Origin of the sequence: Micromonospora rhizosphaerae (assembly GCF_900091465.1) — a bacterium.
GTDB lineage: Bacteria > Actinomycetota > Actinomycetes > Mycobacteriales > Micromonosporaceae > Micromonospora > Micromonospora rhizosphaerae.
This window is the reverse complement of sequence record NZ_FMHV01000002.1, coordinates 6,556,003-6,668,046: the sequence shown is the minus strand read 5'-3', so window position 1 is coordinate 6,668,046 and position 112,044 is coordinate 6,556,003. Positions and strand designations below refer to the sequence as shown.

The window sequence follows — 112,044 nt, the reverse complement described above, 5'->3', positions numbered from 1 at the left end:
GGCGAAGTTCTACCCGACCAGCGTGCTGGTCACCGGCTACGACATCCTCTTCTTCTGGGTCGCCCGGATGATGATGTTCGGCCTGTACGCGATGGACGGCCGGCAGCCGTTCGACGTGGTGGCCCTGCACGGCATGGTCCGGGACGAGCACGGCAAGAAGATGTCCAAGTCGTTCGGCAACGTCGTCGACCCGCTGGACTGGATCGACCGGTTCGGCGCCGACGCCACCCGGTTCACCCTCGCCCGGGGCGCCAACCCCGGGCAGGACGTGCCGGTCAGCGAGGAGTGGTGCCAGGGCTCCCGCAACTTCTGCAACAAGCTCTGGAACGCCACCCGCTTCGCGCTGTTGAACGGCGCGCACACCGACGGCCCGCTGCCGGAGGCCGGGACGCTCTCGACCGTCGACCGGTGGATCCTCTCCCGCCTGGCGCACGTCGCCGCCGAGGTGGACGAGCAGTTCGAGGCGTACGAGTTCGCGAAGGTGTGCGACCTGCTGTACCACTTCGCCTGGGACGACGTCTGCGACTGGTACGTGGAGCTGAGCAAGCCGGTGCTCGCCGCGGGTGGGCCGGCGGCCGAGGCCACCCGTCGGGTGCTCGGGCACGTGCTGGACCAGCTGCTCCGGCTGCTCCACCCGGTGATCCCGTTCGTCACCGACGAGCTGTGGACCGCGCTCACCGGCGGCGAGACGGTGATGACGGCCGCGTGGCCGGTCGCCGACCGGACCCGGGTCGACGACGCCGCCGAGAGCGAGATCGGCACCCTGCAGCGGGTGGTGACCGAGATCCGCCGGTTCCGCTCCGACCAGGGCCTGCGCCCGACCCAGCGGGTCGCCGCCCGGCTGGAGGGGCTCACCGTGGCCGGCATCGCCGCGCACGAGCCGCTGATCCGGTCGCTGGTCCGGCTCGACGCCCCCGGCGACGACTTCCAGGCCAGCGCCACTTTGGCCATGCCGGGCGAGGTCAGCGTCGCGCTGGACACCCGCGGCTCGATCGACGTGGCCGCCGAGCGGGCCCGGCTGACCAAGGACCGCGCGGCCGCCGAGAAGGAGGCCGCCCAGGCCCGGGCGAAGCTCGACAATCCGGCGTTCGTCGGCAAGGCTCCCGAGCCGGTGGTCGCCAAGATCCGCGAGCGGCTGGCCGTGGCCGAGGCGGACCTGGTTCGGATCGACGCGGCTCTGGAGGCGCTGCCCTCGTGACCGACCGCAGTGAATTCGCCGCCGTCGACGCCGAGCTGGCCGGGCGGGGCTTCACCCGCATGCACTTCGAGCTGGACCGGATCGAGTCCCTGCTCGATCTGCTCGGCAGCCCGCAGCGGGCGTACCCGTCGATCCACCTGACCGGGACCAACGGCAAGACCTCGACCGCCCGGATGATCGACTCGCTGCTGCGGGCGTTCGGGCTGCACACGGGGCGTTACACCAGCCCGCACCTGGAGACCGTCCGGGAGCGGATCAGCCTGGACGGGGAGCCGGTCAGCGAGGAGCGCTTCGTCGCCACGTACCGCGAAGTGGCGCCGCTGGCCGAGCTGGTCGACCGGCAGTCGGCCGAGCCGCTGACCTACTTCGACATGACCACCGCGCTGGCCTTCGCCACCTTCGCCGACGCGCCGGTCGACGTCGCGGTGGTCGAGGTCGGCCTCGGCGGCGCCGAGGACTCGACCAACGTGATCCAGGCCGGGGTGGCGGTGCTCACCCCGATCGGGCTGGACCACACCGAATGGCTGGGCGACACGCTCGAGGACATCGCGCTGCACAAGGCGGGCATCATCCACAAGGGCGCCACGGTGATCGCGGCCGCGCAGGAGGAGGAGGCCGCCCGGCCGATCCTGGAGCGCTGCGCCGAGGTCGGCGCCACCATCGCTCGGGAGGGCTCGGAGTTCGGCGTGCTCCGCCGGGCGGTCGCGGTCGGCGGCCAGGTGCTGACCATCCAGGGCCTCGGCGGCGTGTACGACGACGTGTTCATCCCCCTGCACGGCGCACACCAGGCACAGAACGCCGCCGTGGCGCTCGCCGCCGTCGAGGCGTTCCTCGGTGCCGGCGCGAAGCGGCAGCTCGACATCGAGGCGGTCCGGGAGGGGTTCGCCGCGGCCACCTCGCCCGGCCGGCTGGAGAAGGTACGCACCGCCCCGACGATCCTGCTCGACGGCGCGCACAACCCGCACGGGATGGCCGCCACGGTCAACGCGCTGCAGGAGGAGTTCGCGTTCAGCAAGCTGGTCGGGGTGCTCGCCGTGCTCGGCGACAAGGACGCGGCCAGCCTGCTGGAGCTGCTGGAGCCGGTGCTCGACTCGCTGGTGGTCACCGCCAACAGCTCGCCCCGGGCGATGCCGGCCGACGAGCTGGCCGCGCTGGCCCGGGAGGTGTTCGGGCCGGAGCGGGTGCAGGTCGCCGAGGAGATGCCGGACGCGATCGAGGCGGCCGTTGCCGAGGCCGAGTCCGACGTGCCCGGCGAGTTGGCCGGTGTCGGTGTCCTGATCACCGGCTCGGTCGTCACCGTGGCCGACGCTCGCCGGCTGCTGAAGCGATGACCGGCCCGGTGGAGGAGCGCCCGGGCGGCGCGGGTCAGGAGGGCCGGCCCGCCGAGGGACGGGAGTCGGCAGCGGTGCCCGGCGGTGAGCCGGCGCCGGCGGAGCGGCGGTCGGGGTTGCGCAACCCGGAGAAGGCGGTCCGGGGCCTCGGCGCGGGGACGCTGGCCCTGGAGGCGCTGGTGCTGCTGCTCGCCATCCAGCCGATCCGGGTGATCGGCGGGGACCTCAGCGGCGCCGCCATCGGGGCGATCGTGGCGCTGGCCGTGGCCTGCGTGGTGCTGGCCGGCCGGATGGGGCGGCCGTGGGCCTGGCACGCGGGCACCGTCCTGCAGGGGCTGCTGATGCTTTCCGGGCTGCTGCACTGGTCGCTGCTGGTGTTGGGCGTCATGTTCGCCCTGGTCTGGGCGTACGCCCTGCACGTCCGCCGGGTCATCCTCGGCTGAGCCCGCTGCGGCGGTCAGGAAGGGTCCCCTGCTAACGCCAGGCGTTGTGAAGGGGCCCCGTCAGGCGTCGGCGAGGGTGCGCCACTGGGTGAGGGCGATGCCGTGGCCGTCCGGGTCCCGGAACGCCGCCGCCCACACCTCCAGCTTGGCGCCCCGGTTGACCACGCGCGGGGCGTACGTGAAGCGGACGCCCGAGCCGCGCAGCCGCTCGTACGCGGCCTGGATGTCGTCGACCTCGAGGTTGACGTGCACCAGCCGGCGGCTCATCGGGGCCGCCTCGGTGACCTCGCGCAGGACCAGCCGGGTGGACCCCGAGGCGAGGACGGCGTTGCCGCGGCCGCGGTCGACCTCGTCGAAGCCCAGGGTCCGGTAGAACTCCAGCGACCTGGCCAGGTCCGTGACGAGCAGGGTGATGCCGACGCCGCTGATCGGGGTGGGCGCCGCGGTGGCGTCGCCGCCCGCGTACCCGAAGATAGCCTCGTCCAGCTCCTCCGCGGTCGGGGGCGTCGCCGGCGCGCGGTCGTCCAGCGGCACGTCGATCGGGTCGACCGGCACCGTCGGGTCGAACCGCTCCTCCGCCGGTGGGCGCGGGGATGGGGTGGCCCGGCGGGGCAACGGGGGGGCCTCTGACTGCTCGACGAAGGTGCCCTCGAGCACCTTCGGGCCGCCGGGTTGCTGGCGCACCACCACCGGCTCGCGCTCCTCGGTCAGCCCGGTCACGTCGTCGAAGGGCGGCTCCGGCGCGGGCGGGAAGTCGTCCTCCGGGGCGCGATCCGCCCACGGCGGCGGCTCCTGCGTGATCAGCACCTCGTCCACCGGGTCGGGGCCCGCGTACTCGGGTGGCAGGTCGGCGGTCGCGGCGTCGGTCTCGGCGTGGGTGGGCACCTCCTCCCACAGGACACGGACGTGGCGCTGGTCGTCCAGGGCGACCCGGATCGGCAGCCGCTGACCCAGCGACGGCCACTTGGCGACCGGCACCCGGGGCTCGATGATCTTCTTGGACCGGGGCGGCAGCCCGGGCGCGTCGATCACCAGCTGCAGCTCGCAGCGGCCGAAGGCGTACTGCGTGGGCGGCTCGGAGGCGCTGTGCACGTGCCCCACGCCGAACACCCAGGTGCGCCCGCCGGCGCGCACAGTGGCCAGCGCGATCGCCAGCACCAGCAGCGCGACGCCGAGCGCCACGATCGCCCAGCTCGTCATCCCCAGCCCGAACAGGACCACAAAGGTGGCCACGGTGCCCAGCACGGCGGCGATCAGTTTGCGTACCGGCGCGATGGGTCGGCTCCCGCCATTCGGCACAGTGGACCTCCCGGGGTTGAGAACCAGGCTAGGCGGGATCGGCGACCGGGGGAAAGAGCAGCCGCCGAGCCGGTGCCGAGACCGGGTCGGTACGCTGACCGTACCCAGCCCGACCGGCTTCCGCGCACAGGAGGAACCCAGCGTGTCCAGCAGCAGCCCGGATGAGCGCACGCTCGTACTGATCAAGCCCGACGCGGTCCGCCGCGGCCTGGTGGGCGAGATCATCTCCCGCTTCGAGCGGAAGGGTCTGCTGATCGACGCGATGGAGACCCGGACGATGGACGGCGACTTCGCCGACCAGCACTACGCCGAGCACGTCGACAAGCCGTTCTACCCGCCGCTGAAGGCGTTCATGACCGGCGGCCCGCTGGTCGCCCTGGTGCTCTCCGGCGACCAGGTGATCGAGGTGGTCCGCGGCATGCTCGGCAGCACCGACGGTCGCAAGGCCGCGGCGGGCACCATCCGGGGCGATCTCTCCCTGTCCAACCGGGAGAACCTGGTGCACGCCTCCGACTCCGTCGACAGCGCCAAGCGCGAGCTCGCCCTCTGGTTCCCCCACCTGGGCTGAAGACGCTTCGCGACGGCCCCGTCCCCGGCCCGGGGGGCGGGGCCGTTCCGTGCCGTCAGCCGCTCAGCGCCGACAGCTTCGCCGGGTTGCCGACCAGGTAGAGGTTGGTGATCCGGCCGTGCGCGGCGGCGACCGTCAGCGTGTAGCGGACCCCGCTCGGCCAGCGGAGCAGCAGCGCCGGCCCGCCGTTGAGTTCGAGGGAGGCCCACTCGACGGTGGGCCGCCGGCCGTAGATCCCGGCGAAGAAGCGGGCGATCCGGTCCGCGCCGTGGACCGGGTTAAGCGCCGCGCTGACCGCTCCGCCGCCGTCGGTCCAGGCGGTCGCGTCCGCCGCCACCAGCTTCGTCAGCCCGTCCAGGTCGCCGTCGCGGGCGGCGGCGAGGAAGGCGTCCAGCAGCCGCCGCTGCTCGGCTGGGCCCGCGGTGAAGCGGCGGCGGTCGTCGATGATCCGGGCCGCCGCGCGGTGGTGCAGCTGCCGGCAGTCCGCCACCGAGCGGTCCAGGATTTCGGCAATCTCCGCGTACGGCAGGGCGAAGGCGGTGTGCAGGACGTAGACCGCGCGCTCCGGCGGGGTGAGCCGTTCCAGCAGGTGCAGCAGCGCCGCGGAGAGGGAGTCCCGCAGCTCGACGCTGTCCAGCGGGCCGAACGGCGACGGCGCTGTCGGCACCGGTTCGGGCAGCCACGGCCCGACGTACGTCTCCCGGGCGGCCTGACGGGCCCGCAGCCGGTCCAGTGCCAGCCGGGTCACCACCCGGGACAGGTACCGGCGGGGCTCGGCCACGGACTCCCGGTCGGCACCGAGCCAGCGCAGGTACGCCTCCTGGAGCACGTCCTCGGCGTCGTGCAGGCTGCCCAGCAGCCGGTACGCCAGCCCGAGCAGCATCGGCCGGTGCGCCTGGAGCGCACCGGCCGCCTGCGCCGCCGCGCTGGTGGTCACTCCTCGGTCGGCGGCTGGGTCCGGCTGGTCACCGCGATCCGGTTCCACACGTTGATTGTGGCGATCGCGACCACCAGGTCCGCCAACTCCTTCTCCGACCACACCTTGGCGGCGGCGTCCCAGACCTCGTCCGGCACGCCGTGCTCGCCGAGCCGGGTGACCGCGTCGGTCAGCGCCAGCGCGGTCCGCTCCCGCTCGTCGAAGAAGGGCGCCTCCCGCCACGCGGCCACCGCGAAGAGCCGCCGGCTGGACTCACCCGCGGCGAGCGCGTCCCGGCTGTGCATGTCCACGCAGAACGCGCACCCGTTGAGCATCGACGCCCGCAGCTTCACCAGCTCCAGCACCGTGTGGTCCAGGTTCGCCCGGATGTACTTCTCCAGCCCGAGCACCGCCTGGTACGCCTCCGGCACCACTGTCGCCATGTCGATCCGACTCATTCCGGCCTCCCTCGGTCGCGGTTCCTACGCGAGCACGACGGGTTCACCCCCCGCCGACGTGACAGCGCCCGGCTGTGACGGTCGTCATGCGGCCGGCGCGGGCCCCGCCCCACCCCACCCCGCGCACCCAGTTGATCATGAAGTTATTGCGACGACACGCCGGTAAGGGCGGTAACAACTTCATGATCATCAAGGGTGGGGCGGGGCGAGTGGGGCGGGGCGAGTGGGGCGGGGCGGGTGGGCGGGGGTCAGAGGGTGTCGAGGGAGGCGCGGCGGCGGGACTCGGCCTCGAAGACCTTGAGCAGCACCGCCGCCAGCACGGCGTACCCGAGTCCGACGGCGACCTCGGCGGCGAGCGCCGGTGCGGCGGCCGTGAAGCCCTCGCCGGCCACCAGGCTGCGGGCGGCCCGGGCGGCGTGGGTGATCGGCAGCGCCTCGCCGGCCGTCCGCATCCAGCCGGGCAGTCCGGCGGCGGGGACGTTGACCCCGGTGAGCAGGAGCAGCAGCGCCACCGAGACGTTGGAGACCACCCAGACGTCCCGGAAGCGCAGCCCCAGCGCGCCTAGGGTCAGGCCGAAGAACCCGCAGGCGAGCGAGCCCACCGCCAGGGTCAGCAGCAGGCCGGGCAGGGCGCCGGGCGGTATCCGCAGGCCGAGCAGGAGCGAGCCGACGGTCAGCGTGCTCACCGCGATCAGCAGGCCGTTGCCGGCGTACGGGAGGACCCGGCCGAGGAAGACCGCGGTGCGGCTGCGCGGGGAGAGCAGCACGTGCCCGAGGGTGCCGAAGCGCCGCTCGTTGGCGACCGCCATGGTGCCGCCGAAGACGCAGGAGAGCGAGGCGGCGAGCACCGCGTTGCCGACGATGTAGAACCGGTCGTCGGCGACCCCGAGCTGCCGCCCCAGGTAGGCGAAGAAGAGCAGTTGGAAGATCGGGCCGACCAGCAGCGAGCCGATGAACATCGCCGGGGTGGTCCAGTTGAACAGGGCCCGGTAGGCGATCACGCCGCCGGTGCCGATCAGGCGCAACATTGCCATCGTCGTCCCCTCAGGCCAGCGCGAGGGTCGCCGCGGCGCGGGCCCGTCGCTCGACGTACGTCATCATCAGGGCGCCGGCGACCAGGCAGCCGAGGCTGATCGCCAGGCAGATGCCCAGCGACGGCCAGACCGGGCCGCCGCTGGCCGCCTCGTGCACCGCCCGGGCGCCCCAGGTGGTGGGCAGCACGGCGGCGATCGGGCCGGTCCAGCCAGGCAGCACGGCGAGCGGCACCAGCATCCCGGAGACCAGCCAGATCGGGTACTCCAGCGTGTTGGCCAGCGCGTTGGCGTTGCGCATCAGCACGAATGTGGCGGCGAGCAGCAGGCCGAACATGCCCAGGCCGAGGATGCAGCCGGGGACCGCGACCAGGAAGAGCAGCGGGTGCGCGAAGGTCAACGGGATGCCGTAGAGCAGCCAGCCCCAGAGCAGGGTGGCGAGCATGGCGTAGGTGCCGGTGACCGCGGTGGCCAGGGTGATCGGGAAGATCACCAGCGCGGGCGGGCGCGGCGCCAGCATGATCATCTCCAGGGTGCCCTGCCAGCGTTGGTTCTGGACGGCGCCGCCGGAGCCGAAGAGCACCGACGACCAGACGCCCATCAGTCCGGCGCCGACCGCGGCCTCCAGCAACCGGCCCGGCTCGCCGCCGGCCCGGAACAGGTAGACCGCCAGGGTGGCCTGCACCACCGGCACGATCAGCGCGGTGGCGATCTCGAACGGGGAGCGGGTGAGCTGCTTGGTGTGCAGCAGCGCCCCCACCCCGATCATGCGGAGCAGATTCACGCGGCCACCGCCTCGGCCGGGCGGGGCGGGGCGCCGACCCGGTTGACGATCGCCACGTACGCGTCCTCCAGGGTGGGTTGGCGGGCGCTGACCCGGCCCAGCCGGACGCCGTCCAGCTCGCGCAGCACGTCGGCCTGCACGTCCACGCCCGCGTCGGAGTGCACGGTCAGCACCTGCGCCGCGCCGGTGACCGACACGCTCGCCTCGCGTACCCCGGGCAGGACGTGGATCGCGGCGAGCTGGGCGTCGCTCACCCCGTACGCCTCCACCTCGAGGACCTGCCGGCCGTCGGCGTGGTGCCGCAGCTCCGCCGGGGTGCCGAGGGCCTGGATCTCACCGTTCGCGATGACCGCGATCCGGCCGCAGAGCTCGTCCGCCTCGGCCATGTAGTGCGTGGTCAGCAGCACGGTGGTGCCGGTGGCGGCCAGATCCGCGACCGTCTGCCGCAGCTCGCGGGCGGCCACCGGGTCCACCCCGATGGAAGGCTCGTCGAGGAAGAGCACCCGCGGCCGGTGCAGCAGGCCCCGGGCGATGTGCAGCCGCTGCCGCATGCCCCGGGAGTAAGCCTCCACCCGCTCGTGCTCCCGGCCGTCGAGCCGGACCAGCTCCAGCAGTTCGGCGATGCGCCGCTTCTGCTCCCGCCCCGGCACCCCGTACAGCTCGGCGAAGTAGCGCAGGTTGTCCAGGGCGGAGAGCCGGTCGTACAGGCCCCGGTCACCGCCGAAGACGTACCCGATCCGCCGGCGTACCTCCCGGGTCTCGGCGACCACGTCGTGGCCGCACACCCGGGCGGTGCCGGCGGTCGGGATGAGCAGCGTGTTCAGCAGCTTGATGGTGGTGGTCTTGCCGGCGCCGTTCGGTCCGAGCAGGCCGAACAGCTCCCCGTTGCCGACCGTCAGGTCGACGCCGCGGACCGCCTCCACCTCCCGGCGCTGGGGTCGTAACCATCCCGTTCGGCTGCGGTAGGTGCGGCGCAGCCCCGCCGCCTCGATCGCGTACTCGCTCATGGCCGCGAATCTAGGGACGCCGGGCCGGGCGGGGAAACGAATTCGGCGCTCGCCGAATCCTCAGGCGGAGGCGGCCGCCGGGTCGGCGCCGATCAGGGTGACCAGGGCCAGGCCGGCCGGTTCCAGGCCGTACAGCACCCGCCGACCGACCCGGCGGCGGTGCACCACGCCGGCGGCGAGCAGCGCGGCCAAGTGCTCCGAGACCGTGCTCGGGGCGAGGCCGAGGATGGCGGCGAGCCCGGCGGTGGTGGCCGGTCGGGCCAGTGCGCGCAGCACCTGGGCCCGGCCGCGCCCGACGAGGACCGCCAGCCGGTCCGTCCCCGTCCTCTCGGTCGCGGCGTCGGCGGCCGGCCGGTCGGCCAGCAGGACGGCGCCCCGGGCCTGGTAGGAGACCGCAATCACCTCGGGATGGTCGGTGGAGTGGGTCAGCGCGCCCCGCGAGAAGATCAGCGGGATCAGCAGCAACCGCTGGTCGACCGCGGCGAAGCGCCACTCGCTGGGCTTGACCAGGGTCAGCACCGGCTTGTCCCAGCGCACCCGCTCGTGCAGGTCGGCCAGGAGCGCGTCCGGCCCGTGCGCGGCGAGTGCCCGGGCGCGGTGCAGCACCTCCTCGTCCAGCGCCGCCCGCATCGCCGGCCACCAGGGCGCGATCGCCGCGTCCCAGTACGCCTGGATGCCGTCGGCCAGCCGATCCAGCGCGGCCTGCCGGTCGGTGACGAACGGGCGCAGCCAGTCCGGCAGGTCGTCGGGGCGGTGGTAGCGGGGGATCTGCTCGGCGATCACCTCGGCCGGCGTCGCCCGTAGCGCCGCCAGCTCCTCCTCGATCGTGGGGCTCGCGGTCGGCGGCACCGGGCCGAGGAAGTCCGGATACCAGGGGCCCGTCTGCGCGTAGAGCTTCGCCGGGGCCGCCTCGGGCAGCTCGGTGAGCACCCTACGGGCGTGCCGGGCCCACCCGGTGTACGGCCAGGGCGCCTCGTCCGGGTACCGGTCGAGCAGGTAGAGGCTGCACTTGGCCTCCCAGAGCGGGCTGGTGGCGATCCGGGTACGGGCCAGCGTCGGCTCGTCCAACTCGATCCGGATCACGGACCGAGATTACTCGGCGGCGATCTCCGTACCCGATCGAGTACGCTTGTCGCACAGGCGACGACCCGGCCATCACCGGCGAGCCTCCGGAAGAACAGCCGGGTGACCGGCCCAGTAGAACCGGACGGGACGGCCCGTCACAGCCGGCCAACGAGCGGGCGGTCGCACCATGACCGCCAAGCGGGGTGGTACCGCGGGCCTGCCCCGGGACGCCGGACGGCGTACCGGAGAGGGCTCGTCCTCGCAGACCACAGATGAGTGAGCTGCGCGAGGAGAGCGACCCCCGATGGCCTATCCGTTGCACGACCCGACCGCCGCCGGCGTCCCGGCGAGCCCGGACCTGCCCGCGGTGGAGCGCCGGGTCCTGGAGCACTGGGCGGCCGACAAGACCTTCGAGGCGTCGGTCGAGGCCCGACCCGCCGGGGAGAACGGCAAGAACGAGTTCGTCTTCTACGACGGGCCGCCGTTCGCCAACGGCCTGCCGCACTACGGCCACCTCTTCACCGGGTACGTCAAGGACGCGGTGCCGCGCTACCAGACCATGCGCGGTCGCCGGGTGGAGCGGCGCTTCGGCTGGGACTGCCACGGCCTGCCCGCCGAGGTGGTGGCCGAGAAGCAGCTCGGCATCACCAGCAAGGCGGAGATCCTCGACCTCGGCGTGGCCCGGTTCAACGAGGCCTGCCGCACCTCGGTGCTGGAGTTCACCCAGGACTGGGAGCGGTACGTCACCCGGCAGGCCCGCTGGGTCGACTTCGCCAACGACTACAAGACCCTCGACCTGGACTACATGGAAAGCGTCATGTGGGCCTTCAAGACCCTGCACGACAAGGGTCTGGTCTACGAGGGCTTCCGGGTGCTCGCGTACTGCTGGCGCTGCGAGACGCCACTGTCGAACACCGAGACCCGGATGGACGACGTCTACAAGGACCGGCACGACCCGACCCTGTCGCTGTGGTTCGAGCTGACCCCGGACGAGGCCGCCCCGGAGCTGCTGCGCGGGCCGGTCCGGCTCGGCGTCTGGACCACCACGCCGTGGACCCTGCCGTCGAACCTGGCGCTCGCCGTCGGCCCGGACATCGAGTACGCGGTCCTGGAGCGCGACGGCCAGCGCTACCTGGTCGGCGTGGCGCGGCTGGCCGCGTACGCCAAGGAGCTGGAGGGGTACCAGCAGGTCGGCACGGTGTACGGCCGCGACCTGGTCGGGCGCCGGTACACGCCGCTCTTCGACTTCCTGGTCGAGCAGGCCGGCCCGAACGCCTACCAGGTGCTCGGCGCGGACTTCGTCACCACCGAGGACGGCACCGGGATCGTGCACCTGGCCCCGGCCTTCGGTGAGGACGACCAGAACGCCTGCAACGCGGCGGGCATCCCGACCATCGTCACGGTGGACGACCACACCCGGTTCACCGCGCTGGTCCCGCCGTACCAGGGCGAGCAGGTCTTCGACGTCAACAAGCTGGTGATCCGGGAGCTCAAGGAGCGGGGGGTGGTGCTGCGGCAGGACACCTACACCCACTCGTACCCGCACTGCTGGCGCTGCGACACCCCGCTGGTGTACAAGGCGGTCTCCTCCTGGTTCGTGGCGGTGACCCGGTTCAAGGACCGGATGCTCGAGCTGAACCAGCAGATCAACTGGACCCCGGGGCACATCAAGGACGGCTCGTTCGGCAAGTGGCTGGCCAACGCCCGCGACTGGTCGATCAGCCGGAACCGGTTCTGGGGCTCGCCGATCCCGGTGTGGAAGTCCGACGACCCGAACTACCCCCGGGTCGACGTGTACGGCTCGCTGGAGGAGCTGGAGCGGGACTTCGGCGTACGGGTGAGCGACCTGCACCGGCCGGTGGTGGACGAGCTGGTCCGCCCCAACCCGGACGACCCGACCGGGAAGTCGATGATGCGCCGGGTGCCGGAGGTGCTGGACTGCTGGTTCGAGTCCGGCTCGATGCCGTTCGCCCAGGTGCACTACCCGTTCGAGAACCGTGACTGGTTCGAGCACCACTACCCGGGCGACTTCATCGTCGAGTACATCGGACAGACCCGCGGCTGGTTCTACACCATGCACGTGCTGGCCACCGCGCTGTTCGACCGGCCGGCGTTCCGCAACTGCCTGAGCCACGGCATCCTGCTCGGCTCGGACGGGCGGAAGATGTCCAAGAGCCTGCGCAACTACCCGGACGTGTATCACGTCTTCGACTCGTACGGGTCGGACGCGATGCGTTGGATGCTGATGTCGTCGCCGGTGCTGCGCGGCGGGGACATGTCGGTCACCGAGGCGGGCATCCGGGACGCGGTCCGGCAGGTGCTGCTGCCGCTCTGGAACGTCTGGTACTTCTTCTCGCTCTACGCCAACGCCGACGGATACACCGCCCGCCGCCGCACGGACTCGACGCACCTGCTCGACCGGTACGTGCTGGCGAAGACGAACGAGCTGGTCACCACGGTGCAGGGCCAGATGGAGACGTACGACATCTCCGGCGCCTGCGCCACCGTCCGGTCCTACCTGGACGCGCTGACCAACTGGTACGTCCGCCGCTCGCGGGACCGGTTCTGGTCGGGTGACGCCGAGGCGTTCGACACGCTGTGGACGGTGCTGGAGACGCTCTGCCGGGTGGTGGCGCCGCTGGCGCCGCTGACCGCGGAGGAGATCTGGCGCGGCCTCACCGGCGAGCGGTCGGTGCACCTGACCGACTGGCCGACGGCCGAGGAGTTCCCGGCCGACCACGAGCTGGTGGCCGCGATGGACGCCACCCGGGCGGTCGCCTCGGCGGCGCTGTCGCTGCGCAAGGCGAAGGCCCTGCGGGTCCGGCTGCCGCTGTCGAAGCTGACCGTGGCCTCGCCGATGGCGGCGCAGCTGCGGCCCTTCGCCGACCTGGTCGCGGACGAGGTCAACGTGAAGGCGGTGGAGTTCACCGACGAGGTGTCGGCGTACTGCCAGCAGGTGCTCACCGTGGTGCCCCGGGCGCTCGGGCCCCGGGTCGGCAAGCAGGTCCAGCAGGTGATCAAGGCGGTCAAGGCGGGGGAGTGGGAGCTGGTCGACGGCGCCCCGGTCGCCGCCGGGGTCACCCTCGCCGAGGGCGAGTACGAGCTGCGCCTGGTCGCCGCCGACCCCGAGCAGTCCGCGCCGCTGCCCGGCGGCGAGGGCGTGGTGGTGCTGGACACCCAGGTCACCCCGCAGTTGGCCGCCGAGGGGCTGGCCCGGGACGTGGTCCGGGTGGTGCAGCAGGCCCGCCGGGACGCCGGCCTGGACGTCTCGGACCGGATCGTGGTGCAGCTCTCGGCCTCGGAGGAGGTTCGCGCCGCGGTGTCGCCGTACACCGACTTCCTGGCCCGGGAGGTGCTCGCCGACAGCATCGACTTCGTCGACGGGGTCGAGGGCTTCGCCGGGGAGGTCGGCGAGGGCGGGCGGGTGACGGTGGCCGTCCGCCGGGTATGAGGTATTGACCGCGGTGGTCCGGCGCCGTGCGCGTCGCCGGACCACCACCCGGGCCGCCCACCACCGGAGTCGGAGAGGTGTGGGGCCGTCCGCTACCGTGACAGCGCCTGCTGAACGCACGACCGCCGGAGGACCAGTGCCCCTGCTCTACACCATCGGCAAGCTCATCGTGGGGCCTACGCTCCGGTTGGCTTTTCGTCCGCACGTGGAGGGGTTGGAGCACATTCCGGAGACCGGCGGTGCGATCTTCGCCGGCAACCACCTCTCCGTGGCCGATGAGCTCTTCCTCGGCACGGTGGTGCCCCGGCACCTGGCGTTCTGGGCCAAGTCGGAGTACTTCACGGGCGCCGGGCTCAAGGGCAGGTTCTCCAAGTTCGTGCTGACCGGGCTGGGCGCCATCCCGGTCGAGCGGGCCGGCGGCCGGGCCGCGCTGTCGGCGTTCGACGCGGCCATCCCCGCGCTCAAGGCCGGCGACCTCGTGGCGGTCTACCCGGAGGGCACCCGCTCGCCGGACGGCCGGCTCTACCGGGGGCGGACCGGCGCCGCGCGGCTCGCGGTGGCGGCGGGCGTGCCGATCATCCCGGTCGGCATGATCGGCACCGACAAGGCCCAGCCGATCGGGGTCCGGGTGCCCCGGCCAGGCAAGGCGGAGATCGCCGTGCGGTTCGGCAAGCCGCTGGACTTCACCGGCCGGTCGGACGACCGGACCTCGCTGCGGGAGATGACCGACGAGCTGATGAGCGAGATCCAGAAGCTCACCGGCCAGGAGTACGTCACGCGCTACGCCCCGCGCCGCGACCAGACCCCGGGCGAGGCCGCCGCCTGAGCCGGTCACGGGGCGTATCCCGTGGGCGGCATGGCGCGGCCGGCTGTAGTCACCCGGCTCGGACATGCCCGCGAGCGATATGACTGTCAGGCATATTCATGCCTCACAGTCATATCGCTGATCAGGCATGCGTCCATCCAGGGCGACACGCCCGGCTGAGCCATCGGAAGCGGCAGCAGGTGGGCGGCGTCCGGCAGGCGACGTCAGGACTGGTCGGGAGTGATGATCTGTCGACGCAGCGTGTCGAGGAGTCTGGCGCTGTCCTTCACGGACAGTCGGGTGAAGACGCCGGTGGCGAGGCTGCCGTGGTCGACCGAGGTGCAGACGACCACCGCGTCGCCGTCCGCCCGGCCGACCGCGCAGCGCTCGTACCGGCCCCGGACCCCGGTATCCACCGGCATTGCGGGTTTGAGCTGGTACGCCTCCGTCAGCCGGGCGATCTCGGCGTCCGCGTCCGCTTCGGGCGTCAGCCGAAAGCCGGTGCCGCCGAACACGATCACCCGCTTGCCCTCCGAGGTGGTGTAGACGCCGGCGAAGGTCTCTTCGGCCAGCAGGTGGGCCTGGCGTACCTGGGTCTCCAGCTCTCGTGCGGTCGCCTGGCTCCGCTCGTCCTCGCGCAGTCGCAGGCCGGCCACCCGGTCCGGCAGCGCCACGCTGGCCGGGTACTGCTCGGAGAGCGACTGGGCCCACCAGAGCGGGACGCCGCAGCAGCAGGCGACGGTGAACAGCAGCACCCAGGGCCAGCGGCGCCGACGCCGGACCGGGACCGGGACGTACCCCTTGGGTGGCCGCCAGCCGGGCGGCGGAGCGACCGGCGGCGGGGTCGCGCGCCGGCGCTGCTTGGGCCGCCGGACCGGCGCGGGCGGTGGTGGCGCCGGCCGGGGTGGCGAGACCGGCGCCGGCGGCGGGGGCATCGGGCGGGCGCTGACCGGCGGCTGGGCGACCGGCGGGGCCGGCGGTGGGGCGACGTGTGGTGCCGGGTAGGGCAGCGTGTGCGGCGGCGCGGGATAGGACAGCGTCGGCGGCAGGGCGGGGAAGTCGGCCGAGTGCAGATCCCAGCCGCTCGTGTCGGCGCCCGCCCACGGGTCCACCGGAACCTGGTGCTCCGGCGAGTCCAGCGGTGGCGGGACCGGGGTCGGCTCGGCGGACTCGCCCCAGGCGCGCCGGCGCGGCGGCGGGGGCGGGACGGGCGCGGAGCCGCTCCACCGAGGCGCCGGCGACTCCGGCAGGTGCTCCACCCTGGTCGGGTCGGGCTGCGCCTGCACGCGCGTCGGATCGGGCCGCGTCTGCGCCCGCGTCGGGTCCGGTTGGTCGCCGGTGGTCGTGGCGCGGTCGTTGGTTTCGGTGGGTTCGTCGGGCTGCGCCTCCGCCCGCGTCGGATCTGGCCGCTCGTCGGGCGCGGCCCGGTCGCCGGTGGCGGAGGTTTCATCGGTCGCGGTGCGGTCGCCGCTCGTAGCGGGCTCGTCGCTCGCGGTGGATTCGGCGGGCGCGGTCGGCGCGGGATCGTCGGCGGGCGGCACGGGGGTGCCGTCCGGGTCGGCGGGGGCGACCGGCGGTACGGGGGAGGGGGTCGGCCCGTCGGTGAGCGCCGGATCCCGTTCCCGGCCCGTGACCGGGGTGCTCCCGTCGGCCGGCCGGTCCGTGCCCGGCTGCGGCTCCGGCATCGCGGCAATCTCCTCTCGCGCCGGTTGCGAGGTTAGTACCGACATGCCACCGCCGACGAATCCGCGGGGCGCGACCCCTGCGGGACCGGGCGGGTGGACGCGTACCCTTGGGCATCATGAGTGTCCCGCCCACGACGCCGCGCCCTGCCGCGGCCAACTCCGTCTGGCCCCAGCTGGAGCCGCTGCTGCCCCAGGTGACCAAGCCCATCCAGTACGTCGGTGGCGAGCTGGGTGCGGTGGTCAAGGACTGGGACGCGGCGACCGTGCGCTGGGCGCTGATGTACCCGGACGCGTACGAGGTCGGCCTGCCGAACCAGGGCGTGCAGATCCTCTACGAGGTGCTCAACGAGCTGCCCGACGTGCTCGCCGAGCGGACGTACGCGGTCTGGCCGGACCTGGAGAAGCTGATGCGCGCCCACGGCGTGCCGCAGTTCACGGTCGACGCGCACCGCTCGGTGCGCGACTTCGACGTGTTCGGCGTCTCCTTCGCCACCGAGCTGGGCTACACCAACCTGCTCACCGCCATCGACCTGGCCGGCATCCCGCTGCTCGCCGCCGACCGCACCGACGCCGACCCGGTGATCGTGGCCGGCGGTCACGCCGCCTTCAACCCGGAGCCGATCGCCGACTTCATCGACGCCGCCGTGCTCGGCGACGGCGAGGAGGCGGTCCTGGAGATCACCGCGATCGTCCGGGCGTGGAAGGCCGAGGGCTCGCCCGGCGGCCGGGACGAGCTGCTGCTGCGGCTGGCCCGCACCGAGAGCATCTACGTGCCGCGCTTCTACGACGTGGACTATCTGCCCGACGGCCGGATCCAGCGGGTCGTGCCGAATCGGGCGGACGTGCCGTTCCGGGTGCACAAGCGCACGACCATGGACCTGGACGCCTGGCCGTACCCGAAGAAGCCCCTCGTGCCGCTCGCCGAGACCGTGCACGAGCGGTACGCGGTGGAGATCTTCCGGGGCTGCACCCGGGGCTGCCGGTTCTGCCAGGCCGGCATGATCACCCGCCCGGTGCGGGAGCGCTCGATCACCACCGTGGGGCAGATGGTGCAGCAGGGGCTGGAGTTCTCCGGCTTCCACGAGGTGGGTCTGCTCTCCCTGTCGTCGGCCGACCACTCCGAGATCGGCGACATGTGCTCCGGCCTCGCCCAGCAGTACGAGGGCACCAACGTGTCGCTCTCGCTGCCGTCGACCCGGGTGGACGCGTTCAACATCGACCTGGCCCAGGAGTTGTCCCGCAACGGCCGGCGGACCGGTCTGACCTTCGCTCCCGAGGGCGGGTCGGAGCGGATCCGCAAGGTGATCAACAAGATGGTGTCGGAGGAGGACCTCATCCGCACCGTGGTCACCGCCTACACCAACGGCTGGCGGCAGGTGAAGCTCTACTTCATGTGCGGCCTGCCCACCGAGACCGACGAGGACGTGCTCCAGATCGCCCGGATGGCGCACGAGGTCATCAAGGCCGGCCGCGCCGCCACCGGCTCGAAGGACATCCGCTGCACGGTCTCGATCGGCGGGTTCGTGCCGAAGCCGCACACCCCGTTCCAGTGGGCGGCGATGGAGCGGCCGGAGGTCATCGACAACCGGCTGAAGCTGCTCAAGCAGGCGATCAACGCGGACCGCTCGCTGGGCCGGGCGATCGGCTTTCGGTACCACGACGGCGAGCCGTCGCTGATCGAGGGCCTGCTCAGCCGCGGCGACCGCCGGGTCGGCGCGGTGATCCGCAAGGTCTGGGAGAACGGTGGCCGGTTCGACGGCTGGAGCGAGCACTTCTCGTACCAGCGCTGGGTGGACGCCGCCGCCGAGGTGCTGCCGGCCTTCGGCGTGGACCTGGACTGGTACACCACCCGGGAGCGCGACGAGTTGGAGGTCCTGCCCTGGGATCACCTGGACTCGGGCCTGGACAAGGACTGGCTCTGGCAGGACTGGCAGGACGCCCTGTCCGAGTACGAGCAGGACGACTGCCGGTGGACCCCGTGCTTCGACTGCGGCGTCTGCCCCGCCATGGACACCGAGATCCAGATCGGCCCCACCGGCAAGAAGCTCCTCCCTCTCACCCCGCTCAACGGCCTCAAGCTCCCCACCGCCGCCCAGCAGTGACAAGGTGGGCGCGCGCCGCCCGCCGTCCGGTGTTGATCATGAAGTTGTTGTCACCGCTACGGCGTGTCGCCGACAATAACTTCATGATCAACCGGTTTTGACCGAACGAGGAGCACGACGATCAGTAAGAAACCACAGCCCGAGGGCGGGCAGGCGCCGGTCGTCCAGCGCGTCCGGATCCGGTACGCCAAGCGTGGGCCGCTGCGGTTCACCTCGCACCGGGACTTCGCCCGGGCCTTCGAGCGCGCGCTGCGCCGGGCCGGCGTACCGATCGCCTTCTCCCAGGGCTTCACCCCGCACCCCAAGATCTCGTACGCCAGCGCCGCGCCTACCGGCGTGGCCAGCGAGGCGGAGTACCTGGAGATCGGGCTCCGTGAGCCGGTCGACCCGGACGAGCTGCGGGCCGCGCTGGACGCCGCCCTCTCGCCCGGGCTCGACGTCCTCGACGCGGTGGTCGCCGACGGCGGCAGCCTGGCGGATCGGATCGAGGCGTCGCACTGGCGGATCGAGCTGCCCGGCGTCGAGCTGGCCGCGCTCCGGGAGGCGGTGGCCGCCTTCGCCGCCGCCGAGGAGGTGCAGGTCGAACGGCTGACGAAGCAGGGACGACGGAATTTCGACGCCCGAGCTGCCGTTATTCAGATCGATGTGGTGGCCCTGCCGGAGACGCCTTCCGGGGCCGCGGCCGTACCGTGTGCGATACTCGAACTGGTCGTGCGGCAGGTCACCCCGTCCGTACGACCCGATGACGTCCTTTCCGGCCTCCGCGTGGTGGCCGACCTGGAGCCGCCGGTCTCGCCGAGGGTGATCCGGCTGGCGCAGGGCACGCTGACCGCGCAGGGCGCGATCGTGGATCCGTTGGATGCGGATCGCGACGGGGCAGGCATCGTTGAGCGCTGACCGAAAGGTCGGTGCTCTGGCAGGCAGACTTCGGCGGTCGCGCACCTCGCGCGCCCGGCGGAAACACCTTTTTGCGGCGACCCTGCGTGGCAGCGCTCAACCGCGCCCGGGGCAGCCAGAACTGGAGAACGTCCATGCTCGAGAACGAGCCCAAGGGCGGCGAACGGACCGGTTCACAGCCGGCCGGCGAGACCGCCGACAACAACACCAACAACACCACCGAGGCCAAGGCGCCGGCCCGCAAGCGGACCAGCCGCCGCCGGGCCGCCCCGCTCAACCAGCCGGAGCAGACCGAAGCGCCGGTCGAGGCGTCCACCGACGCCGGGTCGACCACCGGGGAGGCGCCCCAGGGGGAGGTAGTCGTCCCCGTCGCCGGTGAGCAGGAGGAAACCCCGAAGACGCCCCGGCGTCGCCGCAAGGCGACCACCGCGAAGGCGGCGGAGGAGCCCGTGATCGCCACCGATGCGGAGGAGGCCTCCGAGGAGGTCGTCCCGCCGGTCAAGGTGACCCGTACCCGCCGTAAGAAGGCCGTCCCGCCGGCCGCCGAGGCTGCCGCGGCCGAGACCCCGGCCGCTGAGCCCGCCGCCGGGCCGGAGGCGGGGCCGGAGTCGGTCGAGGAGACCGAGGTCGAGCCCGTCCCGGCGGAGGAGATCGCCGCCGAGCCCACGCCCACCGAGACCGGCGCCGCCGAGGTGCCGCCGGCCGCCGAGACCCGGCAGGCCGGCGAGGTCGCGCCCGGCGCCGCCGTCCGCGGCGGGCCCGAGGAGGCGGGCGAGGAGCCTGAGCCGCGTACCCGCCGGCGGCGGGCCGCGCTCACCGCCCCGACCGTGCTCTTCATGGCGCCGCAGCCGGAGGAGATCCCGGCCGCTCGGGTGACCCCGCCGGCCGCCGAGCAGCCGCCCGCCGAGGAGCCGGCCGAGACCGGCCGCCGCCGGCGCCGGGGCCGCCGCGAGGCGGAGCCGGTCGAGGTCGAGGCCGAGGAGGAGCCGGTCGAGGTCGAGGCCGAGGAGGCCGCCGAGGCGGAGGAGGACGAGGAGACGGACACGGGCCGTCGCCGTCGCCGCCGGGGCCGCCGAGGTCGGGGCCGGGGCAAGGGCGGCGTGGAGGACCTCGAGGAGGAAGAGGCCGAGGAGGCGACCGAGGCCGAGAGTGCCGAGGCCGAGGCCGAGGAGGCCGAGGAGGAGGCCGAGGGCGAAGGGATGACCCGCCGCCGTCGCCGTCGCCGTCGTCGCGGCGCCGCCGACGTCGAGGCCACCACGGAGGACGGCGTGCCCACCGTGGTCAAGATTCGCGAGCCGCGCCGGGCCGTCGACGAGGTGCAGGGCGTCTCCGGCTCGACCCGGCTGGAGGCCAAGCGGCAGCGTCGCCGGGACGGCCGCGAGCAGCGGCGTACCCGGCCGCCGATCCTGAGCGAGTCGGAGTTCCTGGCCCGCCGGGAGGCGGTCGACCGGGTGATGGCCGTCCGCCAGCGCGGCGACCGGACCCAGATCGGGGTCCTCGAGGACGGCGTGCTGGTCGAGCACTACGTCACCCGCAACTCCACCGCCACCATGGCTGGCAACGTCTACCTGGGCAAGGTCCAGAACGTCCTGCCCAGCATGGAGGCGGCCTTCGTCGACATCGGGCGCGGCCGCAACGCGGTGCTCTACGCCGGCGAGGTCAACTGGGACGCCACGGGCCTGGAGGGGCGGGCCCGCTCCATCGAGCAGGCCCTCAAGTCGGGCGACTCGGTGCTGGTGCAGGTCACCAAGGATCCGATCGGGCACAAGGGCGCCCGGCTGACCAGCCACATCGCGCTCTCCGGCCGGCACCTGGTCTACGTGCCGCACGGCAACGCCTCCGGCATCAGCCGGAAGCTGCCGGACACCGAGCGCAAGCGGCTGCGCGACATCCTCAAGAAGCTGGTTCCGGACGGCGCGGGCGTGATCGTGCGGACCGCCGCGGAGGGGGCGAGCGAGGACGAGCTGGCCCGCGACGTCAAGCGGCTCCAGGCGCAGTGGGAGGAGATCCAGGCCAAGGCGGCCGAGGGTGGCGCCCCGGTGCTGCTCTACGAGGAGCCTGACCTGGTCATCCGGGTGGTGCGGGACCTGTTCAACGAGGACTTCCGCGACCTGGTGATCGAGGGCGACCAGGCGTACGACATGGTCGAGTCGTACCTGTCGCAGGTCTCGCCGGACCTGGTCTCCCGGCTGCGCCGGCACGTCGGCACCACCGACGTCTTCGCCGAGTACCGGATCGACGAGCAGATCCTCAAGGGGCTCGATCGCAAGGTCTTCCTCCCCTCCGGCGGGTCGCTGGTGATCGACCGGACCGAGGCGATGACCGTCATCGACGTCAACACCGGCAAGTACACCGGCTCCGGGGGCAACCTGGAGGAGACCGTCACCCGGAACAACCTCGAGGCGGCGGAGGAGATCGTCCGCCAGCTCCGGCTGCGCGACCTCGGCGGCATCGTGGTGATCGACTTCATCGACATGGTGCTGGAGTCGAACCGGGAGCTGGTGCTGCGCCGGCTCACCGAGTGCCTCGGCCGGGACCGCACCAAGCACCAGGTCACCGAGATCACCTCGCTGGGCCTGGTGCAGATGACCCGGAAGCGGATCGGCGCGGGCCTGCTGGAGGCGTTCAGCGAGACCTGCGAGTGCTGCAAGGGCCGCGGCCTGATCATCCACACCGAGCCGGTGCCGGAGAAGCCGCGTGGCGGCGGCGCGGGGGAGAAGGTCAAGGCGGTCGCCTCGGCCGTCACCACCCCGCCGGCCGAGCAGGCCGCGGGCGGCACGGCCCGGCGCCGGGCCCGCAAGTCCGCCGCGCAGGAGAAGACCGTCGCCGAGGTCACCGAGGACCGGGCGGACGCCGACTACCACGACACGATGGGCTACGACCTGTCCCGGTACGAGACCGAGACGCCGGCCGCCCCGGCGGTCGCCGACAGCCAGGAGGGCGAGTCGGCCCGGCTGGCCGCGCCGGACGACCCGGACGCGCTGGGCGAGGGCGAGACCGAGACCGAGGGCACCGAGGGGGGCACCAGCCGGCGGCGCTCGCGTCGCGGCGGCGCCCGTCGGCGTACCCGGCCGTGATCGGCTGACGACGGCGGAGTTTGACAGGGCCCCTTCCCCGGCGACAATGACCGGTGGGAGGGGCCCTGTCGTCTCGTCGGCCCCGGTCGGCACACCCGCCACGTCCAGCCCGTCGGGTGCTCCGGCCTCCCCGCTGGCAGGCCCGGTTTGGGTGGCGGCCCCTTCATGGCGTACCCTGGCCTGCGGCGCACTTTGGTGTGCCGAGTTCCCGCGTGCCCGCGCCGCCGGTGTCACTGCTACCCGGCGAGCCGCCGTGGGAACGACCGCCAGCAGCCTCAACGACAGGGAGTCCGCCTCCGATGTACGCGATCGTCAAGACCGGCGGCAAGCAGTACAAGGTCGCCGAGGGCGACGTGATCGAGGTCGAGAAGCTCGTCGGTGCCCCCGGCGACGCGGTGAAGCTCACCGCGGTGCTCCTCGTCGACGGTGACGACCTGGTGACCGACGCGACGCAGCTTGCCAAGGTCTCGGTGTCCGGCGAGATCGCCGCGCACACCAAGGGCCCGAAGATCCGGATCCACAAGTTCAAGAACAAGACCGGCTACCACAAGCGCCAGGGTCACCGCCAGCCGCTGACCCAGGTCAAGGTGACCGGCATCTCCAGCGGGAAGTAGGTCGTCCTCCAATGGCTCACAAAAAGGGTGCGTCCAGCTCGCGTAACGGCCGTGACTCCGCGGCCCAGCGGCTCGGCGTGAAGCGCTTCGGTGGTCAGGTCGTCAGCGCGGGTGAGATCCTCATCCGTCAGCGTGGCACCAAGTTCCACCCCGGTGACCTGGTCGGCCGCGGTGGCGATGACACGCTCTTCGCGCTGGCCGCCGGCTCGGTCCAGTTCGGCACCAAGCGCGGTCGCAAGACCGTCAGCATCGTGCCGCAGCAGTAGTTCGAAGGCGAAGCGGGCCGCGGACCTCGGGTCCCGGCCCGCTTCGTTTTTTCAGGTGCGGGACGGATCCCGCTGGAAGGATTGGCGTCGTGACGACGTTCGTTGACCGGGTCGTCCTGCATCTGCAGGCCGGCGACGGCGGGCACGGCTGTACCTCGATCCACCGGGAGAAGTTCAAGCCCTTCGGCGGGCCGGACGGTGGCAACGGCGGGCACGGCGGCACCGTCTCGCTGGTCGTCGACCCGCAGGTGCACACCCTGCTCGACTTCCACTTCCGCCCGCACGTCAAGGCCGAGAACGGCAAGGGCGGCTCCGGCTCGAACCGGGACGGCGCCAACGGCGCCGACCTGGTGCTCAAGGTCCCGAACGGCACGGTGGTGCAGACCCACGACGGTGAGGTGCTGGCCGACCTGGTCGGCGCGGGCACCACTTTCGAGGCGGCCCGCGGCGGTCGCGGCGGTCGCGGCAACGCCTCGCTGGCCAACTCCCGGCGCAAGGTGCCCGGCTTCGCCGAGCTGGGTGAGCCCGGCGACCGGCTGGACGTGGTGCTGGAGCTGAAGAGCGTCGCCGACGTCGGCCTGGTGGGTTTCCCCTCGGCCGGCAAGTCGTCGCTGATCTCGGTCATATCCGCCGCCAAGCCGAAGATCGCCGACTACCCGTTCACCACCCTGGTGCCGAACCTGGGCGTGGTCCGGGTGGACAATCACACCTTCACCGTCGCCGACGTGCCGGGTCTGATCCCGGGAGCGGCGATGGGCAAGGGCCTCGGGCTGGAGTTCCTCCGGCACGTGGAGCGGTGCTCCGTGCTGGTGCACGTGGTGGACACCGCGACGCTGGAGCCGGGCCGGGACCCGCTCGCCGACATCGAGACCATCGAGGCCGAGCTGGCCCAGTACGGCGGCCTCGCGGACCGGCCCCGGCTGGTGGCGCTGAACAAGATCGACGTACCGGATGGGCGGGACCTCGCCGAGATCGTCCGGCCGGACCTGGAGGCACGCGGCTTCCGGGTCTTCGAGATCTCCACGGCCACCCGCGAGGGGCTCAAGGAGCTGACGTACGCGATGGCCGAGCTGGTCGAGCAGGCCCGCGCGGCGGCGCCGCCGGCGGAGCCGACCCGGATCGTCATCCGCCCGAAGGCGGTCGACGACGCGGGCTTCACCATCGAGGCGGAGCCGGACGGCTCGTTCACCGTCCGGGGCGCCCGGCCCGAGCGCTGGGTCCTGCAGACGAACTTCGACAACGACGAGGCCGTCGGCTACCTGGCCGACCGGTTGGCCCGCCTCGGCGTCGAGGAGAAGCTGGCCAAGGCCGGCGCCAACCCCGGCGACCTGGTGCGGATCGGCGACCGGGAGTTCGACTGGCAGCCCACCGTCCTCGCCGAATTCGTCCCGAGCGTCCGGGGCGCCGACGTACGGCTGGAGGAGAGGCCGACGCGCCTCTCCGCCGCCGAGCGGCTGGCCGCGCGCAAGGCGCGCCGGCAGCGCCCGGCCGACGAGGTCGAGGCGGCGACGCAGGAAGCGGACGACGACGAGGACTGGGAATAGCTCCATACCCGCCGCAACCGGGTCGATCGCCGGAAACCTGTGCGAAATCTGTTCGGCCTAGCGTGACGGCATGCTGATCGAACCCCGCCCCGCCATCGATCCCGAGATCGCCGCCCTGGTCGCGGCCCAGCAGCGCGAGCTGCGCGAGGCCGATGGCGGGCTGGACGGGCAGGCCACGCTGACCCACGACGACATCCGCTACCTGGTCGTGGTGGTTGACGGCCGGGCGGTGGCCTGCGGCGGGATCCAGGCGCTGGACGGCGACACCGGGGAGCTGAAGCGGATGTACGTCCGCCCGGCGTACCGGGGGCGGGGCATCGCCCGGCAGTTGCTGGCGGCGCTGGAGGAGCTGGCCTTCCAGCAGGACCACTCGGTGGTCTGCCTGGAGACCGGGACGTACCTGCCGGCCGCGATCGGGCTCTACACCTCCTGCGGCTACGAGCCGGTCCCGGTCTACGGCGAGTACGTCGACAACCCGTACAGCGTCTGCTTCGCCAAGCGGCTGCCGGTCGCCGCCTGACGGCGGCCCGGCCCGACCAGCGGGCGCGCCCGGTCGCTCAGGCGCCGGTCTCGGCGTGGGCGGCGGTGACCGGCTTCGACTCCGGGCTCGCGTGCTGGCGAAGGAAGATGCTCAGCAGGATCAGCACGCCGACGGCGAGGAACTCGCTCTGCCAGTTCTGCATCGACTGGAACCAGAAGTCGCTGGTGCCGAGGAACTGCCACGCGCTGATCGGGTCTGCTCCGCTCTGCAGCGCCTGCTCCTCGTTGTACTGCACCACCCCGCCGAACAGGTGGCCGAGGAACGAGCCCGCGAAGATCAGCAGCAGCGCCAGCGAGAGGCTGTTGCGGTAGATGACCTGGGGGAGCCCGCCCACCCGTACCGGCCAGGGAGAGTCGGGCCCGGCCCGGCGCGGGTCGTCCTCGGGCCGGTCGCCCTGGTCCTCGGGCTTCGACTCGGCCGATCCCTTCTGCACCAGGTACGCGGTGAGCAGCACGTAGCCGCCCATCTGGAGGAACTCCGACTCCCAGTTCTCGAAGACCGCCTCGGCGAAGTGCCCGGTGCCGAGGTAGGCCCACCAGCTCAGCGGCGCCGCGCCGTACTCGGCCAGCTCCTCGTTGTGGGTCTGCCAACCGAACACGCTCTGTAACAGCAAAAAGACCACGAACGCGCCGAGCATGGCGGCGCTGAGCGCGTTCCCCCGCAACCACCGTGGCATCGCAGGACCTCCTCGTCCGTCGGAGCCGGCTCCCCGTCGCCGGGTGACTCTCCGTTGCCCAGGGCGAAGATCCGGCAAACGCCGCCTCCGGCGTGCCGGGGGCGGTGCCCACCCGAGCAGGTGACGGCGCAGGTCAGGGACGGTCGATCGGGGTGTCCAGCCGGCCGCCGGTGCCGACGTCGTTGGAGAGCAGCAGCCCCAGGACGAGCATGCCGAAGCCGAGGAAGAGGTGCAGCCAGTTGTCCGGCTCGTTGACCGGGATGAAGTTGAGGGGGCCGTGCCGGTCGATGGCGAAGCCGTAGAGCCAGAGGCCGAGGTAGGCGGCACCGCCGCCGGCCAGGAAGACCCGGGCCCCGGCCAGCCGGCGGGCCAGCACCAGCCCGAGCAGGCCGGAGAGCAGGTGCAGCGCGTTGAGCAGGATCGACACCTGGAACGTCCAGAGCAGCTTCGCCCCCGAGTGGCGGCCGGCGAAGGTCAGCTCGTCGTAGTGCGTGGTGATGCCGGGGACGAACCCGAGCACACCGATCAGGACGAAGACGGCGGCCACCGCTGCGGCGACCGCCTTGATCCGGGGCCGCGGGCGGGCCGGGGCGCGTTCGCGCACGTCACGTGCCATCGCTGTCACCTCCATGGCTCAGCCGCCGCCCGAGGTCGGACGACCTCCATTGTCTGATCGCGACGGGGCGCCCGCGCAGAGAAATGGCGAATCAGGCATGGACCCGACGACCGTGGGTAGGTCAATGGTGACGCCGACGACACGTCGGCCGCGATCCCCCCAACACCACCGCTACGACATCTAGCGGAAGGGACATCATGACCTACGATCTCTCACCCACGTCGTCCACCTACGGATCGGAGTCGACCAACGGTGGCGGCGTCCGCGACCAGGCCCGCCAGGTCGGCTCGGAGGCCGCGAACGCCGGCGGCGCCGTCGCGGAGACCGCCAAGGAGCAGGGCAGGGAGGTGGTGGGCGAGGCCCGCCGCCAGGCCCGCAACCTCTACGGCGAGGCGCGCGACACGCTCGCCACCCAGACCGGCGAGCAGCAGCGACGCGCCGCCGGCGGGCTCCGCTCGCTGGCCGATGAGGTGCGCTCGATGGCGCAGAACGGGGGCGGCTCCGGCCCGGTCACCGAGCTGGCCCACCAGGCCGCCGAGCGCGTGCACGGCGTGGCCAGCTGGCTGGAGGAGCGGGAGCCGGGCGACATCCTCAACGAGGTGAAGAGCTACGCCCGCCGCAACCCGGGCACGTTCCTGGTCGGTGCCGCCCTGCTCGGCGTGGTCGCCGGCCGGCTCACCAGGAACATCGCCGCGGTCGGTGACGACAACGACGCCCACCGGCCGTACGGCTCGGGGTACGACCCGGACCGCACCGCGGTCATCCCGACCCCGCCGGCCCCGCGCGGCGTGCCGGACCAGGTGCCCCCGGGCGGCTACCTCGACCCCACCCCGGGCAGCTACGCCGACGCGCAGACCGGTTACGCCGAGCCGGGCGGCTACACCGACCCGACCCGTGGCGGCTACGCCGAACCGCAGACCGGCACCGGCTCGCCGCTGCCGCCGGTGAGCCAGACCGACCCGCTGCCGGGCGTGCCGTCGAGCGGCTCCACCCGTCCGTGAGCGTCCGATCCGTCAGAAGGGAGGCGACGGCATGAGCATGCCGACGCAGGGGTCCGGCCTGGACTCCGGGTACCACCCCGACTCGGGCGCCCGGCACACCGCGGACGAGGTCCGCGGCAGCTCCCTCGGCGAGCTGATGCGCCAGGTGACCAGCGACCTCTCCACGCTGATGCGGCAGGAGGTCGAACTTGCCAAGGCGGAGATCCGCCAGGAGGGCAGGAAGGCGGGCAAGGCCGCCGGGCTCTTCGGCGGCGCCGGCTTCGGCGGCTACATGGTGGCGCTCTTCCTCTCGATCGCGCTCGCGGCCGGGCTGTCCAACGTGATGGACCCGGGCTGGGCGGCGCTGATCGTGGCCGTCATCTGGGCCGCGATCGCGGCGGTCCTCTACTCCATGGCCAGGAAGAACGCCGAGCGGATTCGCGGCCTCAAGCAGACCAACGACAGCGTGCAGCGCATCCCCGACGCGCTCAAGCCGCACCCCGAGGGAGTCACCCGATGAGCACCGATCCCGATCAGATCCGCCGGGAGATCGAAGCCACCCGCAACAGCCTGAGCTCGGACGTGGACGCGCTGGCGTACAAGGTCAGCCCGAGCCGCATCGTCGACGACCGCAAGCAGCGCGTGCGCCACGCGCTCCAGAACGTGAGGGACAAGGTGATGGGAACCGCTTCGGACCTGGGCCACAGCACCGGCCACACCGCCCTGGGCGACCACGCCTCCACGGCGGCCGCCACGGTCGGCGACAAGGCACACTCGGCCGCCTCGGCCGTCGGTGACGCCGCCCACCGGGCCCCGCACGTGCTACGGGAGAAGTCCGAGGGCAACCCGATGGCCGCCGGCCTGATCGCGTTCGGCGTGGGCATGCTGGTCTCCTCGCTGATCCCGGCCACCCGTCGCGAACAGCAGGTGGCGACGCAGGTCCGGGAGAAGGCCGGCGAGCACGGCGGCGTGGTGAAGGAGAAGCTGGGCGAGGTCGCCGGCGAGATCAAGGAAGAGCTGCGCGAGCCGGCGCAGCAGGCCACCGAGTCGGTGAAGGCCACCGCGCAGGACGCCGTGCAGACGGTCAGGGACGACACCAGGTCGGCCGCGCAGGACGTGAAGGACCAGGCGCAGCAGTCCCGCGAACAGGTCCGCTACTGACGCAGCCCCTACGCCGCAGCTCGCGGCCACTTCCCCCCGGAAGTGGCCGCGGGCTGTCGCGTGCGTGCCGCCGCGCTGTCGTTTCGACGGCTCCTCGACGGGTAGCGGCAGCGGGGGCGCGGGGGGTCCGCTCCCGGACGCCGGGGTGGAGGAGACGTGATGGCCAGCAAGGGAACAAAGTGGGCCGTGGCCGGCGGCGCCACGGTGGCCGCGGTCGGTGTCGGTCGGCTGGTGGCCCGGCGCCGGCAGCAGCTTGAGCGGAAGGACGGCTGGTACGTCGTCCATCGGGGGATCACCGTGGACCGCCCGGTGGACGAGGTGATCGGCTTCTGGACCGACCGGGAACGGCTCGACCGGGCGCTGGCCGAGTGGGCGACCCTCAAACAGCTCGATGACAACCGGTTCCGCTGCGTGGCCCGCGACCGGGCCCGCGGCGGCACCGAGTGGCGTGCCGAGATCACCGTTGACGGTCCGGGCCGGCTGAGTTGGCGGGTGATCGAGGGGCCAATCCCCCAGCAGGGGCGGATCGAGCTGGTGAGGGCCCAGCAGGACGGGGGCACTGACATCCGGGCCGAGATGCGTTGGCGCTCCGACCCGGCGCGTCGGGCGCTGGAGCTGACCAATGGCAGGGATCCGGCCCGCGCGTTGCAGGATGCGCTGCGCCGGATCAAGTCGCTGATCGAGTCCGGCTAGATGATCACAGACGAGCAGGTGGTGTCAGCGGGCGACCCGGAAAGTGCGTCGATTCGACCTCCGGCAACCGGGGTACAGCCTCCCGCATGCCTGCCGAGATCGATCAGACGCCGTCCCGGCCCGCCGCGCGGGCGTTCGGCGGCAGTGCGGTCGCCGTGGTGGTGGCCGGCACCGTCGCCCTGCTGACCCGGCAACCCTGGCTCTTCCCGAGCCTCGGGCCGGCGATCATGCTGCACGTCGAACAGCCCGGCAAGCCGGAGTCGTCACCCCGAAACACCGTCATCGGGCACCTGGTGGCGCTGCTCGCCGCGTACGCCCTCCTGGTCGTCACCGGGCTCGCGGACCACCCGTCCGCGCTCCAGGAAGGGGTCTCCGGGCTGCGGATCGTCGCCGCGGCCGGCTCGCTCGCCGTCACCGCCGCGGTGCTGGTGCTGCTCAACGCCGCCCACCCGCCGGCCGGCGCGACCACACTGATCGTGAGCCTCGGGCTGCTGCACACCCCCACCCAACTGGTGACCGCGTTCGCGGCCGTGCTCCTGGTGACGCTGGTCGACCTGCTCTTCAACCGGGCCACCGGCCGGCAGATGCCGCTCTGGCGGGCACCCCGTGAGCGCGAGGAGCGCAGCGGAGCGGAGCCCCGCAGTCGCGAGCAAAAAGGCATCCGTGAGCGCGAGGAGCGCAGCGGAGCGGAGCCCCGCAGTCGCGAGCAAATGACCACCCCGGCCAAGGAGGGATGAGATGGTGGACCGGATCGCGGACCCGTGGGGGCCGCGCACCCCGTACGGGCCGGGTGAGCGGTGGCCGGTGCGGGTGGACAGCTTCCTCGCCGACGGGCACACCGAGGCGGACGTGCAGCGCTGGGTGCCGAGCGCGTCCATCCTGCACTCCAACGGCGACGCGATGGACATCGCGGTGATCGACGACCGGATCGTCGGCGTACGGGGGCGGCCCGGCGACCGGGTCAACCATGGCCGGGTCGACCCGAAGGACCTGTACGGCTGGCAGGCCAACCACAGCCCGGACCGGCTGCGCCGGCCGCTGGTCCGGGAGGGTGACCGGCTGGTGGAGACCGACTGGGACACCGCGATGGGCCGGATCGTGGCGCGGTCGAAGGAGCTGCTCAACGGCCCGGGCGGCTGGGGGCACTTCGGCTTCTACACCACCGGTCAGCTCTTCCTGGAGGAGTACTACACGCTCGCGGTGGTCGGGAAGGCCGGGCTCGGCACCCCGCACATGGACGGCAACACCCGGCTCTGCACGGCCACCGCCGCCTCGGCGCTCAAGGCGTCCTTCGGCACTGACGGGCAGCCCGGGTCGTACACCGACGTGGACCACTGCGACGCGATCGCGCTCTGGGGGCACAACGTCGCCGAGACCCAGACCGTGCTCTGGATGCGGATGCTGGACCGGCGGCGTGGGCCGAACCCGCCCGCGATGCTCGCGGTCGACCCGCGCGCCACGCCGGTGGCGCGCGAGGCCGACGTGCACCTGGCGCTGCGCAACGGCACCAACGTCGCCCTGCTCAACGGCCTGCTCCGCGAGCTGATCCACCGCGGCTGGTACGACGGGGAGTACGTCCGGACGCACACCGTCGGCTTCGACGAGCTGTGCCGGGTGGTGGACGACTACCCGGTGGCGAAGGTGGCCGAGATCTGCGACCTGCCGGCCCGGCAGATCGAGCAGGCCGCCGAGCTGCTCGGGCATTCGGAGCGGCTGCTCTCCACCGTGCTGCAGGGCTTCTACCAGTCCAACCAGGCCACCGCGGCCTCCTGCCAGGTCAACAACCTGCACCTGATCCGCGGCATGATCGGCCGGCCCGGCGCGGGGCTCTACCAGATGAACGGCCAGCCGACCGCGCAGAACAACCGCGAGTGCGGCGCCGACGGCGATCTGCCCGGCCTGCGCAACTGGGAGAACGAGGAGCACGTCGCCGACCTGGCCCGGCTGTGGAACGTGCCGGTCGACACCATCCCGCACTGGTCGCCGCCGACCCACGCCATGCAGATCTTCCGGTACGCGGAGCAGGGCTCGATCAAGCTGCTCTGGATCTCGGCGACCAACCCAGCGGTGTCCTTGCCCGACCTGGCCCGGGTCCGCCGGATCCTGTCGAAGCCGGAGCTGTTCGTGATCGTGCAGGACCTCTTCCGCACCGAGACCGCCGAACTGGCCGACGTGGTGCTGCCGGCGGCCACCTGGGGCGAGAAGACCGGCACCTTCACCAACGTCGACCGGACCGTCCACATCTCCGACAAGGCCGTCGACCCGCCCGGGGAGGCCCGTCCCGACCTGGACATCTTCCTCGACTACGCGCGCCGGATGGACTTCCGCGACAAGGACGGGAATCCGCTGATCACCTGGACCGACCCGGCGTCGGCGTTCGAGGCGTGGAAGGAGTGTTCGCGCGGCCGGCCGTGCGACTACACCGGCATCACCTATGCGCGGCTGCGTGCCGGCGGCATCCAGTGGCCGTGCAACGAGGAGCACCCGGACGGTACCGAACGGCTCTACACCGACGGCGTCTTCAACACCGACCCGGACTACTGCGAGACGTACGGCCAGGACATGTTGACCGGGGCGGAGCTGCTGCCCGACGAGTACCGGGCCAAGGAGCCGCGCGGGCGGGCGTTCCTGCACGCGGTGCCGTACCAGCCGTCGCCCGAGGTGCCGAGCGACGAGTTCCCGCTGCTGCTCACCACGGGCCGCACGGTCTACCAGTTCCACACCCGGACCAAGACCGGGCGGGCCCCGCAGCTCATGCACGCCGCGCCGGAGGCCTGGGTGGAGCTCAACCCCACCGACGCCGACAAGCTCGGCGTGGGGGAGGGGGACGTGGTCCGGGTCGAGTCGCCGCGCGGGGTGGTCCGGGCCCGGGCCCGCGTCTGCGGCGTACGCCCCGGCGTCGTCTTTCTCCCCTTCCACTACGGCTACTGGGACGCGCCCGCGGACGGCGACGGTCACATCCGGGCGGCGAACGAGTTGACCATCACCGCCTGGGACCCGGTCTCCAAGCAGCCGATCTTCAAGGTGGCGGCGGTCCGGGTGGTCAAGGAGGCGGACTCCGACGGTCACCCCTCGCCCGCGCCCACGGTCGGCGGGCCCGCCCCGCTGGACGGGTCGGGCATCCCGGCCACGGTCGGCGGGCCGGCCGCCGAGGCACCCGCGAGGGGGGAGTGAGATGCACCTGGCGCACTATCTCGGGCTGCTGCACAAGGCCCAGGCCCGCCTCGGCGACGCGTTCACCGAGGTCGGCGACGCGCACCGGGAGGAGCCGGACGTCTTCCACACCTGCGCGAAGCTGGCCGCCCAGTGCCGCCAGCACGCGGAAAAGCTGGAGCCGTTCGCCCGCCGGTACGCCGAGGAAGCCCCGGACGAACCGGACCGGCTGCACTCGCAGCTCTTCGCCGGCACCCGTACCGGCGGGATCGGGCTGCTGCGGGATCTGCAGGACCTCTACCTGATGGCGGCGGAGTGCGACATCTGCTGGACCGTGGTCGGTCAGGCGGCGTACGGGGCGCGGGACGAGGAACTCCTCGCGGTGGTGAAGTCGTGCGAGCAGGAGACCGCGGTCCAGCTGAAGTGGCTGCGTACCCGGATGAAGCAGGCGGCTCCGCAGGCCCTCGTGGTGGCCGACTGAGACCTGCTCACTCGGTGCGCCGGACGCCGTCGATGACGAAGCCACTGGGTGGCAGGGTGGGCATCCGGCGCAGGTTGAGCGCCAGGTCCTGGGGCGGCACCCGGTAGCTCATCGCGGTGGTCAGGTTGGTCACGGCGCGCTTCATCAGCTCGATGGTGATCCACTCGCCGGCGCAGCGGTGATCGGTCAGGTGGTCCCCGCCGCCCTGCGGGATGAAGCTGAACGGGTCGCCGCGCCAGCCGGTGAACCGGTCCGGCCGGAACTGCTCCGGCCCCGGCCACAGCTCCGGGTGGTGGTTGGTGCCGTAGAGGTCGAGCACCACCCGGCGACCGCGCGGAAAGTGGTGGCCCTGCCAGTCGAAGGAGCGCCGGACCCGGGCCACCGCGATCGGGAAGAACGGGTAGTAGCGGCGTACCTCCTGGACGAAGCACTCGGTGGCCGGCTCGTCCCTGCGGGCGCGCTCCCGCCAGTGCGGATGGTCGTGCAGAGCCAACGCGGCGAACACCACGAAGCGGTCCACGGCGACGGTCGGGCGGAGGACGTTCAGCAGGTCCACCGCGGCGATCCGGCGGGGCAGGAGCCGACCGCGGCCGTCCTGGTGCTCGGCGATCACCCGCAGCGCGCTGCCCTCCGCCGTGGGCGGGCTGCCCACCCGGGCCCGTTCGACGACTTTGGAGATCCAGCGCTCGGCCCGGCGGCGGCCGAGCAGGCCCCGCCAGTGCCGGGGACCGACCGCGGCCGGGGCTTCGATCATCGCGTGCAGCTCGACGGTCCGCCGCGGCACGTCCGAGCCGGTCAGCGGCACTCCGGCCCAGGCGCAGACCACCCGGGTCAGCATCCGGCTGACCTCGTCGTAGAGCACCACTGGTCCGGACTGCTCCCAGACCGGGATACGGGCCCGCCACTCGTCGTCGAAGAGCTGCCCGAGCTGGCGGATCGCAGTAGGCGTCATGATCGACATCAGCATCGCCTTCCGCTCCCGGTGCGCCGCGTCGTCCAGCCCCTGCACCCCGCCGACCCCGGTGAGCGTCCGCTGCCCGCGCATCGGCATGGCGCCCTGCCGGACGAAGCGCTCGTCGTCGTAGAAGAGCACCGCGGCGGGGCGGCCGCGCAGGCAGATGGTCGGTTCCAGCAGGAGCCGGGTCTGGAAGATGTCGCTGCCGTAGCGGTCGCAGCGGTCGCCGATGAACCGGTACCCATCCCGCAGGAACGCCAGGGTGCTCTCCGGGCTGCGGTCGACGGGGATGGGGCTCATCAGCTGCTCCTGACGCGGGTTGGCGGCGCTCCACGACCGGGCCGGGTCCCCGGTCGGCTGCGTCTACCCAGGTCCGGGCGGGTGAATCCCACCGGTCCGCTCGGCCGGCAGGGGTGGCGGGCGCGGGGGAGGGCCAGCGCGAAAACCTTCCGCTGGCCCCTCCCACGGCGACACAAAGCTGGTTGGCTCGGTCCCGGGCCGGCCAGCGGATCGGCCGTGGCCCACCGGATCGGGCCGGTGGCCGCCGACGAAGGAGAGTGGATGCGGGACGACAAGTTGCCGTACTGGCGGCAGCGAGGGGCGGTCATCGGGCTGGCTGTCGCTCCGGGCACGAGCCGGGAGGCGCTGATCTCACCGCCCCGGCGGGCCGTGCGGCGGCCACCCCGGTTCTTCACCGTGCATCTGGGCTTCGAGGCGGCCGGCCCGTCCGACGCCCGCGAGCTGGCGGTCGGCTAGGCCGAGGCGCTGAGCCTGCTCCGGCCCGAGCTGGCGCTGGGCGCGGCGGCGCTGTCCCCGGCCGACGCGTGGCACCGCGCCGAACGGCTGTTCTGCGGGGCGCCCGGGCCGGACGGCGAGCGCTGCGTCGATGTGGCCGATCACCCGGGCTTCCACCACGGGTCCGGCCCGGGCGGCCTCGGCTGGGGCGACGGTGACTGACCCTCGGGGACCATCGCGGCACCCGGGCTCAGTCCAGGTCGAACTCGCCGTCCTGAGCGCCCGCCACGAAGGCGTCCCACTCGGCCTGGGTGAAGACCAGCACTGGCCCGTCCGGCTCGGCCGAGTTGCGCATCCCGATCAGGTCGTCGACGAAGGCCACCTCGACCGCGCTCTCGGAGGTGTCGCCCTCGGCCCGCTGCCAGACCGCGCGGGAGAGGTCGAAGTCGCCCTTGGGGTGCTGAGCCATCGTCGTTCCTCCATCGCCACACCGCACCGGGAAGCCCCTCCGGTTCCCTATCGGGCAGGATAAGCGGATGCCGAGCCTGACCCGTGTAGAGGCAACCGCGCGTGGCGCGTTGATCACCGTCGAGTCCTACCAGGTGGACCTCGACCTGACCGGTGGCGGTGAGCGGTTCCGCTCCGCCGTCACGATCCGGTTCCGGGCCACCCCCGGCGCCGAGACCTTCGTCGAGGTCAAACCCGCCAGACTGCTCGGGGTACGCCTCAACGACCGGGAGCTCGACCCGGCCACGCTGGACGACAACCGCCTTCCGCTGAACGGGCTGGCCGAGGAGAACGCGCTCACGGTCACCGCCGAAATGGCGTACTCGAACACCGGCGAGGGGATCCACCGGTTCGTCGACCCGGCCGACGGCGAGACCTACCTCTACGCGATGTCCTTCCTCGACGACGTGCAGCGCATCTTCGCCGCCTTCGACCAGCCGGACCTCAAGGCGCCGGTCACCCTCTCGGTCAGCGCGCCGCCGGAGTGGACCGTCGCCGCCAACGGTCAGCTCGCCGCGCAGCCCAGGCCGGGGCGCTGGGAGTTCGGCGCCACCGCGCCCCTGGCGACGTACTTCTTCTCGCTGATCGCCGGCCCCTGGCACGTCCGCCGCGACGAGCACGACGGCATCCCGCTCGGCGTGTGGTGCCGCCGGTCGTTGGCCGCGCACCTCGACGCCGACATCGACGAGATCTTCACGGTCACCAAGCAGTGCTTCGACCGGTTCCACCAGCTCTTCACCGAGCGCTACCCGTTCGGCAAGTACGACCAGGCGTTCGTGCCCGAGTTCAACGCCGGCGCCATGGAGAACCCGGGCCTGGTGACCCTGCGGGACGACTACGTCTTCCGCTCGGCGGTCACCGACAGCCAGCGGGAGTTGCGGGCCACCACCATCGCTCACGAGATGGCGCACATGTGGTTCGGCGACCTGGTCACCATGCGCTGGTGGGACGACCTCTGGCTGAACGAGTCCTTCGCGGAGTACCTCGGCACCCGGGTGACCGCCGAGGCGACCCGGTTCGACCAGGCGTGGACCACGTTCGCCATGCGCCGCAAGGCCTGGGGGTACGCGGCCGACCAGCGTCCCTCCACCCACCCGGTCGCCCCGGAGGAGGTCACCGACGCCGCCCAGGGCCTGCTCAACTTCGACGGCATCTCGTACGCGAAGGGGGCCAGCGTGCTGCGGCAACTGGTCGCCTGGCTCGGCGACGAGGCCTTCCTCGCCGGCCTGAACGCGCACTTCGCGAAGCACCGGTTCGGCAACGCCACCCTGGCCGACCTGCTCGACAGCCTGAGCACCGCGAGCGGTCGGGACCTCGCCGACTGGGCCGAGCGCTGGCTGCGCCGGCCGCAGGTGAACACGCTGCGGATGGAGACGGCCGTGGACGCCGACGGCCGGTGGACCGAGGCGACGGTGGTGCAGACCGCGCCGGAGGCGTACCCGGTGCTGCGCCCGCACCGGATCGGCGTCGGCCGGTACGCCGCCGACGGCACGGTGACCCGGTTCGTCGAGGTGGACCTCGACCCGGACACCGACCAGGGCCGCACCGAGCTGACTGAGCTGGTCGGCGAGGCGGCCACCGGCCTGCTGCTGCCCAACGCCGGGGACCTGACCTTCGCCAAGATCCGCCTCGACCCCGCCTCCGCCGACGCGGTGCCGATGCTGCTGCCGGGGCTGGACGACCCGCTGGCCCGGGCGCTGCTGTGGGGGGAGGCGCTGGACGCCGCCACCGACGGGGAACGGCCGGTCACCTCGGTGGTGGCGCTGATCGCGGCGGCGCTGCCCGCCGAGACCGAGGTGATCATCGCCGAGGACGTGCTCACGCTGAGCCGCAGCCTGGTCGACCGCTACCTCGAGCCGCTGGCCCGGGACGCCGCCCTGCTCCGGGTCGCCGAGGCCTGCGCCGCGCTGCTCGCCGGCGCCCCGGCCGGCGGATCGTTGCAGCTCGCGGCGGCCCGGGGCCTGATCAGCGCGACCACCGACGCCGTGCTGCTCAGCGGCTGGCTGGCCGGCGACGGCGTGCCGGAGGGGCTGGCCGTGGACGCCGATCTGCGCTGGGCGTTGCTGCAGCGCCTGGTGGTGCTCGGCGCGGTCGGCGAGCCGGAGATCGCCGCCGAGGCGGCCGCCGACCGCAGCGCCACCGGGGCCGAGCGGGCCGCGAGCTGCCGGGCGGCCCTGCCGGACATCGCAGCCAAGCGGGCCGCCTGGGAGATCGTCACGGTCAACACCGAGCTCTCCAACCGCCTGGTCGAGGCGACCGCGGAGGGCTTCTGGCAGCCGGAGCAGGCCGAGCTGACCGCGCCGTACGTCGAGCGGTACTTCGCGGACATGCCGGCCGCCGCGCGGCTGCGTACCCCCTGGACGGCCGACCGGGTCGCCACCCTGGCCTTCCCGCGCTACGCGGTGGCGCAGCGCACCCGGGAGCTGGCCGCGGCGCTGCTGGCCCGCGACGACCTCACGCCGGGGCTGCGTCGACGGGTCACCGACATGGACGACGACCTGCGCCGGGCGCTGGTCGCCCGGACGGCGGTGGCCGCCGCGACGGCCTGACCCGCCACGCGGCCGGCTCCGCGCCGCCGGCGCTGGCGAAGGACGGCCGGCTCCGCGCCGCCGGGCCGCCGCCGCAGGACGGCCGGCGCCGTCGCACGAACTGCCGCGCGACGGCCGCGCCGCCGGGCCGCCGGCCTGCCGCACGACGGCGGGCGCCCGGCGAGCGCGGCATTGGGGTGGCACAAGGGCCGAGTGCCACCCCACGACGGGTTCAGCCTGCCACCAGCTCCGACGTCACCGGGGCGTCCCAGTCGATGGCGTAGCGCTGCTCGGCGCCGACCGTCTTCTCCGGATCCATCGCGGTCTTCATCAGCAGCGGCATCAGCAGCGGCATGAGCGCCCGGGCCACTGCTCCCGGGGCCTTGACCTGGTTGATCCGCGCCGCCCGGGCGGCCACCTTCTCCACCCGGGCCCGCCGTAGCTGCTCGAAGGCGGCGTACGCCGACCGGACATCGGGCAGGTCGCGCAGGCAGCGGGCCAGCTGCACCGCGCTCTCGATCGCCAGCGAGGCGCCCTGGCCGGAACTGTTCGAGGGGGCGTGCGCCGCGTCGCCGACCAGCACCATGCGACCGCGATGCCAGTGCGGCACCGGCGGCATGATGTGCAACGAGCCCACCACCTGCAGCTCCTCGGCGCTGCTGGTCAGCATGAGGTCGCGGCCCGGGTCGTCGTCGGCGTGGGCGGCCCGCAGCGCGCGCATCCACTCGGCCGAGGGCACCTCGCGGGCCTCGGTGAGGCTCATCGGTCGCTCCTGCGGGAGGTTGACGCCCCACCGGGTGCCGCCGCCCGGCTCCGGCCAGTAGAGGTAGTAGGCGCGCCGGCCGAAGGCGAAGGTCATGGTGCCCGGTTCGGCGTCCACCTCGTGCCGGGCCACCGCCTCGAAGCCGAGCAGCCCGGTGTACCGGGGGCCGGGCGCATCCGGGTCGATGAGCGTGCGCACGGTCGACCGGATGCCGTCGGCCCCGATGAGCACGTCGGCGGTGGCGGTGCTGCCGTCGGCGAACCTGGCGGTGATGCCGCTGTCCGTCTCCCGCACGTGTAACAGGCGCTTGCCGTGCTCGATGACCACCCCTTCGGCCACGGCCCGGTCATGCAGCGCGCGGTGCAGCGCGCCGCGGTGCACCAGCTGCAGTGGGGGCACGCCGACCAGGCCCGGCAGGTCGATGCGCTTGCGGCCGACGGCCATCGCCGTACGGGGAATCGGGGTGGCGATCGCGGTCACGGCCTTGTCCGCGTCGACGGCGCGGAGGGCCGCGACGCCGTTGGGTGCGAGCGCGAGCGAGCCGCCGATGCCGTCGGCGGTGCTCGGGTACGCCTCGTAGACGGTCGCGGCGATGCCCGCGCGGCGCAGCGCCAACGCGGTCACCGGGCCGGCGATGCCGCCGCCGATGACGATGGCTGTCCTTACCTTGGTCATGGTTCCCTCCAGGGGTCGTCGGTACTCGTGCGTCCGAACCGACCAGGGAGGAGCCCGGCTATCCTCGTGGTTGCCGCTTCGGGCCGGGCACCTTCCCAGGTGTGGTTCGAGGTATGGGCCTCGGTGCGGTGTTGGCGCACCGCACCGAGGCCGTCCATCACTGCGTGGAGCCGCTCCTCCCGTCGTTCAGGTCGGGCGGGAACTCGCCGGTCTCGTGGAAGGCCCGCCACTGGTCGATTCCCGGGTAGGTGTCCGCGGTGAGTTCGGCCAGCAGGCCGCGGACCCAGGCCGCCTCCGCCTCCCGCATGGCCAGGTCGTACTCGGACTCCACCAGGAACAGCCGCGGTATCTGCCGCAGGTGCTCCGTGAGGGCGTCACGTTCGGCCCGGATCGCCCCCTCCAGCCGTTCGAGGCGCTGCCGCAGGAGCGCCGCCGCCTCGTCGGGGTGCAGGACGGCGAGCACGGAGAGCCCGGCGCGAAAGCGGGGCTGCTCCGGCTCCGGGGTCGAGACCAGCTCGCGGGCCCAGTCGACCAGCTCCGCCCGGCCCGCATCGGTGATCCGGTAGACGGTGCGCTCGGGGCGCCGCCCCGCGCGAACGCTCTCCACCGCCTCGATCAGCGCGTGCCGGTCCATGTTGCGGATGACCGTGTAGAACGACCCCCACTTGATCTCCATGTCCTGGTCCTTGCCCCAGGCCCGGAGGGTGGTGGCGATCTCGTACGGGTGCATGGGCCGCTGGGCGAGGGCGGAGAGCACCGCCAGCGCCAGCAGATTGCCGACCTTTCGCTGCTTGGGCACGCCGCCCTCCCTCCTCGTAGACGATTACTTGTCGACGAGTATAGGGCCGGAGGCGCGCTCGGGGGACCCCCTTTTTTTTTGAGAACCTCCGGTGCCGTCCCGCGCCGCGGACCGCGAGATGGGCCGGACGTGCCCGCGAGAGCGGTCGGCCTACGATCGCGGGGTGGAGGAAGACATCCGGCGGATCGGAATCATGGGCGGCACCTTCGACCCGATCCACCACGGGCACCTCGTCGCGGCCAGCGAGGTGGCCGACCGGTTCGGGCTGGACGAGGTGGTCTTCGTCCCCACCGGCCAGCCGTGGCAGAAGGCGGACGAGCCGGTGAGCTCGGCCGAGGACCGCTACCTCATGACGGTCATCGCGACCGCGTCCAACCCGCGGTTCCAGGTCAGCCGGGTGGACATCGACCGGGGCGGCCCGACGTACACCGTCGACACCCTGCGCGACCTGCACGCCGAGTACGGCCCGAAGGTGCAGCTCTTCTTCATCACGGGCGCGGACGCCCTGGAACGGATCCTGTCCTGGAAGGATCTGGACCAGATGTTCGAGCTGGCCCACTTCATCGGGGTGACCCGCCCCGGCTTCGAACTCTCGGACAAGCACGTGCCCGCCGACACCGTCACCCTGGTGCAGGTGCCGGCCATGGCCATCTCCTCGACCGACTGCCGGGCGCGGGTGCGCCGGGGCGAGCCGATCTGGTACCTCATGCCGGACGGCGTCGTCCAGTACATCGCGAAGCGGCGCCTCTACCAGCAGTGATTTCGCCGCAAATGCGGTCTTTTGTCCGGGCAATCGGCCAGAACTGACAAGTCGCCGCCCGGCCGGGTGTGAGAGGCTTGGAGGGTCGCACGGTTGATCGAAGGAGAACGGTGACAGTTTCCGAACGCGCTCACGAGCTGGCGATGGCCGCCGCCCAGGCCGCGGCCGACAAGAAGGCACAGGACATCGTCATCATCGACGTGGGCGACCAGCTCGCCATCACCGACGCGTTCGTGCTCGCCGCCGCGCCCAACGAGCGCCTGGTGCTGGCCATCGTCGACGCGATCGAGGAGCGCCTGCTCCAGCTGCCGGAGAAGGCCAAGCCGGTCCGGCGCGAGGGCGAGCGGGGCGGTCGCTGGGTGCTGCTCGACTACGTCGACATCGTGGTGCACGTCCAGCACACCGAGGAGCGCGAGTTCTACGCCCTCGACCGGCTCTGGAAGGACTGCCCGCAGATCCCGTTCGTGGATCGGGACCTGGCCCAGTCCGCCGCCGGCCCGGCCGCCGGACCCGCCGCCGCGGAATGACCCGGCTGATCGTCTGGCGGCACGGCAACACCGAGTGGAACGCCGACGGCCGGGTCCAGGGCCAGACCGACGTACCGCTCAACGACCTCGGCCGGGAGCAGGCCCGCGCCGCCGCGGCGGTGCTGGCCGAGCTGCGGCCGGACGCCATCGTCTCCAGCGACCTGCGCCGCGCCGCCGACACCGCTGCCGCCCTGGCGGCGCTGACCGGGCTGCCGGTACGCCCCGACGCCCGGCTGCGCGAGCGGTACTTCGGCCACTGGCAGGGGCTGGCGCTCAGCGAGGTCGCCGAGCGCTTTCCCGAGGAGTACGCGCGCTGGCGGGCCGGTGACCCGGACCCGGGCGCGGAGATCGAGACCCTCGACGACCTCGGCAAGCGGATCGGCGCGGCCTTCCAGGACGCGGCGGACCTCGCGGTCGGTGGGACCATCGTGCTGACCACCCACGGCGGCGCCGCCCGGCAGGGCGTCGGCCACCTGCTCGGCTGGGACTACTCGGTGCTGCGCACCATCGGCTCCCTCGCCAACTGCCACTGGACGGAGCTGCGCCACGACGACGTCCGGGGCTGGCACCTGCGTGCCCACAACGTCGGCCTGATCACGCAGTCGGCGCTGACCGAGGCGGTCTGACCGCGCGGCCCCGGGCCAACATCGGCTAGCGTGCCGGGCATGCCCGTCGCGGTCGTCACCGACTCCACCGCCTACCTCCCGCCCGAGCTGGTGCAGGCGCACCGGCTCACCGTCGTCCCGCTGACCGTCGTGCTCAACGGCGTGGAAGGGCTGGAGGGGGTGGAAACCTTCCCGGCCGACGCCAGTCGGGCGCTGAGCGAGCGGCGAGTGTCGGTGAGCACGTCCCGGCCGTCCCCGGAGCAGTTCGCGCGGACGTACCGGGAGCTGCTGGCGGCCGGCGTGGACGGCGTGGTGTCGGTGCACCTCTCCGCGGAGCTCTCCGGCACCGTGGAGGCGGCCCGGTTGGCCGCTGCCGAGGTCGGCGACCGGGTCGAGGTGGTCGACAGCCGGTCCACCGGCATGGGCCTCGGCTTCCCGGCGCTCGCCGCCGCCCTGGCCGCCGAGCGCGGCGCCGACCTGTCGGCGGTACGCGTCGCGGCGCTGGACGCGGTCGCCCGGACGACCATCTTCTTCTACGTCGACACGCTGGAGTTCCTGCGCCGGGGCGGCCGGATCAGCGCGGCCCAGGCGCTGCTCGGCACCGCCCTCTCGGTCAAGCCGATCATGCACATGCCCGACGGCGCGATCGTGATCAAGGACAAGGTGCGCACCGCCAGCCGGGCCGTGGCCCGCCTGGTCGACCTGGCGGCCGAGGCGGTCGGCGACGCCGAGGTGGACCTCGCCGTGCACCACCTGGCCGCGCCCGAGCGCGCCGAGCAGCTCGTGGCGGCGTTCACCGACCGGCTCGGCGACCGCGTGCACGACACCTACGTCTCGGAGGCGGGCGCGGTGGTCGCCGCGCACGCCGGACCGGGGCTGGCCTGCGTGGTGGTCCACCGTCGACCAGATTCCGAGCCCGGCGGCTGACAAGGTGGCGGCATGTCGTACGTGGTGACCGGGGGTGGCCGGGGCGTCGGCCGCGCGGTGGTGGAACGGCTGGCGGACGGCGGCCCGGTGGTCGTCGTCGAGCGCGACCCGGACGCCCTGACGTGGCTGCCGGCCCACCCCGCGGCGGACCGGCTGGTCCCGGTCGTCGGCGACGCGGCCGACGAGCGGGTCGCCGGGCACGCCGCCGACCTGGCCGAGCGCGCCGCGCCGCTGATCGGCTGGGTCAACAACGCGGCGGTCTTCCGGGACGCCTCCCTCCACTCGGCACCCGTCGCTGAGGTGCTCGACCTGATCGGGCTCAACCTGCGGCCCGCCCTGGTCGGCGCAGCCACGGCGGTACGCCGTTTCCTCGCCGCCGGAACCGGCGGCGCGATCGTGAACGTCTCCTCCCACCAGGCCCGCCGACCGGTGCCCGGCGCGCTGCCGTACGCCACCGCGAAGGCTGCCGTCGAGGGGCTGACCCGGGCGTTGGCCGTCGAGTACGGCGCCCGGGGCGTCCGGACCAACGCCGTCGCCCTCGGTTCGATCGACACCGAGCGGCACGCCGCCTTCCTGGCCACCCGGGAACCGGCCGAGGCGGAGTGGACCGTCGCGGAGCTGGCCCGGCTGCACCCGGTGGGCCGGATCGGCCGTGCCGAGGAGGTGGCCGAGGCGGTGGCGTTCCTGCTGTCGCCGCGGGCCAGCTTCGTCAACGGGGTGACCCTGCCGGTGGACGGCGGCCGGGCAGTGCTCGGCCTCGACCCGGAGGCGAGTTGAGCGTGCTCGGTCCGTCTTCGGCCAGGCATGATCCACTCGGTGTGCGGCATGTCGGGCGCTCATCCGGCCAGGAAAGCGCGAGCTGCCGCAACCGGAGTCGATCACCCACCGTCGACCTGGTGGCCGAGGCCATACGCGGGCTCGACGCCGGTCACGCACGTCGCGTTTGCCGGCGAACCGGCTCACCCGGCTGAACGACCGACTGCTGCTCCGCCTGTACCCGTCGGAGGTTGTCGAGGCGACCATCGCCGACGGGTTCGCCTTCCACACCCTCCCGGTCGACTGGCGGGACGTGATGGGCCGTTTCGACGTGTCGAGCTTGGCGGCGGTGCCCGCGCCCGTGCTCATCCTCAACGGCGTGCGGGACCGGCTGTTCCGTTCGGGGGAGCGGGAGGTCTTCCCGGGCCCGGCCGGGCACCCGGACAGAGCTCGTCGTGGGGACCGGTCACCTCGCGAACTTCGACGCCCCGGCGGCGGTCGCCGACGCCATCCGCCGCTTCGCCCAGGAGCTGTCCCTGGCCTCGTGACGACCGGGCGTTGTCTTGTCCTTTACGGACTGGATGGTGCTTTATTTCGTCCAAGCGAGGAACCGGCCGAACATGGTCGAGGCTTCAGGCGCAGGCTGAGGGTTGAGCCGGTGCAGGTCGCTGATCGCCTCGCCCATCATCGAGGCCATGTAGACGCTCAGGGCGACTCGATCATCGGCATATTCGCCGGTGAGTCGGAGTCGGGCTTCGCCGCATGGCCAGGGGTTGGCGCAGCTGCGGCAGAGCCAGATGGGTCGCAGGGGTAGGTGCTCACGCATGCCGGCCGCCGCTGGCTCGCTGGGCCTGCCCTCTGGTGATCAGGTCCGCTGCTCCGACCCAGTGGATTTCCGTCGGCTCGTTCCAGCGGGGCGCTTCGATCTGTCGTCGGATCGGAGCGGCTACCGGCTCGACGGGCACCGGCAGGTGTCGGTCGGGGCATGTCTTCCAGCGGAGCCCGCAGGAGCATCGGCGGCGGAACCGGCGCCAGACAGGTCGGTGAACAGGCACTAACGGTACTGGTTTGGGGACTCTCCGCATGGGCATGCCCATGACTCTTGCGGAGGGGTTGACTAGTCGTCAAGGGGGTAGGGTTACGTGTCGTAAAGTACCCCGGTCGGATGGTCTGCACCGATGACCGGGGACGTTATGGCCATGGCCGAAGTAGCGGCATTCCTCGGTGTGTCCAGGCAGCGAGCTAACACGCTCGCCGACCGTCCAGACTTCCCCAAGCCGATCGCTCACCTGACCGTGGGCAGGGTGTGGGCGACGGCCGATATCAGGGCTTGGGCTGCGAAGCGTCGCAAAGAGCTTGAGGGCGAACCTGGCTAGATCGGCGTAGACCCGCCCGGACACTGGCTGTGGCTCTGTAGACCGGCGGCCGCGGGCGCGGACTGCGCGCCCCGCCGTGGCGCACGTGCTCCACACCGTTGAGACCGCGGGCACATTGAGCGCGACTGGATTGCTGACCTAGTACAGGGTACGTGCCGCGCCCATCACGTCAACGGAGTTGATCGAGATCCCGGTCTGGCGCATGACCTTCAGTGGTGCCCCGCCGTGGCTGGGCTGATTTTCGGAGCTCCGTCCGTCCTGCTACTGCAGGGCGCGCTGGCGGAACCGATTGCAGGGCAGGTCCGCCGCGGCCATGATTGACGATCGATAACAGAGGGGGCAGGTCATGTTGCTACGGAAGCGGAAGCGCGAGGTGCCGTCTCGGCGGCGATACGCGGACTACACCCCCGGGGGCGAGTCGCCCTCGCCTCCGTCGCCGGGTAGTGCGAGCATCCGGCTCACGGTGTCAGTGGACGTTGAGGCATGGGCACAGGCCCGGGGCAAGACGGTCGAGGAAGCCGAGCGAGAGCTGGGGCGACGCATCGACGAAGCCACATCCCCGATACGCGACCGGCTGGCGGCAGAACTCGGGGACATGCGCGAGGTGATCCAGTCCATGACGGTGAGCACGGGGCGGTAGTCGGGTAGCCGTCCCGTTGTCAGGGCCGCTGCGTGTGGCTCGGTGAAGCTCTTGGCGGGTGGGGGTGTGACCCCCGAGAAAAATTTCGCGGGACCGCCCTGCGGTAGCAGTCAAGATCGAGCCACGGTTCCAGGGCCGATCAGACGGGCATACCTGGGCCGTGAGCTGGGAAAAAGCGGGTTGGAGGGGTGCTCAAACTGAGGGTCACCCGGGCCGTCGATCTGGTGGCCGAGGCGATCGGCCGGCCGGCGTGCTGCGGACTGTTTGGGCATCGCGTCCCGGCCCAATGCCTTGCCAGCCGACTTCTCGGCGTACTGGAAAGGGTGCTAAGGACGTTCTTCGTCGCCGGTGGCTGCCCTTTTCCCAGTCGTGTGTTGGCCCGTCTTCGCGCCCTTGCGCCTGCGGCTGTGCAGCCAGCCAGCGACACTGACGACGGTGCCGCCGACCGCTGACCAGGTCGCCCAGCTGCTGAAAATCTGCCTGACGGTGTAGGGCAACGTCCGCGCGACCCGCACGGTCAGCGGCAGCTCCTGCTTGATGACATGGCCGTTGTTGAGCGGCAACTCCAGATGCGCCGTGAGCAGCAGCGCCTTCGTCGGGTGGAGGGGGTGGACCAGCCACGTCCACAGCATCTGTACGTCGCTGCCCGTGGACGCGTCTACCGCTTCGGACGGAATAACGCTCGCGTCGGCCGGGTCAGCCCGCAGTGTCACCCTCACCTTCGGGCCAACCTGGACCCGACCAGCGCTAATGCTTCCGGTGCTCGGCAACAGGCTGTTGATTTTCGCGGTGAGCGCGGAACCCGAGCCAATGACCAGGCCGATGCGAGCCGTCCTGTCGGCACGTAGCGCGGACGGCACCTGCCAATGCGCATCTCGCGTGAGGAATTCGGCGGTCGCCTGATCGAGCAAGTGGAAGTCAGTCGAGGGCCCGGGTGGCAGGGGCGATCCCGTCACGCCCGGCGGCGGGGGTGCCCCCGACCCAATCGGCCCTGGCTCCGTTGGGACTGGGGTACATCCGGAGGTGAAGCTGGCGACGTACAGCACGAAGAGGAACACCGGTACGGCGGTGGGCACCGCGAAAAGGGATAGCCGTCGACCCGCGAGCACTGTACGTAGGCTCTGCAAGGAACCCCGCGTTGACGTCCTGGGGCTGTCCATGCTGGCCATCGACCCACCTAACGCCGGAGGTGTCCTTCCTCATTCTCCCTCAGGCTCGTGCCAGGGGACCTCGTCGTTTTTCAGCATGCGTGACGGCGCTGCGGACTTGCCGAGGCTGCGCAGCGAGGGCGGAGCAGCTTCCATCGCCAGCGACCAGGATTGCCTCGGACTCGGGAAGTACTGGGTAGCTTCCATGCCCTAGGTCTGCCACATCTTTCCGTCGGGAAGCGGTGCCTTCATACGTGGCCCCCGATCTTGCTCATCTTCGTGGCTGCGGCAGCAAGCGTGGCGGGCCGGGGGAGTGGAGCTGGTCGTCCTCGGTCCGGAGTACTGGTCGTCGAGGCCCCGCCATGCTGTCGACGGGCGGCCGACGTCTACTCGCCCGTAGCACATCGGACCATGATCAGGGCGCTTTCCACACTCAGTCCGGCCGTCCACAGCCGACCGTCAGCGCCGTGCTCGGGACCCATCGGCCGCCCTAGCCTCGCGCCGTGCCAGACGACGAGGAGACCATGGTGCGGCAGCGGTTGTCCCGGCTGTTCGACCCGGCGATGCCCAGCGCCAGTCCGCCGTCCCAACCCGGTCTCCCGACCGCCACGGCTTCCCGCCCGCGGCCCGACCCGCCAGTCGAACGGCATCGGCCGACGGCAGCTCCGGTCCGGCCGATGCGCTCCGACTCGCTGTCGTCCGGCTCGGTGACGGTAGAGCGGCGTGACCGGTGGCCGTACTCAGACCCGGACCACGAGGGGCTGCCCGGCTCGGCTGCCATCGAGGATGACCTGCCGCCGGCCGGATCCCGGCTGCCCGGACCAAGTGCCTTCGACCCCGGCCGGCGCGGGGGCCGAGCGCTGGCCGTCGTCGCCGTGGTCGTGGTGCTCGGCGCCGGGCTCTGGGCCTGGCGGTCGCGACCGCACGCCGAGCCGGTCGACCCAATGTCGACGGTCGCCGCGCCCGCCGCACCGGAGCCGTCCCCCGTCGGGTCGGCCGGTGCGAACGGTCAACTGGTGGTCGCGGTCGCCGGAAAGGTACGCCGTCCCGGCCTGGTCCGGGTGCCGGCTGGCTCGCGGGTCGCCGACGCGATCGAGGCGGCCGGAGGCGCGCTGCCCGGCGTGGATGTGGCCCTGCTCAACCCCGCCCGCAAGGTCACCGACGGCGAGCTGATCCTGGTCGGCGTCACGGCACCACCCGGCGCGGCCGGGCAGCCGGCCGGGGCGGCGGGGCCGGCGGCGGGCGGCGCGGCGCCAGGCGGACCGGTCAACCTCAACACCGCGACCCTGGCCCAGCTCGACGCGTTGCCTGGGGTCGGCCCGGTGCTCGCCCAGCGCATTCTCACCCACCGCGAGCAGCACGGCCCGTTCCGGTCAGTGTCGGACCTACGTCAGGTCGAGGGCATCGGCGACGCCCGGTACGAACAGCTCAAGGACCTGGTGACGGTGTGACCGGGCGGATCGCCGTACCGGACGCCGTCCGCCGAGCCGCCTTCCCGTTGACGGGACGCCCCGGCGAGGACGCGCCGCACGACCTGGCGGTACGGCGGTCGGGCGGTAGAGAACGACAGCGTGAAGCCGATGTCGCGGCCGGTGACACGACGGCCGAGGCGCTCCCGGACCTGCGGTTGGCGGGGCTGGCCGTGGCCGCCTGGCTCGCCGCCCTGGCCGGGCTGCATCTCACCGCAACGGCAGCGGCGACAATGGCCGCCGTGGCCGCCGGCCTGGCCGTCCTCATCGGCGCGCACCTGCTCGGCGTCCTCGGACGTCCGGCCGCCCCCGTCCGCCGGTACGGCTGGGTCGCCGTCGCAATCTTGCTCGGCGTGGTCTGCGGCGCGACCGCGACCGCCGCCCGGCTCACGGTCCGCGACGCGGCCCCGATCCGCGGGCTGGTCGACGACCGGGCGGTGATCACCGCGGAGTTGGTGGTCCGCGAGGACCCGCGCCCGGTCCGGGGCGCCGCCGGCCGGCCATCCACCCTGCTCGTGCCAGCCGACCTCGTCCGCCTCACCGGTCGCGACGGTCGACAGGTGACCGCGTCGGCGCGGGCGTTGGTGCTGGCCACCGATCCGGCCTGGCGCCATCTGCTCCCCGGGCAGCGGCTGACCGCCCAGGGACGGTTGGCCGCGCCGCGCGGCGGGGACCTGACCGCAGCGGTGCTCACCGTGGCCGGTCAGCCCGCGCCGCACGGCCCGCCGCCGTGGCTCCAGCGCGCCGCCGGCACGCTCCGCGCCGGCCTGCAACAGGCCTGCGAGCCGCTCCCCGACGAGCAGGGCGGCCTGCTGCCCGGCCTGGTGGTCGGCGACACCAGCCGGCTGACGCCCGCCGTCGAGGAGGACTTCCGGGCCACCGGCATGACGCATCTGAATGCGGTCTCCGGCTCGAATGTCGCGATCATCGTGGGCGCGGTGCTGCTGCTCGCCCGCTGGGCCCGGGCCGGTCCCCGGGTGGCCGTCGCCCTCTGCGGGCTGGCCCTGGTCGGCTTCGTCGTCCTGGTGCGACCGTCGCCGAGCGTGGTCCGGGCCGCCACCATGGGGGCGATCGGGCTGGCCGCGCTCGCCGCGGGCCGGCCGCGGGCCGCGCTGCCCGCCCTCTGCGCCGCGGTCGCCGTGCTGGTGCTGGTCGACCCGGAGCTGGCCGGGGACGCGGGCTTCGCGCTCTCCGTGCTCGCCACCGCCGGCCTGCTGCTGCTCGCCCCGCGCTGGCGGGACGGCTTGCGCCGTCGGGGCGTACCGGCGGGGTTGGCCGAGGCGCTGGCGGTGCCGGCGGCGGCGCAGCTCACCTGCGGCCCGGTGGTCGCCGGGATCTCGGGGACCGTCAGCCTGGTCGCCGTGCCGGCGAACCTGCTGGCGGTGCCGGCCATCGCACCCGCCACCGTGCTCGGCGTGGCCGCCGCCGTCGTCTCGCCGCTCTGGCCGGCCGGGGCCGAATTCGCCGCCTGGCTGGCGAGCTGGCCGGCGTGGTGGCTGGTGACCGTGGCCCGGCACGGGGCGCAGCTGCCGGCCGGGACGTTGCCCTGGCCGGGCGGGGTGACCGGTGCCCTGCTGCTCGCCGCGCTCACCGTGGCGCTGCTGGTCGCCACCCGCCGACCGTTGGTGCGGCGGCTCGTCGCGGTGTGCGCCGTCGCGGTGGTGCTCGGCGCGTTACCGGTGCGACTGCTGGCCGGCGGCTGGCCGCCCCCCGGTTGGGTGGTGATCGCCTGCGCGATCGGACAGGGCGACGCGTTGGTGCTGCCGATCACCGCCGGGCGGGCGGTGGTCGTCGACGCCGGACCGGACCCGGCCGGTGTGGACGGCTGTCTGCGCCGGCTCGGTGTCCGGGAGGTTCCGCTGCTGGTCATCAGCCACTTTCACGCCGACCACGTGGCCGGGATCGCCGGGGTGTTCCGGGGCCGGCGGGTGGCGAGCGTGCTGGTTCCGCAGTGGTCGGAGCCGGCCTTCGGGTTGTCCCAGGTACGCGACGCCGCGCGGGCCGGTTCGGCCGGTCTGCGTACCGCGCCGGTGGGGTGGAGCTGGCGGGCCGGGGGAGTGGAGCTGGTCGTCCTCGGCCCGCCGTACCCGGTGCGCGGCAGCCGGTCGGACCCGAACAACAACTCGCTGGTGCTGGCCGCCACGGTGGCCGGGGTGCGCATCCTGCTGCCCGGGGACGCCGAGACCGAGGAGCAGCGGGCACTGCTGGAGACCGCTCCGCCCGGCACGTTCCGCGCCGACGTGCTGAAGGTCGCCCATCACGGCTCGGCCTACCAGGACCCGGAGTTCCTCGACGCGGTCCGGCCCGCCGTCGCGCTGGTGTCGGTCGGCGCCGACAACGACTACGGGCACCCGAACCCGGGCCTGCTCGACCGGCTGACCCGCGGCGGGGCGCGGGTGCTGCGTACCGACACCGACGGGGACGCGGCGGCGGTGTGGGACGGGCGCGGACTCGCGGTGGCGGCGCGCGGCATCCGTCCGGGCCGGCAGCCGTGACGTCTCGATCTGGCGCTGAGCTTCCCGTCAGCGCACTACGCCTTAGCAAGCACCCCTCACGGGGACGGCGAAAGGTCCCCGTGCCGCTCCTCGTCCGTCTCGGTGACCCGCTCCAGCGCGGGACCCCGCGCCGCGATCCGCTCGTACAGGTCGTCGATCCGGGCGGCCACGCTCTCGATGCCGTACCGCTCACACAGTGCGGGTACGGGCATCCGCGGGTGCAGCGGAGCGCGCAGCTCGGCGGCCAGTTCCCGTCGCAGCCCGACCTCGTCGCCGGGCACCTGCCGCGCCCGATCGGTTTCGATGCCGTCCAACGCGGGGCAGGTGGTGTAGAGCAGGGGGAGCCCGTTGCCCAGCGCCTCCAGCATGGCCAGCCCGAACGTCTCCTGCTTCGGCGCGGCGACCAGGATGTCGAAGGACGACAGCACTTCGCCCACGTCCCGCCGCGCTCCGGCGAAGAGCACGTGGTCCGTCACCCCGACCTCCCGGGCGGTCTGCTCGAGGCGCTCGCGATCCTCGCCGTCACCGACCACCACGAGGCGCCGCCTCTCGCCGAGCAACGGCGCCGCCGCCCGGATCACCAGGTCGACCCGCTTGTTGGGGTCGAGCCGGCCGAGCACCCCGATGACCTGGACGTTCGGTCCGATGCCCCAGTCCATCCGCACCTTCACCCGGCCGACCGGGTCGAACGCGACGGCGGCGAAGTCGACCGCCTTCGGGACCACCGTGATCTTCCGGCTCGGCACACCCCAGGCCACCAGCCGGTCCCGGACCACGTCGGACACCGCGATCGTGGCGTGCGAGCAGTGTTCGGCAGTGAGGTACAGGGCCCGCACCGGCATGCTCATCCGCCGGCGTTCGATGTGCGTCTCGCCGATCGAGTGCTGGGTGGTGACGATCGCCCGGGTGCCGGCGAGGCGTGCGGCGAGGTGCCCGTAGATCTGGGCGCGGTAGAGGTGGGTGTGGACGACGTCGTAGCGTCCCTCCCGGATGATCCGGCGCAGCCGGCCCAGTGCGGACACCTCGGTGTTGCGGGTCATGGTGAGGTCACGAACCTGCACGCCGCCCTGCGCGATGTTGTCGGCGACCTGGCCGCGGTTGTCGAGCGTGACCACCTCGGGTTCGTGCCGGGTGTGTCTGAGCAGCAGTTCGAGCTGCAGTTCCGCTCCGCCGACCCAGAGGCCGGTGATGACGTGCAGCACCTTCACTGTGAACCTCCCTGAACATGCACCGTCCCGGCGAAGGGCCGGCGAGGTGGTCGAGGTTCCCCCGAAGGGGATCCTGCCGCAGGAAGACCGGCGCTCGTGACAAATCTTCAGAATTGGGGGCAGACTGCGATATGGCTTGCTGGGATCGACGTAAATGTCTGGATTCGCGCTGACTGCGGGCTGTGCCGTCACAGTCGCCGATGAGCAGGCATGATCCCGCCGAGGGCCGTGCGAATATGGGCGACGTGACCCCCGCCAGCCTGCCTCCCGTTCTGCTCGTCCTCGGTGACGAGGAGCTGCTCGCCACCCGAGCGGTCAGCGAAGCCATCGCGAAGGCGCGCAGCGTCGACCCGGACGTGGACGTCCGGGAGTACCAGGCCGGCTCGCTCACGGTCGGGGAGATCGCCGAGATGCTCAGCCCGTCGCTCTTCGGCGGGCGGCGGCTGCTCGTGCTCCGGTCCGGCCAGGACGCCCGCAAGGACCTGGTCACCGCGCTGCTGGCGTACGCGAAGAATCCCGACCCGGACGTGCAGCTCGTCGTGCTGCACCTCGGGGGCGCGAAGGGGAAGGCCTTCGCCGACGGGCTGCGGTCGGCCGGCGCGACCGTGGTGCCGGCGGCGAAGCTCAAGGGGCACCGCGAGCGGGTCGCCTTCGTTCGGGACGAGATCCGCCGGGCCGGCGGCCGGTGTACCGAGGACGCCGCCGAGGCGCTGATCGCCGCGGTCGGCAACGACCTGCGCGAGCTGGCCGCCGCCTGCTCGCAGCTCGTCTCGGACACCGACGGCCGGATCGGGGCGGACACGGTGGCCCGCTACTACCGGGGCCGGGTGGAGGTGAGCGGCTTCACCGTCGCCGACGCGGCCATGGTCGGTGACGTCCCCGCCGCGCTGGAGGCGCTGCGCTGGGCGCTGCACGTCGGCGTCGACCCGGTGCCGATCGCCGACGCGCTCGCCGACGGGGTCCGTACGGTGGCCCGGGTGGCCTCCGCCGGCCGGGGCAGCCCGTACCAGCTGGCGAGCAGCCTCGGCATGCCGTCCTGGAAGATCGAGCGGGCCCAGCGGCAGGCGCGCGGCTGGACGCCGGAGGGCCTGGTGCAGGCGATGCGGGCGGCCGCCGAGTGCAACGCAGCCGTCAAGGGCGGCGCCGACGACCGGGAGTACGCACTGGAGCGGGCGGTCTTCTCGGTCGCCGCCGCCCGGCAGGGTGGCGCCCGGTGACCGGGCCCCCGCGTACGGCCTGGTCCACCGTCCCCGCCGAAGAGTTGCGCTACCGGCCGCTCTACGCCCGCGTCCTCGCGCTGCGCTTCGTCAACCCGGGCGGGGTCCTCTGCTTCCTCTTCTTCGAGGGCGCGATCGCGCTCGCCGTGCTGCTCGCCCTCGCCGAACTGGTCAGCTGGTGGGCGGTGCTGGTGCTGCCCGCCGCGATGGCCGTGATGGTGAAGCTCAACGACATGGTCGCCGAGGTGGTGGTCCGCTCCGCGGCGCTCGTGCCGGAGCAGGAGCGGGACCGCTTCCGGCGGCAGATGGCACCGGTGGTCGGCCGGGTCCGGGTACCGATGGCCCCGCGCGCGGTGCCCGATGCGGTCGTCGCATCGGATCCAGGGCTGCGTCCGGCCCGCCCGGATGACCGGGCCGCCAGGTACGGCGAGACGGCGCCATGGTCGGACCGGCGCGACCCGCTGTCCTGAGAGAACGCAGACAACCGGAAGCCCCGGGCTCACACCCGGGGCTTCCGGTCAGGTCTGCGGGCTGGTCAGGCCGGGAACGAGGCGACGCGCTTGGCGATCGCCGACTTGCGGTTGGCCGCCTGGTTGGCGTGGATGACGCCCTTGCTGGCGGCCTTGTCCAGCTTCTTGGCGGCGTCCCGCATGAGCGCGGTGGCCTGCTCGACGTCGCCGGCCTCGGCAGCCTCGTGGAACTTCCGGATGGCGGTCTTCAGCGACGACTTGACCGACTTGTTACGCAGCCGGCGCTTCTCGTTCTGCCGGTTGCGCTTGATCTGGGACTTGATGTTCGCCACGCGACAGCCTCGTCTTGATAGCTCGGGTTGGTCTGCTTCCGCGCACGACGAGCATGCGTCATCGCCGCGCGAAGAGCTAGGTTACCAGGTCCGCCGGGACGAGCCAAAACGGCTCAGGCCCAGCCCCGCCGGGCGGCCAGCCAGCCGAGCGTCTGCTCGCCGCTCCACCGCTGGTGCGCGCGGATGTGCGGGGAGGCGGTGGACGCCCCCGCGGCGGCGCTGGTGAGGAGGTATCCCGACAGGGCGGCCAGGGTCACGTCGAGCGCGTCGGAGGGAGCGCCGGCCGCCGCCGGGTGGGTGGCGAAGGCCACGTCCGCGTCCAGGCCGCTGGCGTACGCGGTGGTCAGCAGGCCGGCCAGATCGAACCAGGCCGGGCCGTGACAGAGCCAGTTCCAGTCGCAGATCCAGGCCCGGCCGGCGGGGTCGATCAGCACGTTGTCCACTCGCAGGTCGCAGTGGATCAAGCCACCCGCCGGGTGGCCCGACCTGAGCCCGCCGGGGCCGACCTCGCCGGCGTACGGCGGGAGGCGGGACTCCAGGGCCACCAGCTCCGGCAGCCGGGCCCGCGCCCACGGCGGCAGCGCCGGTGCCGGCTCGCGGCCGGCGGCCACCTCGCCCCACCAGAGGATGTCCTCGCGGGCCAGGTCGGCGAGGTGCGGCAGCCCGAGCGCGACCAGCTCCGTGGGTGGATCGGCGAGTGCGGCGGCGACCTCGGCGTATGCGGCCAGGGTGGCGTCCAGCTCGGCCGGGTTCCAGGGCAGCCGGGGCGTCCGACCGTCGATGGCGTCCAGGCAGAGCGCGTACCAGCCGGCCTCGGTGAGCGCCCAGCGTGGGCGGGGGACCGGCAGGCCGGCGGGGAGCCGGGCCAGGACGGCGGCCTCGTGGGCGTACCAGTCGACCAGGTGCCGCTGCTCGGTCAGCGACGCCGCCTTCACGAAGGCCCGCGCGCCGTCGGCGGTCTCCAGCACCGCCGCGAAGCCCCGGGTGAAGCCTGCGCCGGCCACCCGCACCGCCACCGGCGGGCCGCCGAGCCGCGCCGCGACCGCGTGCCGCAGGCCGGCCGGCAGCGCGGCCCAGCCCGGGCGGACGGCCGTCGCCTCGTACGGCACCGGGGGCAGCGAGATCGCGGGCACCCGCCCATGCTGCCCGACCGACGCCCACCACCGCGCGGCCGCGCCGGCACGGGGATGTCGGTCAGCTCTGCCAGACTGCCAGGCCATGAGGACCGACGACTTCTGGCAGCTGATCGAACAGGCCCGGACCGGTGCCGGGGGAGAGCCCGATGCCGTCGCCGCCCGGGCCGTCGCCCTGCTCGCCGAGCGGGACCCGGAGGACATCGTCGGGTACGCCCGCCACCAGCGCCGGGTGCTGGCCGCCTCGTACCGGGTCGACCTCTGGGGCGCGGCCTATCTGATCAACGGCGGCGCCTCCGACGACGGCTTCGAGTACTTCCGCGGCTGGCTGATCACCCAGGGCCGGGCGGTCTTCGCCAAGGCGGTCGGCGACCCCGACTCCCTCGCCGAGCTGCCGCAGGTCCGGGCCGCCTCGCTCAGCGGCGAGGAGTTCGAGTGCGAGGACATGCTCGCGGTGCCCTGGGAGGCGTACCGGAAGGCGACCGCGACCGACCTGCCGGCGGAGCGCGACCCGGTCCCCGTGCCCGACCTCAACGACTTCTGGGACTTCGACGACGAGGAGGAGGCCCGTCGCCGGCTGCCCCGGCTCGCCGCGCTCTTCGTCGAGCCGCCCGCGGAGTGAGCCGCCCGCGAAGTGAGTCGCCCAGCACACCAGGAGGGATCGGACCGCGCCCGGAGCGACGTGGGAGCATAGAGGGGGCCGGCGGCGCGCCGGCCCTGCTCACGTCAGCCGATTAGAACGGACCGCTGTGCCACCGACGCTCGATCCCGGCGCGAACGCTCCTGGTGCCACCGACCCGGCGCGGATCAGGAACTTCTGCATCATCGCCCACATCGACCACGGGAAGTCGACCCTGGCCGACCGGATGCTGCAGCTCACCGGCGTGGTCGACCCCCGGCAGATGCGCGCCCAGTACCTCGACCGGATGGACATCGAGCGCGAGCGCGGCATCACCATCAAGAGCCAGGCCGTCCGGATGCCGTGGACCATCCGGGACGGCGACCGGGCCGGTGAGCAGGCCGTGCTCAACATGATCGACACCCCGGGGCACGTGGACTTCACGTACGAGGTGTCCCGTTCGCTGGCCGCCTGCGAGGGGGCCATCCTGCTGGTCGACGCCGCCCAGGGCATCGAGGCGCAGACGCTGGCCAACCTCTACCTGGCGCTCGAGAACGACCTGCGCATCATCCCGGTGCTCAACAAGATCGACCTGCCGGCCGCCCAGCCCGAGAAGTACGCCGAGGAGCTGGCCCACCTGATCGGTGTCGACCCGGCCGACTGCATCAAGGTCTCCGGCAAGACCGGCGAGGGTGTGCCGCACCTGCTCGACGAGATCGTCCGGCAGTTCGTCCCGCCGGTCGGCGAGGCCGAGGCCCCCGCCCGGGCGATGATCTTCGACTCGGTCTACGACGTCTACCGGGGCGTGGTCACCTACGTGCGGGTGGTCGACGGGCGGATCAGCGCCCGGGACCGGATCAAGATGATGTCCACCGGCGCCACCCACGAACTGCTGGAGATCGGCGTCATCTCGCCGGAGATGCAGAAGGCCGACGCGCTCGGCGTCGGCGAGGTGGGCTACCTGATCACCGGCGTGAAGGACGTGCGCCAGTCCCGGGTCGGTGACACGGTCACCGTCAACGCCAACCCGGCCAGGGAGCCGCTGGGCGGCTACAAGGACCCGAAGCCGATGGTCTACTCCGGCCTCTACCCGATCGACGGGTCCGACTATCCCAACCTGCGCGACGCGCTGGACAAGCTCAAGCTCAACGACGCCGCGCTGACCTATGAGCCGGAGACCTCCGGCGCGCTCGGTTTCGGTTTCCGCTGCGGCTTCCTCGGCCTGCTGCACCTGGAGATCATCCGGGAGCGGCTGGAGCGTGAGTTCAACCTCGACCTGATCTCCACCGCCCCGAACGTGGTCTACCGGGCCATCCAGGAGGACGGCGAGGAGGTCACGGTGACCAACCCGAGCGAGTACCCGACCGGCAAGATCGCCGAGGTGTACGAGCCGACCGTGCGGGCCACCGTGCTCACCCCGAACGACTACGTCGGCGCGGTGATGGAGCTCTGCCAGGGGCGCCGGGGCAGCCTGATGGGGATGGACTACCTCTCCGCCGACCGGGTGGAGTTGCGCTACACGCTCCCGCTGGCCGAGATCATCTTCGACTTCTTCGACCAGTTGAAGAGCCGGACCAAGGGCTATGCCTCGCTGGACTACGAGCCCTCCGGTGAGCAGGCGTCCGACCTGGTCAAGGTCGACATCCTGCTGCACGGCGAGCCGGTCGACGCGTTCAGTGCGATCGTGCACAAGGACAAGGCGTACAACTACGGGGTCAGCATCGCGGCCAAGCTGCGCAACCTGATCCCGCGCCAGCAGTTCGAGGTGCCGATCCAGGCTGCGATCGGCAGCCGGGTGATCGCCCGGGAGACCATCCGGGCGATCCGCAAGGACGTGCTCGCCAAGTGCTACGGCGGTGACATCAGCCGGAAGCGCAAGCTGCTCGAGAAGCAGAAGGAAGGCAAGAAGCGGATGAAGATGGTCGGCCGGGTGGAGGTCCCGCAGGAGGCCTTCATCGCCGCGCTCTCCTCCGAGGCCGGGGACGTCAAGGCGCCCGGCAAGAAGTGATCCACGGTCGCGTCCTCCGCGACACCTGACGCACGGCCGACGCCCCGGTCGGAGCGGACTACCACCGGTCCCTTCCGACCGGGGCGCCGGACCGTTTCGGTCCGCTTCCCGGTCGTACCCGGAGGAATTTTCTCCGGTCCTCGGGCGCGGCCTACCGACGGCGACGGCGCCCCCTCCCACCTGGACAATCGCATCCCCTGCCGAGAACCGACCCGGGATCCGGAGATCGACGTTCCGTGCCTGGTGACCGGTTGATTCGGTTTGGGCTTTCGGCGGGTCGGGCATTTAGCGGTCACGACAGGAACGACACAGATCGTGTGCAACGTCTTGAGGAGGAGGGCGACCGTGGAGCTCACCGTTTGGGGCATCATCACCGCGCTCGTTGTTGGTCTGATCGTCGGCGCTCTGGGCCGCCTGGTCGTGCCGGGCCGTCAGAACATGCCGATGTGGCTGCACATGCTGATCGGCGTGGGTGCCGCGCTGCTCGGTACGGTGCTGGCCCGGGCTCTGGGCATCGCGACCGAGACCGCCGGCATCGACTGGATGGAACTGCTGGTCCAGGTCGTGCTGGCCGCCATCGCCGTGGCCCTGGTGGCCGGCGTGGGTCGTCGCCGGAGTGTCACCCGGTACTGACCGGCACATCGCCAGCCGAAGCGGGCGCCCGACCGGAAGGTCGGGCGCCCGCTCGCGTCCGCGGCTCATCGACGAAGGTGCGCCGGCGGCCGTACGACCCGGGTGCGAAGAAAACGTCCTGGTCTGCGTCGTGCGGCGCAGTCCGTCCCCGGAGTCGGTTTGGATTTCTGACGGCTCGGGCATTAGCGGGCACGACAGGAACCACACGATCCCGTGTGACTTATCTTGAGGAGGAGGGCGACCGTGGAGCTCACCGTTTGGGGCATCATCACCGCGCTCGTTGTTGGTCTGATCGTCGGCGCTCTTGGCCGCCTGGTCGTGCCGGGCCGTCAGAACATGCCGATGTGGCTGCACATGCTGATCGGCGTGGGTGCCGCGCTGCTCGGTACGGTGCTGGCCCGGGCTCTGGGCATCGCGACCGAGACCGCCGGCATCGACTGGATGGAACTGCTGGTCCAGGTCGTGCTGGCCGCCATCGCCGTGGCCCTGGTGGCCGGCGTCGGCCGGCGCCGCAGCGTCACCCGGTACTGACACACATCCCCAGCTGCGGAAAGCGGGCGCCCGACCGGACGGTCGGGCGCCCGCGCGTACGCCCCGAGCTGCCCGGAGGCAGGCTTGCCTCCCGCCCTGCCGCCTGCGATACGGTCCGTTCGCCCTGCCGCGCGACTACCCCCTGTCGTAAAGGAATTTTTCCTACTTAGGTGCGGCGCAGAAGGTTAGTGCCAAACGGCGCGGCCTGCCGGTGGCGATGACCTACTTCTTCGGGCGGGACGACACCGCCTGGGGCTCGGTGATGGCCGCCTCGACGCTCTTCACCCTGCCGGTGATCGTCTTCTTCCTGCTGGTGCAGCGCCGGATGGTCTCCGGCCTGGTCGCCGGTGCTGTCAAGGGCTGATCATGCGTTGTCCGGCCCGTCCGCGCCACGGCTAGGCTGACCCCATGACGGGCAGGCTGGCGGCGGTGAACCTCGCCGTGGTGACCGAGGCGGAGTGGGCGGGCGACGCGAGCGGTCGTACCGGCATCGACAAGCGCCCGGTGGACGGGCCGGTGCTGCTGCGGGTCGACGGGGTGGCCGGCGACTTCATCGGCGAGCGGGCCCACCACGGCGGTCCGGACCAGGCGGTGTACGCCTACGCGGAGGAGGACGCCGCGTGGTGGGCGGCCGAGCTGGGCCGGGGCATCCGGCCGGGTGGCTTCGGCGAAAACCTGACCACGTACGCGGTCGACGTGACCGGGGCGGTCATCGGGGAGCAGTGGGCGGTCGGTTCCGCGCTGCTCCAGATCACCAAGCCGCGCATCCCGTGTGCCACCTTCGCCGGGTTCTGGGGCATGCCCGACCTGATCAAGCGGTTCACCGCCCGCGCCGCACCGGGGGCGTACCTGCGGGTGCTGCGGGAGGGCGAGGCGGGCGCCGGCGACCCGGTCGAGGTGGTGGAGCGCCCCGCGCACGGAGTGACCATCGGCGAGATGTTCCGGGCGCTGACCCTGGAACCGGAGCTGCTGCCTCGGCTGCTCGAGGTGTCCGATCTGCCCGAACCGATCCGGGAGAAGGTGCGCCGCCGGCTCACCGGCAGCCGTTCCTGACCCTGCCGGGCCGGCCCCTCGCCGGCTGCCGGTCCGGCGGCCTACGTGTCGGCGAATACTTCTGCCAGCACCTGCGTCCGGGCGGCCCGGTCGTCGCTCACCTTCGCCCAGGTGCCCTGCTTGGCGGTCCATTCCAGATCACCGAAGCGGACCCGCTTCACGCCGTGGTCCTCGGCGTGGGAGACCAGCCAGTGCGCGTACCGCCAGCCGTTGCGGGCGTCCGCGGCCGGCACGGCCAGCCCGGTCAGATCGGTCGGCGAGGTGACGCCCGGCAGCCCCCAGTCCATCGTCAGCCCGCGGATCAGCGCGGTCGCGGCCGCCTGCCCGCGCATCGTCGGCGTCGGTCCGACCGTGCAGGCCACCGCGCCGGTCGCGTCGCCGAGCAGCGCGCGGGTCAGGACCGCTGCCTCGTCAGCCCACTTCTCGTACGCCTCGGGGTAGGCCGACCGCTGCACCCGCTGGGCGGCCTCGGTGACCCGCATCCCCTCCCAGCCCTTGACCTTCTTCAGCGCGGCGTAGAACCGTTTCGCCGCGTAGCGCGGGTCCCGGATCTGCTCCGGCGTGCCCCAGCCCTGGCTCGGGCGTTGCTGGAACAGGCCGAGCGAGTCCCGATCGCCGTGGGCGATGTTCCTCAGGTGCGACTCCTGGTACGCGGTGGCCAGCGCCACCACCACCGCCCGCTCGGGCATCTGCCGCTGCACGCCGATCGCCGCGATGGTGGCCGCGTTGGCCATCTGGTCGGCGCCGAGCACGACCCGCCCGTCGGCCTGCACAGTGCAGGTGCGGCTGGCCACCGGGAGCTGGAGTTGGTGCCCGAACTGCCGGACCACGAGCCAGACCCCGAGGAGGGCGACGACCGCCACTACCACCCCGCCTGCCACGATTGCCCGAGTTTGCACCCGCACCCCCTGTTCGACGATCCGACAAGCGTACGTTCCCCGGAACGCCGTACGGGTCGTCCGACCGGTTGCCTCCCGTTCCGTCACCGTCCCGCCACGATGGGCGATCGGCCGTCACTCCGGCGAGGCCGGCACCCAGGCCGGGTCCCGTTTTTCGCGGAACGCGAGCACCCCCTCGCGGCCCTCCTCGGAGAGGAAGTATCCAACGGAGAGCGCGGACAGCTCGGCGATCTCCGTCCGCAGGTCGGTGGCGGCCGGCCGGCGCAGCAGCTCCTTGGTGCCCGCCAGCGCCCTCGGTGCCCCGCGGACCAGCGACGCGCAGTACCGCTCGACCGCCGCGGCCAGCCCGCTCCCCGGCACGGCGGCGGTGACCAGGCCGATCTCGGCGGCCCGGCGACCGTCGAAGGTGTCCCCCGTCAGGTAGAGCTCGGCGGCGGCCCGCGGCTGCAGCCGCGGCAGCACGGTCGCGGAGATCACCGCCGGGATGACCCCGAGCCGCACCTCGGTGAAGGCGAAGGTGGCCTCCTCGGCGCAGACGGCCAGGTCGGCTGCCGCGATCAGGCCGAGCCCACCGGCTCGTGCCGGCCCGGCCACCTTCGCCACCACCGGCTTCGGGCACTCCCGTACCGCCACCAGCACGTCGCCCAGCATCCGGGCCGGCACGGACCCGCTGGCGTACGCGGCGGCGGTCTCCTTCAGGTCCGCCCCGGAGCAGAAGACCGGACCGGTGTGGTCCAGCACGATCACCCGGACCGCGTCATCCGCGACCGCGGCGGTGAGGCCGGCCAGCAGCTCGGTCATCAGCGGGGTGGAGAGCGCGTTGCGGTTGTGCGGGCTGTCCAGGGTGAGGGTGGTCACCCCACGGGCCGTGGCGACCCGCACGAGAGCGTCCGGAGAGGTCATGCGGGGCACACTAGTGGTCATGCCCAGCGCTCTTCCAGAAGGTGAATCCGTTCCGCGCGACGGATCGCTGCCCGCCACCGCCACCCGCGCGGTCGGCGCGCGCGGCTTCGGCGTGTACGTGCACGTGCCCTTCTGCGCCAGCCGCTGCGGCTACTGCGACTTCAACACCTACACGGCGGCCGAGTTGGGCGGCGGGGCCAGCCGCGAGTCGTACGCCGACACCGTGCTGGCCGAGCTGGCGCTGGCCAGCCGGGTGCTGGGCGACTCCCCGCCGCCGCGGGTGGACACCGTCTTCGTCGGCGGTGGCACCCCGACCCTGCTGGCCGCCGACGACCTGGCCCGGATCCTGGGCGGCATCGACCGCACCTGGGGGCTGGCCCCCGACGCCGAGGTGACCACCGAGGCCAACCCCGAGTCGGTCAGCCCGGAGTCGCTCAAGGCGCTGCGCGCCGCCGGATACACCCGGATCTCGCTGGGCATGCAGTCCGCCGCGCCGGGGGTGCTGGCCGTCCTCGACCGGAAGCACAGCGCGGGCCGGGCCACGGCCGCCGCGCTGGAGGCGCGGGACGCCGGGTTCGACCACGTCAACCTGGACCTGATCTACGGCACGCCGGGGGAGAGCGCGGAGGACTTCACCGCCTCCCTCGACCAGGTCGTGGCCGCCGGGGTCGACCACGTCAGCGCGTACGCCCTGATCGTGGAGGACGGCACCCGGCTGGCCGCCCGGATGCGCCGCGGCGAGCTGCCGTTCCCGAGCGACGACGTGGCGGCGGACCGCTACCTGGCCGCGGAGGCCGCCCTCGGCGCGGCCGGCTTCTCCTGGTACGAGGTCTCCAACTGGGCCCGGACGCCGGCCGCCCGGTGTCGGCACAACCTGCTCTACTGGACCGGCGCGGACTGGTGGGGCCTCGGGCCGGGGGCGCACAGCCACGTCGGCGGCGTCCGCTGGTGGAACGTCAAGCACCCGACGGCGTACGCCCAGCGGCTGGCCGCCGGCGCGTCACCCGGCCTGGCCCGGGAGGTGCTCCAGCCCGACGAGACGCACATGGAGGACGTGATGCTCCGGCTGCGGCTCGCCTCCGGGCTGCCGCTGGAGGTGCTGGACGACGCCGGGCGGGCCGGCGCGGAACGGGCGCTGGCCGACGGCCTGCTCTCCGGCCCGGAGTACGCGGCCGGGCGGGCGGTGCTCACCCTGCGCGGGCGGCTGCTGGCCGACGCGGTGGTCCGCGACCTGCTGCCCTGAACGGGAGTTGCCGGCCGGCCCGGAAGGCCGGCCGGGACTCACTTGACCAGGCTGATGCTCATCGGATAGCGGTACAGCTCGCCCTCGTTGGCCTTGACGCCGGCGAGGACGCCGAAGATGATGCCGAGGATGACCGCCGCGCCGACCGCGATGAACCCGATCGCGATGCAGGCCAGGAGCCAGCCGACCAGGCCGACGATCGACCAGAGCAGCTGGAAGTTGAGCGCCGCGACCGCGTGCTGGCGCACCGTCGGCGACTGGTTCCCCCGGGCCAGCATGGCGACCAGCGGGGGAAGCCAGCCCAGCACGCCGCCACTGACGAACATCGCCGCGGCGCCGCCGAAATGCGCGATCAGAGCCCAGGTCTTGTCCTCGTTGTTGGCGTAGCCCCGCGGCGGGCCGTAGGCGCCGCCGGTCGGATAGCCGGCGCCCGGCGGGGGATAGCCGCCCGGGGGCGGGTAGCCACCCGACGGGGGCTGGCCACCGGAGGGCGGCGGATACCCGCCGGGCGGGGGATAGCCGCCCCCGCCCGGTGCCCCGGACAGTGGTGCGGTGGGGGGCTCGTCTGCCGACGAGCCGAGCGGTGCCGACGGCGGGGTCGGGTCCGGCGACGGGGTGCCGGGGTCCCCCGCTCCGGGAGGGCGAGGTGGTTCAGTCATGGGCGTCACGGTAGGGGCCGCCCGCAAGGGCGCACCAGAGCGCACCGGTCGGGTTGACCGGACGATCGGGCCACCCGGAGGGTGGGCGATGACGCACCCCGGGTCCGGCTTGATCATCGCGTCGGCGGCCGGGCCGACGTAGACTGGCACTCAATACACTCGAGTGCCAGACGTCGGCCGGCGTCGCCGGCGGGTCCAGGTGCGTCAGGAGGTGGGAGATGGGTCTCGACGACCGCAAGCTCGCCGTGCTGCGCGCGATCGTCGAGGACTATGTCGCCACCCAGGAGCCGGTGGGGAGCAAGGCCCTCGTCGAGCGGCACCAGTTGGGCGTCTCCCCGGCGACGGTGCGCAACGACATGGCGGTGCTGGAGGAGGAGGGCTACATCCGGCAGCCGCACACCAGCGCAGGCCGGGTGCCCACCGACCGTGGCTACCGGCTCTTCGTCGACCGGCTGTCCCGGGTGAAGCCGCTCAGCCCCGCCGAGCGCCGGGCGATCGAGCGCTTCCTGGTCGGCGCCGTCGACCTGGACGACGTGGTGCACCGCACCGTCCGGCTGCTGGCCCAGCTGACCCGGCAGGTCGCCGTGGTGCAGTACCCGAGCCTCGCCCGCTCCTCGGTCCGCCACCTGGAGCTGGTGCCGATCTCCACCACCCGGCTGATGCTGGTCATGATCGCCGACACCGGGCGGGTCGAGCAGCGGCTGGTCGAGCTGCCCGCGCCGGTCCCCGCCGACGACGTCACCGACCTGCGCCAGCTGGTCAACGAGAAACTGGTCGGCACCCGGCTGTCCGACACCCCGCCGCTGGTGCAGACGCTGGTCGACGAGTCCGCACCGCACCTGCGCCCGGCCATGACCACGCTCTCCACCGTGCTGCTGGAGACGCTGGTGGAACGGCACGAGGAGCGCATCGCGCTGGCCGGCACCGCCAACCTGACCCGGGGTGGCCTGCTCGACTTCCAGGGCTCGCTGCGGCCCATCCTCGAGGCGCTCGAGGAGGAGGTCGTGCTGCTCAAGCTCATCGGCGAGGCCGAGACGAGCACGACCCGGGTGCTGATCGGCGACGAGAACGAGATCGACAACCTGCGTGCCGCCTCCGTCGTCAGCACCGGGTACGGCCCGGGCGCGACCATCGTCGGCGGCCTCGGCGTGCTCGGGCCCACCCGGATGGACTACCCCGGCAACATCGCCACGGTAAGGGCCGTGGCACGCTACGTGGGCGAACTGCTGGCCCAGAACTGACCAGTCAGGGCCGACGGCCGGCTCCGGCCGCCGACCGGCGCGACGCGAGACGAAACATGAGGACACGGAACGCAGTGGCCAGGGACTACTACGGCATTCTCGGTGTGAGCCGGGACGCCTCCGACGACGAGATCAAGCGCGCCTACCGGAAGCTGGCGCGGCAGTTCCACCCGGATGTCAATCCGGACCCGGAGGCACAGGAGAAGTTCAAGGACATCAACGCCGCGTACGAGGTCCTCTCGGACGACCGGAAACGGCAGATCGTCGACCTGGGCGGCGACCCGCTGGCCCCGGGCGGCGGGGGCGCCGGCGGCCCGGGTGGTCCCGGCGCTGGCGGGCCGTTCGTCGGCTTCCAGGACATCATGGACGCGTTCTTCGGCGGCGCTGCGGGCGGCGGCCGGGGCCCGCGGCCGCGTACCCGGCCGGGGGCGGACGCGATCCTGCGGCTGGAGCTGGACCTGCAGGAGACCGCGTTCGGCGTCGAGGCGCCGATCACCGTCGACACCGCCGTCCTCTGCACCACCTGCTCCGGCGCCGGCACGGCGGCCGGCACCCACCTGGCCACCTGCGAGGCGTGCGGCGGCCGGGGCGAGGTGCAGTCGGTGCAGCGCACCTTCCTCGGGCAGGTGGTCTCCGCCCGGCCGTGCACCGTCTGCCAGGGCTACGGCACCACCATCCCGCACCCCTGCCCGACCTGCGCCGGCGACGGCCGGGTGCGGACCCGCCGCTCGCTGACCGTCAAGATCCCCGCGGGTGTCGAGGACGGCATGCGGATCCGGCTGGCCCAGCAGGGCGAGGTGGGCCCGGGCGGCGGCACCGCCGGCGACCTCTACGTGGAGATCCACGAGCGGCCGCACGACGTCTACTCCCGTAAGGGCGACGACCTGCACTGCCGCGTCACCGTGCCGATGACGGCCGCGGCGCTCGGCACCCGGCTGACCATCAAGACCCTCGACAGCGAGGAGACCGTCGACGTCAAGCCGGGCACCCAGCCGGGCAGCACGCTGCGGCTGCGCGCCCGGGGCGTGCCGCACCTGCGCGGCACCGGCCGGGGCGACCTCTACGTCCACCTCGACGTGCGCACCCCGACCAAGCTCGACGCCGAGCAGGAGCGGATGCTGCGCGAGTTCGCCAAGACCCGGGGCGAGGAGGTCGCCGAGCTGACCAAGCAGGGCGGCTTCTTCTCCCGGATGCGTGACGCCTTCAACGGGCACGCCTGACCCGGCAGCTATCGGCCCCGGCCAGCGCCGGGGCCGATAGCCTGTGGATCGTGTCCGCGCCGCTCTTCCTGGTCGAGTCGCTGCCCACCGCCGACCGGCTGACCCTCGACGGCTCCGAGGGGCGCCACGCCGCCACCGTGCAGCGGCTCCGGCCCGGCGAAAGACTGCTGCTCGCCGACGGGCGGGGTGGCACGGCCGCCGCGGTGATCATCACCGTCGGCAAGGGCACCCTCGACCTCGAGATCACTTCCCGCGGGTACATCGACGCGCCCGTTCCGCGCCTGGTCGTGGTGCAGGGCATCGCCAAGGGGGACCGGGGCGAGCTGGCGGTGCAGGCGATGACCGAGGTCGGCGTCGACGAGATCGTGCCCTGGGCGGCCGACCGCTCGGTCGTCCTCTGGCGCGGTGACCGCGGCGTACGGGCCCGGGAGAAGTGGGTGGCGACCGTGCGGGAGGCGACCAAGCAGGCCCGCCGGGCCTGGTTGCCGGTGGTGGCCGGCGCGCCGGACGAGTCCACCGCCCGGGTGGCCCGCCGGATCGCTGGGGCCGCTGCGGCGTTCGTGCTGCACGAGGAGGCGGAGGAACGGCTGACCACCGCCGAGCTGCCCGCCACCGGCGAGATTGTGCTGGTCGTCGGCCCGGAGGGGGGCATCGCCGACCGCGAGCTGGATGCGTTCACCGAGGCCGGGGCCCGCCCGGTCCGTCTCGGCCCGTCCGTCCTGCGCACCTCCACGGCCGGCGTCGCCGCCCTCTCCGTCCTCTCCACCCGCCTGGGCCGTTGGTAACCCCGGCCCCTCTGCGCGATCTTGCAGTTGTGGTGGCCGCGTAAGCCGCAAAACAGCTCGAAAGGGTCACCGAAAGTGCAAGATCGCGGAAATTGGCGGGGTCAGCTGCGCAGGTAGGAGGCGCCGTTGAGGTCGACGATGGTGCCGGAGGCCCACTCGGCCTCGGGGGAGGCGAGCCAGTGGACGGCGGCGGCGATCTCCTCGGGGCGGGCCACGCGGTTGAACGGGCTCTGCGCCCGGATCGCCTCGCCGCGCTCGCCGCTGAGGTGGTCGGTGGTCATGTCGGTCTCGACGAAGCCGGGCGCGACGGTCGCCACCGCGATGCCGTACGGGGCGAGGGCCAGCGCCAGCGACTGCCCCAGCGCGTTCAGCCCGGCCTTGCTGGCCCCGTACGCCGGCTGCTGCGGCTCGCCGCGGAAGGCGCCCCGAGAGGAGACGTTGACGATCCGGCCGCCCCGCTCGCGCATGTGCTGGGCGGCGCACCAGGTCACGTTGGCCGCGCCGGTCAGGTTGGTCTCCAGCACCAGCCGCCACTGCTCCCGCCACTGCTCGTAGGAGGCGCCGAAGACCGGGTGCGGCAGGTCCCGCGGGCCGTATACGCCGGCGTTGTTGACCAGCACGTCCAGCCCGCCGAGGCGGTCCGCCGCCTCGTCGACCATCGCCCGGACCGCGTCCGGGTCGGCCAGGTCGCCCGGGACCACCACGTGCCCCTCGCCGGGCAGCTCGTCGCGCAGCATTTCCGCCAGCTCCGCCGAGGCCCGGTGGTGGATCGCCACCCGGTCGCCGCCCACCGCGAATGCCCTCGCCACCGCGCGCCCGATGCCGCGCGAGGCCCCCGTCACCAGTACCGCCCGAGAAGTCACGCCGGACATCATGCCCCGGCGCACCCGGTGGACCCGCCGCGCGGTCCCGCCCGGCCGCTTAACATGCCCGGATGGGAACCGACTGCCTGTTCTGCCGGATCGTCGCCGGGGAGATCCCCGCCAACATCGTGCGGGAGACCGCCACCACGCTCGCCTTCCGGGACATCAACCCCAAGGCGCCCACCCACGTGCTGGTCATTCCGAAGGAGCATTACGCCGACGTGGCCACCCTCGCCCAGGGCGACCCGGGGCTGGCCGCTGAGGTGCTGGCCACGGCCGCCACGGTGGCCGAGGACGAGGGGCTGCTCGCCGACGGCTTCCGGCTGATGTTCAACACCGGGGCGTACGCCGGCCAGGAGGTCTTCCACGTCCACGCCCACCTGTTCGGCGGCGCGCCGCTCGGCCCGATGCTCTGCCGCTGAGGAGTAGACCTCGGCCCGCTCCTTACACTGCTCACATGATCACGGTGAACGACCGGCTGGGCCGCATGGTGCGGCAGGTGCAGGCTCAGGGCCGGGTGCCGGCGGTGTCGGCCGCCCTGCACCGGGCCGACCGGCCGATCTGGACCTGCACGGTGGGCGACGCCGGAAACGACACGCCGCTCGGCCCGGAGACCGTGTTCCGGATCGGCTCGGTCACCAAGACCTTCACCTCCGTGCTGGTGATGCAGTGCCGCGATGACGGCCTGCTCGACCTGGACGACCCGATCGGCCGGCACCTCAACCTGCCGGCGCACGGTGAGCTGACCGTACGCCGGCTGCTGTCGCACACCGCCGGCCTGCAGCGGGAGCCGCACGGCGACGTCTGGGACACCCTGCGCGCGCCCGGCGTGGACGAGCTGATCGCCGACCTGACCCGGGTCGAGCGGGTGCTGCCTCCCGGCCGCCGCTACCACTACTCCAACCTCGGCATGGCGCTGCTTGGCGAGCTGGTCGGCCGGCTGCGCGGCGGCACCTGGGCGGAGGTGCTGGCCGAGCGGGTGCTCATCCCGCTGCGGTTGACCGCCACCGGTGTCACGCCGGGCGAGCGGGCGGCGACCGGGTTCCTGGTCGACGCGTACTCCGACGAGGCTCACCCGGAGCCGCCGACCGACTTCGGCGCGGTGGCCCCCGCCGCGCAGCTCTGGAGCACCGCGACCGACATGGCCCGCTGGGCCGCCTTCCTGGCGGACCCGGTGGCGCTCGACCCGGCCGGGGCGGTGCTCGCCCAGACCACCCTCGACGAGATGCGCTGGCCGCACACCACCACCGACGAGACCCTCTGGTCGGGCGGCTTCGGGCTGGGCCTGATCCTGGTGCCGCAGCCGCAGCGGGTGATGCACGTGGGGCACGACGGAGCCATGCCTGGTTTCCTCGCCGCCGTCTACGGCCGGCGCGGCGGCGACGGCACCGCGGGCGCGATGGGCTGCGCCGTGCTCGGCTCCTCCGGCACCGGCGTCGACGTCTTCGACCTGCCGCACCGGCTGCTCGCCGCGTCCGCCGAGCAGGACCCGGCCGACATCGAGCCGTGGCGCCCGGGCGCGCCGGCCCCGGACCACCTGCGCGGGATGCTCGGCCGCTGGTGGGGCGAGGGCTTCGAGTACGTCTTCTCCTGGCACGGCGGGACGCTGCGGGCCCGCGGCGCGGACGACCCGGCCGGCAAGCCCCCGGCGGTCTTCGCCCCGGTGCCTGACTCGCCGGACGTGTTCCGGACGGTCGCGGGGCGGGAGGTCGGCGAGCTGCTCCGGCTGACCCGGGACGAGCGCGGCGTCGTGGTCCGGATGCACTGGGCCACCTACCGCTTCACCCCCGCTCAGGAGACCTTTGACGGGTACGACTTCCGCGCCGGGAGATGATCTCCGACCACCCGAAATGGGCGAGGTGCGTCCGGTGTTGAACCGATACGATGGGTGGAACTGAACGCCGCGCCAGCAGGGCCCGGCACCTAGATCGAGAGCAGGTGGCTCAGGGCCCGACGGCCCGACCTATGACCGACACCCCACCTCCCGGCCCGCCACAGGCGCAAACCAGGATCACGGTCCCCGACTCGAAGATCATGGTCAACCTGCTCGGCGCGGGCGACGAGATCCTGCGACTCGTCGAGCGCTCGGTCAACAGTGACGTCCACGTGCGTGGCAACGAGATCACCATCACGGGTGTCCCCGCGGACAACGCCCTCGCCGAGCGCCTCTTCAGTGAGCTGCTCGAACTCATCGAGAAAGGCGAGACTCTGACCACTGACGCCGTCCGGCGTACCGTCGGCATGCTCGAGCAGGGCAGCGCCGAGCGGCCCGCCGAGGTCCTGACGCTGAACATCCTCTCCCGGCGCGGGCGCACCATCCGTCCCAAGACCCTCGGGCAGAAGCGCTACGTCGACGCGATCGACGCGCACACCATCGTCTTCGGCATCGGCCCCGCCGGCACCGGCAAGACCTACCTGGCGATGGCGAAGGCCGTCCAGGCGCTCCAGGCCAAGCAGGTCAACCGGATCATCCTGACCCGGCCGGCGGTCGAGGCGGGGGAGCGGCTCGGCTTCCTGCCCGGCACGCTCAACGAGAAGATCGACCCCTACCTGCGCCCGCTCTACGACGCGCTGCACGACATGCTCGACCCGGAGTCCATCCCGAAGCTGATGGCCGCCGGCACGATCGAGGTGGCACCGCTGGCCTACATGCGGGGCCGCACCCTCAATGACGCGTTCATCATCCTCGACGAGGCGCAGAACACCACGCCCGAGCAGATGAAGATGTTCCTCACCCGGCTCGGCTTCGGTTCCAAGATCGTGGTCACCGGTGACGTCACCCAGGTGGACCTTCCCGGCGGGACGACCAGCGGCCTGCGGGTGGTCCGGGAGATCCTGTCCAACGTCGACGACGTGCACTTCGCCCAGCTCTCCAGCTCCGACGTGGTCCGCCACAAGCTGGTGGGGGAGATCGTCGACGCGTACGCCCGCTGGGACGCCGAGCGGGAGAACCAGCAGGCGCAGAACGTGCACGCCGTGCCCGGGCGGACCGCCCAGGGCGGCCGGGCCGGCCGGCGCCGCTAATCCACTAGAGGAAGACAGTTGTCCATCGAGATCGCCAACGAGTCGGGTGTCGAGGTCGACACCGACGCCGTGCTCGCCGTCGCCCGGCACGCCCTCGACGAGATGGGGGTCAACCCCCTCGCCGAGCTCTCCGTGCTGCTGGTCGACATCGACTACATGAGCGAGCTGAACCACCGCTGGATGGGCGGCGAGGGGCCGACCGACGTGCTCGCGTTCCCCATGGACGAGGGCAGCGTCGACCACGGTCCGGGGGAGACCGCCCCGGCGGGCGGCGAGCCGGCCCTGCTCGGCGACATCGTGCTCTGCCCGGAGGTGGCGGCCAAGCAGGCGGCCACCGCCGGTCACTCCACCGCCGACGAGCTGCACCTGCTCACCGTGCACGGCGTGCTGCACCTGCTCGGCTACGACCACGCCGAGCCGGAGGAAGAGCGGGAGATGTTCACGCTCCAGGCCCGACTGCTGGCCAGCTGGCGGTCGACCCGGTCCCGGTGATGACCACCCTGGCGGCCGGAGCCGCCGCCGGCCTGCCCGACCTCCAGCTCATCGTCTTCGCGGCGGGGCTGGTGGTGCTGGCCGGCCTCATCGCGATGACCGAGGCGGCGCTGGCGGCCGTCTCCCCGGCCCGGGCCGCCGAGCTGGCCCGGGACGGGGTGCGTGGCGCGCGTACCCTCCAGGCGGTCGCCGGTGACGTGGTCCGCCACCTCAACCTGCTGCTCCTGGTCCGGCTGCTGGCCGAGTTGACCGCCACCACCCTGGTCGCCCTGGTCGCGGTGGACACCTTCGGCGCCGGCTGGCGGGCCGCCCTGGTCACCGCCGGCGCGATGACCGTGGTCAGCTTCGTCGTGGTCGGCGTCGCCCCGCGCACCATCGGCCGGCAGCACGCGTACGCGGTGGGCCGTACGGTCGCGCCGCTGGTCCGCTGGCTGGGCCGGGCGCTCAACCCGCTCGCCTCGCTGCTGATCCTGATCGGCAACGCGGTCACCCCGGGGCGCGGCTTCCGGGAGGGGCCGTTCGCCACCCAGGTGGAGCTGCGCGAGCTGGTCGACCTGGCCGAGCAGCGCGGCGTGGTGGAGCACGGCGAGCGGCAGATGATCCACTCGGTCTTCGCCCTCGGCGACACCATCGCCCGGGAGGTGATGGTGCCGCGTACCGAGATGGTGTGGATCGAGGAGGGCAAGACGCTCTCCCAGGCGCTGGCGCTCTTCCTCCGCTCCGGCTTCTCTCGCATCCCGGTGATCGGGGAGAGCGTCGACGACGTGCTGGGCGTGCTCTACCTCAAGGACCTGATCCGACGCACCCGGGGCGGAGATCCGCAGGCCGATCAGCTCCCGGTGTCCGAGCTGATGCGCCCGGCGACCTTCGTGCCCGAGTCCAAGCCGGTCGACGACCTGCTCTCCGAGATGCAGGCCGCCCGCAACCACCTGGTCATCGTCGTCGACGAGTACGGCGGTACCGGCGGCCTGGTCACCATCGAGGACATCCTCGAGGAGATCGTCGGCGAGATCACCGACGAGTACGATGTCGAGCGTCCGCCGGTCGAACACCTGACGGACGGGGCCGTGCGGGTCGCCGCCCGCCTCCCGGTGGAGAATCTGGGCGAGCTCTTCGACACCGAACTCCCCACCGACGAGGTGGAGACGGTTGGCGGTCTGCTCGCCCAGTCGCTCGGCCGGGTGCCGATCCCCGGGGCGAAAGCCGAGGTGTCCGGGCTCCGGCTGATCGCCGAAGGCACCACCGGCCGGCGCAACCGGATCGACACTGTGCTGGTGAGCCGGATCGAGCCGACCGACGCGCAGGACGGCGCGGGGCGCGGCGAGCACGTCGAGTCCCGCAGCAACCACGCCCGATTCGAGGAGAGGCAACCCGCCGATGCCTGAGTCACCCGCCGTACCCGCAGCCCGGCCCACCCAGGCCGACCCGGCCGAGCTGAGCGCCGAGGACGGCAAGCTGGTCATCCTGGCCCGGGGCGCGCGCGGCCGGGTCGGCGCCGTGGAGGGCGCGGCGGTCCGCGACCAGGACGGCCGGACGTACGCCGCGGCCAGCGTCGCGCTGCCCTCGCTGACGTTGACCGCGCTCCAGCTCGCGGTCGCCTCGGCGGTGGCCGCCGGCGCGAGCCGGCTGGAGGCCGCCGTGGTGGTGACCGAGGCCTCGACGCTCGACGGCGCCGGGCACGCCGCGGTGCGCGACCTCTCCGTCGACGCGCCGATCCACGTGGCCGCGCCGGACGGCACCGTCCTTGGCACGGTGGTCGAATGACCGGCGTCCGGGATCCGGAGGAGCCCCGTCCCTACCGGGCCGGTTTCGCCTGTTTCGTCGGGCGGCCGAACGCCGGCAAGTCCACCCTGACCAACGCGATCGTCGGCACGAAGATCGCCATCACCTCGACCAAGCCGCAGACCACCCGGCACGTCATCCGCGCGGTGCTGCACCGCCCGGACTCGCAGCTCGTCCTGGTCGACACCCCCGGCCTGCACCGTCCGCGGACGCTGCTCGGCGAGCGTCTCAACGACCTGGTCCGGCAGACCTGGAGCGAGGTCGACGTGATCGGCCTCTGCATCCCGGCGGACGAGCCGATCGGCCGGGGCGACCGGTTCATCACCGGCGAGCTGGCCGCGCTGAAGGCGACGGTGCTGGCCGTGGTCACCAAGACCGATCTGGTCGACAAGAAGCGGCTGGCCGAGCAGTTGCTCGCGGTCAGCGAGCTGGGCGAGTTCACCGACGTGGTGCCGGTGAGCGCCGTCTCCGGGCACCAGCTGGACACCCTGGTGGACGTGATGACCGGCTACCTGCCGGAGTCGCCCCAGCTCTACCCGGACGACATGCTCACCGACGACCCGGAGCAGGTGCTGGTCGCCGAGCTGATCCGGGAGTCTGCGCTGGAGGGGGTCCGGGAGGAGCTGCCGCACTCCATCGCCGTGGTGGTGGAGGAGATGGTCGCCGAGGGGCAGCTCACGAAGATCTACGCCGACGTCTACGTCGAGCGGCCAAGCCAGAAGGCGATCGTGATCGGTCACCGGGCCAGCCGGCTCAAGCAGGTGGGCACCAACGCCCGGCGGCAGATCGAGGAGCTGCTCGGCACCCGGGTCTACCTCGACCTGCACGTCCGGGTGGCGAAGGACTGGCAGCGCGACCCGAAGCAGTTGCGCAAGCTCGGCTTCTGACCGTACGTCCGGCCGCCGGCTCCCGGATGGGGCCGGCGGCCCGCTGTTTCTTCGGGCCCGGATGGTCCGAATCGGTCGGGAATATGGGAAGTTTCACTTTTCGCCCCGGCCGCCTCATCGGTCGATCGGGCCGGATCGGAGGGTAAGAAGGCCGCTGCTCCCGACATAGATGCAGGCTGATGCGAAACCGATACCTCGACCTGCTCCGTTTCCTGGCCATCGTTCGAGTCGTCGTCTACCACGTCACCGGTTGGGCGGCGCTGACCCTGATCTTCCCCGCCATGTCGGTGATGTTCGCGCTTGCCGGCTCGCTGATGGCGGCCTCCCTCGACCGCACCGGCACGCCGGCCGTCCTGCGCCGCCTGCGCCGCCTGCTGCCGTCGCTCTGGGTGCTGGCGGCGGTCTTCGTACCGGCCATGCTGCTCACCGGGCTGCCGTTGACCCCGAAGGTGCTGCTCTGGCTAGTCCCGGTCAGCGACCCGCCCGCCAACGGCTGGGGAGCGTTGGCGCTGAGCGTCATCTGGTACCTGCGGGACTACCTGTGGTTCGTCCTCGCCTCGCCGCTCGCCCTTCGGCTGTTCCGGCGGGCCCCGCTGCCCACCCTCCTCGCCCCGTACACCCTGCTCGCCGTGATCGAGTTCGGCATCCTGCCGGGCGCGCCGACGGTGCTGCGCGAGTTCGGCCTCTACTTCGGCGCCTGGCTGCTCGGCTTCGCGCACCACGACGGCCTGCTGCGGCGGCTCGGCAACCGGGTGCTCGTGCCGGCGGCGCTGGTCCTCGGCGCGGCCGGGATGTCCTGGATCCTCACCCACCCCGGCGCGCGCGGCTACGACCTCAACGACATCCACCTCGGCAACGCCCTCTGGTCGGCCGCGTTCATCCTGCTGGTGATCGGCCGGGCGCCGGCCGGCGCCGCCTGGGTGGACCAGAACCCCGTCCTCGGCCGGGCGGTCACCGTGCTGAACCGGCGGGCACTCACCGTCTACCTGTGGCACATGCCGTTCGTGGTGGCGCTCACCCCGCTGGTCGACGTGGTCGGCTGGTCACACCAGGATCCGGTCGGCCTGGCGATCCGGGTGGTACTGGTCTTCGGCCTGGTGGGCCTGGTGACCATGCTGGTCGGCTGGGTCGAGGACATGGCGGCCCGCCGCCCGCCGGAGCTCCTCCCCGGCGGGGCCCGCAAGACCCCGGCCGGCCGGGCGGCCGCCGCCCCGGCCGGCCCCGCGCCCGCCGGCGCGGCGACGCGGGCGATCCCGGCGCCGCGCCGCCCGGCCAAGGTGGCGACCGCCGAGATCAACGCTGGGTGAGCGTCACGTTCCCGCTGCCGGTGCCGACGTCGAGCAGCAGCGAGGCGGTCGGGTCGTCGGCCACACCCAGGTCGGCGTCACCTGAGCCGGTGCTCGACCGGACCCGGTACCGGCCGGCCGGCACGGCCAGTTCGATGTCCCCGCTTGAGGCGTGCGCCCGGGCCGACGCCGGCCGGTCCAGCTCCAGCGTGACGTTGCCGGAACTGGTCTCGGCGTCCACCTGACCGCCGATCCGGCGACCCGTGATGTCGCCCGAGGAGGCGCGCAGGTGGACCGTCCCGGCCACGTCGGCCACCTCGATGTTCCCGGAGCCGGTCTCGGCGCGTACCGGGCCGGCGGCGCCGGTGACCGTGACGTCACCCGAGCCGAGCTTGATCTCCACCGGGCCGACCCGGGTCAGCTCCACGTCGCCCGAGCCGGTCTCGCCCCGCACCGCGACCCCCTCCGGCGCGATGACCTCGTACGACACGCTGCAGTCGGGGCCGCACTCGGTGTCCAGGACCAACTCGTCGCCCCTGATCTCGTACCGGGTGTCGGGCTCGTCGCCGTGGTAACGGACCATCCGCTTGATCCGTACCTGGGGGGCCGTCCCGGCGGCGCGGACCACGACGTCGCCGGAGCCCGGCAGCACGGTGATCCGGGTGATCTTGGCCGACTCGGTGTTGTCGTAGTCGAGCCGGCGGAACGAGAGGGTGTCACACCCGGCGAGGACAATCAGGGTGGCAGCCGTGCCGACGGCGATCCCTGTCCGGGTGGTGACTGCGGTGGGGTGCAGAGCCATGGCCAGCACGCTACGGCCGACCCCGGGCGCCGCACATCGGGGTTCCGCCGCCGCTGGACCCCGAACCGACCCTGAGATCGCACCCCGAGGGAGAATGACCGGATGGCCGGGTACCGCCGACAGCTCTACCGCGACGACGCGGTGGTGCTGCGCGTGCAGAAGCTCGGCGAGTCCGACCGGATCATCACCCTGCTCACCCGCCGGCACGGTCGGCTGCGCGCGGTCGCCCGGGGGATCCGGCGCACCACCAGCAAGTTCGGTGCCCGGCTGGAGCCGTTCGGCCACGTCGACCTCCAGCTCGCCGGCGACCCCAAGGGCAACCACGGCAGCTCCCTGCACACCATCAGTCAGGTCGAGGGGATCAACCTCTACGGCAAGCGGTTCCTCGGCGACTACCCCCGCTACACCGCGGCCAGCGCGATCGCCGAGACCGCCGAGCGGCTCACTCCGGTCGAGCGGGAGCCGTCGCTGCGGCTGTTCCAGCTCACCCTCGGCGCGATCAAGTCGCTGGCCCGGGGCGACCACGCCACCACGCTGGTGCTCGACGCGTACCTGCTGCGCGGGATGGCGCTGGCCGGCTGGGCGCCGGCGCTCGTCGCCTGCGCGGTCTGCGGCACGCCGGGGCGGCACCGGGCGTTCTCCGTACCGGCCGGGGGAGCGGTCTGCCCGGACTGCCGGCCGCCCGGCGCGGCCCACCCCGCCCCGGCCACCATCGACCTGATGTCCGCGCTCACCAGCGGGGACTGGGTGCTCGCCGACGCCACCGAGACCGGCGTACGCCGGGAGTGCAGCGGCCTGGTCGCGGCGCACCTGCAGTGGCACCTGGAGCGCGCGCTACGCTCGCTGCCGCTGGTCGACCGGGGTGGCCCGGCGGCCGGCGCGGTTCCGCCGCCGGGCGGCGGCGGACCCGGCGTGGTCCCGCCGCGAGCCGGTGTCGGGCCTGCCGCGGACGGTGCGAACAGGGAGAAGACCGAGTGATCCGATCGACCAGGGTGCGCCGGCGTGAGCCGGTGGCGCCGACTCCGCACCCGTCGGGTGCTCGGCCCCCGGCGCTGCCCGCCGACGCGCTGCCGAAGCACGTCGCGGTGGTGATGGACGGCAACGGCCGGTGGGCCAAGGAGCGCGGCCTGCCCCGCACCAAGGGTCACGAGCAGGGGGAGTACAGCCTCTTCGACACCATCGAGGGCGCGATCGAGCTGGGCATTCCCTACCTCTCGGCGTACGCCTTCTCCACCGAGAACTGGCGGCGCTCGCCGGACGAGGTCCGCTTCCTGATGGGCTTCAACCGGGACGTCATCCGCCGCCGCCGGGACCAGCTGGTCGACCTGGGCGTCCGGGTGGTCTGGTCGGGGCGGGCCGGGCGGCTCTGGAAGAGCGTCATCTCCGAGCTGCAGACCGCCGAGGAGATGTCCCGGGGCAACTCGAGGCTGACCCTGCAGTTCTGCGTGAACTACGGCGGGCAGGCGGAGATCGCCGACGCCGCGGCCGCGATCGCCCGCGACGTGGCCGCCGGCAGGCTCGACCCGTCCCGGGTCAACGAGAAGACGGTCGCGAAGTACCTCTACCACCCCGAGGTCCCCGAGGTGGACCTCTTCCTGCGCCCCTCCGGCGAGCAGCGCACCTCCAACTTCCTGCTCTGGCAGAGCGCGTACGCCGAGCTGGTCTTCCTCGACACGCTCTGGCCGGACTTCGACCGCCGCCACCTGTGGTACGCCTGCGAGCTGTACGCGCAGCGGGACCGCCGATTCGGCGGGGCGCTGCCGAATCCGGTGGCGCCGCAGATCTGAGCCGGGCTTACCGACGCGTCACTTTGGGTACCGATCCGGGCAGCAGACACATGCGGAGGTGACCCAGATGATTCAGAAGCGGATTGCCCAGTGGGCCGTCATGGCGATCGCGGTGCCGCTGGCCGCGGCCGGCGCGCGTCGGCTCAGCCACACCCTCGAGGCCCGTCGCGGCCCGTCCGGGGTGAGCCGACTGCTCAGCAAGGGCGCCGACATGCTGCGGCCGCAGAAGGCCAAGCGTCGCCGGTTCTGGTGACGACGACGGTCGGCGCCGCAGCGTCGCGGCGCTGACCGGGCCTGCGGTCCGCGCCCCGCATCCGGCTTTCGGGCCGGGCTGCGGGGCGCCCCCGCGTACGATCGACGCAGGGGCGCGCCGCCGGGACGCGCCCGCCACGGGGGTGGGGATGCGGGATCTCCGGTACAAGATGATCATGGCGTTGAACGCGGCCGACCTCGGCAGCCCGATCTGTGAGCAGGTCGCCGAGATCTGCGCGGAGATCGCCGAGCAGCACTGCGCCGAGTTCGGGCACGTCCCGAGCGTGCGTTCCGGCGAGATCGCCGAGCTGGGGGCCACCGGCGAACCGGCGCTGACCTGGGCGCCCACCGAGACCGGGCAGCGTGCCTGGTGACGGCCGTCGCACCCACGCCCGCCGTGGACGTCCGCCGGGCCGAGGACCGGTTCAAAACCCGGCTGTCCTGGCTCGATTCGAAGCACTCGTTCTCGTTTTCGCGGCACTACGACCCGGCCAACATCCATCACGGGCTGCTGCTGGTCAACAACGACGACGTGGTGCGCCCGGGCACCGGCTTCGAGACCCACCCGCACCAGGACATGGAGATCGTGACCTGGGTGCTGCGCGGCTCGCTGGTGCACCAGGACTCCACCGGCCACTCCGGGGTGATCTATCCGGGGCTCGCCCAGCGGATGAGCGCCGGCACCGGCATCCTGCACTCCGAGAAGAACGACTCGTGGCGGCTGGAGGACACCGCCCCGCACAACGAGCCGGTTCACTTCGTCCAGATGTGGGTCGTCCCCGACACCGAGGGCATCGAGCCCGGCTACGAACAGCTGGAGATCGGCGACGAGCTGCTCCGCGGCGGCCTGGTCCCGGTCGCCTCCGGCATGGACCGGTACGACGGCGCGTCGGCGATCCGGATCCGCAACCGGTACGCCACCCTGCACGCCGCCCGGCTCAGCGCGGGCGACGAGGTGACCCTCCCGGACGCGCCCTTCCTGCACCTGTACGTGCCAGCCGGCGCGGTGACGCTGGAGGGCACCGGACGGCTCGATGAGGGTGACGCCGCCCGGATCACGATGACCGGCGGCCAGCGGGTGGCCGCCAGCGAGCCGGCGGAGATCCTGGTCTGGGAGATGCACGCGACCCTCGCCTGAAGGTCAGGCCTCCACCTCGGAGCGGTCTCCGGCCCAGAGGGTGTGGAAGGAGCCCGCACGGTCGACCCGGCGGTAGGTGTGCGCGCCGAAGTCGTCCCGCAGCGCCTGGATCAGCGCGGCCGGCAGGCGCTCCGCGCGCAGCGCGTCGAAGTACGCCAGGGAGGAGGAGAACGCCGGCGTCGGCACGCCGGCCCGGGCCGCGTAGGCCACCACCTTCCGCCAGCCCGGCACCCCGGCGTTGACCGTCTCGGCGAACCACGGCGCCACCAGCAGCGTCGGCAGCTCCGGCTCGGCGTCGTACGCCTCCCGGATCCGGTCGAGGAAGCGGGCCCGGATGATGCAGCCGCCCCGCCAGATGGTGGCGGTGCCGCCGAGGTCGATGTTCCAGTCGTACTCCCGGCTGCCCGCGCGGATGTGGTCGAAGCCCTGCGCGTACGCGACGATCTTGCTGGCCAGCAGCGCGCGCCGCACGTCCTCGACGAAGGTCCCCCGCTCCTCGACCTGCCACTTCTCGCTAGCGGCAGCGAAGGCCCGGCGGGCGGCGGCGCGCTGGTCGGCATGGCCGGAGAGGGACCGGGCAAAGGTCGCCTCGGCGATGCCGGTGATCGGGATGCCCAGGTCGAGGGCGTTCTGCACGGTCCAGCGCCCGGTGCCCTTCTGCTCGGCCTGGTCGAGCACGACGTCGACGAAGGGCCGGCCGGTCGCGGCGTCGGTGTGCGCCAGCACGTCCGCGGTGATCTCGATGAGGAAGGACTCCAGCTCGCCGCTGTTCCACTCGCGGAAGATCTCCGCGATCTCCGCCGGGCTCGCCGACATCCCGGCCCGCAGCAGGTCGTACGCCTCGGCGATGAGCTGCATGTCGGCGTACTCGATGCCGTTGTGCACCATCTTGACGAAGTGGCCGGCGCCGTCCGGGCCGATGTGCCGGCAGCAGGGGGTGCCGTCCACCTGCGCGGCGATCTTCTCGAACATCGGCCCGAGCCTCGCGTACGACTCGGCGGAGCCGCCGGGCATGATGCTCGGGCCGTGCAGCGCGCCCTCCTCGCCGCCGGAGACGCCGGTGCCGACGAAGTGCAGGCCGTGCCCGCGCAACGTCTCCTCCCGGCGCCGGGTGGCGGCGAAGTGCGCGTTGCCGCAGTCGACCACGATGTCGCCCGGCTCCAGCAAGGGCACCAGCTCGTTGACGACGGCGTCGGTGGGCGCGCCCGCCTTGACCATGACGATGATCGCCCGGGGCCGCTCCAGCGAGTCGACGAAGTCGCCGAGGGACTCGGACGGGACGAAGGTGCCCTCGCCGCCGTGCTCGGCGATGAGGCGGCGGGTGCGTTCCGGCGAACGGTTGTGCACCGCCACGGTGAAGCCGTTGCGGGCGAGGTTCCGGGCCAGGTTGCGACCCATCACCGCCAGCCCGGTCACGCCGACCTGCGCCGTCGCCCGCTGTGCCATGCGTACCGCCACCTCTCGTCGGCTGCCGTCCTGCGACCGTATCGCGCTCCACGGCGCTCCGGGCCCGGACATCGACGGCGGGTGAACGCGCGGTGGCGGCCGGTCCTCAGCCCTCGGCCAGGCGGGCCTCGATGTGGGCGACCTTCGCGGTCATCGCGTCGGTGACCCCGGGCCGGAGGTCGGCCTTGAGCACCAGGCTGACCCGGGGCGCCTGGGCGGCGACGGTGTCGACGGCCCGCTTCACCACCGCCATCACCTCGTCCCACTCACCCTCCACCGTGGTGAACATGGCGTCGGTCCGGTTCGGCAGCCCGGACTCCCGGACCACCCGGACGGCGTCGGCGACCAGATCGCCGACGGACTCACCCACGCCGAGCGGGGTGATCGAGAACGCGATCAGCATTCTTCCGATGGTGCCAGCAATTCGGCTGCGGGCCGGCGGTGCGGTCGGTTAGCGTGCTGGCATGCGTAACTGACGCCCACCTTGCCGAGCCGGTCCGCTTCCGTCGCGGGCCCGCGTGCTCCAGGGCGTCCGCATGCCACCGCCGCCTCAGTCGCGGCGCCCTTCGTGGTCGGGCCTCCCCGGAGCGGCACCTCATCCGTGCTTGTCCCACCGAGCCGCCGTGCGGCGGCCGGTCCTGGCCGAAGGAGGCAGCGTATGCCCGCCAAGCGCAGTCCGAAGAAGTCCCGCAAGCCCTCGTCGGGGCCGTCCCTGACCGACGTGACCCCGCCGGAGCTCGACACCCTCGCGGTGGCGCCGTCGGCGCCGGTCGCCCTGCCGGCGACCAAGCAGGCGGAAACCCCGCCCCCGCCGAAGGCCGGCCCGCCGCCCGGCCGCGACGCCCGCTTCGCCGGCCGCGGCCAGCGGGCGAGCCAGACCCGCCGGCACGCCTTCCGCCGCAGCTGACGGTTCGGGTGCAGTTGTTGTCGCTCCGGCGACGACAACTGCACCCGAAGACGGAGCGGGCTACGGTGCGGCGCGACCACCGGACGCCGGTGGGCCGGGTCGTGGTTCGTCGTCGCTCCCCCGCCCCTCACCCCCCGGGTTCAGGCGTGGGCCGCCGCAGTCCCGCCGCTCCGGTCGTCAGCCGATCAGCGGGCGGAAGGTGCCGAGCAGGATGCTGACCGTCAGCGCCGCGCCGGCCAGCACCGCGGCCCCGGCCATCAGCAGCCCGTCCGCCGGGGTGAAGCGCTGCCGCCGGGCGACGGTCCGCGGAGTGCCGGCGTCGAAGCCACGGGCGTCCATCGCCACGGCCAGCCGGGTGCCCCGGCGGATCGCCCCGACCAGCAGTGCGAACGCGGTCGAGACGAAGAGTCGCAGCTTGGCCACGGGGTTGCGGGCGGCGTCCACGCCCCGTGCCCGCCGGGCCATGCTGATCATCTGCCACTCCTGACCGAGCAGCGGCACCAGCCGGAACGCGGCCAGCGCGCCGATGGCGAACCGGGCCGGCGCCTTGGCGTTCTGGATCAGCGCGTCGGCCAGGTCGGTCGGATCGGTGGTGGCGAAGACGATCACGCCGGGCAGCGCCACCGCGAGCATCCGCAGCACCAGGCCCAGCGCGGTCAGCAGCACCCCGGACGTCACCAGCACCGGCCCGGCCTCGACCAGCACCCGGCCGGACCGGTCGGCGGCGAAGAGCACCAGGGTGACCAGGATGCCGGCGGCGCTGGCCAGCAGCGGCCAGGCCCGTCGGGCGAGCACCCGGTAGCGGATGCCGAACAGCGGCAGTACGGCCAGTTGGACGGCGATCGCGAGGGCCGGGGCCACCGGGTCCAGGGTGGCGATCAGGATGAAGGAGAAGACCAGCGCGGCGGCCAGCTTCGCCACCGGGTTGCGCCGGGCCAGCGGCGCGCCCGGCGCGGCCACCGGTTCGATGCTGATCACGGGCGCTCCAGGGTGACGGCCCGGTCGGTGCCGGGCGCGGCGACGATGCTGATCACGGGCGCTCCAGGGTGACCGTCCGGTCCGCGAGGGCGGCGACGAAGTCCGGGTCGTGGGTGATCGCGACGACGCCGTGCCCGGCGTCGCGCAGCTCGGCGAAGAGGTCGACCAGCTCCCGCCAGGTTTGCCGGTCCTGGCCGAAGGTGGGTTCGTCGCAGATCAGCAGGCGGGGCGCGGTGGCCAGGGCGGTCGCCACGCTCAGCCGCCGCGCCTCGCCGCCGGAGAGGGTGTACGGGTTGGCGCCGGCCAGCCGCGCCAGCCCGAGCCGCTCCAGCAGGCCGTCCACGATGCCCTTCACCGCCGCCTCCGGCTGGCCCGTCCGGCGTGGACCGAGCGCCAGCTCGTCGAAGACGGTGCCGGTGACGAACTGGTGTTCCGGGTCCTGGAAGACCGAGCCGATCCGGCCGGCCAGGGCGGGTGCCCGCCAGCGGTGCGGGGGAGTGCGGGCGTCGGCGCCGGCCAGCTCGGGTGCCGCGGTGACCCGGCCGGTGCCGGGCTTCAGCAACCCGCCGACCAGCAGGGCCAGGGTGGACTTGCCGGCGCCGTTGGGGCCGAGGACGGCGAGCGCCTCGCCGGCGCGTACCGCGAGATCGGTGGGGGTCAGCCTTGGCGGCAGGCCGAGCCGGTCGGCGGTGAGCAACAGGTCCCCGGCCGGCGCGGCGGCGTGCCGCGGCGGTACGGTCCGGCCCGGCACCCAGACCCCCGACTCGGCGAGGGCGTCGCCGTGCGCGGCGAAGACCGCCGCCGGCGGCCCGTCGACGCGGACCCCGCCGCCCGGTTCGAGGACGACCACCCGATCGACCAGCGGCAGCGCCTCGGCGACCCGATGCTCGACCAGGATCAGCGTGGTGTCGACGTCCACGGCGCCCGCGACGGCCTGCCGGACCAACGCCGCTCCGGCCGGGTCGAGGTTGGCGGTGGGTTCGTCGAGCAGCAGCAGCCCCGGGCGCAGCGCGAGCGCCCCGGCCAGGGCGAGGCGCTGCTGCTCGCCGCCGGAGAGCGCCGCGGTCGGCCGGTCGCGGTGGTACGGGAAGCCGACCCGGCGCAGCGCCTCGTCCACCCGCGGCCAGATCTCGTCGGCCGGCACCCCGCGGTTCTCCAGCCCGAACGCGACGTCGTCGCCGCAGCGGGCCATCACCAGCTGGGTCTCCGGGTCCTGGAAGACGATGCCGACCCGTTCCCGGGCCTTGCGCGGGTCGAGCCCGTCGATCTCGACGACGCCCTCCTGCTCGCCCGAGTCCTCCGGCAGCAGCCCGGCCAGCGCCGCCAGCAGCGTGCTCTTGCCCGCCCCGGACGGCCCCAGCAGCAGCACCCGCTCACCGGCCTCGACGCGCAGGTCCACCCCGCGCACCGCCCAGGCCTTCCGTCCGGCATGCCGCCACCCGAACCCGCGCAACTCCACCGCACTCACCGCTACACCCCCTTTCGTCCGGCGATCATGAAGTTGTTGTCGCGACACGCCGGGCCGGATGACAACAACTTCATGATCAACACGGAGCTGGGGCGGTCAGACGGCGGCGCGTTCGCGGCCGGCGGGGAAGCGGTCGAGGACGCCCGTGCCCGCCAGGGCGCGGGTGAGGGCGACGCTGCCCAGGCCGGCCACCACCAGCGAGCTGGCCGCGGTGATGAGGATGTAGGGGAGGCGGAAGCTGCCCCATGCGGTGCCCGGGTACCAGACGAAGACGTCGTAGATCGACGCGGCGAGGCCGGCCAGGGTGGCCGCCAGCAGCGCGACCGGCAGCCGGTAGTTGCGGTACCCGAAGAGCGCGAAGGCCAGCTCGCCCGCTGCCGCCTCCAGCGGGCCCTGCACCACGATGGTCCAGCCCCAGCTCGTGCCCAGCGCCACCGACACCAGGGCGGCGAGGGTGAGGGTGTAGAGGGCGGCGCCGGGCTTGCGGATGATCAGCGCGCCCAGCACGGCGGGCACCAGCCAGACGCCGTACAGGACGGCCCGGCCGGGCAGCGGGATCGCGTCCGCCGGCCCGTTCCACAGCAGGCCCCAGGCCCAGAAGATGACGCCGAACGCCACCCCGAGCACGGAGGCGATGACGATGTCGATGGTGCGCCACCGGTTGCCGGTTGGTTGAGTCATGGTTGCTCCCAGTCCAGTGAAAGGAACCAGGAGAAGACGCACGCCGCGCCCGGTGTCACCGGACGGCGGCGCGGCTGGAGGTCGACCGAACTCCCTGCGCTGGCATTACCCAGATCAGGTTCGAGGGTCTGCGGGCTGTGCCCGCACTCTCAGCGCTGCGCGCTCCCCTGTCGGATGTGAAGTTTTCGCGTCAAACGCTAGCACCGACCCCTGGTGCCCGCCTAGCGGGGCAGTTGCCCGGGATCGCCGGTCCGGCCGGGAAGCCTTCCCGTGGGTAGGCTGCCGATCATGCGGGTGGACGCGCGAGGTCTGACGTTCGAGGTACGCAGCGGCGGGCCGGACGACGGCGAACCCGTCCTGCTGCTGCACGGCTTCCCGCAGCACGGCGGGGAGTGGGACGACGTGGTGCCCGCGCTGCACGCCGCCGGGCTGCGCACGTACGCGCTGGACCAGCGGGGCTACTCGCCCGGAGCGCGTCCCGAGACGCTCGCGGACTACCGTCTTCCCGAACTCGTCGCCGATGCCGGGGCGGTGCTCGACGCGCTGGGCGTCGAGACGGCGCACCTGGTCGGCCACGACTGGGGCGCGGTCGTTGCGTGGGGCCTCGCCGCGGGGCATCCGGAGCGGGTCCGCACCCTCACCGCCGTCTCGGTGCCGCACCCGGCGGCCATGGCGCACGCGCTCGCCACCGACCGGCAGCAGCAGGCCCGGTCGTCGTACATCGGGCTGTTCCGCAAGCCGGGCAAGGCGGAGAAGTTGCTGCTCGCGTTCAATGCCGCCACGCTGCGCCGGATGCTCGGCGGGGTCGGCGACGCGGCGCGGGTAGCCCGCTACGCCGAACCGATGCGCGAGCCGGGGGCGCTCACCGCCGCCCTCAACTGGTACCGGGCGATGTCCCGGGCGGACCTGGCGGCGGTCGGGTCGGTGGTGGTGCCGAGCACGTTCGTGTGGAGCGACCGGGACATTGCGATCGGCCGGACCGCCGCCGAGGCGTGCGCGACCCACGTCAAGGGGGAGTACCGCTTCGTCGAACTCTCGGGCGTGACCCACTGGATCCCCGACGAGGCGCCCGGCCCGCTGGCCGAGGCGATCCTCGCCCGGGTGGGCAGGGCCGGGTGACCGCGGCCGCCGGGCCGGCCCGGCTGCACCCCCGCGCGTCGCTGGCCGCCCAGTTCCGGCAGCTCGGCGTACGCCCCGGCGGTGCCGTGCCGGTGCACGCGGCCATGCGCCCGCTGGGCTTCGTCTGCGGTGGCCCGCAGGCCGTCGTGCTCGCCGACCGGATCGTCGCCGACCACTCCCGGGCGGACATGCTCGGCGAGGTCTCCCCGCTGGCCCGGCTCTACGGCCTCGACGCCGACGTGCTGCTGCTCGGCGTCGACCACGGCTCCAACACCTCCCTGCACCTGGCCGAGTACCGGCAGCCGGCGCCGCCGCGGCAGCGGTGCGGCGCCGCCGTGCCGACCGCCGACGGCGGCGGCCGGGAGTGGGTGTGGTGGGACGACGTGGTCCTCGAGGAGGGCGACTTCGCCCGGCTCGGCGCGGACTTCGAGGCCACCGGCGCGGTCCGAATCGGACCGGTCGGCGACGGGACGGGCCGGTTGATGAGGCAGCGGGCGGCGGTCGACTTCGCGGTGGACTGGCTGGCCCGCAACCGACGGACGGAGGAAACATGACGGTGAGCGCCGAGGCGTACCTGGCGGTGGTGACCGAGACGATCGGCCGGGTCGCCACCGGCCAGCGGGAGGCCGTCGCTCGGGCCGCGGACCTGATCGCCGACGCGCTGCGCGCCGACGGGGTGATCCACGCGTTCGGCACCGGCCACTCCGAGGCGCTGGCGATGGAGATCGCCGGTCGGGCCGGCGGGCTGGTGCCCACCAACCGGATCGCGCTGCGCGACCTGGTGCTCTACGGCGGTGAGCCCGCCGACGTGCTCGGCCCGAAGCTGGAGCGCGATCCGGGCGTGGCGCACCGCCTCTACGAGCTGGCCCCGGTCCACCCGCAGGACGTCTTCGTGCTCGCCTCCAACTCCGGGGTGAACGGCGCCATGGTGGAATTCGCCGCCCTGGTCAAGGAGCGCGGGCACCGCCTCGTCGCGATCACCTCGGCCGAGCACTCCGGGCGGATGACCTCGCGCCACCCGTCCGGGCGCAAGCTCGCCGACTTTGCCGACGTGGTGCTCGACAACGGCGCCCCGTACGGCGATGCGACCCTGCCGTTGCCCGGCGGCGGCGCGGTCGGCGCGGTCTCCTCGATCACGGCCGCGCTGCTGGCCCAGCAGATCGTGGCGGAGGTGGTGGCGCGCCTGCTGGCGGCGGGCGAGCGGCCCCCGGTCTACCTGTCGGCCAACATCACCGGCGGGGACGAGCACAACGCCGAACTGGAGGCCCGCTACGCCGGCCGGATCCGCCGCGGGGCGTGAGGCCCGGCGCGACCTGGCCGGGGATCATGAGCCGGTTTCGCCGCAACGCCGACGGGGCAATGGCGTTGCTGCCGGCGGGTGCACCCCGCCGGCAGTACCGTCTTCCCGGAGGTTGCGCGTGTCCAAGGAAACCGAGAAGCAGCGCTGGCAGCGGAACTTCGCCGATCTGCTGCAGGAGCTGCGGGTCGCGCAGACCGGCGTGCAGATCCTCTTCGCCTTCCTGCTCACCCTGCCGTTCAGCAACGGTTTCACCCGGGCGTCCGGCTTCCAGAAGGACGTCTACATCATCTCGCTGTTGTCGGCCGCGGCGGCCACCGCGATGATCATCTCGCCGGTGGCCTTTCACCGGGCGCTGTTCCGGCAGGGCCGCAAGCCGGAGCTGGTCCGCTTCGCCCACCGGATGGCCACCGGCGGCCTCGCCTTCATGCTGATCTCGATGGTCAGCGCAGTCCTGCTGATCACCGACTTCGTGCTCAGCCGGCCGATCGCCCTGCTGCTCACCGCGATCACCGCGGTCTGGTTCCTCGCCTTCTGGATGATCCTGCCGTTCGTGCGGCGGAACTGGGGCGAGGACGACATCGACGACGAGGACGACGACCCGCCGGTGCTCCCCGGCGACTGACCGTCTCCCGAGCAGGCACGACGTCCCGCGAAATCCGACGTGCGCGAAACGCTACCGCCGGGTAACACCCGGGGGTAGCGTGATTTCTGTCGAGCACGTTGAGCAGCCGGACCGAGGTTCGAGGGGGCAGCCGTGACCACGACACAGAACAGTCGACCCGACGAAGCGGGCGCAGCCGGAGCGGGCGGTCCCACCGGCCGGGTCGCCCCGATCGACGACCCCCACACCGGTCCCGCGGCGGGGGACGAGGCGGTCGAGACCGCCACCGCGATCGACGAGGCGGGTGGCGCGGCACCGCTGCCGTACGAGGCGGGCCAGGTCTCCGAAAAGGAGGCCCGCCAGGTCGCCGAGGCCGCCCGCGAGTCGGCCTGGGACCGTCCCAGCTTCGGCAAGGAGCTCTTCCTCGGCCGGTTCCGGCTCGACCTGATCAACCCCTGGCCCCGCTCGGACCCGGCGGAGGCGGCCCGCGCCGAGGAGTTCCTCCGCGAGCTGGGGGCGTACGCGGACTCCGAGGTGGACGGCGCGGCGATCGAGCGGGACGCGTACATCCCGGACGAGGTGTTCCACGGGCTGGCCCGGCTGGGCGCCTTCGGCATGAAGATCGACCGCAAGTACGGCGGGCTCGGGCTGAGCAACCTGCACTACTGCCGGGCGCTGATGCGGGTCGGCTCGGCCAACCCGGCCATCGGCGCGTTGCTCTCGGCCCACCAGTCGATCGGTGTGCCGCAGCCACTGAAGATGTTCGGCACGCCCGAGCAGAAGCAGCGGTTCCTGCCCCGGCTCGCCGCCGGCGAGGTCTCCGCGTTCCTGCTCACCGAGCCGGACGTCGGCTCCGACCCGGCCCGGTTGGCCACCACCGCCGAGCCCACCGCGGACGGCAGCGGTTACCGGCTCAACGGGGTGAAGCTCTGGGCCACCAACGGCACGGTCGCCACCCTGCTGGTGGTGATGGCCCGGGTGCCGGCGGCCGAGGGGCGGCGCGGTGGGATCACCGCCTTCGTGGTCGAGGGCGACAGCGAGGGCATCACGGTGGAGCGCCGCAACGCCTTCGTCGGTCTGCGCGGTCTGGAGAACAGCCTCACCCGGTTCCACGACGTCTTCGTGCCGAAGGAGAACATCATCGGTGGCGAGGGCAAGGGGTTGAAGATCGCCCTGACCACGCTGAACACCGGGCGGCTCTCGCTGCCGGCGATGTGCGTGGGCGCGGGCAAGTGGTCGTTGAACGTGGCCCGGGAGTGGGCCGCCGACCGGGTCCAGTGGGGCCGGCCGGTCGGCGCGCACGAGGCGGTCGCCAAGAAGCTCGCCTTCATCGCCGCCACCACGTACGGCATGGAGAGCATGCTGGACCTCTGCTGCCTGCTGGCCGACGACGACCGCAACGACATCCGGATCGAGGCGGCGCTGGTCAAGCTCTACGCCAGCGAGATGGCCTGGAAGATCGCCGACGAGCTGATCCAGATCCGCGGTGGCCGCGGCTACGAGACCGCCGAGTCCCTCGCCGCCCGGGGCGAGCGCGCGGCCGGGGCCGAGCAGTTGCTGCGCGACCTGCGGATCAACCGGATCTTCGAGGGTTCCACCGAGATCATGCACCTGCTGATCGCCCGGGAGGCGGTCGACGCGCACCTCTCGGTGGCCGGCGACATCATCGACCCGGACGCCGGTCTGGGCCGCAAGGCGAAGGCGGGCGCGCGGGCCGGCCTCTTCTACGCGAAGTGGCTGCCCACCCTCGCCGTCGGCCGGGGCCAGGCCCCCGGTGCGTACGCCGAGTTCGGCCCGCTCGCCGGCCACCTGCGGCACGTCGAGCGCACCTCCCGCAAGCTGGCCCGATCGACGTTCTACGCGATGTCTCGGTGGCAGGGGAAGATGGAACGCAAGCAGGCCTTCCTCGGCCGGGTGGTAGACATCGGCGCGGAGCTGTTCGCGATGTCGGCGGTATGCGTCCGGGCGGCCGCCGAGCGGGACAGCCACCCGGAGAACGTCGAGCTGGCCGACCTGTTCTGCCGGCAGGCCCGGCTCCGCGTCGAGGAGCTGTTCACCGGGCTCTGGTCCAACACCGACTCGCTCGACGTGGCGGCGGCGAAGCGGATCCTCGCCGGCCGGTACGTCGCCTTGGAGGAGGGGGTGACCACCCCACCCGCGGACGCCCCCTGGGTGGCCCGCTGGCAGCCCGGCCCCTCCGCGGCGCAGGACGTCCGCCGCCGGATCCCTCCCCGTTCGTGAAGAGGCTTGTGGCATGTCGCGGTTTCCGGTCGCCCGGACACCGCGACATGCCGCATCCCGCGCGGGCGAGCCTCAGCGGGCGATGGCCCAGGCCAGCACCGCGGCCAGGATGAGCCCGTTGAGCGCGGCCAGCACCAGGTACGCCGCCGGCGGGATCCGGCGACCCTTGCGCACGAAGCTGACCAGGACGCCCGCGTACGCCAGCAGCAGCACCGCGATGACGATCAGGAAGTAGAGCACCGGCACACCTTAACGGCCGCCACGCAGGCCGAGTCGGCGCAACTCCAGGGCGGCGAGCGCGTCGACGGTGGCGTCGTCGCCGCGCCGCCAGGCCTCGGCCACGTCGGGCGCGATCCGGGTCAGCTTTCCCAGCGGTTGACCGGCGAGCGCCCGCAGCGCCAGCAGATCGCGGCCGGCGGGCGCGGTGGCCAGCGCCTTCGCCGCGCCGGCCCGGCGCATCCAGTGCAGCCGCAGCGGCAGCCAGCCGAAGAGCACCAGGCCGAGCGGGAAGACCAGCACCGCGATGCTCAGCGCGAGGGCGAGTTGGCCGACGAGTTCCTGCTGGTCGCGGCCCGCCTCGGCGACCGCCCGGGCGGCGTCCGCGGCCTTGGTGAAGGGCCCGGTCAGCTCGTCGCCGACCAGCGGCACCCGGCCGACCTTGCCGCCGGCGTCGGCCAGGTTGTCGGCGAGACCACCGCCGGCCCCCTCCAGCTTCTGTCCGGGTACGGCGAGTTTCTGGATCAGGTCGTGCAGCCAGAGCGCGAAGCGGATCGCCGCGTAGACCCAGACGACCACGAGCACATCGGTGAGGAGCTGACGGACGGCGGTCGGAAAACGGTCAGCGTAGATCTTCACGCGGGACAGCGTGCCACGCTCCGGCCGCCCTGGCACGGTGGAGATTTCTCAGCCGGCGCAGGCCGGGCAGGTGCCGAAGATCTCCAGGGTGTGGCTGACCTCGGCGTACCCATGCTGGGCGGCGACCCGCTCCGCCCAGCTCTCCACCGCCGGCCCGGCCACCTCCACGGTGCGCCCGCAGGCCCGGCAGACCAGGTGGTGGTGGTGCCCCTCGCTGCACCGCCGGTAGAGGTGCTCGGCGCCGGGCGGGCGCATCACGTCGATCTCGCCGGCGTCGGCCAGCCCCTGCAGCGTCCGGTAGACGGTGGTCAGGCCGACGCGCTCGCCCCGCTGCCGCAGCATGGCGTGCAGGTCCTGCGCGCTGTGGAAGCCCTCCATCTCGGCCAGCAGCGCGCTGACCGCCGTCCGCTGCCGGGTGTTCCGGAGCTCGCTCATGACCCCTCCCCGGCATGGCTGACGGCGTCCGCCACGATGTGCGCGACGTGCTCGTCCACGAGGACGTACGCGATCTCGCGACCGCGCCGGGAGCCGCGCACCACGCCCGCACCGCGCAGCACCCGCAGGTGTTGGGAGACCAGCGGCTGCGGGGCGCCGAGCTTCTCCACCAGCTCGTGCACGCATCGTTCACCCTGCGCCAGCTCGCTCACGATCGCCAGCCGGATGGGCGCCGACAGCGCACGCAGCAGCTCGCCGGCGCCCTCGAAGGCGTCGTACCCGTTCGTGCCGGTCACCCCGTAACGGTAACCAATGCCAGGAGAGCCGGCCGGTGCGGCCTCACCGGAGCACCACCTCGTGCTCGTGCGGCTCGTCGGCGGGCGCGGCGGCCGGGCCGGTGCGCCGGCGCAGCGCCCGCCAGCCCGCCGCGGCGAGCGCGACGACCAGGAACGAGGCGATGGCCAGCAGCACCACCGAGGCGCCCGGGGCGGTGTCCGCGGTGGCGGCCACCCAGATGCCCGCGCCGGCGGCGAAGAGCCCGAGCGTCATCGCGGCCGCCATGGTGCTGCGGAAGCCGCGGGTGATCTGCTGCGCGGTGGCCACCGGCACCACCATCAGCGCGCTGATCAGCAGCACGCCGACGGCCCGCATGGCGATGGTGACGGTGACCGCGGTGGTCACCGCGAGCAGCAGGTTGAGCGCTCGGACCGGCAGGCCGGAGACCCGGGCGTACTCCTCGTCGTGGCAGACCGCGAAGAGCGCCGGGCGCAGCGCCAGCATGGTGACCAGGATCGCCACGCCGAGCACCAGGATGGTGGTCAGGTCGGCCGGTGAGGTGGTGGTGAGCGACCCGAAGAGGTACGAGTTGAGCGAGGCGTTGCTGGCGTCGGAGAGGCCGACGAGCATCACGCCGCCGGCGATACCGCCGTAGAAGAGCAGCGCCAGGGCCAGGTCGCCGGAGGTGCGGCCGCGGGAGCGGAGCAGCTCGATGGTGATCGCCCCGAGCGTCGCCGCGATCACCGCCACCAGGACTGGGGAGCGGTTGAGCAGCAGCCCGGCGCCGACCCCGGTGAGCGCCACGTGCCCGATGCCGTCACCGATCAGCGCCAGCCGCCGCTGCACCAGGTAGATCCCGAGGGCCGGCGCGGCCAGCCCGATGACCAGCGCGCCGACCAGGGCGCGCAGCATGAAGTCGTACTGGAAGAGGTCCATGCTCAACTGCTCCACAGCCCGGCGGGCTCCTCGGGACCGTGCGGATGCACGTGGTCGTGGTCGGGCTCCGCGTGGTGGCCGGCGGGCTCCGGCACCGCGCCGTCGTGACAGATCCCACCCTCGTGTACGACGACCGCCCGGCTGATCAGCGGCCGCAGCGGCCCGAGTTCGTGGGCGACCAGCAGCACCGTCCCGCCGTCGTTCAGGAACCCGCGCAGTGCCCCGGCGAACGCCTCCTGGCTGACCGCGTCGACCCCGGCGGTCGGCTCGTCGAGCACCAGCAGTTCCGGCTCGCCGGCCAGCGCCCGGGCGATCAGGGTGCGCTGCTGCTGGCCGCCGGAGAGGGTGGCGACCGGGTCGCCGGCCCGGTCGGCCAGCCCGACCGCGCGCAGCGCCGTGGCGACGGCCGCCCGGTCGGCGCGCCCCGGCGGGCGCAGCACGCCCCGGCGGGCCAGCCGGCCGGAGGCGACCACCTCGCCCACCGTGGCCGGTACGCCGCTGCCGGCACCCAGCCGCTGCGGGACGTACCCGACCCGCCGCCACTGCCGGAACCGGCGCTGCGGGGTGCCGAAGACGGTGATCGACCCGGCGCTGATTGGGACCAGCCCGAGCACCGCGCGGATCAGGGTGGACTTGCCGGAGCCGTTGGCGCCGAGCACGGCGACCACCTCGCCGGCGGTGACGGTCAGCGAGACGTCCCGCAGCACGGTGCGGCCGTCGTAGCCGACCGTCGCGTGCGCGACCTGGATCACGGGTTCACTCATGAGCAGTCCAACGCGGTTCGCAGGGTCTGGAGATCGGCGCGCATCGCCGACAGGTAGTCACCCGCGGCCGGCGCGCCCTCGATCGGATCGAGCACCGCGGTCTTCGCCCCGACCTCGCGGGCGATGGTCTCGGCGACCTTCGGGCTGACCAGCGTCTCGAAGAAGATGGTGGTGGCCCCGTGCTCCCGGGCCTCCTTCGCCACCTCGGCGAGTCGCTGCGGGGATGGCTCGGCCTCGGGGGTGAGGCCGGTGATGCCGACCTGCTCGAGCCGGTAGCGCGCGGCCAGGTAGCCGAAGGCGGTGTGGCTGGTCACCATCTCCCGGCGCTGGCAGGTCTGCAGGCCCTGCGCGTACTCGGTGTCCAGCTTCTCCAGGTCGGCGCGGAGGGCCCTGGCCCGGGCGGTGAAGTCGGCGGCCCGGTCCGGATCGGCCTTGCCGAGCCGCTCGGCGAGCCGGTCGCCGATGGTCGCCAGCCGGGTCGGGTCGAGCCAGACGTGCGGGTCCTTGCCGCCGGTCGGCTCCTCCTCGTGTCCGGCCTCGCCGCCCTCGTGCTGGTGGCCGGCGGCCGCCGCGTCGAGCAGCGGCTGCACGCTGGCCACGTCGAACGCCCGGTCGCCGGCGTTCTGGTCGACCGCGTCGTCCACGGCCGGCTGGAAGCCCTTCAGGTAGACGATCAGTTCCGCCTCGCTGACCTGGCCGACCTGGCCCGGGTTGAGTTCCAGGTCGTGCGGCTCGGCGCCGGGCTTGGCCAGGTTGGTCACCTTCACCGCGTCGCCGCCGATTCGCTCGGCGAGGAACTGCAGCGGGTAGAAGGCGGCCACCACGTCGACGCGCTTCGGGTCGGCGCCGGTCGACCCGTCGGCGGAGCAGCCGGCTACCCCGCCGAGGGTCAGCAGAGCGACGACGGCGGCCAGGGCGCGCGGAGTGGAGCGAACGGTCATGACAACCACTGTCCGCGATAACGAAATTAATTGTCAAAAACGCATGATTGCATGTCAGAGGAGCTTGGCCAGGGCGACCGTGACCAGCAGCATCAGGATCAGCAGCCGGATCACCCGGGTCGCCGGTGCCTGCACCGGCCAGGTCCTGGCCAGCAGCCAGAACAGCGCCGCGGCGAGCGCCAGCAGGAGCACGCCGCCCACCCGGCCCGGGTCGAAGAGCGCCACCAGCACCAGGACCAGCGTGGCCAGGAAGACCGCCGTCGGATTGACCCGGGCCAGGCGGGCCAGCAGAGGGCTTTGCGTACGCTCCATTCCACAGACTCTACGAGGAGGACGCCGTTGCTGGTCACCAACCGGTTCGTCGTGAACACCGAAGGAGCGGACGCCTTCACCGGGCGGGCCCACGCCGCCCTCGCGGCGCTCGCCGCCCGCCCCGGTTACCTGCGCGGCGAGCTGCTGCGGGCGCTGGACGACCCGACGCACTGGTGCCTGGTCACCGAGTGGGAGTCGGTCGGGGCGTACCGGCGGGCGCTGGGCGGGTTCGACGTCAAGATCGCCGCGGTGCCGTTGCTCGCCGAGTCGGTCGACGAGCCGTCGGCGTACGAGACGCTGGCCAGCGCCGCGCCGGACGGTGAGATCGTCGTCGTCGCCAGTGACCGAGCCGCTGCTCCTTACCGCTGAGCCCTGGGCACTACCCTCTCCCTATGACCGCTCCCGGACCGGCAGCCCCGCCCCCTCACCCCATGCTGCCCGGCTCCGACGGCGCGCCGCCGGTCCCGGGGTCGCCGTCCGAGCCGGGCGTCCCCGGGCCGCCGGCCGGCCCTGGGGTGGCCCCGCCGTTCGCCGCGCCGCCGACCGAGGGCCGTCGCGCCCGGCTCTGGCTCGGGCTCGGCGTCGGCGCGCTCGCGGTGCTGCTCTGCTGCGGCGGGGGCGGGGCGGCGATCGTCGGGCTGGCGGTGACCAATGCCCAGGCGATCGACGAGCAGGGGCGGGCGGTGACCGACGACTACTACCAGGCGTTGGTGGAGAAGGACTGGTCCCGGGCGTACGACAAGCTCTGCGACGACGTGCAGCGGCAGGAATCCCGGCCGGAGTTCGAGCAGCGGGTGGCCAGCGAGCCGCAGATCTCCGGCTACCGGGTGGGTCGGGTGGACACCCAGACCCTCACCGTGCCCGTCGACGTGACCCTCACCGGGGGCGGGCGGGAGACCCAGCAGGTGACCCTGAAGTCGGACCAGCAGACGGGCGGCATGGAGGTCTGCGGGGTGAGCTGACCCGCCCCCGGTATTCTGCTGGGCTCGGGACTCCGATAGCCGTACCGTTGTCCCGAAACTGACCGTTCCCACCCACATCGCGCCCCCGCCGACCGCCAGCCGGCGTAGGAGGAAACATGCCAGCCGACCGCATCGACGCCATCGTCAACCTCGCCAAGCGGCGGGGCTTCGTCTTCCCCTCGAGTGAGATCTACGGGGGCACCCGGTCGGCGTGGGACTACGGTCCGCTCGGCGTGGAGCTCAAGGAGAACGTCCGCCGGCAGTGGTGGAAGACCATGGTCCAGCAGCGCGACGACGTGGTCGGCCTGGACTCCGCGGTCATCCTGGCCCCCCAGGTCTGGGAGGCCTCCGGCCACCTCGCCGAGTTCGTCGACCCGCTGACCGAGTGCCAGTTCTGCCACAAGCGGTTCCGGGCGGACCACCTCGAGGAGGCGTTCGAGGCCAAGCAGGGCCGTCCGCCAACCTCGCTGTCCGAGCTGACCTGCCCCAACTGCGGCAATAAGGGCACCTTCACCGAGCCGCGGATGTTCAACGGCCTGATGAAGACCTACCTGGGCCCGGTGGAGAGCGACGAGGGCCTGCACTACCTGCGCCCGGAGACCGCCCAGGGCATCTTCGTCAACTACAAGAACGTGGAGACCGTCGCCCGGAAGAAGCCGCCGTTCGGCATCGCGCAGACCGGCAAGTCGTTCCGCAACGAGATCACCCCGGGCAACTTCATCTTCCGCACCCGCGAGTTCGAGCAGATGGAGATGGAGTTCTTCGTCGAGCCGGGCACCGACGAGGAGTGGCACGAGTACTGGCTGCGGGAGCGCTGGAACTGGTACCTGGACCTCGGCCTGTCGGAGCAGAACCTGCGCTTCTACGAGCACCCCAAGGAGAAGCTCTCCCACTACTCCAAGCGCACGGTCGACATCGAGTACCGGTTCCAGTTCGGCGGCACCGAGTTCGCCGAGCTGGAGGGCATCGCCAACCGGACCGACTTCGACCTGTCCACGCACAGCAAGCACTCCGGCGTCGACCTGTCGTACTTCGACCAGGGCAAGGGCGAGCGCTGGGTCCCGTACGTGATCGAGCCGGCCGCCGGCCTGACCCGCGCGGTGCTCGCCTTCCTGCTCGAGGCGTACGACGAGGACGAGGCCCCGAACACCAAGGGCGGCGTGGACAAGCGGACGGTCATGCGCTTCGACCCCCGGCTGGCCCCGGTCAAGGTGGCGGTGCTGCCGCTGTCCCGTAACGAGGCGCTCTCGCCCAAGGCGCGGGGCCTCGCCGCGGACCTGCGCAAGCGCTGGGTGGTCGAGTTCGACGACTCGCAGGCGATCGGTCGCCGCTACCGGCGGCAGGACGAGATCGGCACGCCGTTCTGCGTGACGGTGGACTTCGACACCCTGGACGACAACGCGGTGACCGTGCGGAACCGGGACACCATGGCCCAGGAACGCATCTCGCTGGACCAGGTCGAGCGCTACCTGATCGAGCGCCTGCCCGGCTGCTGAGCTGTAAGCAGGGGCCCCTTCTTAACGCTTTTGGTAGAGAAGGGGCCCCTTCTTAACACCCTGGTCCGCCCTTCGAGCTGGGCCGTGCGTTCACTTTCACAATGGCGGCGAGTCCGCGCCGCGACGCGTACGCGTCCTCCACTGTTCGTCGTACCCGTGTCGGCTCGCGACGGATCTGGGCTGGGGTGAAGTGCAGGATCAGCACGCCGAGCCGGCTCAACTCGTTGTGCCGGTCCAACGTGCGCGCCCAGTCGCCCGGGCTGAAGTGGTAGTCCTGCGAGTCCACCTCCAGGGCCACCGCCGCCTCCGCCAGGTAGCCGTCCGGCGTGGGAAGCGTGCGGCCGTCCGCGGTCAGCAAGCGGGGATTCCAGAGGACCTCCGGCAGCAGCGGGCTGTCGGAAAGGCATTCCCGCAGCTCCGCTTCGGGTGCGGAGCGGGTGCCCGCGACGACCTCGGAGAATGCCTTCCGGATCAGAGCTGTCCGGCTCCGCCTGGCACGGCGGATCTCCTTGTCGAGGGCGCTGAGGTCGGTAAAGCTGCGCTGGACGGCCTCGGCCACGATGGCGCGCACCGGACGCAGGTGGCGTAGGTCACGGGCGGCGTCAACGACCGCGCGGGCGGGTGAGCAGACGGGGTAGAGGCCTGTCCGCCGGGCCTTCGCGTCCAGCGCCAGCGCCCGCGCGATCACCGCATGCCCGGATGACTTCCGGCGCGTGTGATGCGGCACGATCAGCTGTACGTCGTCCGTCCGTGGGCTGTACCGGAAGCCGTACCAGGACAATGCTGCCAGACCGGTCACCTGGGCGTCGGCGCCCGCGTAGAGGGCCGCGGAGATCCGTCGCTGCTCATCGGTCAGGGTGCCGGTGAACAGGGCGTACGTCGCCGGTAGCACGCGTTGCCAGAGCCCGCGGCGGGTCTGCCGGTACAGGAACATGTCGTCGAAGCCGGCGGCGAGCAGTTGGGCCCGGGTGACAATCTGCTGCTGGCGATCCGCCGCCTCTTCCAACTCGGGCGAGTAGTCGACCATGCCCGCAGACTGGTCCCCCGAACCCGGCACGTCCTGCCCCAGGCTCGCGTCTGTGGACCGCCCGCTGCCCTGTGGAGACCCCTCGTCGCCCGGGCAACTGTGATATGCGCCGTGTTAACAAGGGGCCCCTGCTCTGCAGGAGGCGTTAAGAGGGGGCCCCTCCTTACACTTGTCCGGTGACCGCCCCCACCCTTCCCCAGCTGCGCCCGTTGACCCTCGGACGGCACCAAGTGTGGCCGCCGGTGGTGCTCGCGCCGATGGCCGGCATCACCAACGTCGGCTTCCGCCGGCTCTGCCGGGAGCAGGGCGGCGGCATCTACGTCTGCGAGATGATCACGACGCAGGCGCTGGTCGAGCGGAACCCGAAGACCCGGCGCATGATCGCCTTCGGCGAGGACGAGCAGCCCCGCAGCCTCCAGCTCTACGGCACCGACCCCGAGATCACCGCCGCCGCCGTGCGGATCGTGGTGGAGCAGGACCTCGCCGACCACATCGACCTCAACTTCGGCTGCCCGGTGCCCAAGGTCACCCGGCGCGGCGGCGGCTCGGCGCTGCCGTGGCGGCGCCGGCTCTTCGCCCGGCTGGTCAAGGCCGCGGTGGACGCCGCGTCGCCCGCCGGGGTGCCGGTCACCGTCAAGATGCGCAAGGGCATCGACGACGACCACCTGACGTACGTCGAGGCGGGCCTCGCCGCGCAGGACGCCGGCGTGGCGGCGGTCGCCCTGCACGGGCGTACGGCCGCGCAGCGCTACTCGGGCACCGCCGACTGGGACGCCATCGCCACCCTCAAGCAGGCCCTCGACGTGCCGGTGCTGGGCAACGGCGACATCTGGGAGGCCGACGACGCGCTGCGGATGGTCGCGCACACCGGCGTGGACGGCGTGGTGATCGGGCGGGGCTGCCTGGGCCGGCCGTGGCTCTTCGCCGACCTGGAGGCCGCGTTCAACGGCCGGCCGGAGCGCCGGCTGCCCAACCTCGGCGAGGTCGCGGCGACCATGCGCCGGCACGCCGAGCTGCTGGTCGACCAGTTCGTGGCGGGCGCGCGCAACCCCGCGCAGGGTGAGCGGGACGGCTGCACCGACTTCCGCAAGCACGTCGCCTGGTACCTCAAGGGCTTCCCGGTCGGCAGCGAGCTGCGCAGCTCCCTCGCGATGATCGACAGCCTGGCCAAGCTCGACGACCTGCTCGGCAAGCTCGACGCGGACGAGCCGTTCCCGGTGCAGATCCTCAGCCAGCCGCGCGGCCGGACCAACTCCCCGGGCAAGGTCTACCTGCCCGACGGCTGGTTGAAGAGCCGGGACGACGACACCGTGCCGGCCGGCGCCGAGCTGGACGACTCCGGCGGCTGACGGACTGCCCGGCCTCGGCGAGGTCCGGAGACGACGAAGGGCCGGCCCCGGGTGGGGTCGGCCCTTCGGTGTTGGTGTGTCAGGCGGCGTAGCCGCGGGTGGCGATCCAGTCGGCCAGGTTGTCCACGCTCATCCGGTAGGAGGCCTGGTTCGGGTCGGCTGAGTCGGCGATCGTCACGGTGTGGCCGTCGTCGTGGTAGCCGACGACGCTGATGTAGTGTCCGCCCTCGAAGGAGTGGGTGTTGCCGTCGGTGTCGGTGGCGGTGCCGGCGATGTTGGCCACGACGGCGCGGCCGTCGTCGATGGTGCGGACGAGGTCGGTGCGCAGCTTGTCGGTCTGCTTGTCGTCGGCCTTGTTGTCGCGGATTTCGGTGCTGCGGTAGGCGTTCTTGCCGGTTTCCTTGTTCAGCACCGGGGTGATGTCGTTGATGGAGTTGGTGCCGGCTTCGGTGGTGCCCATCTCCTTGGCCATGGCGTCGACGTTGATGTCCTTGCCCTGCACGCTCAGGGCGTTGCGGGTGGCGGCGGGGCCGCAGTAGTAGAAGTTCGGCTGGGCCTGGTAGCGGACGTTGAGTTCGCGTTCGCCGCTGGTCTTGCGGTCGGTCTGGACCTGCGCGGCCTTCTCGGCCGGGGTGGCCTGGGCGGCGACGGCGGGGGCGGCGATGGCGCCGCCGGTGACGGTGAGGCCGGCAGCGGTCAGGGCAGCCTTGCGGATCAGGTTGGTACGCATGGTGATCGAGGCCTTTCGTTCGGGGGTGCACGGCGACGCGCGCGGGGGTGCGGCGCGCCGCGATGAAAAAGGGGGGGTGAGAAGGGGCCCTGCGGCCGGGGGCCTGCTCGGGTGTCCCGGGGGTGTAACCGTCCGGGCCGGCCGCACATTCCGCGGCCCGTGCTCAGACGTCCCGGGGAGCCCCCGTGCGGTCGCACATTCGGCGCCGGGGAGACCCGTGTCGGCGCGGGGGCGCCGCGGGTACGCCATGTTCAACGACCCGGGGGTGGCCGTCATTCCACCTGCGGGGTGGCCGCGACCACGGATCATCCGACCGCAAACCGGACACCCCGCGCACCCGGCGGGCAACCGACCCGGGCTGAGCGCCCACCGACCCGTCCGAATGTGCAGGATCCGCGCAGTTGAAAGAGTGCCCTCGGCGTGTTGAGGCCGCTTGCCCCGTGGGCACCCCCATTCCTCCCTTTGCTCTGCTGCACCATCGGCAACAGTTACGGAAAGTCAGTGTTGCCTATGGTGCAGCAGAGCAAAGCGGCCGTGACGGGGTGTCGGGGGTCGCGTCGGCGATCGGAAGGGCGCGCTGGTCAGCGGCGTCGGCAGCGCCGGGACCGCGGCGACGTTGGCGGCGTCGACGGGAGCCGGTCACTCCGGGTGCGACATCGGCCGCGGCGGCGGGAAAATCACGCTCCGTCAGTGACTGCCGCGGACTCCGGCGTCTCGGCGCTGTCGGGGCGGGACTGGGCGGGGATTTGTGGCGTCGACTCGGCCGCCGGCCGGCTCGGCGCGGCCGGCTCCGCCGGCCAGGGCACCTCCGGGGCGTGGTGGAAGGCGATGCCGGCGGTGGCCCAGCGCGGTCCGTGGCCGGCCAGCCGGTCACGGAACCCGGCCCAGTCGTGGGTCGCCCGGGGCGACCAGGCCAGCTCGGCGATTGCGGGCAGCCGGGGCAGCAGCATGAACTCGATCTCGGCGAGCGAGGTGACCGACTCGGTCCAGAGCGGCGCCTCGACGCCGAGCAGCGCATCGGCCGGCACGTCGACCAGGTGGCTGCCCGGGTCCCAGTCGTACGCCGTCCGCAGGTCGATCAGCCCGGCCCAGTCGTGCCCGATCGGGGTGTCCGGGGCGTACTTCATGTCGAGGTAGGCGTGGTTGCCCGGGGAGAGGATCACCCGCGCGCCCCGGCGTACCGCCTCGGCGACGACCGGGTCGTCACCCTTGGTGCCCCACCACTGGAGCACCCGGCCGTCGGCATGCCCGACCGGAGCGATCTGGTGCCAGCCGACCACGGTCTTCCCGGTGTCGGCGACGAGCCGTTGCACCCGCTCGACGAACCGGGCGTACGCCTCCGGCCGCACCTTGAACGCCTCGTCGCCGCCGATGTGCAGCCACGGGCCGGGGGTGAGGGCGGCCACCTCGCCGAGCACGTCGGCCACGAAGTCGTAACTCCGCTCGTCGGCCGGGTCGACGTAGCTGAAGCCGACCTCGGTGCCGGTGTACGGCGGCGGCGCGACCTTGTCCGGCGCGAGTTCCGGGTACGCGGTCAGCGCCGCGTTGGTGTGCCCGGGCAGGTCGATCTCGGGCACGATCGTGACGTGCCGGCGGGCCGCGTAGCGGACGATCCGCCGGTAGTCGGCGGCGGTGTAGCAGCCGCCAGGACCGCCGCCCACCTCGGTCGCCCCGCCGACGGCGGCCAGCCGCGGCCAGGAGTCGACGGCGATCCGCCAGCCCTGGTCGTCGGTGAGGTGCAGGTGCAGGTGGTTGAGCTTGTACCGGGCGAGGTGGTCGATCACCCGCAGCACGTCGGGGACGCCGAAGAAGTGCCGGGCCACGTCGAGCATCGCACCCCGGTACCCGAACCGCGGCCGGTCGACGATGGTGCCGCCGGGCACCACCCAGCGCTCGGCGACCGGATCCGGGCTCTCGATCGCGGCCGGCAGCAGTTGCCGCAGCGTCTGCACCCCGTGGAACAGGCCAGCCGGCGTCCCGGCGCTGATCCGGACGCCGTCGGCGGTCACCGCCAGCCGGTAACCCTCCGCTCCGAGCGCGTCGACAGGGCCGGGGGTGGCGGTCGCGTACGTGGCGGTGCCGACGGGAGCGGGCGGGGCGCCCGCCCGCGTGCCGGGGTCCAGCGGAGCAGCCGGAGCGGCCGCCAGGGTCAGGGTCAGTGCGTCCTCCGAGGTGGCCTCGGCCGCCTCGGTGACCGGCAGCGGGAAGCCGGTGGCCGGGCGCAGCAGTTCGGCGAGCTGCTCGGCCACGTCCCGCGCGGCCGGCTCCGGGCTGACTCGGACGACCGCCTCGGCGGGAAGCACGAAGTCCGCCGCCGGGTCGGGCTCGACCCGTTCCGGTGCGGGCACCACGTCGCCCAGCCGGACCGGGGCGGGCGGGGCGAGCAGGTCGCCGGCCGCCCGCTCGGCGGCCCGGGCGAGTTCGGCGGCCGCCGGCTCGCGCGCGGGGATCGGGTCGGGGGTGCGGGCAGGCCCGGCGACCCCGTGGTCGATCGGCTCCCGGCCGGCGTCCGGGGTGGCGGAGGAGGTGGAGGACACGGCAACGGCTCCGGGTGTATCTGCGACGGATATGGCAAAGGTGAGGTTCGGCAGAACGAGCGCTGTCCAGGGTACGGCGGGCGGCGGAATTGCGTGATCCTGCGCGTGGAAGCGTTCCCAAAAACTGGTACGGACGCAGATAGTGGTGATGGTTGTGCCGATTGTCACCGAACGGTCCCAGGCCACTCGATGTTCGCTTAACCTTCGCCCACCGATCGCTGATGACGCCGGGATTACCGGCGGTCAGCCCCGGGGTATGAGGCAACTGAACCTTCGTTAAGTGTCAATTCCCGGCGCGCGTGGGAGGCTCTGGTGGCAGCGCAAGAGACGGTCGATCACAAGTACGTCTACGACTTCAACGAGGGCAACAAGGACCTCAAGGACCTGCTCGGCGGCAAGGGGGCCAACCTCGCCGAGATGACGAATCTCGGCCTCCCGGTCCCGCCCGGCTTCACCATCACCACCGAGGCGTGCAAGGAGTATCTCGCCACCGGTCAGGAGCCGGAGGGGCTGGCCGCCCAGATCGAGGCGCACCTGGAGTCACTGGAGCGGGGCATGGGCCGCAAGCTCGGCGACCCGGACGACCCGCTGCTGGTATCGGTTCGCTCGGGCGCCAAGTTCTCCATGCCCGGCATGATGGATACGGTTCTCAACGTCGGCCTCAACGACCGCAGCGTGGCGGGGCTCAGCAGGCAGGCCGGCGGCAACGACCGGTTCGCCTGGGACTCCTACCGGCGGCTGGTCCAGATGTTCGGCAAGACCGTGTGCGACGTGCCGGGCGAGGAGTTCGAGCACGCCCTCGACGACGCCAAGCGCGCCAAGGGCACCACCAACGACCTGGACCTTGACGCGGACGACATGCGCGGCCTGGTCGACACGTTCAAGAAGATCTTCAGCAAGCACACCGGCCGGGAGTTCCCGCAGGAGCCGCGGGAGCAGCTCGACCTGGCCATCCGCGCGGTCTTCGAGTCGTGGAACGCGGAGCGCGCGGTGGTCTACCGCCGGCAGGAGCGGATCCCGGCCGACCTCGGCACCGCGGTCAACGTGGTGGCGATGGTCTTCGGCAACCTCGGCCCCGACTCCGGCACCGGCGTCGCCTTCACCCGCGACCCGGCCAGCGGATCGCAGGGCATCTACGGCGACTACCTGGCCAACGCCCAGGGCGAGGACGTGGTGGCCGGCATCCGCAACACCGTGCCGTTGCAGGAGCTGGAGCGGCTGGACAAGAAGTCGTACGACGAGCTGCTCGGGTACATGGCCCGGCTGGAGGAGCACTACAAGGACCTCTGCGACATCGAGTTCACCATCGAGCGCGGCAAGCTCTGGATGCTGCAGACCCGGGTTGGCAAGCGCACCGCCGCGGCCGCCTTCGTCATCGCCGGACAGCTGGTCGACGAGGGCCTCATCGACGTGGACGAGGCGCTGCACCGGGTCAACGGTGCCCAGCTCGCCCAGCTGATGTTCCCCCGGTTCCGGCTCGACCACGAGTTCCAGCCGGTGGCCAAGGGCATCGCCGCCTCGCCCGGCGCGGCCGTCGGCAAGGTGGTCTTCGACGCCGGGCGCGCCGTCGAGTTGGCCAACCAGGGCGAGCAGGTGATCCTGGTCCGTCGGGAGACCAACCCGGACGACCTGCCCGGCATGGTCGCCGCCCAGGGCATCCTCACCTCCCGCGGCGGCAAGACGAGCCACGCCGCGGTGGTGGCCCGGGGCATGGGCAAGACCTGTGTCTGCGGCGCCCACGAGCTCGACGTCGACGTGCAGCAGCGGAAGTTCACCGTGGGCGGGCAGACCGTCAACGAGGGCGACGTCGTCTCGATCGACGGCACCTCCGGCAACATCTACCTGGGCGAGGTGCCGGTCATGCCGTCCGAGGTGGTGCAGTACTTCGAGGGCACCCTCGACCCGGCGCAGGCCGACGACGTACTGGTCAAGGCCGTGCACCGGATCATGTCGCACGCCGACGCCACGCGGCGGCTGGCGGTGCGGGCGAACGCCGACACGGGCGACGACGCGGCGCGGGCCCGGCGGTTCGGCGCCCAGGGCATCGGGCTCTGCCGGACCGAGCACATGTTCCTCGGTGACCGCCGGGAGCTGGTCGAGCGGCTGATCCTGGCCGGCACCGAGGAGGAGCAAGAGGCCGCGCTCGCCGCGCTGCTGCCGTCGCAGCGCGGGGACTTCAAGGAGATCTTCCGGGAGATGGACGGGCTGCCGGTCACCGTCCGGCTGATCGACCCGCCGCTGCACGAGTTCCTGCCCCCGCTCGAGCAGCTCGCGGTGAAGGTCGCAATCGCCCAGGAGCGCGGCGAGGACGCCGCCAAGGAGGAGGCGCTGCTGGCCGCGGTCCGCCGGATGCACGAGCAGAACCCGATGCTGGGCCTGCGCGGAGTTCGTCTCGGCCTGGTCATCCCCGGCCTCTTCGCGATGCAGGTGCGGGCGATCGTCGAGGCCGCTGTGGAGTGCGCCAGGAACGGCGTCGTCGCCAAGCCCGAGATCATGGTGCCGCTGGTCGGGGCGGTCCAGGAGCTGGAGACGGTACGCGCCGAGGCGGAGAAGATCATCGCGGAGGTGGTCGGCGACAGCGGGGTCGAGGTGCTGATCGGCACGATGATCGAGGTGCCCCGGGCGGCGGTCACCGCCGGGCAGATCGCCGAGGCGGCGCAGTTCTTCTCCTTCGGCACCAACGATCTGACCCAGATGGGCTGGGGCTTCTCCCGCGACGACGTCGAGCAGGCGTTCTTCAACCGTTACCTGCAACTGGGCATCTTCGGCGTCTCGCCGTTCGAGTCGATCGACGCGGAGGGCATCGGCCGGCTGGTCCGGATCGCCGCGGAGGAGGGTCGGGCGGCCCGGCCCGAGCTGAAGCTCGGCATCTGCGGCGAGCACGGCGGTGACCCGGACTCGGTGCACTTCTTCCACGAGGTGGGCCTGGACTACGTCTCCTGCTCCCCCTTCCGCATTCCAGTGGCCCGGCTGGAGGCCGGCCGCGCCGCGGTGGAGACCGACGGCTCCGACTCCCGCTGACCACGTCGGCCACGGGGCCGTCGGCGCGATCGCCGGCGGCCCCGTGCCGCGTCCCGCCCGAAGAGGTGTCGGCGGGTGCGCCGATTTTCGCCCCCCGGCGTAACCTGGGCACGCTCGTTCAGGATCCGCAGGGAAGGGTGGCCGCATGACCAGCGTCTGGGAGAACCTGACCGTCGACGCCCAGGACCCGTCGCGGCTCGCCCGCTGGTGGGCGGAGGCGCTCGGCTACCAGGTGGTCAGCGAGAAGCCGGACGAGGTGGAGATCCGGCGGGCGTCCGACCAGCTCCCCGGCATCGTCTTCGTCCCGGTCACCCACCCTAAGGGGGCCAAGAACCGACTGCACATCGACCTGCGCCCGACCGATCAGGAGGCCGAGGTCGAGCGGCTGGTCGACATGGGCGCCCGGCACGTGGACGTGGGCCAGGGCGACGAGGTGGGGTGGACGGTGCTGGCCGACCCGGAGGGCAACGAGTTCTGCGTGCTGCGGCCGCGGGGATAGCGGTTGAGCGGGGGCCCAGGGGCGCACCGCCCCGACGACGCGGTGGACGCGTCGCGCCTGGTCGACGAGGCGCCGAAGGACACCGGGTACGGGCGGTCGCCGTACGAGCGGGACCGGGCGCGGGTGCTGCACTCGGCGGCGTTCCGCCGGCTCGCCGCGAAGACCCAGGTGCACACCGCCGGGACCGACGACTTCCTGCGCACCCGGCTCACCCACTCCCTCGAGGTGGCGCAGATCGCCCGGGAGATGGGCGCCCGGCTGGGCTGCGATCCGGACGTGGTGGACACCGCCGGGCTGGCGCACGACCTCGGGCACCCGCCGTTCGGGCACAACGGCGAGGACGCGCTGGACCTGCTCGCCGCCGGCTGCGGCGGCTTCGAGGGCAACGCGCAGACGCTGCGGGTGCTCACCCGGCTGGAGGCGAAGGTGCTCGGGCCGGACGGCTCGTCCGCCGGGCTCAACCTGACCCGGGCGTCGCTCGACGCGGTCAGCAAGTACCCGTGGCCGCGCCGCTCCGGACAGCGCAAGTTCGGCGCGTACGCCGACGACCGCCCGGTCTTCGACTGGCTGCGCGCCGGCGCCCCGCCCGGCACCCGGCGCTGTCTCGAGGCGCAGGTGATGGACTGGGCCGACGACGTCGCGTACTCCGTGCACGACGTGGAGGACGGCATTCACGGCGGGTACGTCACCCTGAGCCCGCTGCTGGAGGACGCCGACGAGCGGCGGGCCCTCTGCGCCGACGTGGCGGCCGCGTACTCCGGTGAGTCCCCGGACGACCTCGGCGAGGTGCTGGTCGAACTGCTGGCCGAGCCGGTGCTCGCCCCGCTCGCCGCGTACGACGGCAGCCACCGGGCGCAGGCGGCGCTGAAGACGACCAGCAGCGTGCTCATCGGCCGGTTCGTCTCGACGGTGGTGGCCGCCACCCAGCAGCGCTTCGGCGCCGGCCCGCATCGCCGCTACGCCGCCGACCTGGTGGTGCCCCGGCGGATCGGGGCGCAGTGCGCGCTGCTCAAGGGCATCGCACTGCGCTACGTGATGCGCCGCCCGGGCGTCGGGCCCCGGTACGCCAGCCAGCAGGAGATCCTCGCCGAGCTGGTCGCCGTCCTGGTCGACCGCGCGCCGGACGCGCTCGACCCGGTCTTCGCGCCGCTGTGGCGGGACGCCCCGGACGACGCCGCCCGGCTCCGGGTGGTGATCGACCAGGTCGCCTCGCTGACCGACCCCGCCGCGGCGTCCTGGCACCGCCGCCTGGTCGGCCCTCCGCCGCGCTGAACGGCGGGTCGATGGCCGACCAGGCCGGGCCGGGGTGGGCGACTGGGGAGGTGGTGGCGACTTAGGTTAGCCTAAGCAGCATGACGGAGCGCCCGAAGAAGGTCACCGCCGCCCGGGTCCTGCGGACCGAGCGGCCCACCCCGCACCTGATCCGGCTGGTGCTCGGCGGCGAGGAGCTGGCCGGCCTGCCGGTGGGCGCGCACACCGATCACTACATCAAGTTCGTCTTCCCGCCGGCCGGCGTCAGCTACCCGCACCCGGTGGACCTGGCCGCGATCAAGCGGGACCTGCCCCGCGAGCAGTGGCCGCGGTTGCGGGCGTACACCGTGCGAGCCTGGGACGCGGCGGCCGGCGAGCTGACCGTCGACGTGGTGCACCACGGCGACGAGGGGCTGGCCGGCCCGTGGGCGGCCCGGCTGCGCCCGGGTGACCAGGTGCTCTTCACCGGCCCCGGCGGCGCGTACGCCCCGAGCCCGGCCGCCGACTGGCACCTGCTGGCCGGCGACGAGAGCGCGCTGCCGGCGATCGCCGCCGCCCTGGAGCGCCTGCCCGTCGGTGCCCCCGCGAAGGTCTTGGTCGAGGTCGACGGCCCGGCGGACGAGCTGCCGCTGACCAGTCCCGGCGCGGTGGAGCTGACCTGGCTGCACCGGGCCGGCCGCCCGGTCGGCGAGGCGCTGGTGGCAGCGGTCCGGGCGCTGGACTTCCCGCCCGGGGCGGTGCACGCCTTCGTCCATGGCGAGGCAACCTTCGTCAAGGAGTTGCGCCGGCTGCTGCGCGTCGAGCGCGGGGTGCCCCGGGAGGCGCTCTCCATCTCCGGCTACTGGCGGCGCGGCATGGACGACGAGGGCTGGCGCGTCAGCAAGGCCGCCTGGAACGCCCAGGTCGAGGCCGAGGAGTCGGTCGCCCTTCCGGTCTGACGCCACCTCTCGCCAACCGCTGATCCGGGAGCGGATGTACCCCATCTTGTAGTAGAGGTGCTACATTCCGCGGTACTGATCCATCAATTTCGGGGATGGCCATGACCGCGGTCGAACTACCGGGAGTCAGCGCGACTCCCCGCCCGCCCGACGACGACCTCGTCGTCGACGTTCGCGACCTGCGGATGCGGTACGGCACCGTGGACGTGCTGCGCGGGGTCACCTTCACCGCCCGACGCGGCGAGGTGCTCGCCCTGCTCGGGCCCAACGGCGCCGGCAAGACCACCACCATCGAGATCCTCGAGGGCTTCCGGATGCGCTCGGCCGGCGAGGTCGGCGTCCTCGGCGTCGACCCCGGCCGGGGCGACGAGCGGTGGCGCGCCCGGATCGGCGTGGTGCTCCAGTCCTGGCGGGACCACGGCAAGTGGCGGGTCCGGGACCTGCTGTCCCACGTCGGCGCCTTCTACGCGCCGTACTCGACCACCCGGCTCCGCCGCCCCTGGCCGGTCGCCGACCTGCTCGACGCGGTCGGGCTGGCCGCGCACGCCGATCGCCGGGTCCACCAGCTCTCCGGCGGTCAGCGCCGCCGACTCGACGTCGCGGTCGGCATCGTCGGCCGCCCCGAGCTGCTGTTCCTGGACGAGCCCACGGTCGGCTTCGACCCGGCCGCCCGGCGCGAGTTCCACGAGCTGGTGCACCGCCTCGCCGACCTGGACGAGACCACCATCCTGCTCACCACGCACGACCTGGACGAGGCCGAGAAGCTCGCCGACCGGATCCTCATCCTCGCCGACGGCCGGATCATCGCCGACGGCTCACCGGACGAGCTGGCCCGGCGGGTCGCCGGCGACGTGGAGATCCGGTGGAGCCGGGCCGGGGAGCGGTTCGTGCACTCCGCGACGGACGCCACCCGCTTCGTCCGCGACCTGCTGCGGCAGTACGGGGACGGCGTCGAGGAGCTGGAGGTGCGGCGGGCCAGCCTGGAGGACGCCTACATGGCGCTGGTGTACGAGCAGGAATCCGGAGCCCGGACCGGCGCTGTGGCCCGGGTCTGGCAGCAGGGGAGTGACCGATGAACCCGACCAGCGTGGCCGTCCGCGCCGGCCTGCGGCGCGGCTGGATCGAGCTGCGCAACACCTTCACCAACTACCAGGACCTCTGGAACTACTTCTTCCCGACGTTCGTCCTGCTGGTGGCGATGTTCTTCATGCGCGGCTCGACCGTGCCGGGCACCACCTTCTCCCTCGGCGCCCGTACGCTGCCCAGCGCCCTCGGCATGGGGCTCGCGTTCGGCGGCATGCTGGTGCTGGCCTCCCAGCTGGTGGTCGACCGGGAAGACGGCACCCTGCTGCGGGCCAAGGCCACCCCGAACGGGATGCTCGGCTACCTGATCGGCAAGCTCGTCCTGATGTCGGCGATGGCACTGGTCAGCATGGCGCTCCAGTTGATCCCGGCGCTCTTCTTCCTCGACGGGCTCCGGGTGACCAGCGCCGCGGCCTGGTTCACGCTGGCCTGGGTGGCGGTGCTCGGCCTGGTCGCCACACTGCCGATGGGTGCGGTGTTCGGCTCCCTCATCGAGAACCCGCGGAACCTGGGCCTGGTCATGCTGCCGAACATGGGCCTGATCGCCCTCTCCGGCATCTTCTACCCGATCAACGGGTACCCGGGCTGGCTGCAGGCCGTCGCGCAGGCCTTCCCGATCTACTGGCTGGGGTTGGGCATGCGCTCGGCGCTGCTGCCGGACGGCATGGCCGCCGTGGAACTCGGCGGGTCCTGGCGGCACCTGGAGATGTTCGGCGTGCTCGGGATCTGGGCCGTGCTCGGGCTGGTCCTGGCCCCGGTCGTGCTGCGCCGGATGGCGCGCCGGGAGTCCGGCTCGCGGGTCGCCGCACGCCGGGAGCGCGCCATGCAGCGGGCGGTATGAGAGGTCGGCGATGAGTGAGACGGTGCACAACCGGATCGCCGTGCTGCGCGCCGAGCGCGGCATCTCCCGGCGGCAGCTCGCCGACGCCCTCGGCGTGCACTACCAGACGGTGGGCTACCTGGAGCGCGGCGAGTTCCGGCCGAGCCTGCACCTGGCGCTGCGTATCGCCGCGTACTTCGAGGTGCCGGTCGAGGTGGTCTTCTCCATCGAGCCATTCCCCCGGATCGGGGACGCGGCCGGCGGCGTCGGCCGCCCGGCCTGACGGCGGGCGGGTCAGCGCGCTCGCGCGAGGGCGGTGAGGTGGCGGGTGAGCAGCACCGCGTAGCCGACGAGCGCGATGGCGAGCAGCACGAGCAGGGGGAGCGGGCGGGCCACGGCGACGGCGATCGCCGTGACCGACGCGATCCCGTACCCGGTTATGGCGAGCCGGCGGACGCCCGGCCGCTGCACCGCCAGCCAGCTCAGGCCGAGCCCGCAGAGCATCCAGGTCAGCAGCGTGGCGGCCAGCACCGCCCGCAGCGCGGTCGGGGTCGTCGGGGCGTCCGCCTCGATCTGCCGGACCAGCTGCCCGAGGGACCAGCCGAGCAGGAGCAGCCCGGCGTTCATCGCGATGTGTACGTAGGTGTAGGCCTGCCCGCCGCGCAGCCGGGCCATCGCCAGGCCGGTGTTGACGAAGGTGGTGTAGACCCACCAGACCGAGGCCGGTACGGCGAACGCCACCGCCGCCGAACCGATGATGCCCGGCGTGGGGTGGGCCGGGACCGCGGTCAGCAGGTTGGCCAGCGTGCTGCCGAGCACGATGATGGCGAACTGGCCGATCCGCTCGGGCAGGTGCACCACGTCCACCGGCGATCGGTTCAGCCGGCGCAGCCCCACCCAGGGCGTGGCCAGCTCCACGGCCATCCCGGCGATCCAGAAGGCCGGCCGGGCGGACGCCGGTACGGCCAGCGAGGCGAGCCAGATCACCCAGCCGATGCCGAAACCGACCAGGTAGATGCCGGTCACCTGGCGGGCCGGTGCCCCGGTCGGTCGGGCCCGCAGGTAGAGCAGCAGCAGGACGCCCCGCACCAGGAGGTAGCCGGCCGGCAGCAGGACGCCCTCGGGGGCCTCCCGCACGCCGAGCGTGAGCGCTCCGGCACCGACCAGCGCGACCAGCACCAGCAGCCGATGAGGGGTGTCGTCCGGGTCGTACCGGGTGTCGTAGAAGACCTGGCCCACCCAGGCCCACTGCAGCACCACGAAGAGGCCGCACACGGTGAGCACGGCCGAGGGGCGTGGCACGGGTTCGTCGCCGAGCCGGTCGACCACGGCGCCGAGCGCGAAGACGAAGATCACGTCGAAGAAGAGCTCGAGCCACGTCGCGTGTCGCTGCCCCGCCTTCCCCCTCGGGCGGCTCGGGGCCGGCAGGGCGAACCGGGCGGCCAGCCGGCCCGGCGAGGGGGCGCCGCCGGCCCGTACCCGTCGCACAGTCTCCGATGATCGCGGACGCCGGGCGGCCCGCGGGACGGAACCGCCGAGCCGGGGCGGCATTCGCCACACGGGTCGTCCCCCGACCGCCGGATCGTCGGTCCGACAGGGCAGGATGTACGCCGAGGAGGTGGCGGACATGGCGGGGCGGATCCGGGACGAGGACATCGCGCTGGTCCGCGAGCGCACCTCGATCGCTGACGTCATCTCCGAGACGGTGACGCTGAAGTCCGCCGGCGGTGGCAACCTCAAGGGGCTCTGTCCGTTCCACGACGAGAAGAGCCCGTCGTTCAACGTCTCCCCGGCGCGCAACGTCTGGTACTGCTTCGGCTGCGGGGCCGGCGGCGACGCGATCAAGTTCCTGATGGACGCGGAGCACCTCAGCTTCGTCGAGTCGGTCGAGCGGCTGGCCGCCCGCGCCGGCATCCAGCTCCGCTACGTGGAGAACGACCACGCCGCCCCGCGCAGCCGCCCGCAGCATGGGCAGAAGCAGCGGCTGGTCGCCGCGCACGCCGCCGCGGTCGAGTTCTACCGGGCCCAGCTCACCACGGCCGGCGCGCGACCGGCCCGCGAGTTCCTCGCCCAGCGCGGCTTCGACCGGGCCGCCGC

The 112,044-nt window shown here is 72.8% G+C and carries 114 protein-coding genes and 1 riboswitch (2 of these 115 cut by a window edge); of the genes, 73 read left to right on the top strand and 41 right to left on the bottom strand.

Features of this window, described 5'->3' with window-relative positions; genetic code table 11:
- The 3 genes in view from GA0070624_RS31350 to GA0070624_RS31340 are tightly spaced (at most 59 nt apart) and all read left to right on the top strand, a layout consistent with a single transcriptional unit that may run on beyond the window.
- Positions 1–1,198: the 3' end of a valine--tRNA ligase gene (locus tag GA0070624_RS31350; protein WP_091346939.1), read on the top strand. The gene continues 1,421 nt to the left of window position 1, outside the view; only the last 1,198 of its 2,619 coding nucleotides appear in the window; its start codon lies off the left edge, out of view; the stop codon is at positions 1,196–1,198.
- 59 nt (positions 1,199–1,257) lie between these two features.
- Positions 1,258–2,529, top strand: a complete 1,272-nt coding sequence (locus GA0070624_RS31345) for a bifunctional folylpolyglutamate synthase/dihydrofolate synthase (protein WP_425413567.1) — start codon at positions 1,258–1,260, stop codon at positions 2,527–2,529.
- Complete coding sequence (locus tag GA0070624_RS31340) at positions 2,526–2,972, top strand: DUF4233 domain-containing protein (RefSeq protein WP_245719081.1); 447 nt, start codon at positions 2,526–2,528, stop codon at positions 2,970–2,972. Before GA0070624_RS31345 ends, GA0070624_RS31340 begins: the two co-directional genes overlap by 4 nt.
- A gap of 60 nt (positions 2,973–3,032) precedes the next feature.
- Here the strand turns inward: GA0070624_RS31340 and GA0070624_RS31335 are convergent, their stop codons facing one another.
- A complete protein-coding gene (locus GA0070624_RS31335; protein WP_091346935.1) occupies positions 3,033–4,271 on the bottom strand; it encodes a glyoxalase/bleomycin resistance/dioxygenase family protein in 1,239 nt (412 codons plus the stop codon).
- Positions 4,272–4,413: 142 nt separating this feature from the next.
- On the opposite strand from GA0070624_RS31335, the gene ndk reads away from it, so the two are divergent.
- Positions 4,414–4,839: a nucleoside-diphosphate kinase gene (gene ndk, locus GA0070624_RS31330; protein WP_091346933.1), complete on the top strand. Its 426-nt coding sequence runs from the start codon at positions 4,414–4,416 to the stop codon at positions 4,837–4,839.
- Between the two features lie 55 nt (positions 4,840–4,894).
- On the opposite strand, the gene sigJ is transcribed toward ndk, so the two are convergent.
- The 6 genes from sigJ to GA0070624_RS31300 form a co-directional block, all read right to left on the bottom strand.
- The gene (gene sigJ, locus GA0070624_RS31325) at positions 4,895–5,824 is read right to left on the bottom strand and encodes an RNA polymerase sigma factor SigJ (RefSeq protein ID WP_245719080.1); all 930 of its coding nucleotides are present in this window, start codon (positions 5,822–5,824) and stop codon (positions 4,895–4,897) included.
- Positions 5,773–6,213, bottom strand: coding sequence for a carboxymuconolactone decarboxylase family protein (locus tag GA0070624_RS31320; RefSeq protein ID WP_091346931.1), 441 nt, complete (start codon positions 6,211–6,213; stop codon positions 5,773–5,775). Before GA0070624_RS31320 ends, sigJ begins: the two co-directional genes overlap by 52 nt.
- A 248-nt stretch (positions 6,214–6,461) precedes the next feature.
- The gene (locus GA0070624_RS31315; RefSeq protein WP_091346930.1) at positions 6,462–7,247 is read right to left on the bottom strand and encodes an ABC transporter permease; all 786 of its coding nucleotides are present in this window, start codon (positions 7,245–7,247) and stop codon (positions 6,462–6,464) included.
- 10 nt (positions 7,248–7,257) lie between these two features.
- Positions 7,258–8,028: an ABC transporter permease gene (locus GA0070624_RS31310; RefSeq protein ID WP_245719079.1), complete on the bottom strand. Its 771-nt coding sequence runs from the start codon at positions 8,026–8,028 to the stop codon at positions 7,258–7,260.
- Positions 8,025–9,035 (bottom strand): ABC transporter ATP-binding protein, encoded by a 1,011-nt coding sequence (locus GA0070624_RS31305; protein ID WP_091346928.1) that lies wholly within the window; start codon positions 9,033–9,035, stop codon positions 8,025–8,027. The genes GA0070624_RS31310 and GA0070624_RS31305 overlap by 4 nt, the downstream gene beginning before the upstream one ends.
- A 60-nt stretch (positions 9,036–9,095) precedes the next feature.
- Entirely contained in the window at positions 9,096–10,118 is a 1,023-nt protein-coding gene (locus GA0070624_RS31300; protein ID WP_091346926.1) for an ArsR family transcriptional regulator, read from the bottom strand.
- A 286-nt stretch (positions 10,119–10,404) separates the two neighbouring features.
- Between GA0070624_RS31300 and ileS the strand changes: the two genes are divergently transcribed.
- Together ileS and GA0070624_RS31290 are read left to right on the top strand one after the other, a co-directional pair.
- Positions 10,405–13,551 carry an isoleucine--tRNA ligase gene (ileS, locus tag GA0070624_RS31295; protein ID WP_091346924.1) on the top strand — a complete coding sequence of 1,049 codons (3,147 nt, stop codon included), beginning with the start codon at positions 10,405–10,407 and terminating at the stop codon, positions 13,549–13,551.
- 136 nt (positions 13,552–13,687) lie between these two features.
- Positions 13,688–14,377, top strand: coding sequence for a lysophospholipid acyltransferase family protein (locus tag GA0070624_RS31290; RefSeq protein ID WP_091346922.1), 690 nt, complete (start codon positions 13,688–13,690; stop codon positions 14,375–14,377).
- Between the two features lie 203 nt (positions 14,378–14,580).
- Here the strand turns inward: GA0070624_RS31290 and GA0070624_RS36225 are convergent, their stop codons facing one another.
- Positions 14,581–16,041, bottom strand: a complete 1,461-nt coding sequence (locus GA0070624_RS36225; RefSeq protein ID WP_245719226.1) for a hypothetical protein — start codon at positions 16,039–16,041, stop codon at positions 14,581–14,583.
- A gap of 116 nt (positions 16,042–16,157) precedes the next feature.
- On the opposite strand from GA0070624_RS36225, the gene GA0070624_RS31280 reads away from it, so the two are divergent.
- From GA0070624_RS31280 to GA0070624_RS31250, 7 genes are all read left to right on the top strand, one after another.
- Positions 16,158–18,143 carry a TIGR03960 family B12-binding radical SAM protein gene (locus GA0070624_RS31280; protein ID WP_091346920.1) on the top strand — a complete coding sequence of 662 codons (1,986 nt, stop codon included), beginning with the start codon at positions 16,158–16,160 and terminating at the stop codon, positions 18,141–18,143.
- A 177-nt stretch (positions 18,144–18,320) separates the two neighbouring features.
- Complete coding sequence (locus GA0070624_RS31275; protein ID WP_091346918.1) at positions 18,321–19,040, top strand: TIGR03936 family radical SAM-associated protein; 720 nt, start codon at positions 18,321–18,323, stop codon at positions 19,038–19,040.
- Positions 19,041–19,174: 134 nt separating this feature from the next.
- Positions 19,175–22,117 (top strand): Rne/Rng family ribonuclease, encoded by a 2,943-nt coding sequence (locus GA0070624_RS31270; protein WP_091346916.1) that lies wholly within the window; start codon positions 19,175–19,177, stop codon positions 22,115–22,117.
- A gap of 299 nt (positions 22,118–22,416) precedes the next feature.
- A complete protein-coding gene (rplU, locus tag GA0070624_RS31265) occupies positions 22,417–22,731 on the top strand; it encodes a 50S ribosomal protein L21 (RefSeq protein ID WP_091346913.1) in 315 nt (104 codons plus the stop codon).
- 11 nt (positions 22,732–22,742) lie between these two features.
- Complete coding sequence (rpmA, locus tag GA0070624_RS31260; protein WP_013288010.1) at positions 22,743–22,997, top strand: 50S ribosomal protein L27; 255 nt, start codon at positions 22,743–22,745, stop codon at positions 22,995–22,997.
- A gap of 89 nt (positions 22,998–23,086) precedes the next feature.
- Entirely contained in the window at positions 23,087–24,541 is a 1,455-nt protein-coding gene (gene obgE, locus GA0070624_RS31255; RefSeq protein ID WP_091346911.1) for a GTPase ObgE, read from the top strand.
- Positions 24,542–24,611: 70 nt separating this feature from the next.
- Positions 24,612–25,061, top strand: a complete 450-nt coding sequence (locus GA0070624_RS31250) for a GNAT family N-acetyltransferase (protein WP_091346909.1) — start codon at positions 24,612–24,614, stop codon at positions 25,059–25,061.
- Between the two features lie 37 nt (positions 25,062–25,098).
- Here GA0070624_RS31250 and GA0070624_RS31245 read toward each other — a convergent pair whose 3' ends face one another.
- On the bottom strand, positions 25,099–25,758 hold the full coding sequence (locus tag GA0070624_RS31245; RefSeq protein ID WP_091346907.1) for a DUF6766 family protein: 660 nt from the start codon (positions 25,756–25,758) through the stop codon (positions 25,099–25,101).
- 133 nt (positions 25,759–25,891) lie between these two features.
- Positions 25,892–26,362 (bottom strand): DUF4383 domain-containing protein, encoded by a 471-nt coding sequence (locus GA0070624_RS31240; RefSeq protein WP_245719212.1) that lies wholly within the window; start codon positions 26,360–26,362, stop codon positions 25,892–25,894.
- 209 nt (positions 26,363–26,571) lie between these two features.
- On the opposite strand from GA0070624_RS31240, the gene GA0070624_RS31235 reads away from it, so the two are divergent.
- The 7 genes from GA0070624_RS31235 (at position 26,572) to GA0070624_RS31205 (ending at position 32,842) form a co-directional block, all read left to right on the top strand.
- Entirely contained in the window at positions 26,572–27,375 is an 804-nt protein-coding gene (locus GA0070624_RS31235; RefSeq protein ID WP_091346904.1) for a hypothetical protein, read from the top strand.
- A gap of 31 nt (positions 27,376–27,406) precedes the next feature.
- On the top strand, positions 27,407–27,874 hold the full coding sequence (locus GA0070624_RS31230; protein ID WP_091346903.1) for a phage holin family protein: 468 nt from the start codon (positions 27,407–27,409) through the stop codon (positions 27,872–27,874).
- Positions 27,871–28,515, top strand: coding sequence for a DUF3618 domain-containing protein (locus tag GA0070624_RS31225; RefSeq protein ID WP_091346901.1), 645 nt, complete (start codon positions 27,871–27,873; stop codon positions 28,513–28,515). The genes GA0070624_RS31230 and GA0070624_RS31225 overlap by 4 nt, the downstream gene beginning before the upstream one ends.
- A 159-nt stretch (positions 28,516–28,674) precedes the next feature.
- Complete coding sequence (locus GA0070624_RS31220) at positions 28,675–29,208, top strand: SRPBCC family protein (RefSeq protein ID WP_091346899.1); 534 nt, start codon at positions 28,675–28,677, stop codon at positions 29,206–29,208.
- A gap of 86 nt (positions 29,209–29,294) precedes the next feature.
- Positions 29,295–29,945, top strand: a complete 651-nt coding sequence (locus GA0070624_RS31215; RefSeq protein WP_091346897.1) for an HPP family protein — start codon at positions 29,295–29,297, stop codon at positions 29,943–29,945.
- A 1-nt stretch (position 29,946) separates the two neighbouring features.
- On the top strand, positions 29,947–32,382 hold the full coding sequence (locus GA0070624_RS31210; protein ID WP_091346895.1) for a molybdopterin oxidoreductase family protein: 2,436 nt from the start codon (positions 29,947–29,949) through the stop codon (positions 32,380–32,382).
- A gap of 1 nt (position 32,383) precedes the next feature.
- The gene (locus tag GA0070624_RS31205; RefSeq protein WP_091346893.1) at positions 32,384–32,842 is read left to right on the top strand and encodes a hypothetical protein; all 459 of its coding nucleotides are present in this window, start codon (positions 32,384–32,386) and stop codon (positions 32,840–32,842) included.
- 7 nt (positions 32,843–32,849) lie between these two features.
- Here the strand turns inward: GA0070624_RS31205 and GA0070624_RS31200 are convergent, their stop codons facing one another.
- Positions 32,850–34,097, bottom strand: coding sequence for a cytochrome P450 (locus GA0070624_RS31200; RefSeq protein WP_091346890.1), 1,248 nt, complete (start codon positions 34,095–34,097; stop codon positions 32,850–32,852).
- Between the two features lie 261 nt (positions 34,098–34,358).
- Here GA0070624_RS31200 and GA0070624_RS36220 point away from each other — a divergent pair, with 261 nt between their 5' ends.
- Entirely contained in the window at positions 34,359–34,553 is a 195-nt protein-coding gene (locus GA0070624_RS36220; protein ID WP_245719078.1) for a hypothetical protein, read from the top strand.
- A 229-nt stretch (positions 34,554–34,782) separates the two neighbouring features.
- Here GA0070624_RS36220 and GA0070624_RS31190 read toward each other — a convergent pair whose 3' ends face one another.
- Entirely contained in the window at positions 34,783–35,001 is a 219-nt protein-coding gene (locus tag GA0070624_RS31190; protein ID WP_091346888.1) for a DUF397 domain-containing protein, read from the bottom strand.
- Between the two features lie 67 nt (positions 35,002–35,068).
- On the opposite strand from GA0070624_RS31190, the gene pepN reads away from it, so the two are divergent.
- On the top strand, positions 35,069–37,588 hold the full coding sequence (pepN, locus tag GA0070624_RS31185) for an aminopeptidase N (RefSeq protein ID WP_091346885.1): 2,520 nt from the start codon (positions 35,069–35,071) through the stop codon (positions 37,586–37,588).
- 211 nt (positions 37,589–37,799) lie between these two features.
- Here the strand turns inward: pepN and GA0070624_RS31180 are convergent, their stop codons facing one another.
- On the bottom strand, positions 37,800–39,005 hold the full coding sequence (locus GA0070624_RS31180) for an FAD-dependent monooxygenase (protein ID WP_091346883.1): 1,206 nt from the start codon (positions 39,003–39,005) through the stop codon (positions 37,800–37,802).
- A gap of 157 nt (positions 39,006–39,162) precedes the next feature.
- Complete coding sequence (locus tag GA0070624_RS31175) at positions 39,163–39,804, bottom strand: PadR family transcriptional regulator (protein WP_091346882.1); 642 nt, start codon at positions 39,802–39,804, stop codon at positions 39,163–39,165.
- Positions 39,805–39,967: 163 nt separating this feature from the next.
- Between GA0070624_RS31175 and nadD the strand changes: the two genes are divergently transcribed.
- From nadD to GA0070624_RS31150, 5 genes are all read left to right on the top strand, one after another.
- A complete protein-coding gene (gene nadD / locus GA0070624_RS31170; protein ID WP_091350232.1) occupies positions 39,968–40,564 on the top strand; it encodes a nicotinate-nucleotide adenylyltransferase in 597 nt (198 codons plus the stop codon).
- A gap of 110 nt (positions 40,565–40,674) precedes the next feature.
- Entirely contained in the window at positions 40,675–41,091 is a 417-nt protein-coding gene (rsfS, locus tag GA0070624_RS31165) for a ribosome silencing factor (protein ID WP_091346880.1), read from the top strand.
- Entirely contained in the window at positions 41,088–41,717 is a 630-nt protein-coding gene (locus GA0070624_RS31160) for a histidine phosphatase family protein (protein WP_091346878.1), read from the top strand. Before rsfS ends, GA0070624_RS31160 begins: the two co-directional genes overlap by 4 nt.
- Before the next feature lie 39 nt (positions 41,718–41,756).
- Positions 41,757–42,623: a DegV family protein gene (locus GA0070624_RS31155; protein WP_091346876.1), complete on the top strand. Its 867-nt coding sequence runs from the start codon at positions 41,757–41,759 to the stop codon at positions 42,621–42,623.
- A gap of 12 nt (positions 42,624–42,635) precedes the next feature.
- On the top strand, positions 42,636–43,400 hold the full coding sequence (locus tag GA0070624_RS31150) for an SDR family NAD(P)-dependent oxidoreductase (RefSeq protein WP_091346874.1): 765 nt from the start codon (positions 42,636–42,638) through the stop codon (positions 43,398–43,400).
- Positions 43,401–43,968: 568 nt separating this feature from the next.
- On the opposite strand, the gene GA0070624_RS36215 is transcribed toward GA0070624_RS31150, so the two are convergent.
- Positions 43,969–44,205, bottom strand: a complete 237-nt coding sequence (locus GA0070624_RS36215; RefSeq protein WP_091346872.1) for a hypothetical protein — start codon at positions 44,203–44,205, stop codon at positions 43,969–43,971.
- Positions 44,206–45,218: 1,013 nt separating this feature from the next.
- Here GA0070624_RS36215 and GA0070624_RS35120 point away from each other — a divergent pair.
- Positions 45,219–45,395, top strand: a complete 177-nt coding sequence (locus GA0070624_RS35120) for a hypothetical protein (RefSeq protein WP_176731941.1) — start codon at positions 45,219–45,221, stop codon at positions 45,393–45,395.
- A gap of 326 nt (positions 45,396–45,721) precedes the next feature.
- Here GA0070624_RS35120 and GA0070624_RS31130 read toward each other — a convergent pair whose 3' ends face one another.
- Positions 45,722–46,306 (bottom strand): hypothetical protein, encoded by a 585-nt coding sequence (locus tag GA0070624_RS31130; protein WP_091346867.1) that lies wholly within the window; start codon positions 46,304–46,306, stop codon positions 45,722–45,724.
- A gap of 740 nt (positions 46,307–47,046) precedes the next feature.
- Here GA0070624_RS31130 and GA0070624_RS31125 point away from each other — a divergent pair.
- Positions 47,047–47,994 (top strand): ComEA family DNA-binding protein, encoded by a 948-nt coding sequence (locus GA0070624_RS31125; RefSeq protein WP_245719077.1) that lies wholly within the window; start codon positions 47,047–47,049, stop codon positions 47,992–47,994.
- 170 nt (positions 47,995–48,164) lie between these two features.
- The gene (locus GA0070624_RS31120; RefSeq protein ID WP_245719210.1) at positions 48,165–50,507 is read left to right on the top strand and encodes a ComEC/Rec2 family competence protein; all 2,343 of its coding nucleotides are present in this window, start codon (positions 48,165–48,167) and stop codon (positions 50,505–50,507) included.
- Between the two features lie 56 nt (positions 50,508–50,563).
- Here the strand turns inward: GA0070624_RS31120 and GA0070624_RS31115 are convergent, their stop codons facing one another.
- A complete protein-coding gene (locus GA0070624_RS31115; RefSeq protein WP_091346865.1) occupies positions 50,564–51,715 on the bottom strand; it encodes a glycosyltransferase in 1,152 nt (383 codons plus the stop codon).
- 236 nt (positions 51,716–51,951) lie between these two features.
- On the opposite strand from GA0070624_RS31115, the gene holA reads away from it, so the two are divergent.
- Together holA and GA0070624_RS31105 are read left to right on the top strand one after the other, a co-directional pair.
- On the top strand, positions 51,952–52,932 hold the full coding sequence (holA, locus tag GA0070624_RS31110) for a DNA polymerase III subunit delta (RefSeq protein WP_091346863.1): 981 nt from the start codon (positions 51,952–51,954) through the stop codon (positions 52,930–52,932).
- Positions 52,929–53,402 carry a hypothetical protein gene (locus tag GA0070624_RS31105; RefSeq protein ID WP_245719076.1) on the top strand — a complete coding sequence of 158 codons (474 nt, stop codon included), beginning with the start codon at positions 52,929–52,931 and terminating at the stop codon, positions 53,400–53,402. Before holA ends, GA0070624_RS31105 begins: the two co-directional genes overlap by 4 nt.
- A gap of 65 nt (positions 53,403–53,467) precedes the next feature.
- Here the strand turns inward: GA0070624_RS31105 and rpsT are convergent, their stop codons facing one another.
- Positions 53,468–53,734, bottom strand: a complete 267-nt coding sequence (gene rpsT, locus GA0070624_RS31100; protein ID WP_091346861.1) for a 30S ribosomal protein S20 — start codon at positions 53,732–53,734, stop codon at positions 53,468–53,470.
- A gap of 113 nt (positions 53,735–53,847) precedes the next feature.
- The gene (locus GA0070624_RS31095) at positions 53,848–54,867 is read right to left on the bottom strand and encodes a phosphotransferase (RefSeq protein ID WP_245719075.1); all 1,020 of its coding nucleotides are present in this window, start codon (positions 54,865–54,867) and stop codon (positions 53,848–53,850) included.
- Between the two features lie 85 nt (positions 54,868–54,952).
- Here GA0070624_RS31095 and GA0070624_RS31090 point away from each other — a divergent pair, with 85 nt between their 5' ends.
- The 6 genes from GA0070624_RS31090 to GA0070624_RS31065 all read left to right on the top strand — a co-directional run bounded on the left by GA0070624_RS31090 (position 54,953) and on the right by GA0070624_RS31065 (position 59,711).
- Positions 54,953–55,489 (top strand): DUF4240 domain-containing protein, encoded by a 537-nt coding sequence (locus GA0070624_RS31090; protein ID WP_091346857.1) that lies wholly within the window; start codon positions 54,953–54,955, stop codon positions 55,487–55,489.
- A 127-nt stretch (positions 55,490–55,616) separates the two neighbouring features.
- Positions 55,617–57,494 (top strand): translation elongation factor 4, encoded by a 1,878-nt coding sequence (lepA, locus tag GA0070624_RS31085; protein ID WP_091346855.1) that lies wholly within the window; start codon positions 55,617–55,619, stop codon positions 57,492–57,494.
- A gap of 345 nt (positions 57,495–57,839) precedes the next feature.
- On the top strand, positions 57,840–58,127 hold the full coding sequence (locus tag GA0070624_RS31080; RefSeq protein WP_091346853.1) for a GlsB/YeaQ/YmgE family stress response membrane protein: 288 nt from the start codon (positions 57,840–57,842) through the stop codon (positions 58,125–58,127).
- Between the two features lie 243 nt (positions 58,128–58,370).
- Positions 58,371–58,658: a GlsB/YeaQ/YmgE family stress response membrane protein gene (locus GA0070624_RS31075; protein WP_091346853.1), complete on the top strand. Its 288-nt coding sequence runs from the start codon at positions 58,371–58,373 to the stop codon at positions 58,656–58,658.
- 217 nt (positions 58,659–58,875) lie between these two features.
- Positions 58,876–59,022 (top strand): hypothetical protein, encoded by a 147-nt coding sequence (locus GA0070624_RS31070; protein ID WP_245719074.1) that lies wholly within the window; start codon positions 58,876–58,878, stop codon positions 59,020–59,022.
- Between the two features lie 44 nt (positions 59,023–59,066).
- Complete coding sequence (locus GA0070624_RS31065; RefSeq protein ID WP_091346851.1) at positions 59,067–59,711, top strand: MOSC domain-containing protein; 645 nt, start codon at positions 59,067–59,069, stop codon at positions 59,709–59,711.
- A gap of 41 nt (positions 59,712–59,752) precedes the next feature.
- Here the strand turns inward: GA0070624_RS31065 and GA0070624_RS31060 are convergent, their stop codons facing one another.
- Together GA0070624_RS31060 and GA0070624_RS31055 are read right to left on the bottom strand one after the other, a co-directional pair.
- Entirely contained in the window at positions 59,753–60,616 is an 864-nt protein-coding gene (locus tag GA0070624_RS31060) for a hypothetical protein (RefSeq protein ID WP_176731940.1), read from the bottom strand.
- 108 nt (positions 60,617–60,724) lie between these two features.
- Entirely contained in the window at positions 60,725–61,513 is a 789-nt protein-coding gene (locus GA0070624_RS31055; RefSeq protein WP_091350219.1) for an enoyl-CoA hydratase family protein, read from the bottom strand.
- 19 nt (positions 61,514–61,532) lie between these two features.
- Between GA0070624_RS31055 and hemW the strand changes: the two genes are divergently transcribed.
- Positions 61,533–62,756, top strand: a complete 1,224-nt coding sequence (hemW, locus tag GA0070624_RS31050) for a radical SAM family heme chaperone HemW (protein WP_176731939.1) — start codon at positions 61,533–61,535, stop codon at positions 62,754–62,756.
- A 38-nt stretch (positions 62,757–62,794) separates the two neighbouring features.
- Here hemW and GA0070624_RS31045 read toward each other — a convergent pair whose 3' ends face one another.
- The gene (locus GA0070624_RS31045) at positions 62,795–63,415 is read right to left on the bottom strand and encodes a DUF4870 domain-containing protein (protein ID WP_091346847.1); all 621 of its coding nucleotides are present in this window, start codon (positions 63,413–63,415) and stop codon (positions 62,795–62,797) included.
- Between the two features lie 218 nt (positions 63,416–63,633).
- On the opposite strand from GA0070624_RS31045, the gene hrcA reads away from it, so the two are divergent.
- The 3 genes from hrcA to GA0070624_RS31030 all read left to right on the top strand — a co-directional run bounded on the left by hrcA (position 63,634) and on the right by GA0070624_RS31030 (position 66,661).
- Positions 63,634–64,656 carry a heat-inducible transcriptional repressor HrcA gene (gene hrcA, locus GA0070624_RS31040; RefSeq protein WP_091346845.1) on the top strand — a complete coding sequence of 341 codons (1,023 nt, stop codon included), beginning with the start codon at positions 63,634–63,636 and terminating at the stop codon, positions 64,654–64,656.
- Between the two features lie 74 nt (positions 64,657–64,730).
- Positions 64,731–65,876 (top strand): molecular chaperone DnaJ, encoded by a 1,146-nt coding sequence (gene dnaJ, locus GA0070624_RS31035; protein ID WP_176732077.1) that lies wholly within the window; start codon positions 64,731–64,733, stop codon positions 65,874–65,876.
- Between the two features lie 50 nt (positions 65,877–65,926).
- On the top strand, positions 65,927–66,661 hold the full coding sequence (locus tag GA0070624_RS31030; RefSeq protein WP_091346841.1) for a 16S rRNA (uracil(1498)-N(3))-methyltransferase: 735 nt from the start codon (positions 65,927–65,929) through the stop codon (positions 66,659–66,661).
- Positions 66,662–66,762: 101 nt separating this feature from the next.
- On the opposite strand, the gene GA0070624_RS31025 is transcribed toward GA0070624_RS31030, so the two are convergent.
- Entirely contained in the window at positions 66,763–67,524 is a 762-nt protein-coding gene (locus tag GA0070624_RS31025) for an SDR family oxidoreductase (protein ID WP_091346839.1), read from the bottom strand.
- 71 nt (positions 67,525–67,595) lie between these two features.
- On the opposite strand from GA0070624_RS31025, the gene GA0070624_RS31020 reads away from it, so the two are divergent.
- From GA0070624_RS31020 to GA0070624_RS30985, 8 genes are all read left to right on the top strand, one after another.
- Positions 67,596–67,946 (top strand): histidine triad nucleotide-binding protein, encoded by a 351-nt coding sequence (locus tag GA0070624_RS31020; RefSeq protein WP_091346837.1) that lies wholly within the window; start codon positions 67,596–67,598, stop codon positions 67,944–67,946.
- 35 nt (positions 67,947–67,981) lie between these two features.
- Positions 67,982–69,358, top strand: a complete 1,377-nt coding sequence (locus GA0070624_RS31015; RefSeq protein ID WP_091346835.1) for a serine hydrolase domain-containing protein — start codon at positions 67,982–67,984, stop codon at positions 69,356–69,358.
- Between the two features lie 131 nt (positions 69,359–69,489).
- The gene (locus GA0070624_RS31010; RefSeq protein WP_091346833.1) at positions 69,490–70,548 is read left to right on the top strand and encodes a PhoH family protein; all 1,059 of its coding nucleotides are present in this window, start codon (positions 69,490–69,492) and stop codon (positions 70,546–70,548) included.
- 18 nt (positions 70,549–70,566) lie between these two features.
- Complete coding sequence (gene ybeY, locus GA0070624_RS31005) at positions 70,567–71,040, top strand: rRNA maturation RNase YbeY (RefSeq protein ID WP_091346831.1); 474 nt, start codon at positions 70,567–70,569, stop codon at positions 71,038–71,040.
- Positions 71,016–72,425: a hemolysin family protein gene (locus GA0070624_RS31000; RefSeq protein WP_176732075.1), complete on the top strand. Its 1,410-nt coding sequence runs from the start codon at positions 71,016–71,018 to the stop codon at positions 72,423–72,425. Before ybeY ends, GA0070624_RS31000 begins: the two co-directional genes overlap by 25 nt.
- Positions 72,418–72,804, top strand: a complete 387-nt coding sequence (locus GA0070624_RS30995; RefSeq protein WP_091346826.1) for a cytidine deaminase — start codon at positions 72,418–72,420, stop codon at positions 72,802–72,804. Before GA0070624_RS31000 ends, GA0070624_RS30995 begins: the two co-directional genes overlap by 8 nt.
- Complete coding sequence (gene era / locus GA0070624_RS30990) at positions 72,801–73,709, top strand: GTPase Era (protein ID WP_091346824.1); 909 nt, start codon at positions 72,801–72,803, stop codon at positions 73,707–73,709. The genes GA0070624_RS30995 and era overlap by 4 nt, the downstream gene beginning before the upstream one ends.
- Positions 73,710–73,888: 179 nt before the next feature.
- A complete protein-coding gene (locus GA0070624_RS30985) occupies positions 73,889–75,016 on the top strand; it encodes an acyltransferase family protein (RefSeq protein WP_091346821.1) in 1,128 nt (375 codons plus the stop codon).
- On the opposite strand, the gene GA0070624_RS30980 is transcribed toward GA0070624_RS30985, so the two are convergent.
- Positions 75,003–75,797 (bottom strand): DUF4097 family beta strand repeat-containing protein, encoded by a 795-nt coding sequence (locus GA0070624_RS30980; protein ID WP_091350215.1) that lies wholly within the window; start codon positions 75,795–75,797, stop codon positions 75,003–75,005. The genes GA0070624_RS30985 and GA0070624_RS30980 overlap by 14 nt on opposite strands.
- A gap of 102 nt (positions 75,798–75,899) precedes the next feature.
- Here GA0070624_RS30980 and recO point away from each other — a divergent pair, with 102 nt between their 5' ends.
- The 5 genes from recO to GA0070624_RS30955 all read left to right on the top strand — a co-directional run bounded on the left by recO (position 75,900) and on the right by GA0070624_RS30955 (position 78,974).
- A complete protein-coding gene (gene recO / locus GA0070624_RS30975) occupies positions 75,900–76,775 on the top strand; it encodes a DNA repair protein RecO (protein WP_091346819.1) in 876 nt (291 codons plus the stop codon).
- Positions 76,776–76,807: 32 nt separating this feature from the next.
- Positions 76,808–77,584, top strand: coding sequence for an isoprenyl transferase (locus GA0070624_RS30970; protein ID WP_176732074.1), 777 nt, complete (start codon positions 76,808–76,810; stop codon positions 77,582–77,584).
- 67 nt (positions 77,585–77,651) lie between these two features.
- Positions 77,652–77,837, top strand: a complete 186-nt coding sequence (locus GA0070624_RS30965; protein ID WP_091346815.1) for a hypothetical protein — start codon at positions 77,652–77,654, stop codon at positions 77,835–77,837.
- Positions 77,838–77,985: 148 nt separating this feature from the next.
- The gene (locus GA0070624_RS30960; RefSeq protein WP_091346813.1) at positions 77,986–78,210 is read left to right on the top strand and encodes a thioredoxin reductase; all 225 of its coding nucleotides are present in this window, start codon (positions 77,986–77,988) and stop codon (positions 78,208–78,210) included.
- Entirely contained in the window at positions 78,207–78,974 is a 768-nt protein-coding gene (locus tag GA0070624_RS30955) for a pirin family protein (protein WP_091346811.1), read from the top strand. Before GA0070624_RS30960 ends, GA0070624_RS30955 begins: the two co-directional genes overlap by 4 nt.
- Positions 78,975–78,977: 3 nt before the next feature.
- Here the strand turns inward: GA0070624_RS30955 and gndA are convergent, their stop codons facing one another.
- Together gndA and GA0070624_RS30945 are read right to left on the bottom strand one after the other, a co-directional pair.
- Positions 78,978–80,420 carry an NADP-dependent phosphogluconate dehydrogenase gene (gene gndA, locus GA0070624_RS30950; RefSeq protein ID WP_091346810.1) on the bottom strand — a complete coding sequence of 481 codons (1,443 nt, stop codon included), beginning with the start codon at positions 80,418–80,420 and terminating at the stop codon, positions 78,978–78,980.
- Between the two features lie 106 nt (positions 80,421–80,526).
- On the bottom strand, positions 80,527–80,823 hold the full coding sequence (locus GA0070624_RS30945; RefSeq protein ID WP_091346808.1) for an MTH1187 family thiamine-binding protein: 297 nt from the start codon (positions 80,821–80,823) through the stop codon (positions 80,527–80,529).
- A 255-nt stretch (positions 80,824–81,078) separates the two neighbouring features.
- Between GA0070624_RS30945 and GA0070624_RS30940 the strand changes: the two genes are divergently transcribed.
- Positions 81,079–81,327: a hypothetical protein gene (locus tag GA0070624_RS30940; protein ID WP_091346805.1), complete on the top strand. Its 249-nt coding sequence runs from the start codon at positions 81,079–81,081 to the stop codon at positions 81,325–81,327.
- 177 nt (positions 81,328–81,504) lie between these two features.
- Here GA0070624_RS30940 and GA0070624_RS30935 read toward each other — a convergent pair whose 3' ends face one another.
- From GA0070624_RS30935 to GA0070624_RS30925, 3 genes are all read right to left on the bottom strand, one after another.
- A complete protein-coding gene (locus GA0070624_RS30935) occupies positions 81,505–82,305 on the bottom strand; it encodes an energy-coupling factor transporter transmembrane component T family protein (protein ID WP_091346803.1) in 801 nt (266 codons plus the stop codon).
- A 52-nt stretch (positions 82,306–82,357) separates the two neighbouring features.
- Positions 82,358–83,773 (bottom strand): ABC transporter ATP-binding protein, encoded by a 1,416-nt coding sequence (locus GA0070624_RS30930; protein ID WP_091346801.1) that lies wholly within the window; start codon positions 83,771–83,773, stop codon positions 82,358–82,360.
- A gap of 96 nt (positions 83,774–83,869) precedes the next feature.
- On the bottom strand, positions 83,870–84,454 hold the full coding sequence (locus tag GA0070624_RS30925; RefSeq protein WP_091346799.1) for an ECF transporter S component: 585 nt from the start codon (positions 84,452–84,454) through the stop codon (positions 83,870–83,872).
- Between the two features lie 73 nt (positions 84,455–84,527).
- Positions 84,528–84,633, bottom strand: a riboswitch (TPP riboswitch).
- A gap of 109 nt (positions 84,634–84,742) precedes the next feature.
- On the opposite strand from GA0070624_RS30925, the gene GA0070624_RS30920 reads away from it, so the two are divergent.
- The 5 genes from GA0070624_RS30920 to GA0070624_RS30900 all read left to right on the top strand — a co-directional run bounded on the left by GA0070624_RS30920 (position 84,743) and on the right by GA0070624_RS30900 (position 89,715).
- Positions 84,743–85,573 carry an alpha/beta fold hydrolase gene (locus tag GA0070624_RS30920; protein ID WP_091346797.1) on the top strand — a complete coding sequence of 277 codons (831 nt, stop codon included), beginning with the start codon at positions 84,743–84,745 and terminating at the stop codon, positions 85,571–85,573.
- A complete protein-coding gene (locus tag GA0070624_RS30915) occupies positions 85,570–86,127 on the top strand; it encodes an AAC(3) family N-acetyltransferase (RefSeq protein ID WP_245719073.1) in 558 nt (185 codons plus the stop codon). Before GA0070624_RS30920 ends, GA0070624_RS30915 begins: the two co-directional genes overlap by 4 nt.
- On the top strand, positions 86,124–86,873 hold the full coding sequence (locus GA0070624_RS30910) for a sugar isomerase domain-containing protein (RefSeq protein WP_091346794.1): 750 nt from the start codon (positions 86,124–86,126) through the stop codon (positions 86,871–86,873). Before GA0070624_RS30915 ends, GA0070624_RS30910 begins: the two co-directional genes overlap by 4 nt.
- Positions 86,874–86,991: 118 nt before the next feature.
- Positions 86,992–87,495 carry a DUF6328 family protein gene (locus GA0070624_RS30905; RefSeq protein ID WP_091346791.1) on the top strand — a complete coding sequence of 168 codons (504 nt, stop codon included), beginning with the start codon at positions 86,992–86,994 and terminating at the stop codon, positions 87,493–87,495.
- A 270-nt stretch (positions 87,496–87,765) separates the two neighbouring features.
- Entirely contained in the window at positions 87,766–89,715 is a 1,950-nt protein-coding gene (locus tag GA0070624_RS30900; RefSeq protein WP_091350208.1) for an acyl-CoA dehydrogenase family protein, read from the top strand.
- A gap of 72 nt (positions 89,716–89,787) precedes the next feature.
- Here GA0070624_RS30900 and GA0070624_RS35115 read toward each other — a convergent pair whose 3' ends face one another.
- Genes GA0070624_RS35115 through GA0070624_RS30865 form a run of 8 tightly spaced genes read right to left on the bottom strand, consistent with a single transcriptional unit; the run spans position 89,788 to position 94,234 of the window.
- Complete coding sequence (locus GA0070624_RS35115) at positions 89,788–89,955, bottom strand: hypothetical protein (RefSeq protein ID WP_176731938.1); 168 nt, start codon at positions 89,953–89,955, stop codon at positions 89,788–89,790.
- Between the two features lie 9 nt (positions 89,956–89,964).
- The gene (locus GA0070624_RS30895) at positions 89,965–90,570 is read right to left on the bottom strand and encodes a hypothetical protein (protein ID WP_091346789.1); all 606 of its coding nucleotides are present in this window, start codon (positions 90,568–90,570) and stop codon (positions 89,965–89,967) included.
- 48 nt (positions 90,571–90,618) lie between these two features.
- Positions 90,619–91,005 (bottom strand): Fur family transcriptional regulator, encoded by a 387-nt coding sequence (locus GA0070624_RS30890; protein WP_091346787.1) that lies wholly within the window; start codon positions 91,003–91,005, stop codon positions 90,619–90,621.
- Positions 91,002–91,301, bottom strand: a complete 300-nt coding sequence (locus GA0070624_RS30885; RefSeq protein WP_091346784.1) for an ArsR/SmtB family transcription factor — start codon at positions 91,299–91,301, stop codon at positions 91,002–91,004. The genes GA0070624_RS30890 and GA0070624_RS30885 overlap by 4 nt, the downstream gene beginning before the upstream one ends.
- Positions 91,302–91,344: 43 nt before the next feature.
- Complete coding sequence (locus GA0070624_RS30880) at positions 91,345–92,217, bottom strand: metal ABC transporter permease (protein WP_091346781.1); 873 nt, start codon at positions 92,215–92,217, stop codon at positions 91,345–91,347.
- Between the two features lie 2 nt (positions 92,218–92,219).
- Positions 92,220–92,981 (bottom strand): metal ABC transporter ATP-binding protein, encoded by a 762-nt coding sequence (locus GA0070624_RS30875; RefSeq protein WP_091346778.1) that lies wholly within the window; start codon positions 92,979–92,981, stop codon positions 92,220–92,222.
- Positions 92,978–93,922 (bottom strand): metal ABC transporter substrate-binding protein, encoded by a 945-nt coding sequence (locus GA0070624_RS30870; protein WP_091346776.1) that lies wholly within the window; start codon positions 93,920–93,922, stop codon positions 92,978–92,980. Before GA0070624_RS30870 ends, GA0070624_RS30875 begins: the two co-directional genes overlap by 4 nt.
- A 54-nt stretch (positions 93,923–93,976) precedes the next feature.
- Positions 93,977–94,234, bottom strand: a complete 258-nt coding sequence (locus GA0070624_RS30865; RefSeq protein WP_091346774.1) for a DUF6703 family protein — start codon at positions 94,232–94,234, stop codon at positions 93,977–93,979.
- Positions 94,235–94,261: 27 nt separating this feature from the next.
- Here GA0070624_RS30865 and GA0070624_RS30860 point away from each other — a divergent pair, with 27 nt between their 5' ends.
- From GA0070624_RS30860 to GA0070624_RS30850, 3 genes are all read left to right on the top strand, one after another.
- Entirely contained in the window at positions 94,262–94,603 is a 342-nt protein-coding gene (locus tag GA0070624_RS30860; protein WP_091346772.1) for an antibiotic biosynthesis monooxygenase family protein, read from the top strand.
- Between the two features lie 62 nt (positions 94,604–94,665).
- On the top strand, positions 94,666–95,196 hold the full coding sequence (locus GA0070624_RS30855) for an Rv0361 family membrane protein (protein ID WP_091346769.1): 531 nt from the start codon (positions 94,666–94,668) through the stop codon (positions 95,194–95,196).
- A 116-nt stretch (positions 95,197–95,312) separates the two neighbouring features.
- The gene (locus GA0070624_RS30850) at positions 95,313–96,692 is read left to right on the top strand and encodes a glycine--tRNA ligase (RefSeq protein WP_091346766.1); all 1,380 of its coding nucleotides are present in this window, start codon (positions 95,313–95,315) and stop codon (positions 96,690–96,692) included.
- 52 nt (positions 96,693–96,744) lie between these two features.
- On the opposite strand, the gene GA0070624_RS30845 is transcribed toward GA0070624_RS30850, so the two are convergent.
- Positions 96,745–97,719, bottom strand: a complete 975-nt coding sequence (locus GA0070624_RS30845) for a type IV toxin-antitoxin system AbiEi family antitoxin domain-containing protein (protein ID WP_091346764.1) — start codon at positions 97,717–97,719, stop codon at positions 96,745–96,747.
- Between the two features lie 176 nt (positions 97,720–97,895).
- Here GA0070624_RS30845 and dusB point away from each other — a divergent pair, with 176 nt between their 5' ends.
- Entirely contained in the window at positions 97,896–99,068 is a 1,173-nt protein-coding gene (gene dusB, locus GA0070624_RS30840; RefSeq protein WP_091346762.1) for a tRNA dihydrouridine synthase DusB, read from the top strand.
- Between the two features lie 79 nt (positions 99,069–99,147).
- Here dusB and GA0070624_RS30835 read toward each other — a convergent pair whose 3' ends face one another.
- Together GA0070624_RS30835 and GA0070624_RS30830 are read right to left on the bottom strand one after the other, a co-directional pair.
- Positions 99,148–99,798, bottom strand: a complete 651-nt coding sequence (locus GA0070624_RS30835) for a C39 family peptidase (protein ID WP_091345898.1) — start codon at positions 99,796–99,798, stop codon at positions 99,148–99,150.
- Positions 99,799–100,475: 677 nt separating this feature from the next.
- Positions 100,476–102,335 carry a beta-N-acetylhexosaminidase gene (locus tag GA0070624_RS30830; protein WP_425413527.1) on the bottom strand — a complete coding sequence of 620 codons (1,860 nt, stop codon included), beginning with the start codon at positions 102,333–102,335 and terminating at the stop codon, positions 100,476–100,478.
- Between the two features lie 312 nt (positions 102,336–102,647).
- On the opposite strand from GA0070624_RS30830, the gene ppdK reads away from it, so the two are divergent.
- The 7 genes from ppdK to GA0070624_RS30795 all read left to right on the top strand — a co-directional run bounded on the left by ppdK (position 102,648) and on the right by GA0070624_RS30795 (position 110,230).
- Positions 102,648–105,356, top strand: coding sequence for a pyruvate, phosphate dikinase (gene ppdK, locus GA0070624_RS30825; RefSeq protein WP_091346760.1), 2,709 nt, complete (start codon positions 102,648–102,650; stop codon positions 105,354–105,356).
- A gap of 145 nt (positions 105,357–105,501) precedes the next feature.
- Positions 105,502–105,855: a VOC family protein gene (locus GA0070624_RS30820; protein WP_091346757.1), complete on the top strand. Its 354-nt coding sequence runs from the start codon at positions 105,502–105,504 to the stop codon at positions 105,853–105,855.
- Between the two features lie 42 nt (positions 105,856–105,897).
- Positions 105,898–107,127, top strand: a complete 1,230-nt coding sequence (locus GA0070624_RS30815) for a deoxyguanosinetriphosphate triphosphohydrolase (protein ID WP_091346755.1) — start codon at positions 105,898–105,900, stop codon at positions 107,125–107,127.
- 80 nt (positions 107,128–107,207) lie between these two features.
- Positions 107,208–108,044 (top strand): siderophore-interacting protein, encoded by an 837-nt coding sequence (locus tag GA0070624_RS30810; protein ID WP_091346752.1) that lies wholly within the window; start codon positions 107,208–107,210, stop codon positions 108,042–108,044.
- 101 nt (positions 108,045–108,145) lie between these two features.
- Positions 108,146–109,120, top strand: a complete 975-nt coding sequence (locus GA0070624_RS30805; RefSeq protein ID WP_091350201.1) for an ABC transporter ATP-binding protein — start codon at positions 108,146–108,148, stop codon at positions 109,118–109,120.
- Positions 109,117–109,968 (top strand): ABC transporter permease, encoded by an 852-nt coding sequence (locus GA0070624_RS30800; protein ID WP_091346750.1) that lies wholly within the window; start codon positions 109,117–109,119, stop codon positions 109,966–109,968. The genes GA0070624_RS30805 and GA0070624_RS30800 overlap by 4 nt, the downstream gene beginning before the upstream one ends.
- A gap of 10 nt (positions 109,969–109,978) precedes the next feature.
- Positions 109,979–110,230, top strand: a complete 252-nt coding sequence (locus GA0070624_RS30795; RefSeq protein ID WP_091346747.1) for a helix-turn-helix transcriptional regulator — start codon at positions 109,979–109,981, stop codon at positions 110,228–110,230.
- Between the two features lie 11 nt (positions 110,231–110,241).
- Here the strand turns inward: GA0070624_RS30795 and GA0070624_RS30790 are convergent, their stop codons facing one another.
- Positions 110,242–111,435, bottom strand: a complete 1,194-nt coding sequence (locus GA0070624_RS30790) for a low temperature requirement protein A (RefSeq protein WP_176731937.1) — start codon at positions 111,433–111,435, stop codon at positions 110,242–110,244.
- 115 nt (positions 111,436–111,550) lie between these two features.
- On the opposite strand from GA0070624_RS30790, the gene dnaG reads away from it, so the two are divergent.
- A protein-coding gene (dnaG, locus tag GA0070624_RS30785) for a DNA primase (protein WP_091346743.1) crosses the window boundary here: on the top strand, positions 111,551–112,044 show its 5' portion. The gene runs 1,390 nt beyond the window's last position; 494 of the gene's 1,884 nt are visible here — the first part of the coding sequence; it begins with the start codon at positions 111,551–111,553; its stop codon lies off the right edge, out of view.

Bases quoted from the DNA above. Each gene is read 5' to 3' on its own strand.
- GA0070624_RS31345 (WP_425413567.1), top strand. From the start codon at position 1,258: ATGCACTTCGAGCTGGACCGGATCGAGTCCCTGCTCGATCTGCTCGGC.
- GA0070624_RS31340 (WP_245719081.1), top strand. From the start codon at position 2,526: ATGACCGGCCCGGTGGAGGAGCGCCCGGGCGGCGCGGGTCAGGAGGGC.
- GA0070624_RS31320 (WP_091346931.1), bottom strand. From the start codon at position 6,213: ATGAGTCGGATCGACATGGCGACAGTGGTGCCGGAGGCGTACCAGGCG.
- GA0070624_RS31315 (WP_091346930.1), bottom strand. From the start codon at position 7,247: ATGGCAATGTTGCGCCTGATCGGCACCGGCGGCGTGATCGCCTACCGG.
- GA0070624_RS31305 (WP_091346928.1), bottom strand. From the start codon at position 9,035: ATGAGCGAGTACGCGATCGAGGCGGCGGGGCTGCGCCGCACCTACCGC.
- ileS (WP_091346924.1), top strand. From the start codon at position 10,405: ATGGCCTATCCGTTGCACGACCCGACCGCCGCCGGCGTCCCGGCGAGC.
- GA0070624_RS36225 (WP_245719226.1), bottom strand. From the start codon at position 16,041: ATGCCGGAGCCGCAGCCGGGCACGGACCGGCCGGCCGACGGGAGCACC.
- GA0070624_RS31280 (WP_091346920.1), top strand. From the start codon at position 16,158: ATGAGTGTCCCGCCCACGACGCCGCGCCCTGCCGCGGCCAACTCCGTC.
- GA0070624_RS31270 (WP_091346916.1), top strand. From the start codon at position 19,175: ATGCTCGAGAACGAGCCCAAGGGCGGCGAACGGACCGGTTCACAGCCG.
- rplU (WP_091346913.1), top strand. From the start codon at position 22,417: ATGTACGCGATCGTCAAGACCGGCGGCAAGCAGTACAAGGTCGCCGAG.
- rpmA (WP_013288010.1), top strand. From the start codon at position 22,743: ATGGCTCACAAAAAGGGTGCGTCCAGCTCGCGTAACGGCCGTGACTCC.
- GA0070624_RS31250 (WP_091346909.1), top strand. From the start codon at position 24,612: ATGCTGATCGAACCCCGCCCCGCCATCGATCCCGAGATCGCCGCCCTG.
- GA0070624_RS31245 (WP_091346907.1), bottom strand. From the start codon at position 25,758: ATGCCACGGTGGTTGCGGGGGAACGCGCTCAGCGCCGCCATGCTCGGC.
- GA0070624_RS31235 (WP_091346904.1), top strand. From the start codon at position 26,572: ATGACCTACGATCTCTCACCCACGTCGTCCACCTACGGATCGGAGTCG.
- GA0070624_RS31230 (WP_091346903.1), top strand. From the start codon at position 27,407: ATGAGCATGCCGACGCAGGGGTCCGGCCTGGACTCCGGGTACCACCCC.
- GA0070624_RS31225 (WP_091346901.1), top strand. From the start codon at position 27,871: ATGAGCACCGATCCCGATCAGATCCGCCGGGAGATCGAAGCCACCCGC.
- GA0070624_RS31220 (WP_091346899.1), top strand. From the start codon at position 28,675: ATGGCCAGCAAGGGAACAAAGTGGGCCGTGGCCGGCGGCGCCACGGTG.
- GA0070624_RS31215 (WP_091346897.1), top strand. From the start codon at position 29,295: ATGCCTGCCGAGATCGATCAGACGCCGTCCCGGCCCGCCGCGCGGGCG.
- GA0070624_RS31210 (WP_091346895.1), top strand. From the start codon at position 29,947: ATGGTGGACCGGATCGCGGACCCGTGGGGGCCGCGCACCCCGTACGGG.
- GA0070624_RS31205 (WP_091346893.1), top strand. From the start codon at position 32,384: ATGCACCTGGCGCACTATCTCGGGCTGCTGCACAAGGCCCAGGCCCGC.
- GA0070624_RS31200 (WP_091346890.1), bottom strand. From the start codon at position 34,097: ATGAGCCCCATCCCCGTCGACCGCAGCCCGGAGAGCACCCTGGCGTTC.
- GA0070624_RS36220 (WP_245719078.1), top strand. From the start codon at position 34,359: ATGCGGGACGACAAGTTGCCGTACTGGCGGCAGCGAGGGGCGGTCATC.
- GA0070624_RS31190 (WP_091346888.1), bottom strand. From the start codon at position 35,001: ATGGCTCAGCACCCCAAGGGCGACTTCGACCTCTCCCGCGCGGTCTGG.
- pepN (WP_091346885.1), top strand. From the start codon at position 35,069: ATGCCGAGCCTGACCCGTGTAGAGGCAACCGCGCGTGGCGCGTTGATC.
- GA0070624_RS31180 (WP_091346883.1), bottom strand. From the start codon at position 39,005: ATGACCAAGGTAAGGACAGCCATCGTCATCGGCGGCGGCATCGCCGGC.
- GA0070624_RS31160 (WP_091346878.1), top strand. From the start codon at position 41,088: ATGACCCGGCTGATCGTCTGGCGGCACGGCAACACCGAGTGGAACGCC.
- GA0070624_RS31155 (WP_091346876.1), top strand. From the start codon at position 41,757: ATGCCCGTCGCGGTCGTCACCGACTCCACCGCCTACCTCCCGCCCGAG.
- GA0070624_RS31150 (WP_091346874.1), top strand. From the start codon at position 42,636: ATGTCGTACGTGGTGACCGGGGGTGGCCGGGGCGTCGGCCGCGCGGTG.
- GA0070624_RS36215 (WP_091346872.1), bottom strand. From the start codon at position 44,205: ATGCGTGAGCACCTACCCCTGCGACCCATCTGGCTCTGCCGCAGCTGC.
- holA (WP_091346863.1), top strand. From the start codon at position 51,952: ATGGGCGACGTGACCCCCGCCAGCCTGCCTCCCGTTCTGCTCGTCCTC.
- GA0070624_RS31090 (WP_091346857.1), top strand. From the start codon at position 54,953: ATGAGGACCGACGACTTCTGGCAGCTGATCGAACAGGCCCGGACCGGT.
- GA0070624_RS31070 (WP_245719074.1), top strand. From the start codon at position 58,876: ATGACCTACTTCTTCGGGCGGGACGACACCGCCTGGGGCTCGGTGATG.
- GA0070624_RS31065 (WP_091346851.1), top strand. From the start codon at position 59,067: ATGACGGGCAGGCTGGCGGCGGTGAACCTCGCCGTGGTGACCGAGGCG.
- GA0070624_RS31055 (WP_091350219.1), bottom strand. From the start codon at position 61,513: ATGACCTCTCCGGACGCTCTCGTGCGGGTCGCCACGGCCCGTGGGGTG.
- hemW (WP_176731939.1), top strand. From the start codon at position 61,533: ATGCCCAGCGCTCTTCCAGAAGGTGAATCCGTTCCGCGCGACGGATCG.
- GA0070624_RS31045 (WP_091346847.1), bottom strand. From the start codon at position 63,415: ATGACTGAACCACCTCGCCCTCCCGGAGCGGGGGACCCCGGCACCCCG.
- hrcA (WP_091346845.1), top strand. From the start codon at position 63,634: ATGGGTCTCGACGACCGCAAGCTCGCCGTGCTGCGCGCGATCGTCGAG.
- GA0070624_RS31020 (WP_091346837.1), top strand. From the start codon at position 67,596: ATGGGAACCGACTGCCTGTTCTGCCGGATCGTCGCCGGGGAGATCCCC.
- GA0070624_RS31015 (WP_091346835.1), top strand. From the start codon at position 67,982: ATGATCACGGTGAACGACCGGCTGGGCCGCATGGTGCGGCAGGTGCAG.
- GA0070624_RS31010 (WP_091346833.1), top strand. From the start codon at position 69,490: ATGACCGACACCCCACCTCCCGGCCCGCCACAGGCGCAAACCAGGATC.
- GA0070624_RS30995 (WP_091346826.1), top strand. From the start codon at position 72,418: ATGCCTGAGTCACCCGCCGTACCCGCAGCCCGGCCCACCCAGGCCGAC.
- era (WP_091346824.1), top strand. From the start codon at position 72,801: ATGACCGGCGTCCGGGATCCGGAGGAGCCCCGTCCCTACCGGGCCGGT.
- GA0070624_RS30985 (WP_091346821.1), top strand. From the start codon at position 73,889: ATGCGAAACCGATACCTCGACCTGCTCCGTTTCCTGGCCATCGTTCGA.
- GA0070624_RS30980 (WP_091350215.1), bottom strand. From the start codon at position 75,797: ATGGCTCTGCACCCCACCGCAGTCACCACCCGGACAGGGATCGCCGTC.
- recO (WP_091346819.1), top strand. From the start codon at position 75,900: ATGGCCGGGTACCGCCGACAGCTCTACCGCGACGACGCGGTGGTGCTG.
- GA0070624_RS30965 (WP_091346815.1), top strand. From the start codon at position 77,652: ATGATTCAGAAGCGGATTGCCCAGTGGGCCGTCATGGCGATCGCGGTG.
- GA0070624_RS30960 (WP_091346813.1), top strand. From the start codon at position 77,986: ATGCGGGATCTCCGGTACAAGATGATCATGGCGTTGAACGCGGCCGAC.
- gndA (WP_091346810.1), bottom strand. From the start codon at position 80,420: ATGGCACAGCGGGCGACGGCGCAGGTCGGCGTGACCGGGCTGGCGGTG.
- GA0070624_RS30945 (WP_091346808.1), bottom strand. From the start codon at position 80,823: ATGCTGATCGCGTTCTCGATCACCCCGCTCGGCGTGGGTGAGTCCGTC.
- GA0070624_RS30940 (WP_091346805.1), top strand. From the start codon at position 81,079: ATGCCCGCCAAGCGCAGTCCGAAGAAGTCCCGCAAGCCCTCGTCGGGG.
- GA0070624_RS30925 (WP_091346799.1), bottom strand. From the start codon at position 84,454: ATGACTCAACCAACCGGCAACCGGTGGCGCACCATCGACATCGTCATC.
- GA0070624_RS30920 (WP_091346797.1), top strand. From the start codon at position 84,743: ATGCGGGTGGACGCGCGAGGTCTGACGTTCGAGGTACGCAGCGGCGGG.
- GA0070624_RS30910 (WP_091346794.1), top strand. From the start codon at position 86,124: ATGACGGTGAGCGCCGAGGCGTACCTGGCGGTGGTGACCGAGACGATC.
- GA0070624_RS30890 (WP_091346787.1), bottom strand. From the start codon at position 91,005: ATGAGCGAGCTCCGGAACACCCGGCAGCGGACGGCGGTCAGCGCGCTG.
- GA0070624_RS30880 (WP_091346781.1), bottom strand. From the start codon at position 92,217: ATGGACCTCTTCCAGTACGACTTCATGCTGCGCGCCCTGGTCGGCGCG.
- GA0070624_RS30875 (WP_091346778.1), bottom strand. From the start codon at position 92,981: ATGAGTGAACCCGTGATCCAGGTCGCGCACGCGACGGTCGGCTACGAC.
- GA0070624_RS30870 (WP_091346776.1), bottom strand. From the start codon at position 93,922: ATGACCGTTCGCTCCACTCCGCGCGCCCTGGCCGCCGTCGTCGCTCTG.
- GA0070624_RS30865 (WP_091346774.1), bottom strand. From the start codon at position 94,234: ATGGAGCGTACGCAAAGCCCTCTGCTGGCCCGCCTGGCCCGGGTCAAT.
- GA0070624_RS30855 (WP_091346769.1), top strand. From the start codon at position 94,666: ATGCTGCCCGGCTCCGACGGCGCGCCGCCGGTCCCGGGGTCGCCGTCC.
- GA0070624_RS30850 (WP_091346766.1), top strand. From the start codon at position 95,313: ATGCCAGCCGACCGCATCGACGCCATCGTCAACCTCGCCAAGCGGCGG.
- GA0070624_RS30845 (WP_091346764.1), bottom strand. From the start codon at position 97,719: ATGGTCGACTACTCGCCCGAGTTGGAAGAGGCGGCGGATCGCCAGCAG.
- GA0070624_RS30835 (WP_091345898.1), bottom strand. From the start codon at position 99,798: ATGCGTACCAACCTGATCCGCAAGGCTGCCCTGACCGCTGCCGGCCTC.
- GA0070624_RS30820 (WP_091346757.1), top strand. From the start codon at position 105,502: ATGACCAGCGTCTGGGAGAACCTGACCGTCGACGCCCAGGACCCGTCG.
- GA0070624_RS30810 (WP_091346752.1), top strand. From the start codon at position 107,208: ATGACGGAGCGCCCGAAGAAGGTCACCGCCGCCCGGGTCCTGCGGACC.
- GA0070624_RS30805 (WP_091350201.1), top strand. From the start codon at position 108,146: ATGACCGCGGTCGAACTACCGGGAGTCAGCGCGACTCCCCGCCCGCCC.
- GA0070624_RS30800 (WP_091346750.1), top strand. From the start codon at position 109,117: ATGAACCCGACCAGCGTGGCCGTCCGCGCCGGCCTGCGGCGCGGCTGG.
- GA0070624_RS30795 (WP_091346747.1), top strand. From the start codon at position 109,979: ATGAGTGAGACGGTGCACAACCGGATCGCCGTGCTGCGCGCCGAGCGC.